The organism is Escherichia sp. MOD1-EC4550 (assembly GCF_963876935.1).
GTDB lineage: Bacteria > Pseudomonadota > Gammaproteobacteria > Enterobacterales > Enterobacteriaceae > Escherichia > Escherichia coli_F.
Genome location: NZ_CAWNSE010000012.1, coordinates 402,296 through 517,638 on the forward strand (window position 1 = coordinate 402,296; position 115,343 = coordinate 517,638).

108 protein-coding genes, 7 tRNA genes and 1 pseudogene (2 of these 116 running past the window's edge) are annotated in these 115,343 nt (G+C 50.7%); 55 read left to right on the forward strand and 61 right to left on the reverse strand.

Annotation, left to right across the window (positions count from 1 at the left end; genetic code table 11):
- The 3 genes in view from bioC to bioB are tightly spaced (each overlapping or abutting the next) and all read right to left on the reverse strand, a layout consistent with a single transcriptional unit that may run on beyond the window.
- On the reverse strand, positions 1–275 hold the 5' end (the start) of the coding sequence (gene bioC, locus AACU19_RS09220; protein WP_000246779.1) for a malonyl-ACP O-methyltransferase BioC. It extends 481 nt beyond the left edge of the window; only the first 275 of its 756 coding nucleotides appear in the window; its start codon is at positions 273–275; the stop codon falls past the left edge of the window.
- Positions 262–1,416 carry an 8-amino-7-oxononanoate synthase gene (bioF, locus tag AACU19_RS09225; RefSeq protein WP_105278134.1) on the reverse strand — a complete coding sequence of 385 codons (1,155 nt, stop codon included), beginning with the start codon at positions 1,414–1,416 and terminating at the stop codon, positions 262–264. Before bioF ends, bioC begins: the two co-directional genes overlap by 14 nt.
- The gene (gene bioB / locus AACU19_RS09230; RefSeq protein WP_000951213.1) at positions 1,413–2,453 is read right to left on the reverse strand and encodes a biotin synthase BioB; all 1,041 of its coding nucleotides are present in this window, start codon (positions 2,451–2,453) and stop codon (positions 1,413–1,415) included. Before bioB ends, bioF begins: the two co-directional genes overlap by 4 nt.
- Before the next feature lie 86 nt (positions 2,454–2,539).
- Here bioB and bioA point away from each other — a divergent pair, with 86 nt between their 5' ends.
- From bioA to AACU19_RS09245, 3 genes are all read left to right on the forward strand, one after another.
- Positions 2,540–3,829: an adenosylmethionine--8-amino-7-oxononanoate transaminase gene (gene bioA, locus AACU19_RS09235; RefSeq protein ID WP_105278135.1), complete on the forward strand. Its 1,290-nt coding sequence runs from the start codon at positions 2,540–2,542 to the stop codon at positions 3,827–3,829.
- Between the two features lie 58 nt (positions 3,830–3,887).
- Positions 3,888–4,364: a kinase inhibitor gene (locus AACU19_RS09240; protein WP_000767391.1), complete on the forward strand. Its 477-nt coding sequence runs from the start codon at positions 3,888–3,890 to the stop codon at positions 4,362–4,364.
- Positions 4,365–4,515: 151 nt separating this feature from the next.
- Positions 4,516–5,799: a putative acyl-CoA thioester hydrolase gene (locus AACU19_RS09245; RefSeq protein ID WP_105278136.1), complete on the forward strand. Its 1,284-nt coding sequence runs from the start codon at positions 4,516–4,518 to the stop codon at positions 5,797–5,799.
- 232 nt (positions 5,800–6,031) lie between these two features.
- Here the strand turns inward: AACU19_RS09245 and AACU19_RS09250 are convergent, their stop codons facing one another.
- The 3 genes from AACU19_RS09250 to AACU19_RS09260 all read right to left on the reverse strand — a co-directional run bounded on the left by AACU19_RS09250 (position 6,032) and on the right by AACU19_RS09260 (position 11,036).
- Entirely contained in the window at positions 6,032–8,293 is a 2,262-nt protein-coding gene (locus AACU19_RS09250) for a hydratase (RefSeq protein WP_105278137.1), read from the reverse strand.
- Between the two features lie 182 nt (positions 8,294–8,475).
- Positions 8,476–9,909, reverse strand: a complete 1,434-nt coding sequence (locus AACU19_RS09255; RefSeq protein ID WP_001036488.1) for an anion permease — start codon at positions 9,907–9,909, stop codon at positions 8,476–8,478.
- A gap of 74 nt (positions 9,910–9,983) precedes the next feature.
- Positions 9,984–11,036 (reverse strand): 4-oxalomesaconate tautomerase, encoded by a 1,053-nt coding sequence (locus AACU19_RS09260; protein WP_105278138.1) that lies wholly within the window; start codon positions 11,034–11,036, stop codon positions 9,984–9,986.
- Between the two features lie 183 nt (positions 11,037–11,219).
- Between AACU19_RS09260 and AACU19_RS09265 the strand changes: the two genes are divergently transcribed.
- Positions 11,220–12,173 (forward strand): LysR family transcriptional regulator, encoded by a 954-nt coding sequence (locus tag AACU19_RS09265; protein ID WP_000679972.1) that lies wholly within the window; start codon positions 11,220–11,222, stop codon positions 12,171–12,173.
- Positions 12,174–12,213: 40 nt separating this feature from the next.
- Here AACU19_RS09265 and pgl read toward each other — a convergent pair whose 3' ends face one another.
- Positions 12,214–13,209 (reverse strand): 6-phosphogluconolactonase, encoded by a 996-nt coding sequence (gene pgl / locus AACU19_RS09270; RefSeq protein WP_000815435.1) that lies wholly within the window; start codon positions 13,207–13,209, stop codon positions 12,214–12,216.
- A 154-nt stretch (positions 13,210–13,363) separates the two neighbouring features.
- On the opposite strand from pgl, the gene ybhA reads away from it, so the two are divergent.
- Positions 13,364–14,182, forward strand: coding sequence for a bifunctional pyridoxal phosphate/fructose-1,6-bisphosphate phosphatase (gene ybhA / locus AACU19_RS09275; RefSeq protein WP_105278139.1), 819 nt, complete (start codon positions 13,364–13,366; stop codon positions 14,180–14,182).
- Here the strand turns inward: ybhA and modC are convergent, their stop codons facing one another.
- The 4 genes from modC to acrZ all read right to left on the reverse strand — a co-directional run bounded on the left by modC (position 14,183) and on the right by acrZ (position 17,021).
- Entirely contained in the window at positions 14,183–15,241 is a 1,059-nt protein-coding gene (gene modC / locus AACU19_RS09280) for a molybdenum ABC transporter ATP-binding protein ModC (protein WP_105278140.1), read from the reverse strand.
- Between the two features lie 2 nt (positions 15,242–15,243).
- A complete protein-coding gene (modB, locus tag AACU19_RS09285; RefSeq protein ID WP_000604034.1) occupies positions 15,244–15,933 on the reverse strand; it encodes a molybdate ABC transporter permease subunit in 690 nt (229 codons plus the stop codon).
- Positions 15,933–16,706 (reverse strand): molybdate ABC transporter substrate-binding protein, encoded by a 774-nt coding sequence (modA, locus tag AACU19_RS09290; RefSeq protein WP_105278141.1) that lies wholly within the window; start codon positions 16,704–16,706, stop codon positions 15,933–15,935. Before modA ends, modB begins: the two co-directional genes overlap by 1 nt.
- 165 nt (positions 16,707–16,871) lie before the next feature.
- A complete protein-coding gene (gene acrZ, locus AACU19_RS09295) occupies positions 16,872–17,021 on the reverse strand; it encodes a multidrug efflux pump accessory protein AcrZ (protein ID WP_000891515.1) in 150 nt (49 codons plus the stop codon).
- 128 nt (positions 17,022–17,149) lie between these two features.
- Here acrZ and modE point away from each other — a divergent pair, with 128 nt between their 5' ends.
- From modE to gpmA, 7 genes are all read left to right on the forward strand, one after another.
- On the forward strand, positions 17,150–17,938 hold the full coding sequence (gene modE, locus AACU19_RS09300; RefSeq protein ID WP_032302721.1) for a molybdenum-dependent transcriptional regulator: 789 nt from the start codon (positions 17,150–17,152) through the stop codon (positions 17,936–17,938).
- Positions 17,939–18,005: 67 nt separating this feature from the next.
- Positions 18,006–19,478, forward strand: coding sequence for a molybdate ABC transporter ATP-binding protein ModF (gene modF / locus AACU19_RS09305; protein WP_000096910.1), 1,473 nt, complete (start codon positions 18,006–18,008; stop codon positions 19,476–19,478).
- 260 nt (positions 19,479–19,738) lie between these two features.
- Positions 19,739–20,755 carry a UDP-glucose 4-epimerase GalE gene (gene galE / locus AACU19_RS09310; RefSeq protein ID WP_105278142.1) on the forward strand — a complete coding sequence of 339 codons (1,017 nt, stop codon included), beginning with the start codon at positions 19,739–19,741 and terminating at the stop codon, positions 20,753–20,755.
- A 9-nt stretch (positions 20,756–20,764) separates the two neighbouring features.
- On the forward strand, positions 20,765–21,811 hold the full coding sequence (gene galT / locus AACU19_RS09315; protein ID WP_105271739.1) for a galactose-1-phosphate uridylyltransferase: 1,047 nt from the start codon (positions 20,765–20,767) through the stop codon (positions 21,809–21,811).
- A 3-nt stretch (positions 21,812–21,814) separates the two neighbouring features.
- Positions 21,815–22,963 (forward strand): galactokinase, encoded by a 1,149-nt coding sequence (gene galK / locus AACU19_RS09320; protein ID WP_105278143.1) that lies wholly within the window; start codon positions 21,815–21,817, stop codon positions 22,961–22,963.
- A complete protein-coding gene (gene galM, locus AACU19_RS09325) occupies positions 22,957–23,997 on the forward strand; it encodes a galactose-1-epimerase (protein WP_105277792.1) in 1,041 nt (346 codons plus the stop codon). Before galK ends, galM begins: the two co-directional genes overlap by 7 nt.
- Positions 23,998–24,199: 202 nt before the next feature.
- Positions 24,200–24,952 carry a 2,3-diphosphoglycerate-dependent phosphoglycerate mutase gene (gene gpmA, locus AACU19_RS09330; RefSeq protein ID WP_001295305.1) on the forward strand — a complete coding sequence of 251 codons (753 nt, stop codon included), beginning with the start codon at positions 24,200–24,202 and terminating at the stop codon, positions 24,950–24,952.
- 158 nt (positions 24,953–25,110) lie between these two features.
- Here gpmA and aroG read toward each other — a convergent pair whose 3' ends face one another.
- Positions 25,111–26,163, reverse strand: coding sequence for a 3-deoxy-7-phosphoheptulonate synthase AroG (gene aroG, locus AACU19_RS09335; protein ID WP_001109196.1), 1,053 nt, complete (start codon positions 26,161–26,163; stop codon positions 25,111–25,113).
- 315 nt (positions 26,164–26,478) lie between these two features.
- Here aroG and AACU19_RS09340 point away from each other — a divergent pair, with 315 nt between their 5' ends.
- A complete protein-coding gene (locus tag AACU19_RS09340) occupies positions 26,479–26,859 on the forward strand; it encodes a YbgS-like family protein (protein WP_000784342.1) in 381 nt (126 codons plus the stop codon).
- A 114-nt stretch (positions 26,860–26,973) separates the two neighbouring features.
- Complete coding sequence (zitB, locus tag AACU19_RS09345) at positions 26,974–27,915, forward strand: CDF family zinc transporter ZitB (RefSeq protein WP_105278144.1); 942 nt, start codon at positions 26,974–26,976, stop codon at positions 27,913–27,915.
- Here zitB and pnuC read toward each other — a convergent pair.
- From pnuC to cydA, 20 genes are all read right to left on the reverse strand, one after another.
- On the reverse strand, positions 27,912–28,631 hold the full coding sequence (gene pnuC, locus AACU19_RS09350) for a nicotinamide riboside transporter PnuC (RefSeq protein ID WP_000345406.1): 720 nt from the start codon (positions 28,629–28,631) through the stop codon (positions 27,912–27,914). The two genes, zitB and pnuC, sit on opposite strands and share 4 nt — an antisense overlap.
- Before the next feature lie 37 nt (positions 28,632–28,668).
- Positions 28,669–29,712, reverse strand: a complete 1,044-nt coding sequence (gene nadA / locus AACU19_RS09355; RefSeq protein WP_105278145.1) for a quinolinate synthase NadA — start codon at positions 29,710–29,712, stop codon at positions 28,669–28,671.
- Between the two features lie 277 nt (positions 29,713–29,989).
- Positions 29,990–30,065, reverse strand: a tRNA-Lys gene (locus AACU19_RS09360).
- 132 nt (positions 30,066–30,197) lie between these two features.
- A tRNA-Lys gene (locus AACU19_RS09365) sits at positions 30,198–30,273 on the reverse strand.
- A gap of 146 nt (positions 30,274–30,419) precedes the next feature.
- Positions 30,420–30,495, reverse strand: a tRNA-Lys gene (locus AACU19_RS09370).
- Positions 30,496–30,498: 3 nt separating this feature from the next.
- A tRNA-Val gene (locus AACU19_RS09375) sits at positions 30,499–30,574 on the reverse strand.
- A gap of 50 nt (positions 30,575–30,624) precedes the next feature.
- Positions 30,625–30,700, reverse strand: a tRNA-Lys gene (locus AACU19_RS09380).
- Between the two features lie 2 nt (positions 30,701–30,702).
- Positions 30,703–30,778 (reverse strand) — tRNA-Val (locus AACU19_RS09385).
- Positions 30,779–30,913: 135 nt separating this feature from the next.
- A tRNA-Lys gene (locus AACU19_RS09390) sits at positions 30,914–30,989 on the reverse strand.
- Positions 30,990–31,153: 164 nt separating this feature from the next.
- On the reverse strand, positions 31,154–31,945 hold the full coding sequence (cpoB, locus tag AACU19_RS09395) for a cell division protein CpoB (protein ID WP_000097569.1): 792 nt from the start codon (positions 31,943–31,945) through the stop codon (positions 31,154–31,156).
- 9 nt (positions 31,946–31,954) lie between these two features.
- Positions 31,955–32,476: a peptidoglycan-associated lipoprotein Pal gene (gene pal / locus AACU19_RS09400; RefSeq protein WP_001295306.1), complete on the reverse strand. Its 522-nt coding sequence runs from the start codon at positions 32,474–32,476 to the stop codon at positions 31,955–31,957.
- Between the two features lie 34 nt (positions 32,477–32,510).
- Complete coding sequence (tolB, locus tag AACU19_RS09405) at positions 32,511–33,803, reverse strand: Tol-Pal system beta propeller repeat protein TolB (RefSeq protein WP_001295307.1); 1,293 nt, start codon at positions 33,801–33,803, stop codon at positions 32,511–32,513.
- Positions 33,804–33,935: 132 nt separating this feature from the next.
- A complete protein-coding gene (gene tolA, locus AACU19_RS09410) occupies positions 33,936–35,201 on the reverse strand; it encodes a cell envelope integrity protein TolA (protein WP_032302713.1) in 1,266 nt (421 codons plus the stop codon).
- A gap of 64 nt (positions 35,202–35,265) precedes the next feature.
- A complete protein-coding gene (gene tolR / locus AACU19_RS09415) occupies positions 35,266–35,694 on the reverse strand; it encodes a colicin uptake protein TolR (RefSeq protein ID WP_105278146.1) in 429 nt (142 codons plus the stop codon).
- Between the two features lie 3 nt (positions 35,695–35,697).
- Positions 35,698–36,390, reverse strand: a complete 693-nt coding sequence (gene tolQ / locus AACU19_RS09420; protein ID WP_000131314.1) for a Tol-Pal system protein TolQ — start codon at positions 36,388–36,390, stop codon at positions 35,698–35,700.
- Complete coding sequence (ybgC, locus tag AACU19_RS09425; RefSeq protein WP_001098384.1) at positions 36,387–36,791, reverse strand: tol-pal system-associated acyl-CoA thioesterase; 405 nt, start codon at positions 36,789–36,791, stop codon at positions 36,387–36,389. The genes tolQ and ybgC overlap by 4 nt, the downstream gene beginning before the upstream one ends.
- Positions 36,792–36,940: 149 nt before the next feature.
- Positions 36,941–37,234 (reverse strand): cyd operon protein YbgE, encoded by a 294-nt coding sequence (gene ybgE / locus AACU19_RS09430; RefSeq protein WP_000034602.1) that lies wholly within the window; start codon positions 37,232–37,234, stop codon positions 36,941–36,943.
- Positions 37,234–37,347, reverse strand: coding sequence for a cytochrome bd-I oxidase subunit CydX (cydX, locus tag AACU19_RS09435; RefSeq protein WP_000270282.1), 114 nt, complete (start codon positions 37,345–37,347; stop codon positions 37,234–37,236). The genes ybgE and cydX overlap by 1 nt, the downstream gene beginning before the upstream one ends.
- A 14-nt stretch (positions 37,348–37,361) precedes the next feature.
- Positions 37,362–38,501, reverse strand: coding sequence for a cytochrome d ubiquinol oxidase subunit II (cydB, locus tag AACU19_RS09440; protein ID WP_000568277.1), 1,140 nt, complete (start codon positions 38,499–38,501; stop codon positions 37,362–37,364).
- 15 nt (positions 38,502–38,516) lie between these two features.
- Positions 38,517–40,085, reverse strand: a complete 1,569-nt coding sequence (cydA, locus tag AACU19_RS09445) for a cytochrome ubiquinol oxidase subunit I (protein ID WP_000884361.1) — start codon at positions 40,083–40,085, stop codon at positions 38,517–38,519.
- 803 nt (positions 40,086–40,888) lie between these two features.
- On the opposite strand from cydA, the gene AACU19_RS09450 reads away from it, so the two are divergent.
- From AACU19_RS09450 to cobO, 11 genes are all read left to right on the forward strand, one after another.
- The gene (locus AACU19_RS09450) at positions 40,889–41,833 is read left to right on the forward strand and encodes a hypothetical protein (RefSeq protein ID WP_105278147.1); all 945 of its coding nucleotides are present in this window, start codon (positions 40,889–40,891) and stop codon (positions 41,831–41,833) included.
- A 79-nt stretch (positions 41,834–41,912) separates the two neighbouring features.
- The gene (locus AACU19_RS09455) at positions 41,913–42,335 is read left to right on the forward strand and encodes a hypothetical protein (protein WP_105278148.1); all 423 of its coding nucleotides are present in this window, start codon (positions 41,913–41,915) and stop codon (positions 42,333–42,335) included.
- A gap of 547 nt (positions 42,336–42,882) precedes the next feature.
- On the forward strand, positions 42,883–43,332 hold the full coding sequence (gene glmS, locus AACU19_RS09460) for a methylaspartate mutase subunit S (RefSeq protein WP_105278149.1): 450 nt from the start codon (positions 42,883–42,885) through the stop codon (positions 43,330–43,332).
- Positions 43,332–44,720, forward strand: a complete 1,389-nt coding sequence (gene glmL / locus AACU19_RS09465) for a methylaspartate mutase accessory protein GlmL (protein ID WP_105278150.1) — start codon at positions 43,332–43,334, stop codon at positions 44,718–44,720. The genes glmS and glmL overlap by 1 nt, the downstream gene beginning before the upstream one ends.
- Positions 44,721–44,738: 18 nt before the next feature.
- A complete protein-coding gene (locus AACU19_RS09470) occupies positions 44,739–46,184 on the forward strand; it encodes a methylaspartate mutase subunit E (protein WP_105278151.1) in 1,446 nt (481 codons plus the stop codon).
- Positions 46,184–47,425, forward strand: a complete 1,242-nt coding sequence (locus AACU19_RS09475) for a methylaspartate ammonia-lyase (RefSeq protein ID WP_000695028.1) — start codon at positions 46,184–46,186, stop codon at positions 47,423–47,425. The genes AACU19_RS09470 and AACU19_RS09475 overlap by 1 nt, the downstream gene beginning before the upstream one ends.
- Before the next feature lie 3 nt (positions 47,426–47,428).
- Positions 47,429–48,799 carry an acyclic terpene utilization AtuA family protein gene (locus tag AACU19_RS09480; protein ID WP_032183702.1) on the forward strand — a complete coding sequence of 457 codons (1,371 nt, stop codon included), beginning with the start codon at positions 47,429–47,431 and terminating at the stop codon, positions 48,797–48,799.
- Positions 48,796–49,113: a DUF4387 domain-containing protein gene (locus AACU19_RS09485; protein WP_000813947.1), complete on the forward strand. Its 318-nt coding sequence runs from the start codon at positions 48,796–48,798 to the stop codon at positions 49,111–49,113. The genes AACU19_RS09480 and AACU19_RS09485 overlap by 4 nt, the downstream gene beginning before the upstream one ends.
- A gap of 160 nt (positions 49,114–49,273) precedes the next feature.
- Entirely contained in the window at positions 49,274–50,554 is a 1,281-nt protein-coding gene (locus tag AACU19_RS09490) for a dicarboxylate/amino acid:cation symporter (protein ID WP_000724204.1), read from the forward strand.
- Positions 50,555–50,661: 107 nt separating this feature from the next.
- A complete protein-coding gene (locus AACU19_RS09495) occupies positions 50,662–52,314 on the forward strand; it encodes a class I fumarate hydratase (protein ID WP_105278152.1) in 1,653 nt (550 codons plus the stop codon).
- A gap of 9 nt (positions 52,315–52,323) precedes the next feature.
- A complete protein-coding gene (gene cobO, locus AACU19_RS09500) occupies positions 52,324–52,926 on the forward strand; it encodes a cob(I)yrinic acid a,c-diamide adenosyltransferase (protein ID WP_000388210.1) in 603 nt (200 codons plus the stop codon).
- 33 nt (positions 52,927–52,959) lie between these two features.
- Here cobO and AACU19_RS09505 read toward each other — a convergent pair whose 3' ends face one another.
- Complete coding sequence (locus AACU19_RS09505) at positions 52,960–53,865, reverse strand: LysR substrate-binding domain-containing protein (RefSeq protein WP_001214260.1); 906 nt, start codon at positions 53,863–53,865, stop codon at positions 52,960–52,962.
- Positions 53,866–54,456: 591 nt separating this feature from the next.
- On the opposite strand from AACU19_RS09505, the gene AACU19_RS09510 reads away from it, so the two are divergent.
- A complete protein-coding gene (locus tag AACU19_RS09510; protein WP_039021233.1) occupies positions 54,457–55,854 on the forward strand; it encodes an RtcB family protein in 1,398 nt (465 codons plus the stop codon).
- A 97-nt stretch (positions 55,855–55,951) separates the two neighbouring features.
- Here AACU19_RS09510 and sucD read toward each other — a convergent pair whose 3' ends face one another.
- The 8 genes from sucD to sdhC all read right to left on the reverse strand — a co-directional run bounded on the left by sucD (position 55,952) and on the right by sdhC (position 65,984).
- Positions 55,952–56,821 carry a succinate--CoA ligase subunit alpha gene (gene sucD / locus AACU19_RS09515; protein ID WP_000025458.1) on the reverse strand — a complete coding sequence of 290 codons (870 nt, stop codon included), beginning with the start codon at positions 56,819–56,821 and terminating at the stop codon, positions 55,952–55,954.
- Positions 56,821–57,987 (reverse strand): ADP-forming succinate--CoA ligase subunit beta, encoded by a 1,167-nt coding sequence (gene sucC / locus AACU19_RS09520; protein ID WP_001048602.1) that lies wholly within the window; start codon positions 57,985–57,987, stop codon positions 56,821–56,823. The genes sucD and sucC overlap by 1 nt, the downstream gene beginning before the upstream one ends.
- A gap of 275 nt (positions 57,988–58,262) precedes the next feature.
- The gene (gene odhB, locus AACU19_RS09525) at positions 58,263–59,480 is read right to left on the reverse strand and encodes a 2-oxoglutarate dehydrogenase complex dihydrolipoyllysine-residue succinyltransferase (protein WP_000099835.1); all 1,218 of its coding nucleotides are present in this window, start codon (positions 59,478–59,480) and stop codon (positions 58,263–58,265) included.
- Between the two features lie 14 nt (positions 59,481–59,494).
- Positions 59,495–62,296, reverse strand: a complete 2,802-nt coding sequence (sucA, locus tag AACU19_RS09530; RefSeq protein WP_105278153.1) for a 2-oxoglutarate dehydrogenase E1 component — start codon at positions 62,294–62,296, stop codon at positions 59,495–59,497.
- Positions 62,297–62,740: 444 nt separating this feature from the next.
- A complete protein-coding gene (gene sdhB, locus AACU19_RS09535) occupies positions 62,741–63,457 on the reverse strand; it encodes a succinate dehydrogenase iron-sulfur subunit SdhB (protein WP_001235263.1) in 717 nt (238 codons plus the stop codon).
- 15 nt (positions 63,458–63,472) lie between these two features.
- Positions 63,473–65,239 carry a succinate dehydrogenase flavoprotein subunit gene (gene sdhA, locus AACU19_RS09540; RefSeq protein WP_000775547.1) on the reverse strand — a complete coding sequence of 589 codons (1,767 nt, stop codon included), beginning with the start codon at positions 65,237–65,239 and terminating at the stop codon, positions 63,473–63,475.
- Positions 65,239–65,586, reverse strand: a complete 348-nt coding sequence (sdhD, locus tag AACU19_RS09545) for a succinate dehydrogenase membrane anchor subunit (protein ID WP_000254365.1) — start codon at positions 65,584–65,586, stop codon at positions 65,239–65,241. Before sdhD ends, sdhA begins: the two co-directional genes overlap by 1 nt.
- On the reverse strand, positions 65,580–65,984 hold the full coding sequence (sdhC, locus tag AACU19_RS09550; protein ID WP_000263355.1) for a succinate dehydrogenase cytochrome b556 subunit: 405 nt from the start codon (positions 65,982–65,984) through the stop codon (positions 65,580–65,582). The genes sdhD and sdhC overlap by 7 nt, the downstream gene beginning before the upstream one ends.
- Positions 65,985–66,364: 380 nt before the next feature.
- On the opposite strand from sdhC, the gene AACU19_RS09555 reads away from it, so the two are divergent.
- From AACU19_RS09555 to AACU19_RS09585, 7 genes are all read left to right on the forward strand, one after another.
- Positions 66,365–66,472, forward strand: a complete 108-nt coding sequence (locus AACU19_RS09555; RefSeq protein WP_123057340.1) for a hypothetical protein — start codon at positions 66,365–66,367, stop codon at positions 66,470–66,472.
- 205 nt (positions 66,473–66,677) lie between these two features.
- Positions 66,678–67,961: a citrate synthase gene (gene gltA / locus AACU19_RS09560; RefSeq protein WP_097737713.1), complete on the forward strand. Its 1,284-nt coding sequence runs from the start codon at positions 66,678–66,680 to the stop codon at positions 67,959–67,961.
- A 391-nt stretch (positions 67,962–68,352) separates the two neighbouring features.
- A complete protein-coding gene (locus AACU19_RS09565; RefSeq protein ID WP_000472411.1) occupies positions 68,353–68,919 on the forward strand; it encodes a fimbrial protein in 567 nt (188 codons plus the stop codon).
- Positions 68,920–68,968: 49 nt separating this feature from the next.
- Complete coding sequence (locus tag AACU19_RS09570; protein WP_198599077.1) at positions 68,969–71,428, forward strand: fimbria/pilus outer membrane usher protein; 2,460 nt, start codon at positions 68,969–68,971, stop codon at positions 71,426–71,428.
- A gap of 14 nt (positions 71,429–71,442) precedes the next feature.
- Entirely contained in the window at positions 71,443–72,174 is a 732-nt protein-coding gene (locus tag AACU19_RS09575) for a fimbrial biogenesis chaperone (protein WP_105278154.1), read from the forward strand.
- Entirely contained in the window at positions 72,171–73,232 is a 1,062-nt protein-coding gene (locus tag AACU19_RS09580; protein WP_088541579.1) for a fimbrial protein, read from the forward strand. The genes AACU19_RS09575 and AACU19_RS09580 overlap by 4 nt, the downstream gene beginning before the upstream one ends.
- Before the next feature lie 150 nt (positions 73,233–73,382).
- Complete coding sequence (locus AACU19_RS09585) at positions 73,383–74,429, forward strand: AbrB family transcriptional regulator (protein WP_105278155.1); 1,047 nt, start codon at positions 73,383–73,385, stop codon at positions 74,427–74,429.
- Here AACU19_RS09585 and nei read toward each other — a convergent pair.
- Genes nei through ybgI form a run of 5 tightly spaced genes read right to left on the reverse strand, consistent with a single transcriptional unit; the run spans position 74,426 to position 78,325 of the window.
- Complete coding sequence (nei, locus tag AACU19_RS09590; protein ID WP_001353356.1) at positions 74,426–75,217, reverse strand: endonuclease VIII; 792 nt, start codon at positions 75,215–75,217, stop codon at positions 74,426–74,428. The genes AACU19_RS09585 and nei overlap by 4 nt on opposite strands.
- A gap of 35 nt (positions 75,218–75,252) precedes the next feature.
- On the reverse strand, positions 75,253–75,987 hold the full coding sequence (pxpA, locus tag AACU19_RS09595; protein WP_105278156.1) for a 5-oxoprolinase subunit PxpA: 735 nt from the start codon (positions 75,985–75,987) through the stop codon (positions 75,253–75,255).
- Entirely contained in the window at positions 75,977–76,909 is a 933-nt protein-coding gene (gene pxpC, locus AACU19_RS09600; protein ID WP_105278157.1) for a 5-oxoprolinase subunit PxpC, read from the reverse strand. The genes pxpA and pxpC overlap by 11 nt, the downstream gene beginning before the upstream one ends.
- The gene (gene pxpB, locus AACU19_RS09605) at positions 76,903–77,559 is read right to left on the reverse strand and encodes a 5-oxoprolinase subunit PxpB (protein WP_001188343.1); all 657 of its coding nucleotides are present in this window, start codon (positions 77,557–77,559) and stop codon (positions 76,903–76,905) included. Before pxpB ends, pxpC begins: the two co-directional genes overlap by 7 nt.
- 22 nt (positions 77,560–77,581) lie before the next feature.
- Entirely contained in the window at positions 77,582–78,325 is a 744-nt protein-coding gene (gene ybgI, locus AACU19_RS09610; protein WP_105278158.1) for a radiation resistance protein YbgI, read from the reverse strand.
- Positions 78,326–78,595: 270 nt separating this feature from the next.
- Here ybgI and dtpD point away from each other — a divergent pair, with 270 nt between their 5' ends.
- Complete coding sequence (dtpD, locus tag AACU19_RS09615) at positions 78,596–80,077, forward strand: dipeptide permease DtpD (protein ID WP_001032670.1); 1,482 nt, start codon at positions 78,596–78,598, stop codon at positions 80,075–80,077.
- 148 nt (positions 80,078–80,225) lie between these two features.
- On the opposite strand, the gene phrB is transcribed toward dtpD, so the two are convergent.
- The 8 genes and pseudogenes from phrB to AACU19_RS09655 form a co-directional block, all read right to left on the reverse strand.
- Complete coding sequence (gene phrB, locus AACU19_RS09620; RefSeq protein ID WP_105278159.1) at positions 80,226–81,644, reverse strand: deoxyribodipyrimidine photo-lyase; 1,419 nt, start codon at positions 81,642–81,644, stop codon at positions 80,226–80,228.
- Positions 81,641–82,150, reverse strand: a complete 510-nt coding sequence (locus tag AACU19_RS09625; protein WP_039021225.1) for a YbgA family protein — start codon at positions 82,148–82,150, stop codon at positions 81,641–81,643. Before AACU19_RS09625 ends, phrB begins: the two co-directional genes overlap by 4 nt.
- 103 nt (positions 82,151–82,253) lie before the next feature.
- Positions 82,254–82,640 carry a contact-dependent growth inhibition system immunity protein gene (locus AACU19_RS09630; RefSeq protein ID WP_241957763.1) on the reverse strand — a complete coding sequence of 129 codons (387 nt, stop codon included), beginning with the start codon at positions 82,638–82,640 and terminating at the stop codon, positions 82,254–82,256.
- A 41-nt stretch (positions 82,641–82,681) separates the two neighbouring features.
- Positions 82,682–83,149: a hypothetical protein gene (locus AACU19_RS09635; protein WP_105278160.1), complete on the reverse strand. Its 468-nt coding sequence runs from the start codon at positions 83,147–83,149 to the stop codon at positions 82,682–82,684.
- 89 nt (positions 83,150–83,238) lie between these two features.
- A pseudogene (locus AACU19_RS09640) lies at positions 83,239–83,358 on the reverse strand (IS630 family transposase); the annotation flags it as partial.
- A 117-nt stretch (positions 83,359–83,475) separates the two neighbouring features.
- Complete coding sequence (locus tag AACU19_RS09645) at positions 83,476–83,733, reverse strand: hypothetical protein (protein WP_105278161.1); 258 nt, start codon at positions 83,731–83,733, stop codon at positions 83,476–83,478.
- An 82-nt stretch (positions 83,734–83,815) separates the two neighbouring features.
- Positions 83,816–84,169, reverse strand: coding sequence for a hypothetical protein (locus AACU19_RS09650; protein ID WP_001033417.1), 354 nt, complete (start codon positions 84,167–84,169; stop codon positions 83,816–83,818).
- 284 nt (positions 84,170–84,453) lie between these two features.
- Positions 84,454–84,660, reverse strand: a complete 207-nt coding sequence (locus tag AACU19_RS09655) for a YbfA family protein (protein WP_000424924.1) — start codon at positions 84,658–84,660, stop codon at positions 84,454–84,456.
- A gap of 312 nt (positions 84,661–84,972) precedes the next feature.
- Between AACU19_RS09655 and kdpF the strand changes: the two genes are divergently transcribed.
- The 10 genes from kdpF (at position 84,973) to potE (ending at position 96,942) form a co-directional block, all read left to right on the forward strand.
- Complete coding sequence (gene kdpF / locus AACU19_RS09660; RefSeq protein WP_001272653.1) at positions 84,973–85,062, forward strand: K(+)-transporting ATPase subunit F; 90 nt, start codon at positions 84,973–84,975, stop codon at positions 85,060–85,062.
- The gene (kdpA, locus tag AACU19_RS09665; RefSeq protein ID WP_105278162.1) at positions 85,062–86,735 is read left to right on the forward strand and encodes a potassium-transporting ATPase subunit KdpA; all 1,674 of its coding nucleotides are present in this window, start codon (positions 85,062–85,064) and stop codon (positions 86,733–86,735) included. The genes kdpF and kdpA overlap by 1 nt, the downstream gene beginning before the upstream one ends.
- A 22-nt stretch (positions 86,736–86,757) precedes the next feature.
- Positions 86,758–88,806, forward strand: a complete 2,049-nt coding sequence (kdpB, locus tag AACU19_RS09670) for a potassium-transporting ATPase subunit KdpB (RefSeq protein ID WP_088542190.1) — start codon at positions 86,758–86,760, stop codon at positions 88,804–88,806.
- Between the two features lie 8 nt (positions 88,807–88,814).
- Positions 88,815–89,387, forward strand: a complete 573-nt coding sequence (gene kdpC, locus AACU19_RS09675) for a K(+)-transporting ATPase subunit C (protein WP_001353357.1) — start codon at positions 88,815–88,817, stop codon at positions 89,385–89,387.
- Entirely contained in the window at positions 89,380–92,064 is a 2,685-nt protein-coding gene (gene kdpD, locus AACU19_RS09680) for a two-component system sensor histidine kinase KdpD (RefSeq protein ID WP_105278163.1), read from the forward strand. The genes kdpC and kdpD overlap by 8 nt, the downstream gene beginning before the upstream one ends.
- On the forward strand, positions 92,061–92,738 hold the full coding sequence (kdpE, locus tag AACU19_RS09685) for a two-component system response regulator KdpE (protein WP_105278164.1): 678 nt from the start codon (positions 92,061–92,063) through the stop codon (positions 92,736–92,738). The genes kdpD and kdpE overlap by 4 nt, the downstream gene beginning before the upstream one ends.
- Positions 92,739–92,902: 164 nt before the next feature.
- On the forward strand, positions 92,903–93,034 hold the full coding sequence (locus AACU19_RS09690) for a TonB-dependent receptor (RefSeq protein WP_103253904.1): 132 nt from the start codon (positions 92,903–92,905) through the stop codon (positions 93,032–93,034).
- Positions 93,013–93,117: a leader peptide SpeFL gene (gene speFL / locus AACU19_RS09695; RefSeq protein ID WP_001312672.1), complete on the forward strand. Its 105-nt coding sequence runs from the start codon at positions 93,013–93,015 to the stop codon at positions 93,115–93,117. Before AACU19_RS09690 ends, speFL begins: the two co-directional genes overlap by 22 nt.
- A 310-nt stretch (positions 93,118–93,427) precedes the next feature.
- Positions 93,428–95,626: an ornithine decarboxylase SpeF gene (speF, locus tag AACU19_RS09700; protein ID WP_032183711.1), complete on the forward strand. Its 2,199-nt coding sequence runs from the start codon at positions 93,428–93,430 to the stop codon at positions 95,624–95,626.
- Positions 95,623–96,942, forward strand: a complete 1,320-nt coding sequence (gene potE, locus AACU19_RS09705; RefSeq protein ID WP_105278165.1) for a putrescine-ornithine antiporter — start codon at positions 95,623–95,625, stop codon at positions 96,940–96,942. Before speF ends, potE begins: the two co-directional genes overlap by 4 nt.
- A gap of 223 nt (positions 96,943–97,165) precedes the next feature.
- Here the strand turns inward: potE and pgm are convergent, their stop codons facing one another.
- Both pgm and seqA read right to left on the reverse strand, forming a co-directional pair.
- A complete protein-coding gene (gene pgm, locus AACU19_RS09710) occupies positions 97,166–98,806 on the reverse strand; it encodes a phosphoglucomutase (alpha-D-glucose-1,6-bisphosphate-dependent) (protein ID WP_001297249.1) in 1,641 nt (546 codons plus the stop codon).
- A gap of 25 nt (positions 98,807–98,831) precedes the next feature.
- Positions 98,832–99,377 carry a replication initiation negative regulator SeqA gene (gene seqA / locus AACU19_RS09715; protein ID WP_000848387.1) on the reverse strand — a complete coding sequence of 182 codons (546 nt, stop codon included), beginning with the start codon at positions 99,375–99,377 and terminating at the stop codon, positions 98,832–98,834.
- A gap of 184 nt (positions 99,378–99,561) precedes the next feature.
- On the opposite strand from seqA, the gene ybfF reads away from it, so the two are divergent.
- From ybfF to fur, 5 genes are all read left to right on the forward strand, one after another.
- Positions 99,562–100,326, forward strand: coding sequence for an esterase (gene ybfF, locus AACU19_RS09720; RefSeq protein WP_000773298.1), 765 nt, complete (start codon positions 99,562–99,564; stop codon positions 100,324–100,326).
- Positions 100,327–100,465: 139 nt separating this feature from the next.
- Positions 100,466–100,759 carry a LexA regulated protein gene (gene ybfE / locus AACU19_RS09725; protein WP_001300829.1) on the forward strand — a complete coding sequence of 98 codons (294 nt, stop codon included), beginning with the start codon at positions 100,466–100,468 and terminating at the stop codon, positions 100,757–100,759.
- A 139-nt stretch (positions 100,760–100,898) separates the two neighbouring features.
- Positions 100,899–101,429: a flavodoxin FldA gene (gene fldA / locus AACU19_RS09730; RefSeq protein WP_001018618.1), complete on the forward strand. Its 531-nt coding sequence runs from the start codon at positions 100,899–100,901 to the stop codon at positions 101,427–101,429.
- Between the two features lie 209 nt (positions 101,430–101,638).
- The gene (uof, locus tag AACU19_RS09735; RefSeq protein WP_001695552.1) at positions 101,639–101,725 is read left to right on the forward strand and encodes a fur leader peptide; all 87 of its coding nucleotides are present in this window, start codon (positions 101,639–101,641) and stop codon (positions 101,723–101,725) included.
- The gene (gene fur / locus AACU19_RS09740) at positions 101,718–102,164 is read left to right on the forward strand and encodes a ferric iron uptake transcriptional regulator (protein ID WP_000131702.1); all 447 of its coding nucleotides are present in this window, start codon (positions 101,718–101,720) and stop codon (positions 102,162–102,164) included. The genes uof and fur overlap by 8 nt, the downstream gene beginning before the upstream one ends.
- Positions 102,165–102,247: 83 nt before the next feature.
- Here fur and chiQ read toward each other — a convergent pair whose 3' ends face one another.
- A complete protein-coding gene (gene chiQ, locus AACU19_RS09745) occupies positions 102,248–102,574 on the reverse strand; it encodes a ChiQ/YbfN family lipoprotein (RefSeq protein WP_000733585.1) in 327 nt (108 codons plus the stop codon).
- Between the two features lie 49 nt (positions 102,575–102,623).
- Positions 102,624–104,030, reverse strand: a complete 1,407-nt coding sequence (chiP, locus tag AACU19_RS09750) for a chitoporin ChiP (RefSeq protein WP_001258839.1) — start codon at positions 104,028–104,030, stop codon at positions 102,624–102,626.
- 258 nt (positions 104,031–104,288) lie between these two features.
- Between chiP and AACU19_RS23715 the strand changes: the two genes are divergently transcribed.
- A complete protein-coding gene (locus tag AACU19_RS23715; RefSeq protein ID WP_105278166.1) occupies positions 104,289–104,537 on the forward strand; it encodes a hypothetical protein in 249 nt (82 codons plus the stop codon).
- Positions 104,538–104,609: 72 nt separating this feature from the next.
- On the opposite strand, the gene glnS is transcribed toward AACU19_RS23715, so the two are convergent.
- Positions 104,610–106,274, reverse strand: a complete 1,665-nt coding sequence (glnS, locus tag AACU19_RS09760) for a glutamine--tRNA ligase (protein ID WP_001287134.1) — start codon at positions 106,272–106,274, stop codon at positions 104,610–104,612.
- Positions 106,275–106,541: 267 nt separating this feature from the next.
- Positions 106,542–108,488 (reverse strand): PTS N-acetyl glucosamine transporter subunit IIABC, encoded by a 1,947-nt coding sequence (gene nagE, locus AACU19_RS09765; RefSeq protein WP_001023131.1) that lies wholly within the window; start codon positions 108,486–108,488, stop codon positions 106,542–106,544.
- A 332-nt stretch (positions 108,489–108,820) separates the two neighbouring features.
- Here nagE and nagB point away from each other — a divergent pair, with 332 nt between their 5' ends.
- From nagB to asnB, 5 genes are all read left to right on the forward strand, one after another.
- Positions 108,821–109,621, forward strand: coding sequence for a glucosamine-6-phosphate deaminase (nagB, locus tag AACU19_RS09770; protein WP_001237072.1), 801 nt, complete (start codon positions 108,821–108,823; stop codon positions 109,619–109,621).
- Between the two features lie 60 nt (positions 109,622–109,681).
- Entirely contained in the window at positions 109,682–110,830 is a 1,149-nt protein-coding gene (gene nagA, locus AACU19_RS09775) for an N-acetylglucosamine-6-phosphate deacetylase (RefSeq protein ID WP_000271153.1), read from the forward strand.
- Between the two features lie 8 nt (positions 110,831–110,838).
- Positions 110,839–112,059, forward strand: a complete 1,221-nt coding sequence (gene nagC / locus AACU19_RS09780) for a DNA-binding transcriptional regulator NagC (protein WP_000187590.1) — start codon at positions 110,839–110,841, stop codon at positions 112,057–112,059.
- Between the two features lie 47 nt (positions 112,060–112,106).
- Positions 112,107–112,859 (forward strand): ribonucleotide monophosphatase NagD, encoded by a 753-nt coding sequence (gene nagD, locus AACU19_RS09785; RefSeq protein ID WP_000153129.1) that lies wholly within the window; start codon positions 112,107–112,109, stop codon positions 112,857–112,859.
- A 396-nt stretch (positions 112,860–113,255) separates the two neighbouring features.
- Positions 113,256–114,920 carry an asparagine synthase B gene (asnB, locus tag AACU19_RS09790; protein ID WP_105278167.1) on the forward strand — a complete coding sequence of 555 codons (1,665 nt, stop codon included), beginning with the start codon at positions 113,256–113,258 and terminating at the stop codon, positions 114,918–114,920.
- 41 nt (positions 114,921–114,961) lie between these two features.
- Here the strand turns inward: asnB and AACU19_RS09795 are convergent, their stop codons facing one another.
- Positions 114,962–115,343: the 3' portion of a hypothetical protein gene (locus tag AACU19_RS09795; RefSeq protein ID WP_000943486.1), read on the reverse strand. Its footprint extends 56 nt past the window's final position; the window shows 382 of its 438 coding nt (coding positions 57–438); its start codon lies beyond the right edge, outside the window; the stop codon is at positions 114,962–114,964.

Sequence of the window (115,343 nt, forward strand, 5' to 3'; positions counted from 1 at the left end):
CCCGCCAGATAATGGTCTGCGGCATCCTTCTGGCGTGCCTGAACAAGCATTGGCGGCGAGAGATCTAACGCTGTCACCTGCGCGTGACGTTCCCGCCAGTGGCGACTCATCCAGCCAGGTCCACAACCCGCATCCAGTACGTGGGTGTATTTACGCTGTGGGAGCATTGCCAGTAAGACGTCAGCACTCTGGCGCTGTAGATCCGCATGTTGCTCATAATGTGCGGCTGCCCGACCAAATGCCGCAGCAATGGCTTGTTTATTAACCGTTGCCATGCAGCACCTCCAGCAGACGGTCGATATCCTGCATTTCATGCGCGGCGGTTAGCGTTAAGCGCAGTCGCGCAGTACCAGCGGGTACGGTTGGCGGGCGAATCGCCGTGACCCAGCAGCCTTGCTGGCGCAGTTTTTCTGCCAGTTGTAACGCACGGCTGTTATCACCGACAATCAATGGCTGGATGGCGCTGTATGAATCAGCAAGCGTAAACGGCAAATCCTGTACTCCGGCACGAAAACGCGTAATGAGTGCCGCCAGTTTTTCGCGCCGTGCATCACCCTCATCACTGCGAATGACCGCCAGCGACGCACGTAATGCCTGCGCCTGAGCGGGCGGCATACTGGTGCTGTAAATAAGATGGCGGGCAAATTGCAGTAGATAATCCGCCACCGTATCGGAGCAAAGCACCGCTGCCCCGCTGACGCCAAATCCTTTGCCAAAAGTCACCACCAGCAATTCTGGTTTTACCTGCTGTTGCCAGCAGCTACCGCGCCCCTGTTCACCGATAACACCCGTGCCGTGGGCATCATCGACCATCAACCAGCCATTGTGCTGTTGCGTTACCTGCTGGATTTCCACCAGTGGCGCACTATCGCCGTCCATGCTGAACACGCCTTCTGTCACCACCAGTTGCTGCCCCGGACAGGGGGAAGCAAGCAGTCGCGCCAGATGAGCGACATCGTTATGGGTAAAACGGCGAAGCTGCGACGGGCTTAAACTGGCAGCTTCCAGCAATGAGGCGTGACTCAGCCGATCGGCAACAATACGGTCCTCTTTCGCCGTCATCGCGGTAATGACTGCCTGGTTAGCGGCAAAACCAGAGATAAACAGCAGCGCCCGCGAATAGCCCAGCCACTCGGCCAGTTCTTCTTCCAGCGCCTGATGCGCCACGCTATAACCGCTGACGTGACCGGAACCGCCGCTACCGACGCCAAATTGCTCCGCACCCTGCTTCCATGCACGGATGATGTGCGGATGATGACTTAAACCTAAATAATCGTTACTGGAAAAGTTCAGATACTGGCATTCATCCGCCACCAGCCAGCGTCCGGCCCCTTGCGCCACCGGATAACGGCGACGCAGGGCATCGGCAGCACGCCGCGCATCGAGCGCCGCGTTGATTTTCTCCTGCCAGCTCATAGTGCTGCCGCGTTGTAATATTCGTCAGTGTCCGGGGTCATCAGCGCCTGTTCAAGACGTTGCTGTTGTTCGTTATCGCCCGCCAGCACTGCGGTTTGCTGCGGATTTAACCCCAGTTTGCGGAACAGTTGCAGGTCTTTATCTTCTTCCGGATTCGGCGTGGTCAGCAATTTGCAACCGTAGAAAATCGAGTTTGCGCCAGCCATAAAGCACATCGCCTGAGTCTGTTCGTTCATCTGCTCGCGTCCGGCAGAAAGGCGCACGTAAGAGGTCGGCATCATGATCCGCGCGACTGCAATAGTGCGAATAAAATCAAAGGCATCGACATCATCGTTATCCGCCAGCGGCGTGCCTTTCACCTTCACCAGCATGTTGATTGGTACGCTTTCCGGCGGCGTCGGCAGGTTTGCCAGTTGTAGCAATAATCCGGCGCGATCTTTGACCGTTTCGCCTAAGCCAACAATGCCACCTGAACAGACTTTGATCCCGGCATCGCGCACTTTTTCCAGCGTATCGAGACGTTCCTGATAAGTGCGTGTTGTGATGATATTGCCGTAAAACTCCGGCGAGGTGTCGAGGTTGTGGTTGTAATAATCCAGCCCGGCATTCGCGAGGCGCTGCGCCTGAGATTCGCTCAACGTGCCCAGCGTCATACACGCCTCCAGGCCCATCGCTTTTACCCCCTGCACCATCTGTTCCAGGTACGGCATATCGCGTTCGTGAGGATTCTTCCACGCCGCGCCCATGCAAAAACGCGTCGATCCCGCTGCTTTCGCTTTGCGCGCCGACTCCAATACCTGTTCAACTTCCATCAACCGCTCAGCTTCCAGTCCGGTTTTATAACGCGAGCTTTGCGGGCAGTATTTGCAATCTTCCGGACAAGCTCCGGTTTTAATCGACAGCAAAGTGCTGACCTGGACCTGACGAGGATCGAAATGCTGACGATGCACCTGCTGCGCTTCAAACAGCAGATCCAACAACGGTTTTTCAAATAATTCTGTGACTTGCGACAAAGTCCAGCGTGGGCGGTGAGCCATGGGGCTTCTCCAAAACATGTTTTTTGTTGTTAATTCGGTGTAGACTTGTAAACCTAAATCTTTTCAATTTGGTTTACAAGTCGATTATGACAACGGACGATCTTGCCTTTGACCAACGCCATATCTGGCACCCATACACATCCATGACCTCCCCGCTACCGGTTTATCCGGTGGCGAGCGCCGAAGGTTGCGAGCTGATTTTGTCTGACGGCAGACGCCTGATTGACGGTATGTCGTCCTGGTGGGCGGCAATCCACGGCTACAACCACCCGCAGCTCAATGCGGTAATGAAGTCGCAAATTGATGCCATGTCGCATGTGATGTTTGGCGGTATCACCCATGCGCCCGCCATCGAGCTGTGCCGCAAACTGGTGGCAATGACGCCGCAACCGCTGGAGTGCGTTTTTCTCGCGGACTCTGGTTCCGTAGCGGTGGAAGTGGCGATGAAAATGGCGTTGCAGTACTGGCAAGCCAAAGGCGAAGCGCGCCAGCGTTTTCTGACCTTCCGCAATGGTTATCATGGCGATACCTTTGGCGCGATGTCGGTGTGCGATCCAGACAACTCAATGCACAGCCTGTGGAAAGGCTATCTGCCAGAAAACCTGTTTGCTCCCGCGCCGCAAAGCCGCATGGATGGCGAATGGGATGAACGCGATATGGTGGGCTTCGCACGTCTGATGGCGGCGCATCGTCATGAAATCGCGGCGGTGATCATTGAACCGATTGTTCAGGGCGCTGGCGGAATGCGCATGTACCATCCGGAATGGTTAAAACGAATCCGCAAAATGTGCGATCGTGAAGGTATCTTGCTGATTGCTGACGAGATAGCCACCGGTTTTGGTCGTACCGGCAAACTGTTTGCCTGCGAACATGCGGGGATCGCGCCGGACATTTTGTGCCTCGGTAAAGCCTTAACCGGCGGTACGATGACCCTTTCCGCCACGCTCACTACACGCGAGGTGGCTGAAACTATCAGCAACGGCGAAGCCGGATGCTTTATGCACGGGCCAACCTTTATGGGCAATCCACTGGCCTGCGCGGCAGCAAACGCCAGCCTGGCCATTATCGAATCTGGCGACTGGCAGCAGCAGGTAGCGACTATTGAAGTACAACTGCGCGAGCAACTGGCTCCTGCCCGTGACGCCGAAATGGTTGCCGATGTGCGCGTGCTGGGAGCGATTGGCGTGGTCGAAACCACTCGTCCGGTGAATATGGCGGCGCTGCAAAAATTCTTTGTCGAACAGGGTGTCTGGATCCGGCCTTTTGGCAAACTGATTTACCTGATGCCGCCCTATATTATTAGCCCGCAACAGTTGCTGCGCCTGACCACAGCGGTTGACCGCGCGGTACAGGATGAAACATTTTTTTGCCAATAACGGGAAGTCAGCGTGAGGGTTTCTGGCTACACTTTCTGCAAACTAGAAAGGAGGGTTCATGAAACTCATCAGTAATGATTTACGCGATGGCGATAAATTGCCGCATCGTCATGTCTTTAACGGCATGGGTTACGATGGCGATAATATTTCACCGCATCTGGCGTGGGATGATGTTCCTGCGGGAACGAAAAGTTTTGTTGTCACCTGCTACGACCCGGATGCGCCAACCGGCTCCGGCTGGTGGCACTGGGTAGTTGTTAATTTACCCGCTGATACCCGCGTATTACCGCAAGGGTTTGGATCTGGTCTGGTAGCAATGCCAGACGGCGTTTTGCAGACGCGTACCGACTTTGGTAAAACCGGGTACGATGGTGCAGCGCCGCCGAAAGGCGAAACCCATCGCTACATTTTTACCGTTCACGCGCTGGATGTAGAACGTATTGATGTCGATGAAGGTGCCAGCGGCGCGATGGTCGGGTTTAACGTTCATTTCCACTCTCTGGCAAGCGCCTCGATTACTGCGATGTTTAGTTAATCACTCTGCCAGATGGCGCAATGCCATCTGGTATCACTTAAAGGTATTAAAAACAACTTTTTGTCTTTTTACCTTCCCGTTTCGCTCAAGTTAGTATAAAAAAGCAGGCTTCAACGGATTCATTTTTCTATTTCATAGCCCGGAGCAACCTGTGAACACATTTTCAGTTTCCCGTCTGGCGCTGGCATTGGCTTTTGGCGTGACGCTGACCGCCTGTAGCTCAACACCGCCCGATCAACGTCCTTCTGATCAAACCGCGCCTGGCACCTCTTCTCGCCCGATTCTGTCGGCAAAAGAAGCGCAGAATTTCGATGCTCAACACTATTTTGCGTCCCTGACGCCAGGTGCTGCAGCGTGGAATCCTTCCCCGATTACCCTGCCTGCGCAACCTGACTTTGTTGTCGGCCCGGCGGGTACTCCAGGTGTAACGCATACCACGATTCAGGCGGCGGTAGATGCGGCAATTATCAAGCGCACCAATAAGCGCCAGTATATTGCCGTGATGCCTGGTGAATATCAGGGAACGGTGTATGTCCCTGCCGCTCCGGGTGGAATTACTCTGTACGGTACAGGTGAAAAACCGATTGATGTGAAGATTGGGCTTTCCCTTGATGGGGGCATGAGTCCTGCCGACTGGCGTCACGACGTCAACCCGCGCGGCAAATATATGCCAGGTAAACCAGCGTGGTATATGTACGATAGCTGCCAGAGCAAACGCAGCGACAGTATCGGCGTTCTCTGCTCTGCGGTCTTCTGGTCACAAAACAATGGCCTGCAACTGCAAAACCTGACCATCGAAAACACGCTGGGTGATAGCGTAGATGCGGGTAACCATCCGGCGGTGGCACTGCGTACTGATGGCGACAAAGTGCAGATCAATAACGTCAACATTCTCGGTCGTCAGAATACATTCTTTGTCACCAACAGTGGTGTGCAAAACCGTCTGGAAACCAACCGTCAGCCGCGTACTCTGGTGACGAATAGCTATATTGAAGGGGATGTGGATATCGTTTCTGGTCGCGGCGCAGTGGTGTTCGATAATACCGAATTCCGCGTGGTGAACTCACGTACTCAGCAAGAAGCGTATGTGTTTGCACCGGCTACGCTGTCTAACATCTATTACGGTTTCCTCGCCGTAAACAGCCGCTTCAATGCTTCCGGTGATGGCGTGGCGCAACTGGGCCGCTCGCTGGATGTTGATGACAATACCAACGGTCAGGTGGTGATCCGTGATAGCGCCATCAACGAAGGTTTTAACACGGCGAAACCGTGGGCCGATGCGGTGATTTCCAATCGTCCATTTGCGGGTAATACCGGCAGCGTTGATGATAATGACGAAGTACAGCGTAATCTGAATGACACTAACTACAACCGCATGTGGGAATACAATAACCGCGGCGTGGGTAGCAAAGTGGTTGCAGAGGCGAAGAAGTAAAAGCGATTAACTTTTTGCCGGATGCGGCGTAAACGCCTTATCCGGCCTATAGTTCGATGCGATTCGTAGGTCAGATAAGATACGTCAGCATCGCATCCGACAATAAGTGCCGGATGCGGCGTAAACGCCTTATCCGGTCTACGGTTCGATGCGATTCGTAGGTCGGATAAGATGCGTCAGCATCGCATCCGACAATAAGTGCCGGATGCGACCTACATTCACATGGCTCTTTTTACATCTGACGGTTTTTATTGAAGTTAATCAAACTACCCGCCTTGATAATCTCGCGCTCTTCAGCAGTCAGACTTTCCATATAGAGCGTAATCTCTGTTACCGGCGCATCTTCATGGATCACATAACCTTTAAACGTCGTCCCCGGATTATCCAGCGCCGCTTTAATGCCAGGGATGTAAATGTAATCGCCCACTTCAAAGTTCGGTGCTTCCGCCATTTGCAGCGGTAACATCCCCCAGTTGATGACGTTAGAACGGTAGCGTTTAGTCGCGTATTCCTCGGCAATATTCGCCAGACCGCCAATCACACGCTGGCAGCTCGCCGCCTGCTCACGCGCAGAACCATCGCCTGGTTTCACCGCATAGACCATGCTGCCAATTTCAGTTTGCAGCGGATCAATATGCTCCTGACCAGCAATCTGCTTAATGCGCGCAAACACCTCTGTCAGCTCGCTGACATTGCCCGCCAGACGCTGATTTTCCAGCTCGGCAGTCGCTTTACTTCTGCCAACATAGCCCGGATCACGGCGTGACAGGGTAAACTCCGCCAAACCAATCGGATTTGAACGATAAGAAGAGGTTTCACCGGAAGGAATCAATTCGTCGGTGGTGGTCACTTCGTCGAGGATCTTCGAGCACACTTTGAGGACGATATTGTCAGTCAGCGCCCCCAATTCCGGCCAGTCTTTGATGTTCGGTCCGTAGATCAGCGATTGCTGGGTCGCCCCTTTCACAAAGCCCTGATAGACGCGATTTTTATACGGCGTGACATCGAAGGCATACTCCGGCACGATGTCCCAGCAGTCCAATTCACTTGCAGAGGTTAAATAACCACCGTTTGCGGCTGTTGCAGCGATAGAACGAGCGTCCATCAACGCCACCGCTGACATCTGCCCATTGGCTGGCTTAGAGCCTTCGCGGTTCGGGAAGTTACGCGTGGTGTGGCGAATACTCAAACCGTTGTTGATTGGCGTATCGCCCGCGCCAAAGCATGGGCCGCAGAACGCGGTTCTGATGATTGCGCCTGCGCCAATCAAATCTGCTACCACGCCTTTTTTGGCTAAATCCATAAACACCGGCTGTGATGACGGATAAACCGCCAGCGAGAAGGTGTCATTGCCACAGGATTGACCGCGCAGTGCATTCGCCGCCGCGATGACGTTTTCGTAGTTACCGCCAGAACAGCCCGCGATAATCCCCTGCTGCACTTTCAGGCGACCATTTTCCACTTTATCCAGCAGCGAGAGTTTGGCTTTCCCGTGCGCCACGCGCTCGGACTCAATTTCAATCTCACGCAGAATGTCAGTCAGGTTCTGGTTCAGCATGTCGATTTCATACACGTTGCTCGGGTGGAACGGCAGCGCAATCATTGGTTTGATGGCACTCAAATCAACGCTGATGCAGCCATCGTAGTACGCCATCGGTTGAGGGTTAAGCTGACAATAATCCTGGCCGCGACCGTGCAGCGCCAGCCAGTTATGAACTTCTTCATCAGTTTGCCAGACAGAACTTAAACAGGTCGTTTCAGTGGTCATCACGTCAACGCTGTTACGGAAATCGGTAGAGAGCGCTGCAACACCGGGCCCCACGAATTCCATCACTTTGTTTTTGACGTAGCCGTTTTTGAACACGGCACCAATGATAGCCAGCGCCACATCCTGCGGCCCCACATACGGCGCAGGTTTTCCGGTCAAATGCACCGCAACAACTCCCGGATAGTCGATATCCCAGGTGTCATTAAGCAGCTGTTTTACCAACTCACCGCCACCCTCACCGACTGCCATTGTCCCTAATGCACCGTAACGGGTGTGGCTGTCTGACCCGAGGATCATTTTGCCGCCTCCTGCCATCATCTCACGCATATATTGATGGATGACCGCAATATGCGGAGGCACAAAAATACCGCCATAACGCTGCGCTGCCGATAAACCAAAAACATGGTCATCACCGTTAATGGTGCCGCCGACGGCACAGAGTGAGTTATGGCAGTTGGTCAGCACATACGGCAGCGGGAAACGTTCCATACCGGACGCTTTAGCGGTCTGTACAATACCAACAAAGGTAATATCGTGAGAGGCTAATGAATCAAACTTAATTTTAAGTTTATCCATATTTCCGGACGTATTATGAGAAGAGAGAATAGACCAGGCAATAGTGCCTTTTTTTGCTTCTTCTTTTTTAATTTCGCCGGTGAAATGTTCTTCGGCAATTATTTCGTTATTACTGGCGAGAAAAACGCCTTTTTCAGATAACTTGATCATCAAATGCTCCAGATATCTGCGCACCGTTAAGTGCGCAGAAAGATAATAAATGGATATACTCTAAATAATTCGAGTTGCAGGAAAGCGACAAGCGAGTGAATCCCCAGTCACTTACATAAGTAAGTGACTGGGGTGAGCGAACGCAGACGCAGCACATGCAACTTGAAGTATGACGAGTATATTTACAGCATGTTCCAGCCGATCAGCATATTCCACCACCACACGCCGAGGGTGATATGTACCAGGAAGGTTAATATCGTCAGTACCGCACCGACCAACCACCAGGATTTAATATCGTTATAGCCTACGCCGAAGATGACCGGACCTGCCGCACCGCCATAGTGAGTAACCATGCCGCCATAGGAGTTGGAGAAAAGCAGCGCCAGCGCAGTTAACATTAACGGTGCGCCGGAGACGTTCGCCAGCATGGCAAATACCGGTAACATGGCAACGATATAGGCACTACCGGAAGCAAAGAAATAACGCACGATGATGCTAAGGAAAATAATAACGAAGAAAGCTACGTTACCATGGCCGTCAAATGCCAGGTTATTTTTAAAGACTTCAGCTAACCATTCGAAGAATTTAACTTTCGATAATAAGGAGCTTAAGCCGATAATACCGCCGTACCAGATTAAGGTATTCCAGCCGCCTTTATTTTTCACCACGTCTTCCCAGGTAACGATCCCCAGCAGCAGCATGGTCGCCATAACAACGATTGCCACAGTGGATTCATCTACCCCGAGCGTTTTACTGAAAATCCAGCCCAACAGCGCCAGCACAAAGACACCGAGCAGCATTTTTTCGCGGATTTTCATCGGCCCCAGTTCAGCAAGGCCCGCTTTGGCGATGGTTTTGTTATCCACTTTCTTAATTTCTGGCGGATACATGGTGTAAATCACCAGCGGAGTGACCAGTAGCATAATGATGCCCGGCAATCCAGCAGCCAGCGCCCATCCACCCCAACTAATTTGTAGGTGCAGAATATCATTGATCATTTTCAGCGCCAGAATGTTCCCCGCCATTGCGGTAAAGAACATATAGCTGGTGGTTTTAGTGACCATGTAAATGGACATCATCAGATAATGTCCAACACGACGTGGGCTTTTTTCAGGTTCTGACCCCAAAGCCACCGCCACGCTGTTGATGATCGGTAACACAATGCCGCCCGCACGCGCGGTGTTAGACGGTGTTGCCGGAGCCAGTACCAGATCGAGGAATACCGTAACGTAACCCAGCCCCAGGGTAGTGCTACCAATTTTGCCAATCAATAAATAGGCAATACGTTTACCTAACCCTGTGGTCACAAATGCGGCGCTTAAGGTAAACGCCGAGAACACCAGCCAGGTGGTACCTGAAGAGTAACCGCTTAATACGGCGGTAGTCTTAAATGCACCATCGGATAAATTACCGACCACCACCATTGAGGCAGCAACGGCAATTAACAGTACGACAGGTTCCGGGAAAGGCTTGATAACCAGCCCGACGATTGCTGCCAGGTAAATACCAAAAAGCACCCACGCCAGTTCGCTTAATCCTGCCGGAGCTGGCATAAAGCCAATAATACATGGGATCGCTAATATCAGAATTAGCTTCCATAACGATTTTTTATTCATTTAAAATCCTGTTCTTTCTGTATGACTTATACAGAAGTCCTTTGTTAATTGCCCTTATCACGACAACGACCTTTTCAGGGAAGATAAACTTCACCGGAAAATATTTTTCTGGTCGTCCGAATAACAGATGCGCGTAAGGTTGTGGCATCCTGACCTTCATTGCTTAAATGAACGTCGAGCGCACCACTGGGATGTTCAATATTGATATTGCCATATCCTACAGAAGGGACGATTTGTCGGGTGACGGTGCCTTCCAATGCACAGCTACTGGAAATGGCAATAGCACCGGTTATCGCCAGCGCACGATGGCAGGAGTGCGGCATAAAATAACGCACATTAATTGCCCCGCCTTTCTGTGCTGGAGAAATAAGCACAGGCTTAGGGATAACCATATTACTGACATCACCTAAGCCCATTGCTTTACCCGCTTGTAGGCGGATAGATTCAATGCGGGCTAATAATTTTTTGTCGGCATCCAGTTCCGTCGGTAATTCATAGCCTGTTTTTCCCAGATATTCAGCCGGAATAATGACGACTGGCATCGCCATATCGATACAGGTCACCGGGACATCGTCAAAATAATCGATCTGATTATCAGTCGGAAAAACTTTTCCGGTTTTTGTTCCGGCGGCATTCAGGAAAGTGAGCGCAACTGGTGCGGCAGTACCCGGTACACCGTCAATCCTGGCACTACCTTCATATTCGACAACACCATTTGGCGTTTGCACATCAGCTTCGATGAATGTACCAGTATTAACGTTGCGGATACGTACGCGGGTAACTGGCGAAGTCGCTGTAATCAAACCATTTTCAATGGCGAATGCCCCAACGCCAGACAGCATATTGCCGCAGTTAGGTGTAGTGTCGACACGTTGCTCATGGACGATAACCTGAGCAAACAGATAATCGACGTCAGCACGCGGATCGCTGGAACGGCTAATTATGGCGACTTTACTGGTCAGTGGATTACCGCCGCCAATACCGTCAATTTCCAGATCGTTACCGGAACCCATAATTGCCATCAATATTTTATCGCGCTGCGTTTGATCTTCGGGTAGATGTTCCGCTAACAGGAACGCGCCCCTCGAGGTTCCACCTCGCATCATCACGCAGGGTATTTTTTTCATAATAATGCCCTCAATTTAAAAACATAACTTATTGCGATATGGTTACATTAAGGGCAAAGCATCTCTAATGACTTTAGCTCAACGATTAATAACATTTTTTCATTAATTTAAGTTGGCTAAATGCAGTTAAAATTTTTAACGGCCAGTCACCCAAAATCGTCGCTTCCATTTTCTGGAGTAATAATGAAGCATGAATTATCAAGTATGAAGGCATTTGTCATACTGGCAGAGTCCAGTTCATTTAACAATGCCGCTAAATTACTCAATATTACGCAACCTGCATTAACGCGAAGAATAAAAAAGATGGAAGAGGATTTACATATTCAACTATTTGAGCGTACAACTCGCAAGGTTACGTTAACAAAAGCAGGAAAAAGGTTGCTCCCGGAGGCGCGGGAATTAATAAAGAAATTCGATGAAACGCTTTTTAATATTCGTGATATGAATGCTTATCATCGTGGTATGGTGACGTTAGCGTGTATTCCGACCGCAGTATTTTATTTTTTACCACTGGCAATCGGTAAATTTAATGAGCTGTATCCCAATATTAAAGTGCGGATTCTGGAACAAGGCACGAATAATTGCATGGAATCGGTGCTGTGTAACGAATCAGACTTTGGCATAAACATGAACAACGTCACAAATTCATCCATTGATTTTACCCCACTGGTCAACGAGCCGTTTGTGCTGGCCTGTCGGCGTGACCACCCATTAGCCAAAAAGCAGCTTGTAGAATGGCAGGAGTTAGTAGGTTACAAAATGATTGGCGTACGCTCCTCCAGCGGCAACCGACTGCTGATAGAACAGCAACTGGCCGACAAGCCCTGGAAGCTGGATTGGTTTTACGAAGTGCGTCATCTTTCGACGTCGTTAGGACTGGTAGAGGCGGGACTGGGGATTTCGGCGCTTCCTGGTCTGGCAATGCCCCATGCGCCCTATTCTTCGATTATTGGTATCCCGCTGGTGGAACCCGTTATACGTCGGACATTGGGGATTATTCGCCGCAAAGATGCCGTACTTTCTCCGGCAGCAGAACGCTTTTTTGCCTTGCTGATTAATTTGTGGACTGACGATAAAGACAACTTGTGGACCAATATCGTCGAACGCCAAAGACATGCGTTACAGGAGATAGGTTAATACACCGGCGCAGGAGAGACTGCGCCGGGTGAATCAGCGGTTAGTGTGCGTTCACCACTACCCACATTGGCCCCTGCCCGACCGCATAGCGGCCTTTTTCATGCAGTAGCCCCTGCTCGCCAACAATTTCGTATACCGAGATGTGGTGAGATTTTTGCCCGGCGGCAATCAGATACTTGCCGCTGTGATCAACATTAAAGCCGCGCGGCTGGGTTTCAGTTGGCTGGAAGCCCTCTTTACTCAACACGCTGCCATCTTCCGAAACGCTGAAGACAGTAATCAGGCTGGCAGTACGGTCACAGGCATATAAGTGACGCCCATCCGGGGTGATATGAATATCAGCCGCCCAACGGGTGTCGGAGAAGTTTTCCGGCATCATATCCAGCGTCTGGACACATTCGATATTGCCGTGCGGATCTTTCAGTTCCCAGACATCCACTGAGCTGTTTAACTCATTGACGCAATACGCATATTGTTCGTTTGGATGGAATACCATATGACGCGGGCCGGCCCCTTCAACGGTAGTCACTTCCGCAGGGTCCTGCGCCACCAGATGACCATCATCGCTGACCGTAAACAGGCAAATGCGATCCTGCTTTAATGCCGGAACCCACAACGTACGGTTGTCCGGTGAGATATTGGCGGAATGGCAACCGTCCAGCCCCTCGACCACATCGACAACGCCCACTGGCAGGCCATCTTCCAGACGCGTTACGCTCACGTTACCCGCATTGTAAGAACCTACAAAGACAAACTGCCCCTGGTGATCGGTGGAAATATGCGTCGGACTACCCGGCAGCGCAGACTCTGCGGCAAAGGTCAGTGCGCCATCGTCCGGGGCGATACGATACGCCAGGACGCGAAACTCAGGGCGAACACCAACATAGAGATAACGTTTGTCCGGGCTGACCACCATCGGCTGCACCTGCCCCGGCACATCGACAACCTGTGTCAGCGTCAGTGCGCCTTCATGATTCAGGTTCCAGACGTGAATTTGCTGGCTCTCAGGGCTGGCGATATAAACTGTTTGCTTCATGAATGCTCCTTTGCATTTAGCAACTGACTGTAACAGCTAAAATTAGTCGCTTTTGGCGGTGAATGCTGAATTAAAACGCAGAATTTTGTCCGATAGTGGTATCGGTGTACCATTCGCGCAGACGAAAATTCTTAACCTTAATCTGGAATACGCCATGACCACACGCGTGATTGCACTCGACTTAGACGGCACCTTATTGACCCCGAAAAAAACCTTGCTTCCTTCATCGATAGAAGCCCTGGCCCGCGCTCGCGAAGCAGGCTATCAATTAATCATCGTCACGGGCCGCCATCACGTCGCTATTCATCCTTTTTATCAGGCGCTGGCGCTGGATACACCTGCTATTTGCTGTAATGGCACCTATTTGTATGATTATCATGCAAAAACAGTGCTTGAAGCCGATCCAATGCCCGTTAATAAAGCCCTGCAACTCATTGAGATGCTGAATGAACACCACATTCACGGTCTGATGTATGTGGATGATGCAATGGTCTATGAGCACCCGACCGGGCATGTCATTCGCACGTCTAACTGGGCGCAAACCCTGCCGCCGGAACAGCGTCCGACCTTTACCCAGGTTGCTTCACTGGCCGAGACAGCGCAGGAAGTTAACGCAGTATGGAAGTTCGCCCTGACACACGATGACCTGCCGCAATTGCAGCAATTTGGTAAGCATGTTGAACATGAATTGGGACTGGAGTGTGAATGGTCCTGGCACGATCAGGTTGATATTGCCCGCGGTGGTAACAGCAAAGGTAAACGCCTGACGAAATGGGTTGAGGCGCAAGGCTGGTCGATGGAAAACGTCGTCGCATTCGGCGATAATTTTAATGATATCAGTATGCTGGAAGCCGCTGGTACAGGCGTGGCGATGGGCAACGCTGATGACGCAGTAAAAGCGCGTGCCAACATTGTGATTGGTGATAACACCACCGACAGCATTGCCCAGTTCATTTATAGCCACCTGATTTAATCAGGCGGTTATCGAGACACTTTTAATTTGCGCGTACAGCCACAGGCCTGGTTTGATCGCCAGTTCATCCCTGGCCCACGGGCTGATACGCGCCCACAGCGTTTTACCGCCGACTTCCAGCTCCACTTCCACCTGGCCGTTGTCGTCATAACTATTAACAACTTTTGCCCGCAATACGTTACGAATGCTGGTTTGCTGCGGCGGTTGTAAAACCAGAGAAACATCGGAAGCCTGAATGCGGATACGTAGCGCAGCTTGCAGCGGTTCGTCCAGCTTATTGACCCACAAATGCTGATCGCCCAGCGCCAGCGCGGTCATCGCGTAATGCGGATGATGCTCAAGCACCGTTACTTTCAGAATGCTACTTTGTTGCTCTTTCGGCAGCCACGGATTCATCACGCTACTGCCCCACACTTCCTCCAGCGCGCCAAAGGCTTTCACCTGACCGTTTTCCAGTACCATCACTCGGTCTGCCAGATGGAGGATCTCATCCAGCGAATGGCTGACATAGAGCATCGGAATGTTGATTTCCCGCGTCAACCGTTGCAGATAAGGCAATAGCTCGCGTTTTCGCGGAAGATCCAGCGAGGCCAGTGGTTCATCCAGCAATAATAATTCCGGTGCCGTCAGCAATGCCCGGCCAATTGCCACACGCTGTTTTTCGCCTCCGGACAGGCTGCCCGGTAAACGCTCAAGCAACGGTTCAATGCCTAAAAGCGTCACCAGCTTATCGAACTGATCGACCATGCTTTTCGCCATGCCGTAGCGCAAATTGCCACGCACTTTATAATGCGGAAACAGCCGCGCATCCTGAAACACATAGCCTACGCGACGCTTTTCTGGCGTCAGGCAGATACCTTTATCGGCGTCATTTAGTACCCGACCATTGAGGACAATCCGCCCTTTTTGTGGACGTGTCAGCCCACTGATGGCGTTAATCAGCGAGGTTTTTCCGGCACCAGAGACGCCAAAGATAGCAGTGATACCATTGGCGGGCAGCGTTTCATTAATGGTCAGGCAATGGTTGCCCAACGTCTGGGAAAAATTCAGTTCCAACATGATTAGCGCCCCGCCCTTTCACGGCTGATTCTGGCCAGCCATTCTGAAATCAACAGGGAGATCATCGCCAGCGCAATAGAAATAATACACAGTCTCGCCGCGCCACTTTCCCCGCCGGGAGTCTGGATCAGGGTATACATGGCAGAAGGAATGGTTCGCGTTTCACCAGGAATGTTAGAAACAAAGGTTATGGTTGCACCAAACTCACCGAGCGAACGAGCGAATGCCAGTACCGTACCGACGATAATTCCCGGTAAGGTCAGCGGTAACGTGATAGTAAAGAACACGCGCCAGCGCCCTGCCCCCAATGTTCTTGCGGCCTGTTCCAGTTTGACATCAACCCCTTCCAGCGCCAGACGAATTGCCCGCACCATCAACGGAAACGACATCACGGCGGCAGCGAGAACCGCGCCACGCCAGCTAAAGGCGAAGGTAATGCCAAACCAGTCATACAGACGTTCACCGATAAATCCGCGCCGTCCCATCGAAACTAATAACAAGTAACCGACGACCACGGGCGGTAACACCAGCGGTAGATGCAGTACGCTGTCGAGCAGAGCTTTGCCCGGAAATGTGCAACGCACCAGTAACCAGGCAAAAAAGATCCCAAACGGCAGGCTAAACAGCACAGCCAGGGAAGAAACTTTCAGGCTTAATAAAACCGCCTGCCATTCTGGATCGGTCAGTATCATTACTTGGTTGTAAATCCGTAGCGTTTAAAAATTTCCGCAGCCTGCGGTCCCTTCAGATAATCATAAAATGCTTTTACTGTCGCATTGTTATGTCCTTCCACAACAGCAACCGGATATTCCAATTTTTTATGTGAATCTTCCGGGAAGGTGGCAACCACTTTTACCCCTTTGCTGGCAACAGCGTCAGAACCGTAAACAATACCCAGCGGCGCTTCATTGCGTTCGACCAACGCCAGCGCGCCACGAACATCTTCCGCCGGAGCCAGTTTCGGGGAGAGCGTATCCCATGCGCCCAGTTTTTGCAGTGCTTCTTTTGCATAAATGCCAGCGGGAACATGTTCCGGATCACCAACCGCCAGGCGACCGCCATTCAGCAGCGAAGTCCAGTTGGTTTTGCTGTCAATGGAGAAATCTTTCTGCTCGCTGGCTTTCGGTGCTACAACAACCAGGCTATTACCGAGTAGAGTCTGACGCGAGGCCGTATCGATCGCTTTTTTATCAACCGCATAATCCATCCATTTCTGATCGGCAGAAATAAACAGATCCGCAGGCGCACCCGCTTCAATCTGACGGGCCAGGGTAGAAGACGAGGCGAAAGAAGAGACGACATCTACGCCTTTCTCTTTTTTATACTGCGTAGCGATGTCCTGCATTGCGTTAGTCAGTGATGCGGCGGCGAACACCGTGATTTTTCCTTCATCTGCCAGTACATTGCCAGCAACAGCGAAAGAGAATGCCGCCCCGGCAAACAAGTTCAACCATTTACGAGCCATTGGTAACCCCTTAATGTGACGTTATGTAGGCGACAATATAACGGCAAGTTCAGAATTTTCCCAGCAGTTATTGCTAACCTTTGTGAGGTTGATGAAAAAAATATCGGCAGGAAAAGCAGGAAGTTGAGAAAAAGAAAATGCCCGACTAAGCGGGCATTCAGGGAATCAATGATTTTGTCCGGGCTGGTCTTTTTTACCAACACCAGAAAAGATGTTGAATACTTCACCAAGACCGTAAATCAGACCCAGGATGATGGCCATCACGACAGGTACCATGATTACGGCGAATACCAGACTTTTTAATAACTCTAACATGGTCAACTCCAGATATAGTCATGAGACTATTCTAACCGCTAAGCACAGAAAAGCACTCCCCTTTTGTGCGGTCAGCTTTGCGTGGCGTTCGTTTTCCGTCACAATAAGACTTTTGCCAGGACATTGTTATGCAGGCCGAAATCCTTCTCACCCTTAAGCTCCAACAAAAATTATTCGCCGACCCGCGCCGCATTTCGTTACTAAAACACATTGCGCTTTCCGGTTCCATTAGCCAGGGAGCGAAAGATGCCGGTATCAGCTATAAAAGCGCCTGGGATGCCATTAACGAGATGAATCAGTTAAGTGAGCATATTCTGGTTGAGCGCGCAACAGGCGGTAAAGGTGGCGGCGGCGCAGTACTGACCCGCTATGGTCAGCGACTGATTCAGCTCTATGATTTACTGGCGCAAATCCAGCAAAAAGCCTTTGATGTGTTAAGTGACGATGACGCCTTGCCGCTGAACAGCCTGCTGGCCGCGATCTCACGTTTTTCACTGCAGACCAGTGCCCGTAACCAGTGGTTTGGCACCATCACCGCCCGCGATCATGATGACATTCAACAACATGTTGATGTCTTACTGGCCGATGGCAAAACACGCCTTAAAGTCGCGATTACCGCACAAAGTGGCGCACGTCTGGGACTGGATGAAGGCAAAGAAGTGTTGATTCTGCTGAAAGCGCCGTGGGTGAACATTACTCAGGATGACACTGTCGCCCAGGGTGCCGACAACCAATTGCCGGGCATTATTCGTCATATAGAGCGCGGTGCAGAACAGTGCGAAGTATTAATGGCGTTACCTGACGGGCAAACTCTGTGCGCCACGGTGCCGGTAAATGAAGCAGCTTCTCTTGAACAAGGGCAGAATGCCACGGCTTACTTTAACGCCGACAGCGTGATTATCGCTACGCTTTGCTAAGCGTGTTGACAATTTGTTATGAAACACGTATCCCTGTCAGTAATCGCTGCAAAAAATGGGATATAAAATGTCATCGTTGCAAATTTTGCAAGGCACGTTTCGTCTTAGCGACACAAAAACGCTGCAATTGTCTCAGCTAACGTTAAACGCGGGTGATAGTTGGGCGTTTGTCGGTTCGAATGGAAGCGGGAAGTCGGCGCTGGCCCGCGCGCTAGCGGGGGAACTTCCGCTTTTGAAAGGTGAACGACAAAGTCAGTTTTCCCACATCACTCGTCTCTCCTTCGAGCAATTGCAAAAGCTCGTCAGCGACGAATGGCAACGGAATAACACCGATATGCTCGGCCCTGGCGAAGATGACACCGGACGCACTACGGCTGAAATCATTCAGGATGAAATTAAGGATGCACAGCGTTGTGCGCAGTTGGCGCAGCAGTTCGGCATTACCGCCCTTCTCGACCGACGCTTTAAATACCTTTCCACTGGCGAGACGCGAAAAACCCTGCTGTGTCAGGCGCTGATGTCGGAGCCAGACTTGTTGATTCTTGATGAGCCGTTCGATGGCCTGGATGTTGCCTCACGTCAGCAGCTGGCTGAGCTGCTCGCCTCGTTACATCAGTCCGGTATTACCCTGGTACTGGTGCTCAATCGCTTCGATGAGATCCCGGAATTTGTCCAGTTTGCTGGCGTGCTGGCGGATTGCACGTTAGCGGAAACTGGCGCTAAAGAGGAACTGCTCCAACAAGCACTCGTCGCGCAACTGGCGCATAGCGAACAGCTTGAAGGTGTGCAACTGCCGGAGCCAGATGAACCTTCAGCACGTCACGCCTTACCCGCCAACGAACCGCGCATTGTGCTGAACAACGGCGTGGTTTCTTATAACGATCGCCCCATTCTTAATAACCTTAGCTGGCAGGTGAATCCAGGCGAGCACTGGCAAATTGTCGGGCCAAATGGCGCGGGAAAATCGACGCTATTAAGCCTGATTACAGGCGATCATCCGCAAGGTTACAGCAACGATTTAACACTTTTCGGACGACGTCGCGGCAGCGGCGAAACCATCTGGGATATCAAAAAGCATATCGGTTACGTCAGCAGTAGTTTGCATCTGGATTACCGGGTCAGCACTACCGTGCGTAATGTGATCCTTTCTGGCTATTTTGATTCGATTGGCATTTATCAGGCCGTTTCAGATCGCCAGCAAAAACTGGTGCAGCAGTGGCTGGATATTCTCGGCATTGATAAACGCACGGCTGACGCGCCTTTCCATAGTCTTTCCTGGGGACAGCAGCGTCTGGCGCTGATCGTTCGCGCACTGGTGAAGCATCCGACTTTGCTTATTCTTGATGAACCTTTACAGGGCCTTGATCCACTCAATCGCCAGCTTATCCGCCGTTTTGTTGATGTGCTGATTAGCGAAGGTGAAACGCAATTATTGTTTGTTTCACACCACGCCGAAGATGCGCCCGCCTGTATTTCCCATCGTCTTGAGTTCGTGCCGGACGGTGACCTCTATCGTTATGCGCTGACAAAAATAAACTGAGTCGGTAATGCTGACTGTACCGGAGGCGGCCTTAGCGCCCTCTCCGGCCTAAAGTTCGACACATCCAGGCATGAAACCGCGACTTTTTTCAGATAAAAAGCGCAATCATTCATAAACCCTCTGTTTTATAATCACTTAATCGTGCATAAAGAACGGCTAAATTCTTGTGTAAACGATTCCACTAATTTATTCCATGTCACACTTTTCGCATCTTTGTTATGCTATGGTTATTTCATACCATAAGCCTAATGGAGCGAATTATGAGAGTTCTGGTTACCGGTGGTAGCGGTTACATTGGAAGTCATACCTGTGTGCAATTACTGCAAAACGGTCATGATGTCATCATTCTTGATAACCTCTGTAACAGTAAGCGCAGCGTACTGCCTGTTATCGAGCGTTTAGGCGGCAAACATCCAACGTTTGTTGAAGGCGATATCCGTAACGAAGCGTTGATGACCGAGATCCTGCACGATCACGCTATCGACACCGTGATCCACTTCGCCGGGTTGAAAGCCGTTGGCGAATCGGTACAAAAACCGCTGGAATATTACGACAACAATGTCAACGGTACTCTGCGCCTGATTAGCGCCATGCGCGCCGCTGACGTCAAAAACTTTATCTTTAGCTCCTCCGCCACCGTTTATGGCGATCAGCCCAAAATTCCATATGTTGAAAGCTTCCCGACCGGCACACCGCAAAGCCCTTACGGCAAAAGCAAGCTGATGGTGGAACAGATCCTCACCGATCTGCAAAAAGCCCAGCCGGACTGGAGCATTGCCCTGCTGCGCTACTTCAACCCAGTTGGCGCGCATCCGTCGGGCGATATGGGCGAAGATCCGCAAGGCATTCCGAATAACCTGATGCCATACATCGCCCAGGTTGCTGTAGGCCGTCGCGACTCGCTGGCGATTTTTGGTAACGATTATCCGACCGAAGACGGTACTGGCGTGCGCGATTACATCCACGTAATGGATCTGGCGGACGGTCACGTCGTGGCGATGGAAAAACTGGCGAACAAGCCAGGCGTACACATCTACAACCTCGGCGCTGGCGTAGGCAGCAGCGTGCTGGACGTGGTGAATGCCTTCAGCAAAGCCTGCGGCAAACCGGTTAATTATCATTTTGCACCGCGTCGCGAGGGCGACCTTCCGGCCTACTGGGCGGACGCCAGCAAAGCCGACCGTGAACTGAACTGGCGCGTAACGCGCACACTCGATGAAATGGCGCAGGACACCTGGCACTGGCAGTCACGCCATCCACAGGGATATCCCGATTAAGGAACGACCATGACGCAATTTAATCCCGTTGATCATCCACATCGCCGCTACAACCCGCTCACCGGGCAATGGATTCTGGTTTCACCGCACCGCGCTAAGCGCCCCTGGCAGGGGGCGCAGGAAACGCCAGCCAAACAGGTGTTACCTGCGCACGATCCAGATTGCTTCCTCTGCGCAGGTAATGTGCGGGTGACAGGCGATAAAAACCCCGATTACACCGGGACTTACGTTTTCACTAATGACTTTGCGGCCTTGATGTCTGACACGCCAGATGCGCCAGAAAGCAACGATCCGCTGATGCGTTGTCAGAGCGCGCGCGGTACCAGCCGGGTGATCTGCTTTTCACCGGATCACAGTAAAACGCTGCCAGAACTCAGCGTTGCGGCATTGACGGAAATCGTCAAAACCTGGCAGGAGCAAACCGCAGAACTGGGGAAAACATACCCGTGGGTGCAGGTCTTTGAAAACAAAGGCGCGGCGATGGGCTGCTCTAACCCGCATCCGCACGGACAGATTTGGGCAAATAGCTTCCTGCCTAACGAAGCTGAGCGCGAAGATCGCCTGCAAAAAGAATATTTTGCCGGGCAAAAATCGCCAATGCTGGTGGATTATGTTCAGCGCGAGCTGGCAGACGGTAGCCGTACCGTTGTCGAAACCGAACACTGGTTAGCCGTTGTGCCTTACTGGGCTGCCTGGCCGTTCGAAACGCTACTGCTGCCCAAAGCCCACGTTTTGCGGATCACCGATTTGACCGACGCCCAACGCAGCGATTTGGCGCTGGCGTTGAAAAAGCTGACCAGCCGTTATGACAACCTCTTCCAGTGCTCCTTCCCCTACTCTATGGGCTGGCACGGCGCGCCATTTAATGACGAAGAGAATCAACACTGGCAGCTGCACGCGCACTTTTATCCGCCTCTGTTGCGCTCCGCCACCGTACGTAAATTTATGGTTGGTTATGAAATGCTGGCAGAGACCCAGCGAGACCTGACCGCAGAACAGGCAGCAGAGCGTTTGCGCGCAGTCAGCGATATCCATTTTCGCGAATCCGGAGTGTAAGAAATGAGTCTGAAAGAAAAAACACAATCTCTGTTTGCCAACGCATTTGGCTACCCTGCCACTCACACCATTCAGGCGCCTGGCCGCGTGAATTTGATTGGTGAACACACCGACTACAACGACGGTTTCGTTCTGCCCTGCGCGATTGATTATCAAACTGTGATCAGTTGTGCACCACGCGATGACCGTAAAGTTCGCGTGATGGCAGCCGATTATGAAAATCAGCTTGACGAGTTTTCCCTTGATGCGCCTATTGTCGCACATGAAAACTATCAATGGGCTAACTACGTCCGTGGCGTAGTGAAACATCTGCAACTGCGTAACAACAACTTTGGCGGTGTGGACATGGTGATCAGCGGCAATGTGCCGCAGGGTGCGGGGTTAAGTTCTTCCGCTTCACTGGAAGTCGCGGTCGGAACCGTATTGCAGCAACTTTATCATCTGCCGCTGGACGGCGCACAAATCGCACTTAACGGCCAGGAAGCAGAAAACCAGTTTGTTGGCTGTAACTGTGGGATCATGGATCAGCTGATTTCCGCGCTCGGCAAAAAAGATCATGCCTTGCTGATCGATTGCCGCTCACTGGGCACCAAAGCGGTTTCCATGCCCAAAAGTGTGGCTATCGTCATCATCAACAGTAACTTCAAACGTACCCTGGTTGGCAGCGAATACAACACCCGTCGTGAACAGTGCGAAACCGGCGCGCGTTTCTTCCAGCAGCCAGCCCTGCGCGATGTCACTATTGAGGAGTTCAACGCTGTTGCACATGAACTGGACCCTATCGTGGCGAAACGCGTGCGTCATATCCTGACTGAAAACGCCCGTACCGTTGAAGCAGCCAGCGCACTGGAGCAAGGCGACCTGAAACGTATGGGCGAGTTGATGGCGGAGTCTCATGCTTCTATGCGCGATGATTTCGAAATCACCGTGCCGCAAATTGACACTCTGGTAGAAATCGTCAAAGCTGTGATTGGCGACAAAGGTGGCGTACGCATGACCGGCGGCGGATTTGGCGGCTGTATCGTCGCGCTGATCCCGGAAGAGCTGGTGCCTGCCGTACAGCAAGCTGTCGCTGAACAATATGAAGCAAAAACAGGTATTAAAGAGACTTTTTACGTTTGTAAACCATCACAAGGAGCAGGACAGTGCTGAACGAAACTCCCGCACTGGCACCCGATGGTCAGCCGTACCGACTGTTAACTTTGCGTAACAACGCAGGGATGGTAGTCACGCTGATGGACTGGGGTGCGACTTTACTTTCCGCCCGTATTCCGCTTTCCGATGGCAGCGTCCGCGAGGCGCTGCTTGGCTGCGCCAGCCCGGAATGCTATCAGGATCAGGCCGCGTTTCTGGGGGCCTCTATTGGTCGTTATGCCAACCGCATCGCCAATAGCCGTTATACCTTTGACGGTGAAACCGTAACGCTTTCGCCAAGTCAGGGCGTCAACCAGCTGCACGGCGGCCCGGAAGGGTTCGACAAACGTCGCTGGCAGATTGTGAATCAGAACGATCGTCAGGTGCTATTTGCCCTGAGTTCAGAAGATGGCGATCAGGGCTTTCCGGGGAATCTCGGCGCGACAGTGCAGTATCGTCTGACCGACGATAACCGTATCTCCATTACTTATCGCGCCACAGTTGATAAACCTTGCCCGGTGAATATGACTAATCACGTCTATTTCAACCTCGACGGCGAGCAGTCTGACGTGCGCAATCACAAGTTGCAGATTCTGGCGGACGAATATCTACCGGTTGATGAAGGCGGCATTCCGCACGACGGTCTGAAATCTGTCGCCGGAACATCTTTTGATTTCCGCAGCGCCAAAATCATCGCCAGTGAGTTTCTTGCCGACGACGATCAGCGCAAAGTGAAAGGTTACGATCATGCGTTCTTGTTACAGGCTAAAGGTGATGGCAAGAAAGTGGCGGCGCATGTCTGGTCAGCAGATGAAAAATTGCAACTGAAGGTCTACACCACCGCTCCGGCTCTGCAATTTTACTCCGGCAACTTCCTTGGTGGCACGCCGTCACGGGGAACTGAACCTTACGCCGACTGGCAGGGCCTGGCGCTGGAAAGCGAGTTCCTGCCGGACAGCCCAAACCACCCTGAATGGCCGCAACCGGACTGCTTCCTGCGTCCTGGCGAAGAGTATTCCAGCCTGACGGAATATCAGTTTATTGCTGAATAACTTTAAGCCCTCGTCATGAGGGCTTTATCCTTATATTGCTCAAATCACCAGCAAACACCGACATATTTGCAACTCAATATTCACAACAACCTTACACTGCGACACTATTTTCGCTATGGTTATGCGTAAGCATTGCTGTTGCTTCGTCACGGCAATATAATGAGAATTATTATCATTAAAAGATGATTTGAGGAGTAAGTATATGGCTGTAACTAAGCTGGTTCTGGTTCGTCATGGCGAAAGTCAGTGGAACAAAGAAAACCGTTTCACCGGTTGGTACGACGTGGATCTGTCTGAGAAAGGCGTAAGCGAAGCAAAAGCAGCTGGTAAGCTGCTGAAAGAGGAAGGTTACAGCTTTGATTTTGCTTACACCTCTGTGCTGAAACGCGCTATCCATACCCTGTGGAATGTGCTGGACGAACTGGATCAGGCATGGCTGCCCGTTGAGAAATCCTGGAAACTGAACGAACGTCACTACGGTGCGTTGCAGGGTCTGAACAAAGCAGAAACTGCTGAAAAGTATGGCGACGAGCAGGTGAAACAGTGGCGTCGTGGTTTTGCGGTAACTCCGCCGGAACTGACTAAAGATGATGAGCGTTATCCGGGCCACGATCCACGTTACGCGAAGCTGAGCGAGAAAGAGCTGCCACTGACGGAAAGCCTGGCGCTGACCATTGACCGCGTGATCCCTTACTGGAATGAAACTATTCTGCCGCGAATGAAGAGCGGTGAGCGCGTGATCATCGCCGCACACGGTAACTCGTTACGTGCGCTGGTGAAATATCTCGATAATATGAGCGAAGAAGAGATTCTTGAGCTGAATATCCCGACCGGCGTGCCACTGGTTTATGAATTCGACGAGAATTTCAAACCGCTGAAACGCTATTATCTGGGTAATGCTGACGAGATCGCGGCGAAAGCAGCGGCCGTTGCTAACCAGGGTAAAGCGAAGTAAACGTCATTCGCTTAAAAATGAGAAAGCCGACTGCAAATGAGTCGGCTTTTTTATCGCTAACAATGGAGCACATTGCCTGATGCGACGCTGCGCGTCTTGTCAGGCCTACGGTGATTCATCAGATACGCCACTGTGACGGCGCATCCGACAATTAAACTTTACCCGCGACGCGCTTTTACTGCATTCGCCAGTTGACGTAACAGAGCATCGGTATCTTCCCAGCCAATGCAGGCATCGGTGATGCTCTTGCCATAGGCCAGCGGTTCCCCACTCTCGAGGCTCTGATTGCCTTCCACCAGATGGCTTTCCACCATCACGCCAATAATGGCCTTTTCGCCACCGGCAATCTGCTGGCAAACGTCAGCACAAACATCCATCTGCTTTTTGAATTGTTTCGACGAGTTAGCATGGCTGAAATCGATCATCACCTGTGCTGGCAGGCCTGCTTTGTTCAGCCCTTCTTTCACTTCAGCAACGTGCTTCGCGCTGTAGTTAGGCTCTTTACCGCCGCGCAGAATGATATGGCAATCGCCGTTACCGCTGGTATTCACAATCGCCGAATGCCCCCATTTCGTTACGGACAGGAAGCAGTGCGGCGCACCGGCGGCATTAATAGCATCGATAGCCACTTTAATCGTACCGTCGGTGCCATTTTTGAAGCCGACCGGACAAGAAAGCCCTGATGCCAGTTCGCGGTGCACCTGCGATTCCGTGGTACGTGCGCCAATTGCGCCCCAGCTCATCAGGTCAGCGAGATATTGTGGGGTGATCATATCCAGGAATTCACCCGCCGCTGGCAGACCGCTGTCGTTAATATCGAGCAGCAATTTGCGGGCAATACGCAGACCGTCGTTGATCTGGAAGCTGTTATCCATATGCGGATCGTTAATCAGCCCTTTCCAGCCCACCGTGGTACGCGGCTTTTCAAAATAGACGCGCATCACGATTTCCAGCTCATCTTTTAGCTCTTCACGTAGCGCCAGCAAGCGAGTGGCATACTCTTTAGCCGCGACGGGATCATGAATAGAACACGGACCAATCACCACCAACAGGCGATCATCATTACCTTTCAGGATCTTATGGATCGCTTTTCGGGCATGGGCGACCGTATTCGCGGCATTTTCAGTAGCAGGGAATTTTTCCAGCAATGCGACAGGAGGAAGTAACTCTTTGATTTCTTTGATTCGTAAATCGTCGTTCTGATAATTCATGTCTGTTCCAGTGTTGCCATACTTATCTTAGTGAATGCAATACTTCCAATCTATATCTTCCATCAGAATGTGTAAACGGGGTTTTACACTATGAACGGATTAATCCTGGAATTAGCAAGAAAAACGCCAGATTGTCGCGAAAAACGAGATCTCTCCTACAATTTCTAACTGTAACTCCTTTGTTTGTTAATTATTTCAAGATTCTCTTCTGGGTATCTTTGCCTGGCTGAAATCTTAAACAATTACTTTGTATTCACCTGCAAATGCACTGTTGGAAGAGGTTATCCGACATAACGACCATAACAGGAGCATCCTATGAAAATGACAAAACTGGCCACACTATTTCTGACTGCCACTCTAAGCCTTGCCAGCGGTGCCGCACTGGCTGCCGATAGCGGAGCGCAAAGCAATAACGGCCAGGCAAACGCCGCAGCTGATGCGGGCCAGGTAGCCCCTGACGCCCGTGAAAATGTCGCGCCAAATAACGTCGACAATAACGGGGTAAATACCGGTTCTGGCGGCACAATGCTGCATCCGGATGGTTCTTCAATGAACAATGACGGCATGACCAAAGATGAAGAGCACAAGAACACCATGTGCAAAGATGGTCGCTGCCCGGATATCAATAAAAAAGTCCAAACCGGTGATGGCATCAACAATGATGTCGATACCAAAACCGACGGTACCACGCAGTAACCCTGCGAAATAGCCAATAATGGGAGAGCGGAGTCTCTCCCTTTTAATTTTTTCCCTTCTAAAAGCAGTATGATGTCATAAAGTTAAGTGAGAATAATTAAGGGATGACTCGTCATGGCGCACTCACACTCACACACTTCCTCACACCTGCCAGAAGATAATAATGCTCGTCGCTTGTTGTATGCTTTCGGCGTGACTGCCGGGTTTATGCTCGTAGAAGTCATTGGTGGTTTTCTTTCCGGTTCTCTGGCATTGCTGGCCGATGCGGGTCATATGTTGACCGATACTGCCGCCCTGCTTTTCGCCCTACTCGCAGTGCAATTTTCCCGTCGTCCTCCCACCATTCGCCACACTTTCGGTTGGCTAAGATTGACCACGCTCGCGGCGTTTGTGAATGCCATCGCCCTGGTGGTGATTACTATTTTGATTGTCTGGGAGGCGATAGAACGCTTCCGCACGCCTCGTCCGGTCGAGGGTGGCATGATGATGGCAATTGCCGTGGCTGGGCTACTGGCAAATATACTTTCTTTCTGGTTACTTCATCACGGCAGCGAAGAGAAAAACCTCAACGTGCGAGCAGCGGCACTGCATGTCCTCGGGGACCTTCTGGGTTCGGTTGGAGCTATTATTGCCGCGTTGATTATTATCTGGACCGGCTGGACACCTGCTGACCCCATTCTCTCAATACTGGTGTCGCTTCTGGTTCTGCGTAGCGCGTGGCGACTGTTGAAAGATAGCGTGAATGAATTACTTGAAGGTGCACCGGTATCGCTGGATATCGCCGAACTGAAGCGTCGTATGTGCCGGGAAATCCCGGAAGTCCGCAATGTGCACCATGTACATGTTTGGATGGTGGGTGAAAAGCCAGTGATGACACTGCATGTACAGGTGATCCCGCCACACGATCACGACGCGTTGTTGGATCAGATCCAACATTATCTGATGGATCACTATCAGATTGCACACGCCACCATCCAGATGGAATATCAACCTTGTCATGGGCCAGAGTGCCACCTGAACGAAGGCGTGTCTGGCCACTCGCATCATCACCATTAATGGGACAGCGCGCGTGAACCTCTTTCGCGTGCGCTGTTGATCCACATCCGGCTGCCGTTGAGGGCAATAAAGGTCAGGATGATGTACTCCAGAGACATGGCGTAAACGCCCTGAAGTGCAAAAATAACGACGCTAATCACGTTAATAATCACCCACAATAGCCAGTTTTCCACATACTTACGCGTCATCAGAATCATTGCCACGATAGATAACACCATCATGCATGAATCCCAGAACGGGAAAGCGTCCGGCTGTAGTTCAGGCATCGCAACCTGTAATCCTAATGCTTGCATGATCATGACTGCCACGCGGGTCAAAAATGCAAACACCGGATTGATAAATACCGTCATCAGACCAATCGAAACAACGCAAACCGCCAACCAGCTGAGCGCCTTCGGCAATGGCAACCAGCGAATTTTCAACTCCGCCTCGTTCTGACTGGTTTGTCGCGACCACGCATACCAACCGTAAATATTCGCGGCAAAGAAAAACACCTGTAATAGCAGGCTGGCATACAGCTGAATCTGAAAGAAAATAATGCCAAACAAGGTGACGTTGATCAGGCCAAAGAAGTAGTTGCTGATCTTCTCCAGACTGGCAAGGCCAATACACAGCAACCCGGCGATCGTGCCTACCGCTTCGATCCATGAGAGATCATAACCGCCTGCTCCTATTGGTATATGTACCAGGATATTCTGTACACTAAAAAAATCCATCTTTCCCCCAAAGCGTAACGTGACGCCTTATTATTAGTTATCCACGTAGTGTAGCCGCAAAATCCAGCATACGATTGAGCGGCACCAGCGCCTTCTCTCGCAGCTTTTTCTCAACATGAACCTCGTGATTGCTTCCTTCCTGTTCTAATGCCTCTGCGATGGCCTGAAGGCCATTCATGGCCATCCACGGACAATGCGCGCAGCTGCGGCAGGTTGCGCCCTCACCCGCGGTTGGTGCTTCCAGTAACTCTTTATCTGGCACCGCCTGCTGCATTTTGTAGAAAATACCCCGATCGGTTGCCACGATAAGTCGCTGATGTGGCAATGTTTTCGCAGCAGCGATCAGTTGACTGGTGGAACCGACCGCATCCGCCATATCTACAATAGCTTGCGGTGATTCTGGATGCACCAGTATGGCAGCATCCGGGTATTCTTCTTGCAAGCGGGTTAACGCCTGAGTCTTAAACTCATCATGCACAATGCAGGCACCCTGCCAGCATAAAATGTCTGCTCCCGTCTGTTTTTGCACGTAACGCCCCAGATGTTTGTCGGGTGCCCAGATGATTTTTTCACCCAAACTATCCAGATGATCAATAAGTTCGACGGCAATGCTTGAAGTTACCACCCAATCTGCGCGCGCTTTTACCGCAGCAGAAGTGTTGGCGTAGACGACGACAGTACGATCGGGATGGGCATCGCAAAATGCGTTAAATTCTTCAACAGGGCAGCCGAGATCCAGTGAACATTCAGCCTGAAGTGTCGGCATCAGAATTGTTTTTTCCGGACTGAGAATTTTGGCGGTTTCTCCCATAAATCTCACCCCAGCGACTAACAACGTAGAAGCGGGATGCTTTGCACCGAAGCGCGCCATTTCCAGAGAATCAGAAATACAGCCACCGGTTTCTTCTGCCAGTTGTTGAATTTCGGGATCGGTATAGTAGTGGGCAACCATCACCGCATTACGTTCTTTTAGCAGACGTTTTATCTTCTCGCGGTAATACGCTTTTTCATCAATGCTTAACAGCGTCGGCTTCGGGGGGAAAGGATAAATCGCCGCTTCAGGATCAAACATCACGCTCATCTTACCATCTCGTTTTACAGGCTTAACATTAAAACCGACATAAGCGTGATATTCGCTATTATCGGCATGATTTGTTTTATATGCTAAACAAGATAGTCGAATGGTGGGGAAAAGTCACTCGAAATACGTATGAGATGACGAATGCCACACTTTGCGTCTTATTCCTCCGACGTAGAGTCGTTTACGCAGCAAGCGCGGAGTATGTCATCAGGGTCAAGAATTGAAATTGAGAGATGCCTGAATAGCAAAAAAGCGCCTTTAGGGCGCTTTTTTACATTGGTGGGTCGTGCAGGATTCGAACCTGCGACCAATTGATTAAAAGTCAACTGCTCTACCAACTGAGCTAACGACCCCTTGCGGGATTATGCTGCTTTAATCATTCAGGATGGTGGGTCGTGCAGGATGACTCGACTTCGTCTCGCCCTTCGGGCCGTTGCTGACGCAACGTTATCCTTCACATTCTCTACCAGTAACCACCTTTAAATTGGTGGGTCGTGCAGGATTCGAACCTGCGACCAATTGATTAAAAGTCAACTGCTCTACCAACTGAGCTAACGACCCATACGGGTGTTACCTGAATGATTTCTACTCGGGACCAATCTTTAATATTGGTGGATCGTGCAGGATGACTCGCTTCGCTCGCCCTACGGGCCGTTGCTGGCGCAACGTTATCCTTCACGCTTAACATCTGAGTTTGATGTTAAAACTGGTGGGTCGTGCAGGATTCGAACCTGCGACCAATTGATTAAAAGTCAACTGCTCTACCAACTGAGCTAACGACCCGAGTGGTGGGTGATGACGGGATCGAACCGCCGACCCCCTCCTTGTAAGGGAGGTGCTCTCCCAGCTGAGCTAATCACCCGATACTGCGCTGGATACTACAAACTACTTCCACCGAACCCACTGCATTAGTGGTGGGTCGTGCAGGATTCGAACCTGCGACCAATTGATTAAAAGTCAACTGCTCTACCAACTGAGCTAACGACCCGGTGGTGGGTGATGACGGGATCGAACCGCCGACCCCCTCCTTGTAAGGGAGGTGCTCTCCCAGCTGAGCTAATCACCCGATACTACGCTGGATACTACAACTAACTAGGTTAGTGGTGGGTCGTGCAGGATGACTCGACTTCGTCTCGCCCTTCGGGCCGTTGCTGACGCAACGTTATCCTTCACGTTTTACTACCGCTTCCACCTTAGCGATTGGTGGGTCGTGCAGGATTCGAACCTGCGACCAATTGATTAAAAGTCAACTGCTCTACCAACTGAGCTAACGACCCACTTTTTCGTTGCTTTCGGTTTGTTTGATATCCCGTGGCAACGGCGGCATATATTACTGATTTCAGACTTGAGCGCAACAAAAATTTCGATGCAGATCACTCAACTGCTTATGATTCGCACGACACGACCAGAAATAATGCGACTTCTGGTCGTGTGTTATGCATTACATCGCGTTCAGACGTTTTTGCGCCTGTTTTGCGCCATCAGTCCCAGGGTATTTACTGATAACCTGCTGATATACAGCTTTCGCTTTTGCGGTGTCACCTTTGTCCTGCATGATGACGCCGACTTTAAACATCGCATCCGCAGCTTTCGGTGACTTCGGATAGTTTTTCACTACCGAAGCAAAATAGTACGCCGCATCATCTTTTTTACCCTTGTTGTAGTTTAACTGACCCAGCCAATAATTGGCGTTTGGCAGATAAGTTGAATCAGGGTAATTTTTGATGAAATTCTGAAATGCCACCATTGCGTCATCCTGGCGGGATTTATCCTGCACCAGCGCAATAGCTGCATTGTAATCCGTGTTTGCATCACCGCTTTTCACCGGCGCGCCAGCATTCGCAGTACCAGCATCAGCTGTCGGCGTCGTTGATGCCGCCGCACCGCTTTGATCGCCGCTGGTTGATTGCGCCGCTGCACCACCGCTGCTGAGGCTATCGATCTGCAACAGGATCTGCTTTTGCCGCTCCACGACCTGATTCAGTTGATACTGATTTTCCTGAATCTGACCACGCAGGGAATCAATATCGGATTGATTATCAGAGAGTTGTTGCTGGAGTTGGGTTAAAAGCTGGCTGTGAGCATTAGAAATACGCTCAAGTTGAGTGACGCGGTCTTCGACCGAGCCTGAGCCGACACTACTGATTGGTGCCTGAGCAAAAGCGGCCCAGGGGGCCGCTATACCAACCAGTAACGACAGACTCAATAGTTGATGTCTGAAGTTACTGCTCATGCAATTCTCTTAGTAAACCAGTACCGCACGACGGTTTTTGGAGTATGCCGCTTCGTCATGACCCAGTACTGCAGGTTTTTCTTTACCGTAAGAAACGATGGAGATCTGGTCTGCAGAAACGCCTTTACCCTGCAGGTACATCTTAACGGCGTTCGCACGACGTTCACCCAGGGAGATGTTGTATTCCGGAGTACCACGTTCGTCCGCGTGACCTTCTACGGTGACTTTGTAAGACGGGTTGCTACGCAGGAAGTTTGCGTGTGCATCCAGCATTTGAGCGAAGTCAGAACGGATATCGTACTTGTCCAGATCGAAGTAAACGATGTTGTTCTGCTGCAGCTGTTGCATTTGCAGACGAGCCTGCTCTTCGGAAGACATGTTGCCATTGCCGCCGTTCGCATCCATACCAGTGCCGGCACCCAGCATGCCTTCGCTGCCGTCATTGCTGGCGTTCTTGTTGGAAGAACATGCCGCAATTGCCATAACAGGCAGAGCAATCATCAGCCCTTTCAGCACTTTGTTCAGTTGCATTTCAATGATTCCTTTACTATTCAATTAATTATTATCACAGATACGGCGACCAGGCAGGGAATTTGACCTGTCCATCAGTTGCCGGAAGACGCGCTTTGAAACGCCCATCTGTAGAAACCAAATTCAGCACGGATCCCATCCCCTGAGAAGAGCTGTAGATTACCATAGTGCCGTTAGGTGCCAGACTTGGCGTTTCATCCAGGAACGTGGACGACAGAACTTGTACGCCTCCCGTTGCCAGATCTTGTTTGGCAATGTGCTGCTGCCCACCATTGGAGCTGACCATTACCATAAATTTACCGTCGCTGCTGACATCCGCATCCTGGTTCTGCGAACCTTCCCAGGTAATACGTTGTGGCGCACCGCCGTTGATATTCACTTTATAAACCTGCGGACGACCGGCCTGGTCAGAAGTAAATGCCAGGTTCTGGCTGTCCGGGAACCAGGTCGGTTCGGTATTGTTACTGCGACCATCAGTCACCTGGCGGATCTGACCAGAAGCCAAATCCATTACGTACAGGTTCAGGCTACCGGTTTTCGACAAGGCGAATGCCAGTTTGCTGCCGTCTGGCGAGAATGCAGGTGCACCGTTGTGACGCGGGAATGAAGCCACCTGACGTACAGCGCCATTTGCCAGCGTTTGGATGACCAGCGCGGAACGACCGCTTTCGAAGGTCACATAAGCCAGTTTAGAACCGTCTGGTGACCACGCCGGAGACATCAGCGGCTGCGGAGAACGGTGAACGACAAACTGGTTGTAACCGTCATAGTCAGATACGCGCAGTTCATACGGGAACTGACCGCCGTTGGTCTGAACAACGTAGGCAATACGGGTACGGAACGCACCTTTAATGCCGGTCAGTTTTTCAAACACTTCGTCACTGGCGGTATGACCAGCATAACGCAGCCACTGCTTGTTCACTTTGTACGAGTTCTGAGCAAGTACAGTACCCGGTGCGCCGCCAGTGTCCACAAGTTGATAAGCAACATTGTAAGAGCCGTCCGGATTCGGAGTGACCTGGCCGACAACCACAGCGTCAATACCCAGCGCAGACCATGCAGCTGGTTGAACTTCCTGCGCACTACCCGGCTGCTGTGGCAGACGAGCGCGATCTAATGGATTAAATTTACCGCTGTTACGCAAGTCAGCAGCAACGATGCCGCCAATATCTTCAGGTGCTGCACCAGGACCCGCCCACTGGAAAGGAACAACGCCAATAGGACGACCGGAATCTACACCGCTGTCGATCACAATGCGGACTTCAGCATGCAGAACTGATGCCCACAGTATGAGAAAACCAAATGCTACTCGTAATGCCTGCTTCATCATATCTCCCTTATCTGGACCGATGGCCCACGATAATTTAGCAGAATGTTAACAAACTAAAATACACAAAACTACCAGAACCCCGTGGCAACCGGTGTCTGATGTTGACCGTCGGAACAGTCAGCATCGCGATTACGGTTTGAAGTCCAATGGCGCGTTTTTGAACACTTCATATACTGCCTGGCTTGGTGGTTTCGGGATCTTCGCAAGTTTAGCTGCTGCCAACGCAGCCTGACAAAGTGCGGGATCGCCACCTTCAGGTTTGATATCCAGTAACATACCATCGGGTGCCAGTTTTATGCGCAGCGTACAGGTCTTGCCTGCATAGGACGATGCGTCATAGAACTTACTTTCGATAGCAGATTTAATCTGCCCGGCATAGTTATTGATATCGGCCCCTGATGCGCCATTGTTTTTAGTATTACCACTCCCGGCAGGCGAAGCATTGTTCCCTTTCGCCCCTCCCCCCGTTTTCGGTGCATTCTTACCAGAGCTTAGCTCACCGAAAATATCATCTGCCTCTGCGGCAGCTTTTGCTGCAGCGGCTTTTTCAGCTGCAGCTTTTGCCGCTGCCGCTTTTTTGTCTGCGGCGGCTTTTTCTGCCGCTGCTTTCTTATCAGCTGCTGCCTTTTCAGCAGCCGCTTTTTCTGCTGCTTTTTTGTCGGCTGCAGCTTTCTCTGCCGCTGCTTTCTTATCAGCTGCAGCCTTTTCAGCAGCCGCTTTCTTCTCAGCTTCTGCCTTGGTTTTTTCAGCAGCTTCAGTTGCCGCTTTTTTTCTTGCTTCAGCTGCAGCTGCTTCTGCCGCTTCCGCTTTCTTCTTCAGCGCCGCAGCGGCTGCTTCGGCTTTTTTCTGCGCTTCGGCTGCGGCTTTGGCGGCTTCTGCTTCTGCTTTTTTCTTCGCGTCTGCAGCCGCTTTCTTCGCTGCTTCTTCCGCAGCTTTTGCATCCGCTTCAGCCTTCGCTTTAGCATCTGCCGCCGCTTTCGCTGCCGCCTCTTCCGCTTGCTTCTGCTTTAACTCGGCCTGTTTTGCGGCTTCTTCAGCCTGCTTTTTCTGCTCCTGAGCCGCTAACCGCTCTTTCTCAAGTTGCTTCAGGCGTTCCTGTTCAGCCGCTTGTTTCTCACGCAGTTCTTCCGCAGCCTGCTGTTCCTTCATCTTGCGCTGCTCATCAGAACGCTTCGCGCTTGATTCCTGGCTTTGCATGCGTTTGTACTGCTCAACTACCGCACCTGAATCAACCATTACAGCGTCGATGGACGAACCACCGCCGCCTCCGGCTGAAGCTTCTATATTCTCATCGAACGAACTCCAGATCAGCGCCGCAAATAAGATGACATGCAGCACTGCTGAAATAATTATCGCCCGCTTGAGCTTGTCGTTTTGTTCGGTTGCCTTTGACACTCTCGGTTTCCAAAAACTGTTCGCCTGTTACCCGCTCTCTTTCAAGCTAGGGAAACGCAGATGTTTAGATAGGCTGCGTCATTAAACCAACCGATTTCACACCCGCACTATGTAACAAGTTCAGTGCTTTAATTATTTCATCGTAAGGCACATCTTTTGCGCCACCGATCAGAAAGACCGTTTTCGGGTTGGCCTTGAAACGGCTGGACACTTCCGCCACCACCTGCTCTGGTGGTAAACGCTCCAGGCGATCTTTCTCAACCACCACGGTGTACTGACCAATACCAGACACTTCAACAATCACTGGCGGATTATCGTTACTGCTCACCGCCTGTGATTCAGTAGCGTCTGGCAGATCGACCTCCACGCTCTGGGTGATGATGGGCGCTGTCGCCATAAAGATCAGCAACAGCACCAGCAGTACGTCCAGCAACGGTACAATGTTGATTTCGGACTTGGGATCGCGACGACCTCGTCCACGCGCTCTGGCCATGGCTTACCCCTTGTTGCTCTCGCTAACGGTAAACGCCTGGCGGTGCAGAATCGCGGTAAACTCTTCCATAAAGTTGTCGTAATTCAGTTCCAGTTTGTTTACGCGCTGGTTGAGGCGGTTATAAGCCATTACCGCCGGAATTGCGGCGAACAGACCAATTGCCGTCGCAATCAACGCTTCTGCGATACCGGGCGCAACCATTTGCAGTGTTGCTTGTTTTACCGCCCCGAGGGCGATAAAGGCGTGCATGATCCCCCAGACCGTACCAAACAGACCAATATACGGGCTGATGGAGCCAACCGTACCGAGGAACGGAATGTGCGTTTCCAGATTTTCAAGTTCACGGTTCATGGAAATACGCATCGCTCGCGACGCCCCTTCCACTACGGCTTCCGGCGCATGGCTATTGGCACGATGTAGGCGCACAAACTCTTTGAACCCGCTGTAAAAGATTTGTTCCGAACCGGTCAGATTATCCCGTTTCCCCTGGCTCTCTTGATAGAGGCGAGAAAGTTCGATTCCAGACCAGAATTTATCTTCAAACGCTTCGGCTTCGCGCGCCGCTGCGTTAAGAATACGGGTCCGCTGGATAATAATGGCCCAGGATGCGATTGAAAAACCAATCAAAATCAACATGATAAGTTTAACCAGAAGGCTAGCCTTCAGGAACAAATCAAGGATATTCATGTCAGTCACTGCTTAAACTCCGCGACAATAGACTTGGGAAGCGCACGAGGCTTCATTTTGAGTGGGTCAACGCAAACAACCAGAACCTCTGCTTCATTCAGCAAAGTATTCTCGGCGTTGACAATACGTTGCGTGAAAACCAAAGAGGTGCCACGCATTGATGTTATTTCAGTCTGTATTTCGAGCATATCGTCGAGCCGCGCAGGTGCATAATATTCCACCGTCATTTTACGCACCACAAAGGCAACGCGTTCAGCCATCAGCGCCTGCTGACTGAAGTGATGATGACGCAGCATCTCTGTGCGTGCTCTTTCATAAAAAGCGACGTAACTGGCGTGGTACACCACACCACCGGCATCGGTATCTTCATAGTAGACGCGAACCGGCCATCGAAACAGCGTTGTATTCACTTTACATCCCGGTAATGCAACAAAAGTTAGAGCTTTTAAACGCTGCTACTATACGCGTGCGATTGAGGTTTGGGAATGAGGGCAAGTTAAGGGAGCGTAAAAATTTATGGGCCTGAAGCGGCCCATAAATTTTTAAAGAGAATTCTGATTTAAAAGAAGAAGAAAATCAGCCCGACAATGAGAACAATATCGGCAAGCAAAGGGCAAAAAATCCCTTGCCAGAGAACCTTCTGCGGACGAAAGCCCACGCCGTGAATAACACCAGCACAGACGGCCCACATCAGCAATAAACCATGCCAGATTTCCAGTTCACTGGTCTTCGCGGCGAAACGTGACGGGTCCCAAAACATACATCCTGCTAACAGAAGCGCCATCACGAAGGAAAGCGCCCGCAGGGGGCGCTTGTCCATTACCGCATACAAGGTTGCGATAATCTTACTCATCAGATGTCTTCTTGACCGGCTTTGCCTGATTCGACGTGCTCAAGCGCCAGCGCGGTGATTACCCCAAACGAACAGGCAAGAAGCGTTCCCAGAATCCATGCGAAATACCACATTTTTAGCTCCTTACTTAGTACAGAGAGTGGGTGTTACGTTCAATATCTTCTTTGGTGATACGACCGAACATTTTCCAGTAGCACCAGGCGGTGTAGAGCAGAATGATCGGTACCAGAACCACCGCAACCCAGGTCATGACGTTAAGCGTCAGCTGGCTGGAAGTTGCATCCCACATTGTCAGACTTGCGTTCATCATGGTGCTGGACGGCATCACAAACGGGAACATTGCAATACCGGCAGTCAGGATGATGCAGGCCAGCGTCAGGGAGGAGAACACAAACGCCCACGCCGCTTTATCCATACGTGCAGTCAGAATGGTCAGCAGAGGCAGAACCACACCCAGTACCGGAATAGCCCACAGAATCGGCGTGTTGTTGAAGTTCACCAACCATGCGCCAGCTTCACGAACCACTTCTTTATTCAGTGGGTTAGATGCCGCGTAATGGTCCATTGTTGATTTCACAACATAACCATCGATACCGTACATCACCCATACGCCAGCCAGTGCGAAGCAGACCAGTGTCACCAGTGCCGCCACCTGAGCCGTTGCACGGGTACGCAGGTGCAGTTCGCCCACGGTACGCATCTGCAGATAGGTTGCGCCCTGAGTAATGATCATCCCTACGCTCACCACGCCAGCCAGCAGGCCGAACGGGTTAAGCAGCTGGAAGAAGTTACCGGTGTAGTACAGACGCAGATATTCATCCACGTTGAACGGTACGCCCTGCAACAGGTTACCAAACGCCACGCCAATCACCAGCGGCGGAACGAAGCTACCAATGAAGATGCCCCAGTCCCACATGTTACGCCAGCGGGTTTCTTCAATCTTGGAGCGGTAGTCAAAACCGACCGGACGGAAGAACAGAGACGCCAGCACGAGGATCATCGCGACATAGAAGCCGGAGAACGCAGCGGCATAGACCATCGGCCAGGCAGCAAACAGAGCGCCACCCGCAGTGATCAGCCATACCTGGTTACCGTCCCAGTGTGGTGCGATGGAGTTAATCATAATTCGACGCTCGGTGTCGTTACGACCGAGGAAACGGGTGAGCATGCCCACCCCCATGTCGAAACCGTCAGTGACTGCAAAACCAATCAGCAGAACGCCAACCAGCAGCCACCAGATAAAACGCAATACTTCATAATCGATCATTTGACGACTCCTGTCTTAGCGTGCCGGCTGAGTAGTCGTGGAAGACTGCTCAAAGTGATAGCGACCGGTTTTCAGGCTGCTTGGGCCGAGGCGTGCAAACTTGAACATTAAGAACAATTCTGCCACCAGGAACAGGGTATACAGGCCACAAATCAGCACCATCGAGAAGATGAGGTCGCCTGCGGTCAGTGACGAGTTCGCTACAGCTGTCGGCAGCACTTCACCGATAGCCCAAGGTTGGCGACCATATTCAGCCACGAACCAGCCCGCTTCTACAGCAATCCACGGCAGCGGAATACCGTACAGTGCAGCGCGCAGCAGCCATTTTTTCTCGCCAATACGGTTGCGGATGACACTCCAGAAAGAGAGCGCGATGATTGCCAGCAGCAGGAAGCCACACGCCACCATGATACGGAACGCGAAGTACAGCGGCGCTACACGTGGAATGGAGTCTTTGGTTGCCTGTTGAATCTGCGCTTCAGTTGCATCCGCCACGTTTGGCGTATAGCGTTTCAGCAGCAGACCGTAACCGAGGTCTTTCTTCATGCTATTGAACTGGTCACGAACCGCCTGGTCAGTAGAACCAGAACGCAGTTGCTCGAGCAGAGAGTACGCCTTCATCCCGTTACGGATGCGTTCTTCATGCTGCACCATCAGCTCTTTCAGGCCGATAACCGGGGTATCCACGGAACGCGTTGCAATGATGCCCAGCGCGTAAGGGATCTGGATCGCAAATTTGTTCGTCTCCTCTTCCTGATCAGGAATGCCGAACAGAGTAAAGGCAGCAGGTGCAGGTTGCGTTTCCCACTCGGCTTCAATAGCAGCCAGTTTGGTTTTCTGCACGTCGCCCATTTCATAACCAGATTCATCACCCAGAACAATAACAGACAGAACGGCAGCCATACCGAAGCTGGCAGCGATAGCAAAGGAGCGTTTAGCGAAGGCGAAGTCACGACCTTTCAGCATATACCATGCGCTGATACCGAGGATGAACATCGCGCCAGTCACATAACCAGACGCTACCGTGTGAACGAATTTCACCTGAGCAACCGGGTTAAGCACCAGCTCGGAGAAACTCACCATCTCCATACGCATAGTTTCAAAGTTGAAATCGGATGCGATTGGGTTTTGCATCCAGCCGTTCGCAACCAGAATCCACAGTGCGGACAGGTTTGAACCAAGCGCCACCAGCCAGGTGACACACATATGCTGAACTTTACCCAGACGATCCCAACCGAAGAAGAACAGACCTACAAAGGTGGATTCGAGGAAGAAGGCCATCAGACCTTCGATTGCCAGCGGCGCACCGAAGATATCCCCTACATAGTGGGAATAGTAAGACCAGTTAGTCCCGAACTGGAACTCCATGGTCAGACCGGTTGCCACACCCAGAGCGAAGTTGATACCAAACAACTTGCCCCAGAACTTGGTCATATCTTTATAAATCTGTTTGCCGGAAAGGACGTAGACCGTTTCCATAATGGCCAGCAGGAACGCCATACCGAGCGTCAGTGGCACAAAAAGGAAGTGGTACATCGCGGTCAAGGCAAACTGTAAGCGCGACAGTTCGACTATATCTAACATCATGACTCCTTGCTCATCGCATGAAGACTCCGAGAGTGAACCCCGTTAGAAAGGGTCACACGCATGCCCCAATACAAAATTATTTGCTCGCCTCTATCGCTGCCTTTTCCTCAAAAGTGGAAAAGACAATGATAAAAAGTTACAAATATGTTAATGAATAAACCAAATTGATCCCGTAATTATATTACGCCGCAAAATCCTTACAATAAACAGGTTTTTATTGAGCAAATTTGCATTTTTCGACAGTGATCAATTTATAGCGAAATTGTCACGACCTCACCAATTTGATCTACGACAATTTATCGTGTTTTGCAGATTTTTTTCAAGAATTAAAAATTGATTTATATCAAAACCAATCAAATATGTTAATTATGTATAAACCATAGACCATTGGTAATTTTATTGTTAATTTATTGTGAAATATTTATGTAACACAATTATTACAATAAAAAGACATAGATAAAAAACCAGTGTTTTATTTAACAGAATCGCCTTATCAACTTTTTATAATACCAATTGATTAGAGTAGCCAATTTGTTGCTATTTTACATAACATATTTTTATCAAAGTTAATTGATTGTTGCCTTTATGAGCATCGCCGTAAGACCGCCATGTTATTGTTTCATTTGTAATAATCACCAATAAGTATCGATGAGAGAGATATCGCTTAACAGAGGCGACTGTGTCTGCATGAACACAGGCAACTTTCGCCTGATAAACGAAAAATGAGCGATTTTTGCAAGTTAGTTTTTCTATAGCCGGGTACGCTGAGCGCCTCGCTTGATTACAATGAGGTTGCTGCCATGGGTCTTGATAATATAGGTTCTGTTGTCAATCGCTTCTCTGGTTGGCCATCAAATGATCCTCTAAAAACAGATAACGAATCAATGACATCACCCGTGACTGTGCAGGTAATAAAGTTGATTGCCGCCATCCTTGACCCACATCGGATAGTCGTTGGTATCGATACACTTTATACAACGCAGCGCAAAACATTTACCTCAGAGGGTCAACAACTCATTGAATCAGCATTGAAAACACTTAATGTGATGAATTTAAATAACCTGGAAACAGATCGCGATGAGGAGGGTAACTATCTGGCTTTTGGATATAACGTTGACACTCCTGACAGAATAACCGTTTCTGCTTATAATGAAAAAAAACCTTTCTGTTATGGCCAATGTCTTTTAATACAGGATGAAGAACCAGATTTATTTAACCTGGTAAAAATTAAAACCTTTGAAGCCAGGCATAATTATGTTTCTAAATTGATGAGCGATCCGGAATTTATGTTTAAATTCAGTTATAGCGCCCAACAAAATAGATTAGAACCTCATCTTCTGGTTCCCACTTATTTCCCTCTGAAAACAAACCAACCGGTTACGCTAGAGGATGTACTGATACTTTATCGTTTCTTTAAAATGAATGGCGATTTTAATATATTAACATCAGATGAATACATGAGTATCATGACACCTCTGATGAAGTGTGAGCGTAGTGTCCACGACCATAACAGGTATGTGACGGGCAAAGATGCTCTTCTTCTGGACAATCCTCCGTCTGGTAACCAGATATATTTCCATATTTCCCCTGACGAATCAGCAACACTTGTCCTTTATTTTTCAGACAATAACCTTGAATCCTTCGTCTTTGAAAATGATATTCCGAGCCAGTATCGACATTTCAAAATGTTTACCAATTTAGCACTAGTTATTGATCAGTTAACCGACGCCAATCAAATACTTTAATTTTCTATACAGCCCTGTGTAAAATATTGCTAAACAGTGCCCGGGGTTGATTTTTATTCCTCACGGTGATATTTAAATCATGACACCATCTCAGCTCTCTTTTAATACTCTTCCTGTCAATGTAACATGCACTTCAGAGATAACAGTAAACACACAAAAATTCTCTGACATCCTCTACTCAGTGGGGTATTCCCTAAAGGATCTGGCTTATCTGAGCAGATGTCTGGCATCATTACACCCGACACTCGCCAAAAACATTTATGAAACGGAAAATCTCAGCGATCAAAAATTACTTTATATAGATTGCCGTAGTACAAATGAAATCAAGATAAATATCTTTTTGGGTCAAAAAAGAGAGGAATTAATCGAAATTAGTTCTGATACAATCATTTTTTCGATACTGTCTTCATTGATTGACTCCACCATTTCTAAATTTCAACACCAAAACCTCGTTAACGGTTCAGTAAATCCTGACCTATTGTATGAGGATTGTACTGATTAAATCCCTCCTGTCGCGAAAAATGGCCTGCGTTATTGCCAGACGTAATAAAACTTTTGATTAACGTTACTCGTACTGGTAGCACCTTCATGTACTTTTCTTTTTTACGAAAAATCAAAAGAGCTAACAAAGGTCATTCTTCGCATGGATCATTAATTATTTGTTATTTTCAACATTATTTTTACATTAAGCATATATGAATTGCAGTGAAATTCGACTTAACTTTTATGAAATGCATTTACTCATGGCTAAAGCCACGTCACAAAAATGCAAATTAGAAGTTGATCACAATTATCTCAATACATCAAATCAAGTTAATTTTAAAAATTTAACATTCATGACATTAGTTGACATAACACGCTGAATTAAAATGAGAATTTAAAAACACACTTTAAACAATCATTTCCCGAAAGACATTTTGAAAATAGATCAATTGCAACATTACGGTCAGATAAAGACACTCCTCTGATATTAAACCTGTGCCGTTATGAACGGCCATAAATACGACGTGTGTAACTTAATTTACTCTCTGTCTTACAAAGGATTACCCATGAAGAAAGCAACACTTGTGATTGGCGTTATTGGCGCGGACTGCCATGCAGTAGGCAATAAAGTTCTGGACCGCGTTTTTAGCAACCATGACTTCAGAGTCATTAATCTGGGCGTAATGGTCAGCCAGGACGAATATATTGATGCTGCCATTGAAACTGGCGCTGACGCGATTGTCGTCTCCTCTATCTATGGGCATGGCGATATCGATTGTCTGGGCATGCGCGAACGCTGCATCGAGCGTGGGCTGGGTAACATCCTGCTCTATGTGGGCGGTAACCTGGTGGTCGGAAAACATGACTTCGCTGACGTGGAAACCAAGTTCAAAGAGATGGGATTTGATCGCGTCTTCGCCCCAAGTCATGACTTAGAAGATGTCTGCCAGCTGATGGCCCGCGATATCAACCAACGTCATGGCGTTGAAACTCGCATTCTTGAAGAGGCAATCTGATGCAAATCGTCTCTGTCGATATTGGATCGACGTGGACCAAAGCAGCCCTCTTCACCCGGGAGGGGGACGCGTTAACGTTGGTTAACCACGTTCTGACCCCAACCACCATCCATCATCTGGCAGAGGGATTTTTCTCCAGCCTTAAACAGGTGTTAAACGTAGATAATGCCCTCCCCCTGTTAAACCGCGGTGAGGTTGCATTGAAGTATTCCTCCTCTGCCAAAGGTGGGCTGGCGGTTGCCGCAATGGGATTGGTGCCTTCTATCACCCTGGAAACCGCGAAAGTAACCGCTCACTCTGCGGGTGCTAAAATTGTGCAATATTACGCCTACAAGCTGAACCGCCGTGATATCCAGGCACTGGAAGAAACGCAGCCCGATATTCTCTTGTTCACCGGCGGCACCGACGGCGGAGAAGAAAGCTACGGACTGAATAACGCCCGTGTGCTGGCAGAATCCAAACTCGACTGCGCCATTATTTATGCCGGAAACCGGGATATTCAGGACAAGGTGCAGGAGATCCTCGGGCATAAAGACCTGACCATCGTCGACAACGTTCTGCCCGATCTTGACCATCCGAACCCTTTAGCTGCACGCCAGGCTATCTGCGACATATTCCTTAAACGCATCGTTAAAGGGAAAGGGCTGGATGTCATTGTTGATAAAACAGGCGAAGAACCAATGCCGACACCATGGACGGTCTTTGAACTGGTTAAGGCAATCAGTAACGTCGATCACAGCTGGAAAGAGTTCATGCTGATCGACATGGGCGGCGCAACCACCGATGTCTATTCCGCCTGTGCCAACACGCTCTCGCCCGACACTGTTTTACATGGCGTACCGGAACCCTTCGTAAAACGGACGGTGGAAGGCGATCTGGGAATGCGCGTCTCGGCAATGGTGGTTGGTGAAAGTGCGAAAGAGTTAGTCAGTGTGAATTTTGCTCAGCAACCCGCACAGTTGGACGCTTTTTATCATTACCTCCGTCATCTAGTCGCTCATCCCGACTACTTACCCGCGAATGCAGATGAAAAATATTTCGATACCGTCCTGGCCGGACTGTGTGTGGGTTATGCCACGGAAAGACATGCGGGCACCAAAAAAGAGGTCTGCACCTGCGTCGGCAATGTCGATTTACAGATGGGACGTGACCTGACAACCGTGCGTAAAGTCGTGGGTTCCGGCGGATGGCTCTCGCGTGCCAGTCAGTTCGATATGCATCACTGGTTGAAATACCGCGAGTTAAACGACGACGGTAAACGCATTCTCTTACCGACCGAATTTGAATATTACCGCGATTCCCGGGGGCTATTACCACTGCTGGCAAACGTCGCCAGAGTCGATCCGCTGGCCGCCGCGCGCACCAGTATTCAATGCTTAACCCTATAACAATTAAGGCTGCAATCAATGGAACTTCGAAATAAGAAATTAACCCATGACGAATTCATGACCGAGCGGCAACAGGTATTGAAAACCTGGGAAACCGGCAAGGATGTTGAAAACTTTGAAGATGGCGTTAAATACCAACAAACCATTCCTGAGCATAAACGCTTCTCTCTTGCCCTGCTGAAAGCAGACAAGGAAGGTAAAACCCTTAGCCAACCGCGCGCAGGCGTGGCGCTGATGGACGAACACATCGAACTACTGAAAACACTACAAAAAGAGTGCGATCTGCTGCCGAGCACTATCGATGCATATACCCGTCTGAATCGGTACGAAGAAGCGGCTGTAGGGATTAAAAAATCCATCGAAGCCGGAACCTCTAAACTGAACGGTTTACCGGTAGTTAACCACGGCGTCGCAGCTTGCCGTCGCCTCACCGAAACTCTGCAAAAACCGCTACAGATCCGCCACGGCACGCCAGATGCGCGTTTGCTGGCTGAAATCTCGATGGCCAGCGGCTTTACCAGTTATGAAGGCGGCGGCATTTCCTACAATATTCCGTATGCCAAGCGCGTAACGCTGGAAAAATCGATCCGCGACTGGCAGTACTGCGACCGTTTAATGGGGATGTATGAAGAACACGGGATCCGCATCAACCGCGAACCGTTTGGCCCACTAACGGGTACGCTGATCCCGCCGTTTATCTCGCACTCTATCGCGATAATCGAAGGATTACTGGCACTGGAACAGGGTGTGAAATCTATTACCGTTGGTTATGGACAGGTCGGCAGCCTGACGCAGGATGTCGCGGCGATCCAGTCTCTGCGTGAACTTGCACACGAATACTTTCAGAGCTATGGCTATACCGACTATGAATTAAGTACCGTATTTCACCAGTGGATGGGCGGCTTTCCGGAAGACGAATCGAAAGCGTTCGCCATTATCTCCTGGGGTGCAGCCGTCGCGGGGATGTCTGGTGCCACCAAAGTCATCACCAAAAGTCCGCACGAAGCCTGGGGCATCCCGACTGCTGCTGCCAACATTCAGGGGCTAAAAGCCTCCCGCCAGATGCTCAACATGGTCAACGAGCAGAAATTCCCGCCGTGCCCGGCGGTTGAACTAGAAATTGAACTGATTAAGAGCGAGGTTCGCGCGGTACTGAACAAAGTGTTCGAACTGGGCAATGGTGATATTGCGCGCGGTACGGTGCTGGCATTTGAAGCGGGCGTACTGGATGTGCCGTTTGCGCCAGCCGCCTGCAACGCAGGCAAAATTCTTCCGGTCCGTGACAACACCGGCGCGATTCGCGTACTGGAGGCCGGAGCCGTTCCATTGCCAAAAGATATTCTCGACCTCCACCACGATTACGTTGCTGAACGCGCGCGCTTTGAAGGACGCCAACCGACATTCCAGATGGTTGTAGATGACATCAATGCTGTATCCCACAGTAAATTAATAGGAAGACCATAATGAAAATAAAACAGGCCCTTTTTACCGCTGGCTACTCCTCATTCTATTTCGATGATCAGCAGGCGATAAAAAACGGAGCGGGTCACGACGGCTTTTTTTATACCGGAGAGCCGGTAACACAGGGGTTTAACGCCGTACGTCAGGCCGGGGAGTGCGTTTCGGTTCAGTTGATTCTGGAAAACGGTGCGGTCGCCGTAGGCGACTGTGCTGCCGTACAGTATTCCGGGGCAGGCGGTCGCGATCCACTGTTCCTCGCAGAGCACTTTATTCCGTTCCTCAACGACCATATCAAGCCATTACTGGTAGGCCGCGATGTGGATGCTTTCCTGCCGAATGCCCGTTTCTTCGACAAATTGCGTATTGACGGCAACTTGCTGCATACCGCCGTACGTTACGGATTATCACAGGCGCTGCTTGATGCTACCGCGCTGGCAACCGGCCGTCTAAAAACTGAAGTGGTCTGTGATGAATGGCAGTTGCCACGCGTGGCGGAATCCATTCCATTATTTGGTCAGAGCGGCGACGATCGATATATCGCCGTCGATAAGATGATCCTTAAGGGCATCGACGTGCTGCCCCATGCGCTGATTAATAACGTCGAAGAGAAGCTGGGCTTTAAAGGTGAAAAACTGCGCGAATATGTCCGCTGGTTGTCGGATCGCATTCTGAGCAAGCGCACCAGCGCACGCTACTACCCAACCCTGCACATCGATGTATACGGCACTATCGGTCTGATCTTCGATATGGATCCGCTTCGCTGTGCGCAATACATCGCCAGCCTGGAAAAAGAAGCGCAAGGCCTGCCGCTCTACATTGAAGGGCCGGTCGATGCCGGTAACAAGCCCGATCAAATTCGCCTGCTGACCGCGATTACCAAAGAGCTGACGCGCCTCGGTTCCGGCGTGAAAATTGTGGCCGATGAATGGTGTAACACCTACCAGGATATTGTTGATTTCACTGATGCCGCCAGTTGCCACATGGTGCAAATCAAAACCCCGGATCTGGGCAGTATTCACAACATCGTCGATGCAGTTCTTTATTGCAACAGCCACAGCATGGAAGCGTACCAGGGCGGCACCTGCAATGAAACTGATGTCAGTGCCCGCACCTGTGTCCACGTCGCCCTTGCTGCTCGCCCCATGCGTATGCTGGTAAAACCAGGGATGGGCTTTGACGAAGGCCTCGATATCGTCTTCAACGAAATGAATCGTACTATCGCGCTGTTGCAGGCTAAGGATTAACAAATGGCTCGTTCTTTTAAAGTCTTATCGCCAACGGCAATCCTCGGGTATGGATTCCCGGAAGAGAGCTTCCGCAAAGCGATGGCAGAATCGCCCGATCTGATCGCCGTTGATGCAGGCTCTTCCGATCCTGGCCCCCACTACCTCGGGGCGGGCAAACCGTTTACCGATCGCGCAGGGGTCAAGCGCGATCTACGCTATATGATCACCGCAGGCGTGCAAAATAATATACCGGTAGTGATCGGAACGGCCGGCGGTTCTGGTGCCGCTCCACACCTGGAGTGGTGCCGAGAAATAATTCATGAGATTGCCCGGGAAGAGCACCTCGCGTTCTCGATGGCGCTGATCCCGGCAGACGTTGACAAAGCCATCGTCCACCAGGCGCTGGATAACGGCAAAATCACGGCGCTGGATTTTGTCCCGCCGTTAACCCACGACGCGATTGACGAAAGTACGTATATCGTCGCGCAAATGGGCATCGAACCCTTCCAGCAGGCGCTGAAAGAAGGCGCGCAAGTGGTGCTGGGCGGGCGCGCTTACGACCCGGCCTGCTTTGCTGCGCTACCGATCATGCAAGGCTTTGATGAAGGTCTGGCGCTGCATTGTGGGAAAATCCTTGAATGCGCGGCAATCGCCGCAACGCCCGGCTCAGGCTCTGACTGTGCGATGGGCATCATTGATGACAACGGCTTTACGCTGAAGACATTTAATCCGAAGCGTAAATTTACCGAAACGTCAGCGGCTGCACACACACTGTATGAGAAATCCGATCCCTACTTCCTGCCAGGACCTGGCGGCGTGTTGAACCTGAAAGGCTGCACATTTAAAGCGGTCAATGACGGCGAAGTGTACGTCAGCGGTTCTAAGCATGAAGAAACGCCGTATGCCCTGAAACTGGAAGGTGCGCGACGGGTGGGCTTCCGCTGTCTGACCATCGCAGGAACGCGCGACCCGATCATGATCGCCGGGATCGATAAAATCATCGATGAAGTCAAAACCAGCGTTTCGCGTAACCTGTCGCTCGACGATGACAGCATTCGCATCAATTTCCACCTGTACGGCAAAAACGGGGTGATGGGCGACCATGAACCGATGCAAACTGCCGGGCATGAGCTGGGGATTGTCCTTGATGTAGTTGCACCGACCCAGGATATTGCCAACAGCGTTTGCTCGCTGGTGCGCTCTACCATGCTGCACTACGGCTATGAAAACCGCATCGCTACCGCAGGCAACCTGGCGTTCCCGTTCTCCCCTTCTGATATCCAGGGCGGGCCGGTATACGAATTTTCCATATATCACCTGATTGAAGCCAACGACGCTCTGCGTTTTGATTTCCATATTGAACAGGTGACGCCAGAAGGAGTTCAGGCATGAAACAGTCAATTGTCTCACTGGCGCAAGTCATTCGTTCGAAAAATGCCGGACCTTACGAACTGGTTTTAGATATTTTATTTAAAACGAAAGAAAACTATGAGCGAGTAAAATCATCAGGGCAATTAACCCCAGAACTGATTGCGCGCTTATATCATGTTGAACCTGACTTTATTCATCGTATTGTCTGGTTTGATCCTTCTAACGCAGTAAAAATTGTCATGCCACGAGATATTATCTCCGGGAATGTAGGTGACAATGATGTCTATGGCGCACAGCAACATGCACCTTTATTAAATATGAGTTTCGATTTGTAAAAATCCGAACACTTTTAGCCAACTGACATCCCGTCACTTATTGTAGCTCAACACTTCAGCTATTTGTAAGGTTGTTATAGCAGGTAGATGCCTGAATCTCTATTCAGGCATCCACTTCTCCTGATTCTGATTTATCGCCGTGCACCTGATGGAGGAAAAAATGAAGAAAATAAGTTTAACCACGATGATTCTTTTGGCACTGGTACTTGGAATGATTATCGGCGTAGTGCTCAATAACACTGCTTCACCGGAAACAGCAAAACTCTATGCGCAAGAAATATCGATATTCACGACGATTTTCTTACGACTGATAAAAATGATTATCGCTCCGTTAGTGGTCTCTACCCTGGTGGTAGGTATTGCTAAAATGGGCGATGCCAAAGCCCTTGGTCGTATTTTTTCTAAAACACTCTTTTTATTTATTTGCGCCTCATTGCTGTCAATTGCCTTAGGCTTGATAACGGTAAATTTCTTCATGCCAGGCACAGGAATTAATTTTGTTGCACACGGTGCCGAAACCACCGGAGTGGTCGCGTCAGAACCCTTTACACTAAAAGTATTTATTTCGCATGCTTTCCCCACCAGCATTGTCGATGCCATGGCGCACAATGAAATTTTGCAAATCGTGGTGTTCTCAATTTTCCTCGGCTGTAGCCTGACGGCGATTGGTGAGAAAGGCAGCGCCATCGTTCACGCCTTAGATTCGCTGGCACATGCCATGTTAAAGCTCACTGGCTACGTCATGCTCTTCGCTCCCCTGACCGTATTCGCCGCTATTTCAGCATTGATTGCTGAACGAGGACTGGCAGTTATGGTGAGCGCCGGGATCTTTATGGGTGAATTTTATTTCACCATGTTATTACTTTGGGTGCTGCTTATCGGTCTGGCCATCGTTTATGTCGGCCCCTGCATCAGACGCCTGACCCGCGCCCTTTCAGAACCCGCCCTGCTGGCATTTACCACATCCAGTTCTGAAGCTGCTTTTCCGGGAACGCTTGAAAAACTGGAGCAATTTGGCGTTTCCCCCAAAATTGCCAGCTTTGTCTTACCCATTGGCTACTCATTTAATCTCGTTGGATCAATGGCCTACTGCTCCTTCGCCACAGTTTTCATCGCCCAAGCCTGCAATATCCATTTATCCATCGGTGAGCAAATCACCATGCTGTTGATCCTGATGTTGACCTCGAAAGGAATGGCTGGCGTACCACGCGCCTCAATGGTGGTTATCGCCGCCACGCTCAACCAGTTCAATATTCCGGAAGCGGGGCTGATCTTGCTGATGGGCGTTGATCCGTTCCTTGATATGGGGCGTTCCGCGACAAACGTCATGAGCAACGCAATGGGCGCTGCGATGGTGAGTCGGTGGGAAGGCGAACATTTCGGCGAGGGTTGTCGGGGTAAAGCATTAAAACCCAATGAATCGAACGTTGCTCTGCCCTGAGGGGGATCTTAAGCAATCAGAAGCCAATGACTACGCATTTTTATAAGCCGGATCATGAAGTTAGACGGCAATTAAGTAACACTAACGTTTAAGGTGAAAAGTGAAATATGTCCAAACCATTTATCTGGCAAGAACCGTTTCTACAAAATAAAGACGGTACAGAATATACATTAATTAGCGATCAACATATTACAGTAACGGAATTAGACGGCGAAGAAGTGATAAAAATCGCTCCTGAAGCATTAACGCTGCTTGCCCGGCAGGCATTTTATGAAGCCTCTTTTTTCTTACGTTCCGCTCATTTGCAACAGGTCGCCAGCATTCTTAACGATCCGCAGGCCAGTAGTAATGATAAATACGTTGCGTTGCAGTTATTACGTAATGCTGAAGTCTCAGCAAAAGGGGTATTACCCAACTGTCAGGATACCGGCACCGCAACTATTGTTGCCAGTAAAGGGCAACAGATATGGACGGGAGGTAACGACGCTGAAGCCTTAAGCAAAGGCATTTACAGTACTTTCCAGGAAAATAATCTGCGCTTTTCACAAAATGCGCCGCTGGATATGTATACCGAAGTCAATACGCAAACCAATCTTCCGGCGCAGATTGATATCAGCGCAGTCGCTGGTAATGAGTACCATTTTCTCTGTGTTAATAAAGGGGGCGGCTCCGCCAATAAAGCCGCACTTTATCAGGAAACCAAATCCTTATTGCAACCAGAAAAACTGACCGCATTTTTAATCGAAAAAATGAAATCGCTGGGCACCGCTGCCTGCCCGCCTTACCACATCGCCTTTGTCGTCGGAGGGCTTTCAGCCGATCAAACCTTAAAAGTTGCCAAGCTGGCTTCTACGAAATATTACGACAATTTGCCCACCAGCGGAAACGAGCAGGGACAAGCATTCCGTGATATTGAGCTGGAAAAAGCGTTGCTCGAAGCCAGTCAGCAATTTGGTATTGGTGCGCAATTTGGGGGTAAATATTTCGCTCATGATATTCGCGTCATTCGTCTGCCGCGTCACGGTGGCTCCTGCCCGATAGCTATGGCGCTCTCCTGTTCTGCCGATCGCAATATCAAAGCAAAAATTAACAAGCACGGTATCTGGCTGGAAAAACTCGAACACAATCCGGGGCAATATATTCCAGCCTCATTGCGGGAAGAAAATCACGCGCAACATGTACACCTGGATCTAAACCGTCCGTTGCGTGACGTGATGCAGGATCTCGCCAGATTACCGGTAGGTACCCGCGTGTCGTTAAGTGGTCCCATCGTAGTGGCGCGCGATATCGCCCACGCAAAAATAAAAGCGCGGCTGGATAGCGGCGAATCGATGCCGGATTACCTGAAGCATCATATTGTCTATTACGCTGGCCCGGCGAAAACACCGGAGAACATGGCCTGCGGTTCACTGGGTCCAACCACGGGCGGTCGAATGGACGGTTATGTCGAAACCTTCCAGGCGGCTGGCGGCAGTCTGGTAATGTTATCGAAAGGTAACCGCAGCCAGCAGGTCACCGATGCCTGTCACAAACATGGCGGCTTCAATCTGGGAAGTATTGGCGGTGCAGCTGCGTTACTGGCGCAAGAATATGTCAAAAGTCTGCGTTGCCTGGAATACCCGGAGCTGGGTATGGAAGCGGTGTGGATGATGGAAGTGGAAAATCTGCCCGCATTCATCCTGGTCGATGATAAAGGCAATAATTTCTTTAGTCAGTTTGAGCAGCAACACCGCTGCGCCAGTTGCCCTGCGGGACATTAAGGAAAATGAATGGAAGCGCGAATTTCAACTGAACGGCATGTGCAGCGCCAGCAGAAATTGAAGGAACAGGTCGATACGCGCGTCGCGGCGGCGATAGAGAAAAAAGGGATCTTGATTGTTTTCACCGGCAACGGCAAAGGGAAATCCACTGCCGCGTTTGGTACTGTGACGCGCGCGGTGGGTCATGGCAAAACGGTGGGGGTTGCGCAGTACATCAAGGGGCAATGGGACAACGGCGAATACAACCTTCTCCAGCCGCTGGGGGTTGAGTTTCATATTATGGGAACCGGTTTTACCTGGGAGACTCAGAACCGGCAAGCGGATATCGACGCGGCGAAAGAGGTCTGGTCGGAAAGCAAACGGATGCTGGCTGACAAGCGTTACGACTTAGTGGTGCTTGATGAGCTGACCTATATGCTGGCTTACCATTATCTGGACACCGAAGAAGTGATCACTTCTCTGCAAAACCGCCCGGCACAACAAAGTGTCATTGTCACCGGACGCAGTTGCCACAGTCAGATATTAAAAATGGCGGATACGGTCAGCGAAATCCGCCCCGTCAAACATGCTTTTGATAACGGCATTCAGGCGCAGCCGGGTATCGACTGGTAATAACTGCGCCTGGCATCCCGCCAGGCGCAGGTTTTACATCTCCTGCGGTACGACCGATTTCGCCAGCAACCATTCACGAAATTGCTGCAAGTGCGGCGAGTCAGACTTCTCTTCCTGCCACGTCATAATAAAACGATTACCGGTACGAATAGGCACATCACAGGGAATCACCATATCGCCACTATCCAAATCATGTTGAATAGCGAACCGTGGTAACAGCGCCACGCCGAGATTAGAGCGCACGGCGGCAATCAGCATTGAAAGCAAATCGAAACGTGGTCCGTTATTGACCAGCGGACTGCTAACGCCAGATAGGGCAAACCACTCTTCCCAGCCAGTAATACGGGTGCTTTGATGCAGAAGTGGTAACTCAGTAAGCAGTTCTGCCACTGACAGTTTTTGATCGGACATTGCAAGCAAACTGCCGCTGCATACCGGCAAAATCTCCTCTTCAAAGAGATATTCTACTTCCGCCCAGGGCGCGCAAAAATTTTCGCGCATAATGACAGCATCGTACTCCCGATTAAGAAAATCGCCGTTATTAGCTAAAGAATGAATATTAACAATAATATCGGGATGTAACTTTGTGAATTCATGTAAATTTGGGATTAACCAGTGGGTACTAAACGTAGGATTAACGGCAAGTTCAATAACCTGAACCGTAGGCTGCCAGGTCATAATCGTATTGGTATCGCGTTCCAGCTTATTTAATGTTTCTTTTACTATCCCCAGGTAATACTTCCCTGCATCATTAAGAAAAATGCGTTTTTTAGAGTGTGAAAATAACGGAGTATGTAAAAATTCCTCCAGCGCACTTACTTGTCTGAATACTGCACTTTGGGTTAACGCTAACTCCTCTGCCGCTCTGGTATAACTTTCATGACGTGCGACGACCTCAAAAGTCACCAGCAGTTCCGTTTTAGGTATTTTCCCTCGCATAATGCCTTCCGTGAAAAAATAACAATTCAAAAAATTATTTTATAAAAAAACAGTAGCACTAATGAATATCATAATTCAAATAAACAAACCAGTCAGCTATATGTCCAACCAGGAAAATAAAGTGACAATAATCCTAAAACAGGAATTTCACCTCAGTTATCCGCATGCAATGCTTTAAAGCCATTATTGCAAGAATATTATTCATATACATGAATATACTCTAAATAAGTCGAGTTGCAGGAAGGGAACAAATAATGAATTTCCAGAAGCTTACATAAGTAAGTGACCTGGGTGAGCGAACATCGATGCAGCACATGCAACTTGAATTATGACAAGTATACAAAGATAAATTTAGATACCCTATGTTATATATTATCTATGTCCGGTTAAATTGAATGAGTCATGGCCTTAAAAGACATCGCAAAAGATAATTTCTCTTTAACAATAAGCCAGATTTACCACTTGTAAAAATTGCTATCGCCACATACACTACGCGCGTTTTCTTTCCCTTTTGCTGGCTGCTGACCGGAAAGACAAAATTACCCTCGCAATACAGGGGGTTGATTAACGTCTATATTTCAGGACAGCGTTATGCATCATCTTTCAAGGCTTGATAAAGCCTTTCTGCGCAAAGGGATCCAACTTTCCCGCGCCAACAATATTGTTTCATTATGTCGTCCATCAGGAGCCAGTGCCCGCGTACTGCTGCCGGACGAACTGCCGCTGGAAGAAAAAGCAGTAACACAACTGCTTGATTTTGCAGAAGTGAAGCTACCAGACCACCCAGGTTATGTGCGCCAGACGTGCGCGACGCCAGATTTTCATCCCGGCAATGGCGTCCCCGTTGGCGCGGTGGTGGCCTCAACGCCGGATTTAGTCATTCCTGCGGCCATCGGCACCGATATTTCTTGTGGCATGCGGCTGCTGACGACCGGATTAACCCTTGAGCAAGCCGAAGCGAATAAAGAAATAATCACTCAGCGGTTAACACAAGTGTTACTGCAGAATGAGCGCGATGTTCCGTTATCCGCACGAGCGTTCACCGCGCTTTTTGATGGCGGACCGGCAGATTGCATGTCGGCCTTGCCATCAGCAGGTCTCTGGACACGCACGAATATCCTCCGAATGGTACAAGAGATTGACCGCTGCATTGGGCTTAACGAGCATAACAGTCATTCGCGTTATGCCCCACCCGCCCTGCTGGCAACGGACCGCGCATTACTCCGCGATCCTTGTCTGGGTACGCCGGGTTCAGGTAATCATTTTATTGAACTTCAGGTGGTTGATAGCGTGGTCGATCGCCATGTGGCCTGGCAACAAGGGCTGAAAACGGGCGATATCGTGGTGATGATCCACAGTGGATCGCGAGATGTCGGCTTTTACGTCGGACGACGCTGGATGGACCGTGCCCGTGCTGAATGGCCCGCCGGGCATAAACACCCACAAAGCGGGTTATATGGTCTGGCTGGTGGACTGGCGGAGGAATATCTACAAGCGATGGGAATGGCGGCACGTTACGCATGGTTAAATCGCGTGACAATTGCCGAAATGGTGCGCGTATGTTTTGCCGATTTATTTCATCAGGATGATTCACATCTGGTGGTGGATGTGCCGCATAACATCATCCTTCACGAGCATGATATGAATATTCATCGCAAAGGTGCAACACCGGCACGCGCGGGCGATCTGGCGTTAATCCCCGGTTCCATGGGTGATTATTCCTGGCTTGCGGTTGGTTGCGGCAACCCGAAGTGGCTGTGGTCTTGCAGTCACGGAGCAGGACGCAGCCAGCGTCGGCAGGCCATGCGCTCACGCGCGACTGAAGAGTCAACGCTGCCGTGCCAATGCGTCACATTGCGCGAAGAACGACGTCTTGAAGAAGCGCCAGCGGCTTATAAAGATATTGGTCCGGTTATCGAAGCTCAACAAGAAGCCGGATTAATTCAGCCAGCGGTTAGATTCCGACCGTGGTTAACATTTAAAGCATAAAAAAGGCCATCATACGATGGCCAACCATGTCGAAACCGACAGCCCTTCGCCATTCCTGTAGAGGGAAGCGGCGAGGGCTATTTCTTATTACAGATATTTATTTCAGAACAGTTTTCAGTGCTTCACCGATATCCGCCAGGCTGCGAACGGTTTTCACGCCTGCGGCTTCCAGAGCAGCGAATTTCTCATCCGCAGTCCCTTTCCCACCGGCAATGATGGCACCCGCGTGGCCCATACGCTTGCCTTTCGGCGCAGTTACACCAGCGATGTAACCTACAACTGGCTTGGTAACGTGCTCTTTGATGTACGCAGCCGCTTCTTCTTCAGCGCTACCGCCGATCTCACCGATCATCACGATCGCTTCGGTCTGCGGATCTTTTTCGAACATTTCGAGGATGTCGATAAAGTTAGAGCCAGGGATCGGGTCGCCGCCGATACCGACACAGGTCGACTGACCGAAACCGTAATCCGTGGTCTGTTTAACCGCTTCATAGGTCAGTGTACCGGAACGGGAAACGATACCCACTTTACCCGGTTTGTGAATGTGACCAGGCTGGATGCCGATTTTACATTCACCCGGAGTGATAACGCCCGGGCAGTTCGGGCCGATCATGCGTACGCCAGCTTCGTCCAGTTTCACTTTCACCGTCAGCATATCCAGCGTCGGGATGCCTTCAGTGATGGTGATAATCAGTTTGATACCTGCGTCGATGGCTTCCAGAATGGAGTCTTTGCAGAACGGAGCCGGTACGTAGATAACAGAAGCGGTAGCGCCAGTGGCAGCAACGGCTTCACGCACGGTGTTGAACACCGGCAGACCAAGGTGGGTAGTACCGCCTTTACCTGGGGTTACGCCGCCAACCATTTTAGTGCCGTATGCAATGGCCTGTTCAGAGTGGAAAGTCCCCTGGCTACCAGTAAAGCCCTGGCAGATAACCTTGGTGTTTTTATCAATTAAAATGGACATTATTTCCCCTCCACTGCGGCAACAACCTGCTGAGCTGCATCCGTCAGACCTTTTGCTGCAATAATATTCAGGCCGCTGTCAGCCAGTTTCTTCGCGCCGAGTTCGGCGTTGTTACCTTCCAGACGTACCACGACCGGTACGTTAACACCCACTTCCGCTACCGCGCCGATGATACCGTCAGCGATCAGGTCGCAACGAACGATACCGCCGAAGATGTTAACCAGAACGGCTTTCACTTTGTCGTCAGAGAGGATGATTTTGAATGCTTCGGTTACACGTTCTTTGGTTGCGCCACCGCCAACGTCCAGGAAGTTAGCCGGTTCGCCGCCGTGCAGTTTAACGATGTCCATGGTGCCCATCGCCAGACCTGCGCCGTTAACCATACAACCGATGTTACCGTCCAGCGCAACGTAGTTCAGTTCCCACTGTGCAGCCTGTGCTTCACGTGGATCTTCCTGCGACTGGTCGCGCATTTCGCGCAGATCAGGCTGGCGGAACAGTGCGTTGCCGTCAGCGCCCAGTTTGCCGTCGAGGCAAATCAGATCGCCCTGTTTGGTGATGACCAGCGGGTTGATTTCGATCAACGCCAGGTCGCGCTCCAGGAAAATGGTCGCCAGGCCCATGAAGATTTTGGTGAACTGCTGAACCAGTTTACCTTCCAGACCCAGTTTGAACGCCAGCTCGCGTCCCTGATACGGCATCGGGCCAGTCAGCGGATCAAGCGCAACTTTGTGGATCAGGTGCGGAGTTTCTTCCGCCACTTTTTCGATTTCCACGCCGCCTTCGGTGGAGGCCATAAAGACCACGCGACGGGAACTACGGTCTACAACGGCACCAAGATACAGCTCTTTAGCGATATCGGTCGCTGCTTCAACCAGAATCTGGTTAACCGGTTGACCATTGGCATCTGTTTGATACGTTACCAGACGCTTGCCCAGCCAGTTTTCTGCAAAAGCACGGATGTCTTCTTTGCTGTTTACAACTTTCACACCGCCCGCTTTACCGCGGCCACCAGCGTGAACCTGACATTTCACTACCCACGGACCGGCACCGATTTTTGAAGCGGCTTCTTCTGCTTCGCGCGGAGTAGTACAGGCATAACCCACCGGTGCTGGTAAGCCATAGCGGGCAAACAGTTGTTTTGCCTGATATTCATGTAAGTTCATGTGTTCTGTCCATCCTTCAGTAATCGTTATCTTTTAAACCGTAGACCGAATATTTCGTATCGCTTCCGGGTATTGTCGGTCACCCGTAGGCCTGATAAGACGCGCAAGCGTCGCATCAGGCATCGCGTGTCGGATGCGGCGCGAGCGCCTTATCCGACCTACATCGGTGCTTCCCGTAGGCCTGATAAGACGCGTTAAGCGTCGCATCAGGCTTCAATTGCCGGAGAAAGCGATAATGCCTCATCCGGTCTACAGTGCAGGTGAAACTTAAACTACTACACGTCCAGCAGCAGACGCGTCGGATCTTCCAGCAACTCTTTGATCGTTACCAGGAAGCCCACGGACTCGCGACCATCGATCAGACGGTGATCGTAGGACAGCGCCAGGTACATCATCGGCAGGATCTCAACCTGACCATTCACTGCCATCGGACGATCTTTGATAGCGTGCATACCCAGAATTGCGCTCTGCGGCGGGTTGATGATAGGCGTAGACATCAGGGAACCGAACACACCACCGTTGGTGATGGTAAAGTTACCACCGGTCAGATCTTCAACCGTCAGCTTGCCGTCACGGCCTTTAACTGCCAGCTCTTTAATTTTCTTCTCGATGTCTGCCATGCCGAGGGTATCGACATCACGCAGAACCGGCGTCACCAGGCCGCGCGGCGTAGATACCGCCATGCTGACGTCGAAATAGTTGTGGTAAACCACATCATCGCCGTCGATAGAAGCATTCACTTCCGGATAACGTTTCAGGGCTTCAACCACTGCTTTAACGTAGAAGGACATAAAGCCCAGACGGATGCCGTGACGTTTTTCAAACGCTTCACCATACTGCTTACGCAGATCCATAATCGGCTTCATGTTGACTTCGTTGAACGTGGTCAGCATGGCAGTAGAGTTTTTCGCTTCCAGCAGACGCTCTGCCACACGCTTACGCAGGCGAGTCATCGGAACACGTTTTTCGCTACGTGCAGCCAGAGCCGGTTGCGCCGCCGTAGTAGCTGCTGCTGGTGCAGACTCTTTCGCCGGGGCTTTCGCCAGATGTTTTTCCACATCTTCACGGGTCAGACGACCACCTACACCGGTGCCTTTAATGGCGCTGGCATCAAGATTGTGTTCAGCCAAAAGGCGACGGATCGCCGGGCTTAAGGCATCGTTGTTTTGCTCTTCCAGAGACGCCTGTTGGCGTTGTGCCGGAGTTGACGCTTTCTCTTCAGATTTGGCGCTGGTTTCTTTACCGGCGCTGTTGCCTTCACGCAGGCGACCAAGGATCTGACGAGACGTTACGGTTGTACCTTCATCTTCCAGAACCGCATCCAGAATGCCGTCTGCTGATGCCGGTACTTCCAGTACCACTTTGTCAGTTTCGATTTCTACCAGCACTTCATCACGTACGACTGCGTCGCCGGGTTTTTTATGCCAGGTTGCGACGGTGGCATCGGCTACGGATTCAGGCAGGTCAGGGACCAGAATATCTACGCTACTCATTGTGTATCCTTTATTTATTCGACGTTCAGCGCGTCATTAACCAGATCTTGTTGCTGTTTCTGGTGAACGGACATATACCCTACCGCCGGAGAGGCGGAGGCCGGGCGGCCTGCATAACGCAGAGAAGCCCCAAACGGAATCACTTCACGGAAATGATGCTGGCTGCAGTACCATGCGCCCTGGTTGAGCGGCTCTTCCTGGCACCAGACAAAATCCTTGACGTGAGCAAACTGCTGCAACACTTCCTGCATCGCTTTATGCGGGAACGGGTAGAGTTGCTCGATACGCACGATGGCGACATCGTGTTGATTGTTCTTACGACGTTGTTCCAGCAGGTCGTAATAAACCTTACCAGAACACATCACTACGCGCTTCACACCCTTAGGATCAAGCTCGTCGATTTCACCAATGGCAGGCAGGAAGGTGCCGTTCGCCAGTTCTTCGAGGCTGGAAACCGCCAGCGGATGACGCAGCAGGGATTTCGGCGACATCACCACCAGCGGACGACGCATCCCGCGCAGCGCCTGACGACGCAGCATATGGTAAACCTGTGCCGGGGTAGACGGTACGCACACCTGCATGTTTTGTTCAGCACAAAGTTGCAGATAACGTTCCAGACGCGCGGAGGAGTGCTCCGGCCCCTGCCCTTCGTAACCGTGCGGCAGCAACATCACCAGGCCACACATCCGCCCCCATTTCTGTTCGCCAGAGGAGATGAACTGGTCGATAACCACCTGCGCACCGTTGGCAAAGTCACCAAACTGCGCTTCCCAGATGGTCAGCGTGCGCGGCTCTGCGGTGGCATAACCGTATTCAAACGCCAGCACTGCTTCTTCAGACAGTACGGAGTCCCAGACGCGGAACGCGCCCTGACCATTATGGATATGTTGCAGGGGCGTGTAAGTGGAACCGTTGGACTGGTTGTGGATCACCGCATGACGATGGAAGAAGGTACCGCGACCGGAGTCTTCACCCGACAGGCGGACCGGAATGCCTTCATCAACCAGCGTGGCGTAAGCGAGGTTTTCCGCGCCGCCCCAGTCGAACAGTTTCTCACCGGCAGCCATTGCCTGGCGATCGCCATAAATCTTGGCAACGCGAGACTGCATTTCAACCGCTTCCGGCACCGTACTGATACGTTTAGCCAATTCCTGCAGGCGCTTCATCTCAACTTTGTTCGGGTACTCTTCGTCCCATTCGTGGTTGAGGTACGGCGACCATGTGAAAGAGTGCATGTTCATCGGACGCCACTCTGCTACCACGCAATCGCCAGCATCCAGCGCATCACGGTACAGGTTAACCATCTCGGTGGCATCTTCCAGCGTCGCGACTTTTTCCTGCTCCAGCTTGTCAGCGTAGATTTTGCGCGGCGTCGGATGTTTTTTGATTTTCTGATACATCAGCGGCTGAGTTGCACTCGGCTCGTCGGCTTCGTTGTGGCCGTGACGGCGGTAGCACACCAGGTCGATGAAGACATCACGTTTAAAGGTGTTACGGAAATCGAGCGCCAGACGGGTCACAAAGGCAACGGCTTCCGGATCATCCGCATTAACGTGGAAAATCGGTGCCTGTACCATCTTGCCGATATCAGTACAGTACGGCGTAGAACGGGCATCCATCGGGTTAGAGGTAGTGAAACCGACCTGGTTGTTGATAACGATACGTACCGTACCGCCAACTTCATAACCACGCGCTTTCGACATGTTCAGGGTTTCCTGAACCACGCCCTGCCCGGTCACTGCGGCATCACCGTGGATGGTGATTGGCAGCACTTTGTTGCTGCTCGGCTCATCGAGTCTGTCCAGACGGGCGCGAACAGAACCGATAACTACCGGGCTTACAATCTCAAGGTGAGACGGGTTAAACGCCAGCGCCAGGTGAACCAGGCCGCCATCGGTCTGGAAGTCAGACGAGAAGCCCATGTGGTATTTCACGTCGCCCGTGCCTAGGTGTTCTTTATGTTTACCGGCAAACTCGTCGAACAAGTCTTGCGGTTTTTTACCCAGCACGTTAACCAGCACGTTCAGACGACCACGGTGCGCCATCCCAAGAACCACTTCACGGGTGCCGCTATTGCCAGCATGGCGGATCATCTCTTTAAGCATCGGGATTAACGCGTCACCGCCTTCCAGCGAGAAGCGTTTTGCGCCCGGGAATTTTGCGCCGAGGTAACGTTCAAGGCCTTCAGCGGCGGTCAGTTCGCTTAAGAAGCGTTTTTTCTCTTCGCTATTGAAAGTCGCGCGACCAGACTCGATACGCTGTTGGATCCAGCGTTTTTCTTCGGTGCTGGTAATGTGCATGTACTCGGCACCAATCGGGCCGCAGTAGGTTTGCTTGAGGGCTTCCAGCAGCTCGCCGAGTTTCATGGTTTCTTTGCCGCTGGCAAATGAACCGACGTTGAAGGTCTCCTGGAAGTCTGCTTCGGTCAGATCGTGGAAAGACGGATCCAGATCGGCCACTTTATCTTGCTGCCACAGTCCCAGCGGATCGAGATTCGCATGCTGGTGACCGCGGAAGCGGTATGCGTTAATGAGCTGCAGGACTTTAACCTGCTTCACATTGGTGTCAGGGTCGGAGATCGTTGAAGAGTAACGTGAAGCGTCTTTCGCCAGGCGGCGGAAATATTCACGCGTTTGAGAGTGGAATTGATCCGGTTTGACTCCCGTACCAGGTAACTGCTGGAACGTCGAACGCCAGTTAGCGTCAACCGAGTCAGGATCGGTTAAGAAGTCTTCATAGAGCTGTTCTATCCAGCTCTGGTTTGCGCCAGAGAGGTAAGAAGAGTCCAACCAGGCTTTCAAAGCGCTGTTCTGCATCGTGATCCCTTAAGCATCTTTTTTATGCTTACTTCGCCGTGGATACTACCACGCACAGTGATGTGCGTGCCGGGGTTCACTTGCGAGCTCTTGTCTACGTAGTGGCTCGCGAAGGAACCTTTAAAAACTGTCTTAGTGTCAGGGGCAGTTTTTAAAGATTTCCTGCATTTCTTTTGTAGGCCGGATAAGGCGTTCACGCCGCATCCGGCGCTGTTTGCCTGATGCGACGCTTGCGCGTCTTATCAGGCCTACGATTCCTGCATTTCTTTTGTAGGCCGGATAACGCATTCACGCCGCATCCGGCACTGTTTGCCTGATGCGACGCTTGCGCGTCTTATCAGGCCTACGATTTCTGCATTTCTTTTGTAGGCCGGATAAGGCGTTCACGCCGCATCCGGCACTGGTTGCCTGATGCGACGCTTGTGCGTCTTATCAGGCCTGGGTTTACGCATTACGCTGCAACAACATCGACTTGATATGGCCGATGGCGCGCGTCGGGTTCAGCCCCTTCGGACATACACTGACGCAGTTCATGATGCTGTGACAGCGGAATACACTGAATGCATCGCTCAAACCGTCGAGGCGGCTGTCAGTCTCGGTATCACGGCTATCGATCAGGAAACGATATGCCGCTAACAAGCCTGCCGGGCCGATAAACTTATCGGGATTCCACCAGAAAGACGGACAAGAGGTTGAACAACATGCGCAGAGAATACATTCATACAGCCCGTCGAGTTTTTCGCGCTGCTCTGGCATCTGTAAATGCTCGCGAGCTGGCGGATTTTGTCCATTATTCAACAGGTAAGGCTTAATTTTCTCATATTGCGCATAGAATTGTCCCATGTCTACCACCAAATCGCGGATCACCGGTAAACCTGGCAGCGGGCGAATCACAATCTTCTTGCCCGGCTGGTTGAGTGCCGAAATCGGGGTAATACAGGCCAGACCATTCTTACCGTTCATGTTCAGACCGTCGGAACCGCACACACCTTCACGGCAGGAACGACGGAACGACAGGCTGGGATCTTTCTCTTTCAACTGGATAAGCGCATCCAGCAGCATCATGTCGCGACCTTCTTCCGCTTCCAGGGTGTAATCCTGCATACGCGGAGCATCATCAACATCCGGGTTATAGCGATAAATTGAAAACTCGAGTCTCATTTTCCTGTCTCCGCATTAGTAAGTACGAATCTTCGGCGGGAATGCCGGGCGCAGTTTCGGTTCCATGTTGACGCTTCGGCGCGTCATGGATTCCGACTCTGGCAGATACAGGGAGTGGCACAGCCAGTTTTCATCATCACGATCTGGGAAGTCGAAGCGGCTATGCGCGCCACGGCTTTCGGTACGGAAGTTGGCAGAAACAGCCGTTGCATACGCCGTTTCCATCAGGTTATCCAGTTCCAGGCATTCAACGCGCTGGGTGTTGAACTCGCTGGAAGTGTCATCCAGACGGGCATTTTTCAAACGCTCGCGGATCACTTTCAACTGCTCAAGCCCTTTTGCCATCGCATCACCTTCACGGAAGACCGAGAAGTTATGCTGCATACATTCTTGCAGTGCTTTACGAATCGCCACTGGATCTTCACCATTACGGTTGTTGTTCCAGCGATTCAGACGCTCCAGAGACGCTTCAACATCAGACTCGCTGGCATCGCGCAGTGCGCCCTGCTCGGCAATAGACTCTTGCAGATGCAGGCCCGCTGCGCGACCAAAGACCACCAGGTCCAGCAGCGAGTTGCCGCCAAGACGGTTAGCGCCGTGTACCGATACACAAGCGATTTCACCTACCGCGAACAGCCCCGGAACAACCACATCTTCGCCTTTCTCGTTCACCGTCAGCGCCTGACCGGTCACTTTGGTCGGAATACCGCCCATCATGTAGTGACAGGTTGGGATAACCGGAATCGGCTCTTTCACCGGATCGACGTGTGCGAAGGTACGGGAGAGTTCAAGGATACCCGGCAGACGGGATTCGAGAACTTCTTTACCCAGGTGGTCGAGTTTCAGTTTTGCATGTGGCCCCCATGGACCATCACAGCCGCGACCTTCACGGATTTCGATCATGATGGAACGCGCCACCACGTCACGGCCCGCCAGATCTTTGGCGTTCGGCGCATAACGCTCCATAAAGCGTTCGCCATGTTTGTTCAGCAGATAACCGCCTTCACCACGGCAACCTTCGGTGACCAGTACACCCGCACCTGCTATACCGGTCGGGTGGAACTGCCACATCTCCATATCCTGCACAGGTACACCTGCACGGATAGCCATGCCGACGCCATCGCCGGTGTTAATGTGCGCGTTGGTGGTGGACTGATAAATACGCCCTGCCCCGCCGGTTGCCAGCACAGTCGCACGGGCTTTGAAGTAAACCACTTCACCGGTTTCGATGCACAGTGCGGTACAACCAACTACCGCGCCATCCTGGTTCTTCACCAGATCCAGCGCATACCACTCGGAGAAAATGGTGGTGTGGTTTTTCAGGTTCTGCTGATAAAGCGTGTGCAACAGTGCGTGACCGGTACGGTCAGCTGCCGCCGCAGTACGTGCCGCTTGCTCGCCACCGAAGTTTTTCGACTGGCCGCCAAACGGACGTTGATAGATACGACCATCATCAAGACGCGAGAACGGTAGCCCCATGTGTTCCAGTTCCAGAATCGCTTCCGGCCCGGTTTTACACATATATTCAATCGCGTCCTGGTCACCGATATAGTCCGACCCTTTTACGGTGTCGTACATATGCCATTCCCAGTTATCTTCATGGGTATTACCCAGCGCAACGGTAATGCCGCCTTGCGCAGAAACGGTATGGGAACGGGTCGGGAAGACTTTGGAGAGCAGCGCACAGGTTTGGCCGCTCTGGGAAATTTGCAGCGCCGCGCGCATACCTGCGCCACCGGCACCAATCACAACTGCATCAAATTCTCTGACTGGCAATTTCATCACACACCCCACACCACAACGAATCCATAAATCACGTAAACCACCAGTGCAACGACAATCACCAGTTGCAGCATCAGGCGCAAAGCCAGTGGTTTAACGTAGTCGGTCAACACCTGCCACATGCCGATCCAGGCATGGATCAAGATAGAAAACAGCGCCAGCAGGGTGAACACTTTGGTGAACGCAGAGGCGAAGAAACCAATCCAGACTTCATATGTCAGCTCGCCACTGGTAGCGAAAAAACCGACCATATAAATGATGTAGAGCGTCAGGACGATAGCGGTAGCGCGAACGAGGATAAAATCATGTACGCCATTGCGTCCTAATGCGGAGGCGTTGCTTACCATACGAGGACTCCTGCGAGAAGTGAAAGCACGACAGTAATAACAAAGGAGATTTTGGCGGAGCGTTTACCCGCTTCGAATGTTTCTTCCAGATAGCCAAAATCCATCATCATGTGGCGAATACCTACGACGACGTGATACGCCAGAGCGGTAAGGATGCCCCACATGATAAATTTGACGAAGAAGCTGCCCATAATCGCGGAAGCTTGCTCGAAACCTTCAGGGGAAGAGAGGCTGGTACCCAGAAGCCACAGCAGGATGCCCACTGCAACAAAGGTGATCACACCGGAAACGCGATGGAGAATGGACGCTATCGCCGTGACGGGGAACCGGATGGTCTGTAGGTCCAGATTAACAGGTCTTTGTTTTTTCACATTTCTTATCATGAATAACGCCCACATGCTGTTCTTATTATTCCCTGGGGACTACGGGCACAGAGGTTAACTTTCTGTTACCTGGAGACGTCGGGATTTCCTTCCTCCGGTCTGCTTGCGGGTCAGACAGCGTCCTTTCTATAACTGCGCGTCATGCAAAACACTGCTTCCAGATGCGAAAACGACACGTTACAACGCTGGGTGGCTCGGGATTGCAGGGTGTTCCGGAGACCTGGCGGCAGTATAGGCCGTTCACAAAATCATTACAATTAACCTACATATAGTTTGTCGGGTTTTATCCCGAACAGTGATCTGGGTCACGATAACAACATTTATTTAATTTTTAATCATCTAATTTGACAATCATTCAACAAAGTTGTTACAAACATCACTAGGAAAAGCATATAATGCGTAAAAGTTATGAAGTCAGTATTTCACCTAAGATTAACTTATGTAACAGTGTGGAAGTATTGACCAATTCATTCGGGACAGTTATTAGTGGTAGACAAGTTTAATAATTCGGATTGCTAAGTACTTGATTCGCCATTTATTCGTCATCAATGGATCCTTTACCTGCAAGCGCCCAGAGCTCTGTACCCAGGTTTTCCCCTCTTTCACAGAGCGGCGAGCCAAATAACAAACGGGTAAAGCCAGGTTGATGTGCGAAGGCAAATTTAAGTTCCGGCAGTCTTACGCAATAAGGCGCTAAGGAGACCTTAAATGGCTGATACAAAAGCAAAACTCACCCTCAACGGGGACGCAGCTGTTGAACTGGATGTGCTGAAAGGCACGCTGGGTCAAGATGTTATTGATATCCGTACTCTCGGTTCAAAAGGTGTGTTCACCTTTGACCCAGGCTTCACTTCAACCGCATCCTGCGAATCTAAAATTACTTTTATTGATGGTGATGAAGGTATTTTGCTGCACCGCGGTTTCCCGATCGATCAGCTGGCGACCGATTCTAACTACCTGGAAGTTTGTTACATCCTGCTGAATGGTGAAAAACCAACTCAGGAACAGTATGACGAATTTAAAACGACGGTGACCCGTCATACCATGATCCACGAGCAGATTACCCGTCTGTTCCATGCTTTCCGTCGCGACTCGCATCCAATGGCAGTCATGTGTGGTATTACCGGCGCGCTGGCGGCGTTCTATCACGACTCGCTGGATGTTAACAATCCTCGTCATCGTGAAATTGCCGCGTTCCGCCTGCTGTCAAAAATGCCGACCATGGCCGCGATGTGTTACAAGTATTCCATTGGTCAGCCATTCGTTTACCCGCGCAACGATCTCTCCTATGCCGGTAACTTCCTGAATATGATGTTCTCCACGCCGTGCGAACCGTATGAAGTTAATCCGATTCTGGAACGTGCTATGGACCGTATTCTGATCCTGCACGCTGACCATGAACAGAACGCCTCTACCTCCACCGTGCGTACCGCTGGCTCTTCGGGGGCGAACCCGTTTGCCTGTATCGCCGCAGGTATTGCTTCGTTGTGGGGACCAGCGCACGGTGGTGCTAACGAAGCGGCTCTGAAAATGCTGGAAGAAATCAGCTCCGTTAAACACATTCCGGAATTTGTTCGTCGTGCGAAAGATAAGAATGACTCTTTCCGCCTGATGGGCTTCGGTCACCGCGTGTACAAAAACTACGACCCGCGCGCCACCGTCATGCGTGAAACCTGCCACGAAGTCCTGAAAGAGCTGGGCACGAAGGATGACCTGCTGGAAGTGGCTATGGAGCTGGAAAACATCGCGCTGAACGACCCGTACTTTATCGAGAAGAAACTGTACCCGAACGTCGATTTCTACTCTGGTATCATCCTGAAAGCGATGGGTATTCCGTCTTCCATGTTCACCGTGATCTTCGCTATGGCACGTACAGTTGGCTGGATCGCCCACTGGAGCGAAATGCACAGTGACGGCATGAAGATTGCCCGTCCACGTCAGCTGTATACCGGCTATGAAAAACGCGATTTTAAAAGCGACATCAAACGTTAACTGCTGATTCCTAAGCAGTAAATTCTGTTAACCCGCCTTTAAAAGGCGGGTTAATTTTTATCTACCTGAACACAAAAAAATGTAAAAATAAAATTAATTAACCGGCTGACATTAATATTGCAAAATAATAGAATTGTTCATTTTATCGGCAAAATAATAAGTTTTAATTAAGGTATCTGCTTTTAGTTACATTTATAACCTCATGAAAATGAGGTATATCTCTCTCATTCCCCCGATAACATTCATTAAATTATTAATTCATCACATCAATTAGTTAACCTTGCATTTAATATAATTAATAATATTTTTAAGTAAAACTAAAAACATTCGACAATCAAATAAGATATTCTGATATCGCTATACTTTTTCTATTTCTGTAAAGGACTCAGTTATGTTTAAAGGACAAAAAACATTGGCCGCATTGGCCGTATCTCTGTTATTCACTGCACCGGTTTATGCAGCTGATGAAGGTTCTGGTGAAATTCACTTTAAAGGTGAGGTTATAGAAGCACCATGTGAAATACATCATGATGATATTGATAAAGAAATTGAGCTAGGTCAGGTGACCACCAGCCACATTAATCAGTCTCATCACAGCGATGCGGTTGCTGTCGACCTGCGTTTAATCAACTGCGACCTGGAAAACTCTAATAACGGTTCCGGTGGCAAGATTTCTAAAGTCGCGGTCACCTTCGATAGCTCAGCGAAAACCACTGGCGCAGATCCGATACTCAACAATACCAGCACTGGCGAAGCCACCGGTGTCGGCGTGCGTTTAATGAATAAGGATCAAAGCAATATCATTTTAGGCACTGCTTCTCCGGATATCGACCTGGCACCAACGTCCAGTGAACAAACACTGAACTTCTTTGCCTGGATGGAACAAATTGATCAAGCGACACCAGTAACGGCAGGGGCTGTTACAGCGAATGCAACCTACGTACTGGATTATAAATAAGCGTTATTGGGCGGCATCACTGCCGCCTTTCTTAAAATATTTATCTGGTATGGACACCGTGAATATTTATCGACTCTCTTTTGTATCCTGCCTGGTCATGGCGATGCCTTCCGCCATGGCGGTTGAATTCAACCTGAATGTCCTCGACAAATCGATGCGTGAGCGCATTGATATTTCATTATTAAAGGAAAAAGGTGTCATTGCTCCCGGTGAATATTTTGTCAGCATTGCGGTAAATAATAACCAAATCAGTAATGGGCAAAAAATTAACTGGCAAAAAAAGGGTGACAATACCATTCCGTGCATCAATGATTTATTGGTCGATAAATTTGGCTTAAAACCTGAAGTCCGTCAGTCGTTACCCCTGATTAATCAGTGCGTCGATTTTAGCACCCGACCAGAAATGCTCTTCAATTTTGATCAGGCCAGTCAGCAACTGAATATCACCATCCCACAGGCCTGGCTGGCGTGGCACTCAGATAACTGGACTCCACCCTCCACATGGAAAGAAGGTGTCCCCGGTGTCCTGATGGATTACAACTTGTTTGCCAGCAGCTACCGCCCACAGGATGGCAGCAGCAGCACTAATCTTAACGCCTACGGAACAGCCGGAATTAACGCGGGGGCATGGCGCTTACGCAGTGACTATCAGTTGAATCAAAATGATGGCGATGATAACCATGAGCAGTCAGGCGAAATATCACGTACCTATCTTTTTCGCCCGCTACCGCAATTAGGTTCAAAATTAACCCTCGGCGAAACGGATTTTAGTTCCAATATTTTCGACGGTTTTTCTTATACCGGCGCGGCACTGGCGAGTGACGACCGGATGTTACCGTGGGAACTGCGCGGCTACGCTCCACAAATTAGCGGTATTGCACAAACCAATGCCACGGTGACGATCAGTCAATCAGGCCGCGTCATCTACCAGAAAAAAGTCCCGCCAGGCCCGTTTATCATTGATGATCTGAATCAGTCCGTCCAGGGGACGCTGGATGTCAAAGTGACGGAAGAAGATGGTCGGGTGAACAATTTCCAGGTTTCGGCAGCATCGACGCCTTTCCTTACGCGCCAGGGGCAGGTTCGCTATAAACTTGCTGCCGGTCAGCCGCGAACATCTATGTCTCATCAAACTGAAAATGAAACCTTTTTTAGCAATGAAGTTTCCTGGGGGATGCTGTCAAATACCTCGCTGTACGGCGGCCTGCTGATTTCGGGTGACGACTACCATTCTGCCGCAATGGGTATCGGGCAAAATATGCTCTGGCTTGGTGCATTGTCGTTTGATGTCACCTGGGCCAGTAGTCAGTTTGATACTCAGCAGGACGAGCGGGGCTTAAGTTACCGCTTTAATTACAGCAAACAAGTGGATGCCACTAACAGCACGATTTCGCTCGCCGCTTATCGCTTCTCAGATCGTCATTTTCACAGCTACGCCAACTATCTGGATCACAAATACAACGACAACGATGCGCAGGACGAAAAACAGACGATCAGCTTATCCGTGGGGCAACCGATTACCCCACTGAACCTCAATCTGTACGCCAACCTGCTGCATCAAACCTGGTGGAATGCAGACGCCTCCACGACCGCCAACATCACGGCGGGTTTTAATGTTGATATTGGTAACTGGAGAGATATCTCGATCTCGACGTCATTCAATACAACCCATTACGAAGATAAAGATCGCGACAACCAGATTTACCTGTCGATTTCGCTTCCCTTCGGTAACGGTGGTCGGGTCGGTTATGACATGCAAAACAGTAGCCACAGCACCACACACCGCATGTCGTGGAACGATACGCTGGATGAACGAAATAGCTGGGGGATGTCTGCTGGACTACAATCCGACCGTCCGGACAATGGAGCCCAGGTGAGCGGTAACTATCAGCACCTGAGTTCAGCGGGTGAGTGGGATCTTTCTGGTACTTATGCTGCCAATGACTACAGTTCTGTTAGCAGCAGCTGGAGTGGTTCTTTCACGGCGACGCAATATGGTGCAGCCTTCCATCGCCGCAGCTCCACCAATGAACCACGCCTGATGGTCAGCACCGATGGCGTGGCAGATATTCCGGTTCAGGGCAATCTCGACTACACCAACCATTTTGGCATTGCAGTGGTACCGCTGGTTTCCAGTTATCAACCTTCCACCGTGGCCGTGAACATGAACGACTTACCCGACGGCGTGACGGTGACAGAAAACGTCATCAAAGAAACGTGGATTGAAGGCGCAATAGGTTACAAATCACTGGCATCCCGTTCCGGTAAAGACATTAACGTCATCATTCGCAACGCCAGCGGTCAGTTCCCTCCCCTCGGTGCGGATATCCGTCAGGATGGCAGCAGCATTAGCGTGGGGATGGTTGGCGAGGAAGGACACGCCTGGTTAAGCGGAGTCGCTGAGAATCAAAAGTTTACCGTGGTCTGGGGTGATAGTCAGCGTTGCTCGATCCATCTTCCTGAACATATGGAAGACACCGCAAATCGCCTGATTTTACCTTGTCATTAATTAAGGAAATGAAAATGACATTTATGAAAGGACTTCCCCTTTTGTTGTTGGTTACCAGTCTGTGTAGCCACGCTGCACTACAACCCGACCGCACTCGCATTGTGTTTAACGCTAATGATAAAGCTACCAGTCTGCGAGTAGATAATCGTAGCGATAAACTCCCCTACCTCGCTTATTCCTGGCTCGAAAATGAAAAAGGGGAGAAAAGCGACGATCTTCTGGTCGCCCTACCACCGATACAACGTCTGGAACCGAAAGCAACAACGCAGGTGCGAATAGTCAAGCAAGCCTCGACCACGAAATTACCGGGCGATCGCGAAACGCTATTTTTCTACAATATGCGTGAAATTCCTCCCGCCCCGGAAAAAAACAGCGACCATGCCGTTCTGCAAGTCGCCATCCAGAGCCGTATCAAGGTGTTCTGGCGACCGTCTGCATTACGCAAGAAAGCAGGAGAAAAGGTCGAACTGCAGTTACAGGTCAGCCAGCAGGGCAATCAGCTTAGCTTAAAAAACCCTACTGGCTATTATCTGACCATCGCGTATCTTGGGCGAAATGAGCAAAGCGTTCTCCCGGGCTTCAAAACTGTGATGATTGCGCCTTTTAGTACAGTAAGCACAACCACTGGAAATTATAGTGGCAGCCAGTTTTATCTCGGTTATATGGATGATTATGGCGCATTACGCATGACAACGCTCAACTGTAACGGGCAATGCCGTTTACAGGCTGTGGAGGCGAAGAAATGAGTGCTGGCAAGGGATTATTGCTCATCATCTGTCTGTTATTTCTACCGTTAAAATCTGCGCTTGCCCTGAACTGTTACTTTGGTTCATCCGGTGGTTCGGTAGAAAAATCGGAATCTATTCAACCATTTGCTGTACCAGGGAATGCCAAACCCGGCGATAAGATCTGGGAGTCTGACGATATTAAAATTCCCGTCTATTGTGACAACAATACCAACGGCAACTTTGAGAGCGAGCATGTCTACGCCTGGGTTAACCCGTACCCGGGAATTCAGGATCGCTATTATCAACTCGGCGTAACTTACAATGGTGTTGATTATGATGCTAACCAGGGAAAAAGCCGCATCGACACTAACCAGTGCATCGACAGCAAAAACATTAATATTTATACCCCTGAGCAGATCATCGCGATGGGATGGCAGAACAAAATTTGCTCTGGTGATCCCAATAATATTCATATGTCGCGTACGTTTCTCGCTCGCATGCGGTTATACGTCAAGATACGAGAGATACCGCCGCATGATTATCAAAGCACGCTCAGCGATTACATTGTGGTGCAATTTGATGGCGAAGGAAGCGTTAATGAGGACCCTACCGCCCAAAACCTGAAATATCATATTACTGGTCTGGAAAACATTCGGGTATTGGATTGCAGCGTCAATTTTTCTATTACCCCAGCCAACCAGGTCATTGATTTTGGTAAATTTAATGTACTGGATATCCGGCGACACAACATGACAAAAACATTCGGTATTAAAACGACAAAATCACAAAACGATCAATGTACCGACGGATTCAAAGTCAGCTCCTCGTTTTATACCGAAGAAACGTTGGTTGAAGAAGATAAAGCATTGCTGATTGGTAATGGTCTGAAGCTACGTTTACTGGATGAAAACGCCTCGCCCTATACCTTCAACAAATACAGCGAATATGCCGACTTCACCAGTGACATGCTGATCTACGAAAAAACCTATACGGCTGAACTTTCGTCTATTCCCGGCACTCCCATTGAGGCTGGCTCCTTCGATACCGTGGTGCTTTTTAAGATTAACTATAACTAATTTCCCATGATGCCCTTTGCAACCGAAAGGGCATCTCTTTCAGAAAATTGCTGATTTTCCCCTTTTCCTTGATTGCTGTTATTTTTTCCTGGCCCGGCTTTCTTTATGCTGTATCGATACACCAAAGAGAAAATAATGAGGAAGCGAAGGATGCCAGTTTTGCAGTGGGGAATGTTATGTGTGCTTTCACTTCTCCTTTCTATTGGCTTCCTCGCGGTACATCTTCCGGCGGCACTATTACTTGGGCCAATGATCGCCGGAATCATCTTTAGTATGCGCGGAATTACTCTGCAACTTCCCCGATCCGCTTTTCTCGCCGCGCAGGCCATTCTTGGCTGCATGATTGCGCAAAACCTGACCGGTTCGATCCTGACCACGCTAGCGGTGAACTGGCCGATTGTGTTAGCTATTTTACTGGTGACGTTACTTTCCAGCGCCGTCGTGGGTTGGTTATTGGTGCGCTATAGCTCACTGCCTGGAAATACCGGTGCCTGGGGTTCTTCTCCTGGCGGCGCGGCGGCAATGGTCGCTATGGCGCAAGATTACGGCGCAGATATTCGCCTGGTGGCGTTTATGCAATATCTGCGAGTGCTGTTCGTCGCGGGGGCGGCGGTACTGGTTACGCGGATGATGTTGGGTGATAACGCTGAAGCGGTTAACCAGCAGATCATCTGGTTCCCGCCAGTGAGCATTAATCTCCTGCTTACAATTTTGCTCGCGGTCGCTGCCGGTACGGCGGGATGCTTGCTACGTCTTCCTTCCGGCACGATGCTCATCCCGATGCTGGCAGGCGCGCTGCTCCAGTCTGGTGAGTACATAACCATCGAACTACCAGAATGGCTGCTGGCGATGGCGTATATGGCAATTGGCTGGCGGATTGGTCTTGGTTTCGATAAGCAAATCTTACTGCGGGCATTGCGCCCGCTGCCACAAATCTTGCTGTCGATTTTTGCTCTGCTGGCTATTTGTGCGGGTATGGCGTGGGGGCTGACCCGGTTTATGCATATTGATTTTATGACTGCCTACCTCGCCACCAGCCCCGGCGGGCTTGACACCGTGGCGGTCATCGCCGCAGGGAGCAATGCCGATATGGCGCTTATTATGGCGATGCAAACCCTACGCCTGTTCAGTATTTTGCTGACGGGGCCAGCCATTGCGCGGTTTATTTCAACCTATGCGCCGAAGCGGTCGGCCTAGTGCTGGCAGCCTGGACACCAGTAAAACGGGCGCGAGGACAACGTGGTTTTCTCAATGATGCTGCCACAACGTTCGCACGGTTCGCCATCACGATGAAAAACCTTAAAGCGAAACAGCGCCCCATGATGTTTATTCTCATCCACCTGCCCCCGCGTAGCGTAAGAAAGTCGAGGAATCTCCAGTAACGCGTGTGCGAGTGCATCCAGTTGCGCCGCATTGAGATCTTTCGCTTTATGATTGCCGGTTAACCCCACCTGCCAGAGGATCTCCACCCGCAAATAATTGCCAAGCCCAGCCAGAAACGCCTGATCGAGTAGTAATCCAGCAAACTGACGATTACGAAAGCGCGGCGACAATAACCGTTCTTTCGCCACCTCCGGCGTCAGTTTCGGATCCAGCACATCAGGGCCAACGCGTTGTAAAAACGGATGCGTGGTCAGTTGTTCCGGGGTCAACATCTCAATATCCGAGGCGCTATAAAGCAGAATGGTTTTGTCAGCCGTTTGCAGTTTTACCCGCAATACTCGCGTGGTCTGCGGCTCTTCGCCGGTATCAACCACGCGCCAGACGCCGTAAAGCTGATTATGGCTGTAGAGCGTTAACCCGTTGGAAAAATGAGTTAACAACGCCTTACCTCGCGTTTCCACATGGGTAACGTGTTGACCGATAAGTTGTGATTGATACGGTTTTAACTGCGGGAAGGCAAACCAGACATCAGTTAGAGGTTTGCCTTTGATCGCCGCCTCCAGGTTATCCGCTGCACGGCGGATCTCCGGGCCTTCAGGCATGGTGATATCCTTTTTTCATTCTTTATTAAGCGGGGTTATGCTGCGACAACAATCCCCTTTTCGGCAAATGTAGAGCGTAGTCGGCGGGCGAACGCCAGTGCGTGTTCTCCATCGCCATGCAGGCAGACCGTTTGCGCCGTGACCGTTGCCCATTCGCCGTTGATACTTTTGACTCTGCCGTGTTGCACCATCTCCAACGTTTGCGCCAGCGCCTGTTCTTCGTTTTCAATCAACGCGCCTGGCTGGCTTCGCGGCACCAGCGAGCCGTCAGCCTGATAACTGCGATCGGCAAACACTTCCTCGCGCGTTGTCAGGCCATATTGCTTGCCTGCACGAATCAGCTCGCTTCCCGCCAGCCCGACGAGAATCAATGCCGGATCGCAAGCGTATACCGCTCTGGCGATGGCGTCTGCCAGTTGTGCCTCTTTCGCCGCCTGGTTATACAACATGCCGTGCGGTTTGACATGACGCATTACGCCGCCTTGAGCACGGGCAATCGTTGCCAGCGCGCCAATTTGATACAGCGTCTGGGCGTAAACGGTTTCTGGCGGCAGCTGCATAGCGCTGCGACCAAAATTTTCCCTGTCGGGAAAACTCGGATGAGCGCCAATCGCGACACCATTTTTTATTGCTTCACGCACGCAAGCGTGCATGATTTGCGCATCACCAGCATGAAATCCACAGGCAATATTGGCAGAGGAAACCAGCGTTAATAGCTCTGCGTCGCTGGCACAGCCTTCGCCCAGATCGGCGTTCAGGTCAATTTTCATTGTGCAGCCGCCACGCTAATTGTTCGAAATAACGTCGCTGATCTTGCCGTGCTTTCAGTGCCTCTTCCAGTGAACACTGGACAAAATGAATCGGCTGACCGAGCGGAATTTGCGCCAGATGATACATATCAGCCTCAATGATACAGGCAATACGCGGGTACCCACCGGTGGTTTGCGCGTCGTTCATCAACACAATCGGCTGCCCGTTATGCGGCACCTGCACCACGCCGGGCAACAAACCATGAGATAACAGTTCGCGATCGGTGGTGCGTTTTAAAATTTGCCCCTGTAAGCGATAACCCATGCGGTTACTTTGCGAGCTAAGCTGCCAGGGCGAACGCCAGAATGCATCCTGCGAGGCACGATCGAACTCATGATATTCTGGCCCTGGCAAGGCGCGAATGCGGTTGCCCCACAGCAGCTGTTTAACGCCCTGCGCTTCCATAAAATCACGCTTCGATTTGCCAATCGGGAGTCGGTCACCATCCTTCAGTAAACGGCCTTCCAGCCCACCAATCCCCACTTTGAGATCGGTACTGCATGACCCCATTACCGGCGGAACATCAATACCACCCGCGACCGCCAGATAACTGCGCATCCCGTGCTGCGGGCGTTTAAGCGTTAAACGCTGGCCTGCTTTCATCGGCAATCGCCAGCCAGTCCAGACGGCATTATCATCCAGCCGCGCTTCGCAACCTGCCCCCGTCAGGGCAAACCAACCATCAGTTTCGAACTCTACCGTTAACTGACCGAGCGTTATCTCCAGCGCGGGGGCATTGGCGTCATTACCCACCAGCAGGTTAGCAATGCGTAACGCAGGCATATCCAGTGCGCCGCAGTGGCTGATACCCGACTGGCGAAAACCGTGACGACCGCCATCCTGCACAGTGGTATACATGCCCGCACGAATAATCTTCAGCATACTCCCTCCTTCTGCGGTACAAAGCGCACGCTGTCTCCCGGACGTAATAAGATGGGTTCGTCACGCGCCGGATCAAACAGGCTGAGTGAGGTATGACCAATCAACTGCCAGCCGCCCGGCGTTGCCAGCGGATAAACACCGGTCTGCGGCCCGCCGATCCCGACAGAACCTGCCGGAACGAGCAAGCGCGGTTCAGCGCGCCGTGGCGTGTGTAGTTGTTCCGGCAAACTCCCGAGATACGGGAAGCCCGGTTGAAAACCTAAAAACCAGACCACGTATTCCACAGAGGAGTGCAATTCAACAACCTGTTTTTCGCTCAATCCACAATGCGCCGCGACCACCGCCAAATCCGGTCCGCCTGCGCCACCGTAAACCACCGGAATTTCAATAAAACGAGACTCCGGCTCCAGCGCCTCACTCTCCTCCCACCAGCGTTGCAAACGCTCTATGGCATCCAGCGCCAGCGACTCAGGATTACGTAAAATCACCGTGATATTGTTCATGCCGGGAATGGCTTCAACCACATTCGGCATATCCACCAGACGCTGCGCCAGTCGCCAGATCCGTTTCTGGCTAGCCAGCGTCACCGGCGGTTCCAGCTCCAGCACTACCGCCGTTTCACCTATCAGATAACAACGCGCTCGTTGCACTTTCGATCCCTCTGATTATTCGTTATGCAGGATTAGGAATATCAATAAAGGTCACATCAAGATCGGTATTTTCATTCAGCCACTCGCTCAATGCGCGAATACCACCGCGTTCAGTGGCATGGTGACCCGCAGCATAAAAATGCAATCCCTGCTCGCGGGCTGAATGAATGGTCTGTTCAGAAACTTCGCCAGTAATAAAAGCATCCACGCCAAAACGCGCGGCGCTATCGATAAAACTCTGCCCGCCGCCCGTGCACCAGGCAACGCGCTGAACCACCTCAGGTCCGGTATCGCCACACCATAACGGCTTACGTCCCAGACGCGCTTCAATCCAGGAGGCTAGTTCCAGTCCCGGCACAGGCATAATCAGTTCGCCCCACGGCACTAACGGCTCAATTTCGCCCATGACCGTGATCCCCAGTATCGCCGCCAGCTGTGCGTTATTGCCCAGCTCCGGATGCGCGTCCAACGGCAAATGCCAGCCATACAGGTTGATATCATTCGCCAACAATGTTTTTAAGCGGTTACGCTTCATACCGCGAATTACTGGCGATTCCCCTTTCCAGAAATAACCATGATGCACAATGACCGCATCCGCGCCCAGACGCACCGCTTCATCGAGCAAAGCCTGGCTGGCGGTGACACCGGTAACAATTTTTTGCACCGTCTCTTTGCCTTCCACCTGCAAACCATTCGGCGCGTAATCACTAATCGCCGCGCTGTTCAGTTTTTCGTTAATCAGTTGTTCCAGTTCGGTGTTTTTCATCTTCGCGCCTTCCGTATTCTGATAGCTACACCGTTAACATAGCGTTACCTCGCCTGTTCGTCGATAGCCAATCTTTTGACATATTAAGAAACAAACCCGACGCCAAAAGACGCAAATTGTTTATATCATCACGCTTCAGCTAATGTATATTTATGCAATCAGACAGCATATTGCATAAATAATCAGATCTGTATCAAAGTTTTAACTTTAAGGAAACACAAGCACGCCGCGCAACTATTACGTGACGTTGCAGTCAATTGTGGAATTATTATGAATAAACACGCATCACAGCCGCGCGCTATTTACTATGTCGTTGCGCTGCAAATCTGGGAATATTTTAGCTTTTACGGCATGCGTGCCCTGCTGATTCTCTATCTCACTAATCAACTAAAATACAACGATACTCACGCCTACGCGTTATTTAGCGCCTACTGTTCGCTGGTGTATGTCACGCCAATCCTCGGTGGCTTTTTGGCGGATAAAGTTCTCGGCAACCGTATGGCGGTGATGCTGGGGGCGTTATTGATGGCGATCGGACATGTGGTGCTGGGTGCCAGTGAGATCCATCCGTCATTCCTCTATCTGTCCCTGGCGATTATCGTTTGTGGTTACGGTCTGTTTAAATCCAACGTCAGTTGCCTGCTCGGCGAGCTGTATGAGCCAACCGATCCGCGTCGTGATGGCGGTTTCTCGCTGATGTATGCGGCGGGTAACGTGGGGTCTATTATCGCACCTATCGCCTGTGGCTACGCCCAGGAAGAGTACAGTTGGGCGATGGGCTTTGGCCTGGCGGCGGTTGGCATGATCGCGGGTCTGGTTATCTTCTTATGTGGCAATCGTCATTTTGCTCATACCCGTGGCGTTAACAAAGACGTACTGCGTGCGACAAACTTTCTCCTGCCTAACTGGGGATGGCTGCTGGTTCTGCTGGTGGCAACACCTGCGCTGATTACCGTACTGTTCTGGAAAGAGTGGTCGGTATACGCCTTGATTGTCGCGACTATCATTGGCCTTGGCGTTTTGGCAAAAATTTATCGCAAAGCAGAAAACCAGAAACAGCGTAAGGAGCTGGGGCTGATTGTGACGCTCACCTTCTTCAGCATGTTGTTCTGGGCCTTCGCACAACAGGGGGGTAGCTCGATTAGCCTTTATATTGATCGCTTCGTTAACCGCGATATGTTTGGTTATACCGTTCCGACCGCTATGTTCCAGTCGATTAATGCCTTCGCGGTCATGCTGTGCGGTGTGTTCCTGGCGTGGGTAGTTAAAGAGAGCGTCGCAGGTAATCGTACCGTGCGCATCTGGGGAAAATTTGCTCTTGGCCTCGGCCTGATGAGCGCCGGATTCTGCATTCTGACCTTAAGCGCCCGCTGGTCCGCTATGTATGGTCACTCTTCTCTGCCACTGATGGTGTTAGGCCTGGCGGTGATGGGATTTGCGGAACTGTTTATCGACCCGGTTGCTATGTCGCAGATTACGCGCATTGAAATCCCCGGCGTGACCGGCGTATTAACCGGTATTTATATGCTGCTTTCCGGCGCGATTGCGAACTATCTGGCGGGCGTGATTGCCGATCAGACATCGCAAGCTTCGTTTGATGCTTCCGGAGCGATCAACTACTCCATCAATGCATATATTGAAGTGTTTGATCAAATCACCTGGGGTGCACTGGCGTGTGTAGGACTGGTACTGATGATTTGGCTGTATCAGGCGCTTAAGTTCAGAAACCGCGCGCTGGCGCTGGAGTCTTAACAGGCCAGCACCGATGCCTGATAAGACGCTTAATGCGTCTTATCAGGCCTGGATGTCCCTGCAATATATTGAATTTGCACTATTTGCCAGGCCGGAGAAGGCGTTCACGCAGTATCCGGCATCCGGGCAAGATTGCCTGACGCGTCTGTTATTTCCCCTTCCTCGCCGCCTCATACGCTGCCAACGTTCGTACTCTCGCTTCTTTGTGATCGACTATCGGTTGCGGATAATCCAGCGTCACACCTGATTTATCTGCCCACTTCCACGGTTCATGCACCGCTTTCCCTGGTACATCGCGCAGCTCCGGTAACCATCGGCGGATAAACTCACCTTCGCGATCAAATTTCTCGCCCTGGGTTGTCGGGTTAAAAATACGAAAATACGGCGCAGCATCGGTTCCGGTGGAGGCCGCCCATTGCCAGCCACCGTTATTGGCTGCCAAATCACCATCAATCAGCTGCGACATGAAATATCGCTCGCCTTCGCGCCAGTCGATCAATAAATCTTTCACCAGAAAACTGGCTGTAATCATCCGTAGCCGGTTATGCATCCAGCCACTGCTATTAAGCTGACGCATGGCGGCATCAACAATTGGGTATCCCGTTTTGCCTTCCTGCCAGGCCTTTAAATGGGCGGGATTGCTTTGCCACTGTACGCGGTCGGTCCAGGCAATAAACGGTCGATGTTTACACAACGAGGGGTAATACGTCATCAGATGACGGTAGAACTCGCGCCAGATCAACTCATTAAGCCAGACGCTACCGGCCCCACCGTCCAGCGCCTGCGGCTGTTCCGCCAACAGGCGATGCAGACACTGGCGAGGCGATAACCCGCCCGTTGCCAGGCTGGCGGACAAACGGCTGGTGCCTTCCACTGCCGGAAAATCACGCTGCTGATCGTACTGACTCGCACCGTTCTGGCAAAACTGGCGTAATTGCGCAATCGCCGCTTTTTCTTCCACCGGGAAATGCGCAGTATCGAAAGACTGACGAGGGTAATTCAGCGTAATAGATGGCGCGGGATCTAATGATCCGCTACTCCGAACTTTTGGCGCAGCGACGCACTCCGGCATCCCTTCCCGCAGCCGTTTCAGCCAGGCGTTTTTAAATGGCGTAAAGACTTTGTACATCTCATGATTGCCAGTCATCACCGCCCCCGGCGGCAGGATCACGCTGTCATCGAACCCTTCACACACCACGTTACGCAGCGTTCTCTCAACCTGCACATCCCGCGCCCGCTCATTCACCTCATACTGATAGTTATAAAACAGATGGGTAACACGGTTTTCCGCGCACACCTGTTTAACTATTTCGACGCTGGCGGCAAAGTCATCCACTTCATGAAACAGCAAAGGAATGCCTTTTTCCGCCAGCGCGATTTGTAGCCCGTTCAGTTGTGCATTGATAAATTCAGCCTGACGCGGCGACATATTATGCGCCGCCCACTGGCGTGGTGTAGCGATATACAACGCCAGCACGCGTGCAGACGAATAGCGGCAAGCGGCCGCCAGCGCGAGATTATCATGCAGACGTAAATCCTGGCGAAACCAGACCAGATGGGTAGTCATAAAACTCCTGCATGGCGCAAGTTAATCACCCGCGGCCAAAGTTCGAAATAACGCTGCTCTGAAAGCCAGGCGTCAGGATAAAGCGCCATATAGTGTTTGATACGCATCAGCGGCGCAAGAAGCGGTTGCTCGCCACGGCGATAACTGTCGATAAGCGCCGCCAGTTGTAGACGTGCTGCGGAGTCAAGGTGTGGGCGAAAATAACCCTGAACGTGCATCAAAACGTTTGTATGATCGCGCCGATTGGCGGGGTGAGAAAGCAAAACAATGACGCGTTGGCGGTACTGGTTGTAATAATCATCCAGATTTTGCCACTGGTGAATATCTGCCACAAACGGGCCAAGTTTGCGGTATTCCGGCTGGGAATGGGCCAGAAAGACGAGTTTATAGCGGCTGTGATAATCGAGAAGCGCCCCGCGCGTTAAGCCTCGCTCTTTAAGACGGTGTAACTCATGCAAAGCAAAAATGCGGATAAGGGTGCTGTCATCAAAAAGTTGTTGATTCATTACTACTCCTGGGCGGTTTACAGGAGTAAGTGTAGACGGCGGTACTGAAAAAACGAAACGAATAAATGATAACAGTAAAAAATTCAATTATTCATAATAAATTTCATGGTGGCAAGAAATAGTTTTTTTCTTCATCGCTCATGGCAGCAACGTTTAACATGTTGTCATCAAAATTATTGATGATATTTTTTAATTTCAGTAACTGCAAAGGAGAAAAATAGTCACTCCCGATGAGATTACTCAATACCAGCAATAGCTCCCCATCATATAAATAGCCCACCATAAGATTAATCTCTATCATCTCAATTGCTTTTTGTACAGCAAGCGCCGGTAAGATATTCTGACGAAGCATTTTGGCAATATCATTTTCATCCAGTTCATCGGGTGTTTTATCTAATAAAGAATTATACCAGTTTATTAAACCACTTTTGAAAGCGAACGAATCATATTGCAGGTGATAAATCTGTTTTAGGGTTTCTTTATTTTTCAATTTATAGTGCCTTTGTTTGCTATAATTTTTCTGAAATAACATCAGCGAGTTTGCTCAGGTGCAGGGATGACCGAAATTGTCATGTATTTTTTCAGTCTGGCTTCTCGTTTCACACCTTTCGGATCTGAACCAAAAGGAAGCGTCAAGCATGGTGAGTCAACGGTTTGGATTGTCCAGAGAGAATCACCAATGAATCTGAAATTGATGCTATCCGCTGTAACGGATAATCCCTCAAAACTTCCCGTCGCATACTCATTACCCAAACGTACGGTCTCTTTAACTCCATCGTTAACATCGATAAGGACAATTGTCAGTGATTCCTCAAAAATAACGTCATCCGTCAGAAAAAGGATATAACGCTGGTCATTAACCTGAATTGCCGCTTCCAGTATTTGCCCTGGTACAATAATACCTGTGTTATTGCCCTTGAGCACAACGTCAGACTGAGCCTGAGATAAATCAGTCGCTTTGTGAACCTTGACCAACGATATCGAATTAACCTGTTGCATAATCAATTCCACAAGCGCCCCATTTCCCATGCGGCAAGTGCACCGCCGACAAAGCCGCCAATAAGTACGCAAACAGGTGCACCTGGACCACACATCAATCCGGTCAACGCACCGCCTGCGACAGCACCGGCAATAATATTCATCCGGGTACGACTGCCAGTGGTTTTAACAGATTTGCGCTCACCGTTACGTATCCTGCCACCACTCAGGTTGCAGACGCGGCAGTCACAGCCTTGACGGTGTTGAAACTAAAGTTCAGGTGATAGTCTGATGTTCATAGTTTGAGCATTATCCCCTGACAGAATCAAATCAAGCAGTGTCAATGATCACGTGTATACATCATTTAAAGCATTATCAAGCCAATCTTCCATGTTTTTAATTTTAGCCCGCGCATATAAATCATTCATAACATCCTCATAACTCTGTCCATCATTGACCATACAATTAGCTGTATGAGGCAGAACATGTATAAAATCAGACAATATAAAACAAGCCTTTGAATTTCCAGAGTTAGCTGCAATTCTGATATCAATCAATCCTCTGGCAATCAATTTAAGAATAACATCTTGCATTTTAATTTCCATATCATCCAGTTAAATTTCAGTAGTAAATCGTCTATCAAAAAAAGATGAAATTAACATTCATAAATTTATTACAATATGAAAATCAAAAATATACATCATCAGCTTCTACCGAAAACTCCATGGCTCCTAAGGCACCTAAATCAATACTAAATATAGTATCACTTTCCTTAGCACTCCCAACATAGATAAAATAGCCTAAATCTCCGTCTTGACCTATCAAAAAATAGTCAGGTTCCACTTGTTGAATATCATATGTTTCATTTCTTTCAATAAGATCAGAATAGTTATATAAATATAATGTTTCGTGCTTCTTATTAGTTATTTCATAGGTCTCACTATCTTTAATTTCTTCTATCAAAAAACGTTTATACACTGGAGGAAACTTGATTGACATGTCAAATTCAATTTTATTTATATATTCTATAATTTTATTCATGTTAAGAATACCTGAAAGATTATTTATTGATTATCTTGATGAATATATCTTCACTTTTTATTTTCATTTACTCATCGCGGAAATACACATTGCCTTGTAGACAAGCGCTAATAATACGTTATGAACCTGACTTCCGCCAGACAATCAATCTATGAATTCATTACGCCGTAGTGTTTTAGAAAGACACTTTCTGACCAGATGGTGAACCATATACTACATCGCGCATTATAAAAAAACCGCCAGCGTTTCCACTAGCGGTTTTCAATGTTTTCAAAACTCAGCTATCAGTAAAAATCACCGGTTGCCTTTTCGGCCTGATCCATCCACACCGGTTTATCGCTGGTTTTCGACCAGACGCGGTGCAGGTAGCTGTAAAAGCGGGCGCGGTCTTTCCAGAAAAGCATGAAAGGCAGCGCCAGAACGCCCGCTGCAACCGCATAAGTACGGCGTAAAAAGATAAGCCATGCAGGATATTCTCTGTAGAGTTCCATACTTTTCTCCCCCTTTTATATCTACCCGGTGAATGGCACCGGAAAAATGAATTTGTTTATCTGATGAAAATAGTACCGCCTTTTGTGTAATTTTACTACTCATCCGACCACTTATTTTTGCTTATTGATGGTTTATTTACATTCACCTCGTAATTAAGTTACACAAAAGTTAAATTAATACTAACCATCAGTTAAATCATGGCTTTTGCCATTTTTATACTTTTTTTACATCCCGCCCGAAGATTTTTGCGAAATCTTTGCAGCCAGAATTCTACCCTTCCGGTATCACTTTTAGGCCACTGGAGGTGCACTGTGAGTGCAGGCGTGATAACCGGCGTATTGCTGGTGTTTTTATTACTGGGTTATCTGGTTTATGCCCTGATCAATGCGGAGGCGTTCTGATGGCTGCGCAAGGGTTCTTACTGATTGCCACGTTTTTACTGGTATTAATGGTACTGGCGCGTCCTTTAGGCAGCGGGCTGGCGTGGCTGATTAATGATATTCCTCTTCCTGGTACGACGGGCGTTGAACGCGTACTCTTTAGCGCGCTTGGCGTCTCTAACCATGAGATGAACTGGAAGCAGTATCTCTGTGCCATTCTCGGCCTGAACATGCTGGGGCTGGCGGTGCTGTTTTTCATGCTGCTCGGTCAGCACTATCTGCCGCTTAATCCACAGCAGTTGCCGGGGCTGTCATGGGATCTGGCGCTGAATACTGCCGTCAGCTTTGTCACTAATACCAACTGGCAATCTTATAGCGGTGAAACCACGTTGAGCTATTTCAGCCAGATGGCGGGCTTAACGGTGCAAAACTTTCTTTCTGCCGCCAGCGGGATTGCGGTGATTTTTGCCCTCATTCGTGCATTTACCCGCCAGAGCATGAGCACACTCGGGAATGCCTGGGTCGATCTGCTACGCATCACGTTATGGGTGCTAGTCCCTGTGGCGTTGTTGATCGCACTGTTTTTTATTCAACAAGGTGCGCTGCAAAACTTTCTGCCCTATCAGGCGGTGAATACCGTTGAAGGAGCGCAACAGCTGTTACCCATGGGGCCTGTAGCTTCTCAGGAAGCGATCAAGATGCTCGGTACTAACGGCGGTGGCTTCTTTAATGCCAACTCGTCGCATCCGTTTGAAAACCCAACCGCACTGACCAACTTCGTGCAGATGCTGGCGATCTTCTTGATCCCAACAGCGCTGTGCTTTGCCTTTGGTGAAGTGGCAGGCGATCGCCGCCAGGGGCGCATGTTGCTGTGGGCGATGTCAGTGATTTTTGTCATCTGCGTAGGCGTGGTGATGTGGGCAGAAGTTCACGGTAATCCTCAACTGCTGGCGCTGGGTGCGGACAGCAGCATCAATATGGAAGGTAAAGAGAGCCGTTTCGGCGTGCTGGTCAGTAGCCTGTTTGCGGTCGTGACTACGGCGGCTTCCTGTGGCGCGGTGATTGCGATGCATGATTCGTTTACCGCTCTCGGTGGCATGGTGCCGATGTGGCTGATGCAAATTGGTGAAGTGGTATTCGGCGGTGTCGGTTCTGGTCTTTACGGCATGATGCTGTTCGTTCTGCTGGCGGTGTTTATTGCCGGGCTGATGATTGGTCGTACACCGGAATATCTGGGTAAAAAAATCGACGTACGTGAGATGAAACTGACTGCACTGGCGATTCTGGTCACCCCGACGCTGGTACTGATGGGCGCAGCACTGGCGATGATGACCGACGCCGGACGTAGCGCCATGCTCAACCCTGGCCCGCACGGTTTTAGCGAAGTGCTGTACGCCGTGTCGTCCGCCGCTAACAACAACGGCAGCGCCTTTGCCGGATTAAGCGCCAACTCTCCGTTCTGGAACTGTTTACTGGCGTTCTGCATGTTTGTCGGTCGCTTCGGGGTGATTATTCCGGTAATGGCGATTGCTGGTTCGCTGGTGAGTAAAAAGAGCCAGCCCGCCAGCTCCGGCACTCTACCAACGCACGGCCCGCTGTTTGTTGGTCTGTTGATCGGCACCGTGTTGCTGGTTGGCGCACTGACCTTTATCCCTGCCCTGGCGCTTGGTCCGGTGGCGGAATACCTCTCCTGATGATATTGAGTGAGCACTGAATATGAGTCGTAAACAACTGGCGCTATTCGAACCAACACTTGTCGTTCAGGCGCTGAAAGAAGCGGTGAAAAAATTAAACCCGCAGGCGCAATGGCGCAATCCGGTGATGTTTATCGTCTGGATCGGCAGTCTGCTGACCACCTGTATTAGCATCGCGATGGCAAGCGGTGCGATGCCTGGCAATGCGCTGTTTAGCGCGGCCATTAGCGGCTGGCTGTGGGTCACCGTACTGTTCGCTAATTTCGCCGAGGCGCTGGCAGAAGGCCGCAGTAAAGCGCAGGCCAACAGTCTGAAAGGGGTGAAAAAAACTGCCTTTGCCCGCAAGCTGCGTGAGCCGAAATATGGCGCTGCGGCGGACAAAGTTCCTGCCGATCAACTGCGTAAAGGCGATATCGTGCTGGTAGAAGCGGGCGATATTATCCCCTGCGATGGTGAAGTCATTGAAGGGGGCGCATCGGTCGATGAAAGCGCCATCACCGGGGAATCGGCACCGGTGATCCGTGAATCCGGCGGCGATTTTGCCTCCGTCACCGGCGGCACGCGTATTCTTTCTGACTGGCTGGTGATTGAGTGTAGCGTTAACCCCGGCGAGACATTTCTGGATCGGATGATCGCGATGGTGGAAGGCGCGCAGCGACGTAAAACGCCGAACGAGATTGCCCTGACCATTCTGCTGATTGCCCTGACTATCGTCTTTTTACTGGCAACCGCCACGCTGTGGCCATTTTCCGCGTGGGGCGGTAATGCAGTCAGTGTAACGGTACTGGTGGCGCTGCTGGTCTGTCTGATTCCAACCACCATCGGCGGCCTGTTGTCAGCGATCGGCGTCGCCGGGATGAGTCGGATGCTGGGCGCGAATGTGATCGCCACCAGCGGACGCGCCGTTGAAGCGGCGGGTGACGTTGACGTTCTGCTGCTGGATAAAACCGGTACCATCACCCTCGGTAACCGTCAGGCATCAGAGTTTATCCCTGCGCAGGGCGTAGAGGAAAAAACGCTGGCCGACGCAGCACAACTGGCTTCGCTGGCCGACGAAACGCCGGAAGGCCGCAGTATTGTGATCCTCGCCAAGCAGCGTTTTAACCTGCGCGAGCGCGATGTGCAGTCGCTTCACGCCACTTTTGTACCGTTTACTGCGCAAAGTCGAATGAGCGGGATCAATATCGACAACCGTATGATCCGTAAAGGTTCTGTCGATGCCATTCGCCGCCATATTGAAGCTAACGGTGGTCACTTCCCTGCCGATGTCGATCAAAAAGTCGATCAGGTTGCGCGTCAGGGGGCCACGCCTCTGGTAGTGGTGGAAGGTTCCCGCGTGCTGGGCGTTATTGCGCTGAAAGATATCGTCAAAGGCGGCATTAAAGAGCGCTTCGCCCAGCTGCGCCAAATGGGCATAAAAACGGTGATGATTACTGGCGATAACCGTCTGACTGCCGCCGCCATTGCCGCGGAAGCGGGCGTCGATGATTTCCTCGCCGAAGCGACACCGGAGGCCAAGCTGGCGTTAATTCGTCAGTATCAGGCGGAAGGCCGTTTGGTGGCGATGACCGGCGACGGCACCAACGATGCTCCGGCGCTGGCACAGGCAGATGTCGCGGTAGCGATGAACTCCGGCACTCAGGCGGCGAAAGAAGCGGGCAATATGGTGGATCTCGACTCTAACCCGACCAAGTTGATCGAGGTGGTGCATATTGGCAAACAGATGCTGATGACCCGTGGCTCGCTGACCACCTTCAGCATTGCCAACGATGTGGCGAAATACTTCGCCATTATTCCGGCGGCGTTCGCGGCAACGTATCCGCAGTTAAATGCGCTGAACATCATGCGCCTGCATTCGCCCGACTCCGCCATTCTCAGTGCGGTCATTTTCAACGCCTTGATTATCGTCTTTTTGATTCCCCTGGCGTTAAAAGGCGTGAGTTATAAACCGCTTACCGCTTCTGCCATGTTGCGCCGTAACTTATGGATTTACGGTCTGGGTGGGCTGCTGGTGCCGTTTATTGGTATCAAAGTCATTGATTTACTGCTGACCGTTTGCGGTCTGGTGTGAGGTTTACCATGCGTGGATTACGTCCGGCATTATCGACATTTCTCTTTTTGTTACTGATTACTGGCGGTGTTTACCCGCTGCTGACCACCGCGCTGGGGCAATGGTGGTTTCCCTGGCAGGCCAATGGTTCGTTGATTCGCGAAGGTGATACGGTGCGCGGCTCGGCATTAATCGGGCAGAATTTTACCGGCAACGGCTATTTTCATGGTCGCCCGTCGGCAACGGCAGAAATGCCCTATAATCCACAGGCTTCTGGCGGGAGCAATCTGGCGGTCAGTAACCCTGAGCTGGATAAACTAATAGCCGCACGCGTTGCTGCATTACGAGCCGCTAACCCGGATGCCAGCGCGAACGTTCCGGTTGAACTGGTGACGGCGTCGGCAAGCGGGCTGGACAATAACATCACCCCGCAAGCGGCGGCCTGGCAGATCCCACGCGTGGCGAAAGCGCGTAATCTCAGCGTTGAACAGCTCACGCAGCTGATCGCAAAATATAGCCAACAACCGCTGGTGAAATATATCGGCCAGCCGGTCGTCAACATTGTCGAACTCAATCTGGCGCTGGATAAGCTTGATGAATAACGAACCCTTACGTCCCGACCCCGATCGTCTGCTGGAACAAACTGCCGCGCCGCATCGGGGGAAGCTGAAAGTTTTTTTCGGTGCCTGTGCAGGCGTCGGGAAGACCTGGGCGATGCTGGCAGAAGCCCAGCGACTGCGGGCGCAAGGGCTGGATATTGTGGTTGGCGTGGTTGAAACTCACGGACGGAAAGATACCGCCGCAATGCTGGAAGGGCTGGCTGTTCTGCCGCTAAAACGCCAGGCGTACCGTGGGCGGCATATCAGCGAGTTTGATCTCGATGCCGCCCTCGCCCGCCGTCCGGCGCTGATCTTAATGGACGAACTGGCGCACAGTAATGCGCCAGGTTCTCGTCATCCTAAACGCTGGCAGGACATCGAAGAGCTGCTGGAAGCGGGCATTGATGTTTTCACGACCGTCAACGTTCAGCATCTGGAAAGCCTGAATGATGTGGTCAGTGGCGTCACCGGAATTCAGGTGCGGGAAACCGTGCCCGATCCCTTTTTTGATGCTGCCGACGACGTAGTGCTGGTGGACTTGCCCCCGGACGATCTGCGTCAACGGCTGAAAGAAGGCAAAGTCTATATTGCCGGGCAGGCGGAGCGCGCCATTGAACATTTTTTCCGCAAAGGCAATCTGATCGCCCTGCGCGAACTGGCACTGCGCCGTACTGCCGATCGCGTAGATGAGCAAATGCGCGCCTGGCGGGGGCATCCTGGCGAAGAGAAAGTCTGGCACACGCGCGACGCGATTCTTTTATGTATTGGGCATAACACCGGCAGTGAGAAACTGGTCCGCGCGGCGGCGCGGTTGGCGTCACGGCTGGGGAGCGTCTGGCACGCGGTGTATGTTGAAACCCCTGCCCTGCACCGCTTACCGGAGAAAAAACGTCGGGCAATTCTCAGCGCCTTACGTCTGGCGCAGGAGCTGGGCGCGGAGACGGCAACACTTTCTGATCCAGCGGAAGAGAAAGCCGTAGTGCGTTATGCCCGTGAACATAATCTCGGCAAGATTATTCTCGGTCGCCCGGCCTCACGCCGCTGGTGGCGTCGGGAAACTTTTGCTGACCGACTGGCGCGCATCGCCCCCGATCTCGATCAGGTGCTGGTCGCGCTTGATGAACCACCCGCCCGCCCGCTTAATAACGCGCCGGATAGCCGCTCTTTTAAAGACAAGTGGCGGGTACAGATTCAGGGATGCTTGGTTGCCGCCGCGTTATGCGCCGTTATCACCTTAATTGCCATGCAGTGGCTGATGGCGTTTGATGCCGCCAACCTGGTGATGCTGTATCTACTTGGCGTGGTGATGGTGGCGCTATTTTATGGACGCTGGCCTTCGGTGGTTGCTACCGTCATTAATGTGGTGAGTTTCGATCTCTTTTTTATCGCCCCACGCGGCACGCTCGCCGTCTCTGATGTGCAGTATCTGCTGACCTTCGCGGTGATGTTAACCGTCGGGCTGGTGATCGGGAACCTTACTGCTGGCGTGCGTTATCAGGCGCGGGTAGCCCGTTACCGCGAGCAACGCACACGGCACTTATATGAAATGTCGAAAGCACTGGCGGTGGGCCGCAGTCCGCAGGACATCGCCGCCACCAGCGAACAATTTATTGCCTCCACGTTTCATGCCCGCAGTCAGGTGTTGTTACCCGATGACAACGGTAAATTGCAGCCGTTAACACATCCGCAAGGAATGACGCCGTGGGACGATGCCATCGCGCAGTGGAGTTTTGATAAAGGCCTGCCTGCGGGCGCGGGCACCGACACGTTACCCGGCGTGCCGTACCAAATTTTGCCGTTAAAAAGCGGTGAGAAAACCTACGGGCTGGTGGTGGTGGAGCCGGGGAATCTGCGCCAGTTGATGATCCCGGAACAGCAGCGCCTGCTGGAGACATTTACGTTGTTAGTCGCCAATGCCCTTGAGCGGCTGACACTGACCGCCAGCGAAGAACAGGCGCGGATGGCAAGCGAACGAGAACAGATCCGCAACGCCCTGCTGGCGGCGCTTTCGCATGATTTACGCACGCCGCTTACGGTGCTGTTCGGTCAGGCAGAAATCTTAACGCTCGATCTGGCGAGCGAAGGATCGCCCCACGCCCGCCAGGCCAGCGAGATTCGTCAGCATGTGCTGAACACGACCCGACTGGTGAATAATCTACTGGATATGGCGCGAATTCAGTCCGGCGGCTTTAATTTGAAGAAAGAGTGGTTAACGCTGGAAGAAGTGGTCGGCAGCGCGCTGCAAATGCTGGAACCGGGTTTATCCTCGCCCATCAACCTTTCTCTGCCAGAACCGCTGACCTTAATCCACGTTGACGGGCCACTCTTTGAACGGGTGCTGATTAATCTGCTGGAGAACGCGGTGAAATACGCGGGTGCACAGGCCGAAATTGGTATCGATGCCCACGTTGAGGGCGAAAATCTACAACTGGATGTCTGGGATAACGGCCCCGGTCTTCCACAAGGCCTGGAGCAGGCGATATTCGATAAGTTTGCTCGCGGAAATAAAGAGTCGGCGGTGCCGGGTGTAGGGCTTGGGCTGGCAATTTGTCGGGCAATTGTGGATGTACACGGCGGCACCATTACCGCGTTCAACCGACCGCAAGGTGGTGCCTGTTTTCGTGTTACACTTCCCCAGCAAACTGCCCCTGAACTTGAAGAATTTCATGAGGATATGTGACAAACGTTCTGATTGTTGAAGATGAACAGGCTATTCGTCGCTTTCTGCGCACGGCGCTGGAGGGCGACGGTATGCGCGTTTTTGAAGCCGAAACGCTGCAACGGGGGCTGCTGGAAGCGGCGACTCGTAAGCCAGATTTGATTATTCTCGATCTCGGCCTGCCAGACGGTGATGGGATTGAGTTTATCCGCGACCTGCGCCAGTGGAGCGCGGTGCCAGTAATTGTGCTTTCCGCCCGCAGCGAAGAGAGCGACAAAATCGCCGCGCTGGATGCCGGAGCGGATGATTACCTGAGTAAGCCATTTGGCATTGGTGAATTGCAGGCCCGTCTGCGCGTTGCTTTACGCCGCCACTCTGCTACCACCGCGCCTGATCCGCTGGTGAAATTTTCTGATGTTACCGTCGATTTAGCCGCCCGCGTGATTCACCGCAGTGAGGAAGAGGTGCATCTCACCCCGATTGAATTCCGCCTGCTGGCGGTGCTGCTCAACAATGCCGGAAAAGTGCTCACCCAGCGCCAGCTTCTCAACCAGGTGTGGGGACCAAACGCGGTCGAACACAGCCATTATTTGCGTATTTATATGGGGCATCTGCGACAAAAACTGGAGCAAGATCCCGCCCGCCCTCGCCATTTTATTACTGAAACCGGTATTGGGTATCGGTTTATGCCATGAATTATTATTCAATAAATACGCTTAACTAATTATTAATTTATTATTAAACCTGCCCCGAAAATTATTATTTGGCAGGTTTAATTTCTTAATGAAAATATAACCTACGAAATTGCAACATTTAAACAACAAAACAGCATCTAATATGGCGCTATTCATAATTAACGATTTATTATTTGGGGTGTGATCGTTTTTTGTTGATCTTCTTCACAGTTTATAGCCTTTTCATGGATAGAATAACTCTACCTTCAACTGACACAGCAAAAGGTAAAGGTAAATGGAAAATAATAACCGCTTAATGCCTCATATAAGGCGGACAACCCATATCATGAAGTTTGCCCATCGTAATAGTTTTGACTTTCATTTCTTTAATGCCCGTTAGTCTTCTGACTAAAGGGCACCCCAGCGTACAGGTCTCCCTGACTTTAAGCATTACAGGTTAATACCTGTATCCCTCGGTGCTCATATACTGCTAACCCTTTTAAACTCTAAATAATTCAAGTCGCAGCACTAGCAACTTGAAGTATGACGAGTATAGCCAGTTACCGGGCTGGTCTGGGTTATTGCATCTGCAAAAAGCAAACTACTGATTTATTTATCAGCGGTGGAGTTTTGCTTTTTTTCCGGCGTGATCGATTTCTCCTTTGAGAAATTGAGGACCTGCTATTACCTGAAATAAAGAGATGAACAAAATGTCAGAATTAAAAATTGCCGTTAGTCGTTCTTGCCCGGATTGTTTTTCCACTCATCGTGCATGCGTGAATATTGACGAAAGTAATTATATTGACGTTGCCGCCATTATTTTATCAGTCAATGATGTTGAACGTGGAAAACTCGATGAAATAGACGCTACTGGCTATGGCATTCCTGTTTTTATTGCAACGGAAAATGAAGAACGTGTACCAGCAGAATATCTGCCACGTATTACTGGTGTCTTCGAGCATTGCGAATCACGGAAAGAATTTTACGGACGTCAGTTAGAAACCGCCGCCAGCCATTATGAAACGCAGCTGCGCCCGCCCTTCTTCCGCGCACTGGTCGATTATGTCAATCAGGGCAATAGCGCTTTTGACTGCCCGGGTCATCAGGGGGGTGAGTTTTTCCGTCGCCATCCGGCAGGCAATCAGTTCGTGGAATATTTTGGCGAAATGCTCTTCCGCTCCGACTTGTGTAATGCCGACGTAGCAATGGGCGATCTACTGATTCATGAAGGTGCGCCATGCATTGCACAGCAACATGCGGCTAAAGTGTTTAATGCCGATAAAACGTACTTTGTTTTAAACGGCACCTCCTCTTCCAACAAAGTGGTTTTAAACGCCCTGCTAACACCGGGTGATCTGGTGCTGTTTGACCGCAATAACCATAAGTCTAACCACCACGGGGCCTTGCTACAGGCTGGTGCAACACCGGTTTATCTGGAAACAGCACGTAACCCGTATGGTTTTATCGGTGGTATTGATGCGCACTGCTTCGAAGAAAGTTATCTGCGTGAACTGATTAGAGAAGTTGCACCGCAACGGGCAAAAGAGGCGCGTCCGTTCCGCCTCGCTGTGATTCAGTTAGGCACCTACGACGGTACTATTTATAACGCCCGCCAGGTGGTGGATAAAATCGGTCATCTGTGTGACTACATCCTGTTTGACTCAGCATGGGTCGGCTATGAACAGTTTATTCCGATGATGGCGGACTGTTCGCCGCTGCTACTGGAGCTTAATGAGAACGATCCGGGTATTCTGGTTACGCAATCTGTACATAAGCAGCAGGCTGGTTTTTCTCAGACTTCACAAATTCATAAAAAAGACAGCCATATCAAAGGGCAACAGCGTTATGTCCCGCACAAACGCATGAACAACGCCTTTATGATGCACGCCTCCACCAGCCCGTTCTATCCGCTGTTTGCCGCACTGGATATTAACGCCAAAATGCATGAAGGTGTCAGCGGTCGTAATATGTGGATGGATTGTGTGGTTAACGGTATTAATGCCCGCAAATTGATCCTCGATAACTGTCAGCACATTCGTCCGTTCGTTCCTGAACTGGTGGATGGTAAACCCTGGCAATCGTATGAAACAGCGCAAATTGCGGTTGATCTGCGCTTCTTTAAATTTGTACCCGGTGAGCACTGGCATTCTTTTGAAGGTTACGCAGAGAATCAATACTTTGTCGATCCGTGCAAACTGTTGCTGACAACTCCTGGCATTGATGCACGTAACGGCGAATATGAAGCATTCGGTGTACCCGCGACGATTCTTGCTAACTTCCTGCGCGAAAATGGCGTAGTGCCGGAAAAATGCGATCTTAACTCCATCCTCTTCCTGCTGACTCCGGCAGAAGATATGGCCAAACTGCAGCAACTTGTTGCCCTGCTGGTACGCTTCGAAAAACTACTGGAAGCTGATGCGCCTCTGGCGGAAGTATTGCCTTCCATCTACAAACAGCATGAAGAGCGCTACGCCGGTTATACCCTGCGTCAGTTGTGCCAGGAAATGCATGATTTGTATGCCCGTCACAACGTGAAACAACTGCAAAAAGAGATGTTCCGTAAGGAACACTTCCCACGCGTCAGCATGAATCCACAGGAAGCCAACTATGCCTACTTACGCGGTGAAGTGGAACTGGTTCGTCTGCCGGATGCAGAAGGCCGTATCGCAGCCGAAGGTGCGCTTCCTTATCCTCCGGGTGTGCTGTGTGTTGTTCCGGGTGAAATCTGGGGTGGTGCTGTTCTGCGTTACTTCAGCGCTCTGGAAGAAGGGATCAACCTGCTGCCAGGTTTTGCACCGGAGCTGCAGGGTGTCTATATAGAAGAACATGATGGTCGTAAGCAAGTTTGGTGCTATGTCATCAAGCCTCGTGATGCGCAAAGCACCCTGTTGAAAGGGGAAAAATTATGAGTCAGGCTAAATCGAACAAAATGGGCGTCGTTCAGTTAACCATACTGACGATGGTCAACATGATGGGCTCCGGCATCATCATGCTGCCGACAAAGCTTGCCGAAGTTGGGACAATCTCAATAATCTCCTGGTTGGTGACAGCCGTAGGCTCAATGGCGCTGGCATGGGCATTCGCAAAATGCGGTATGTTCAGCCGTAAATCAGGCGGTATGGGCGGTTATGCCGAGTATGCTTTCGGTAAATCCGGTAACTTTATGGCGAACTATACCTACGGCGTCTCGCTGCTGATTGCTAACGTGGCGATTGCTATTTCGGCAGTTGGTTACGGCACCGAACTGCTCGGCGCGAGTTTGTCACCAGTGCAGATTGGTCTGGCAACCATCGGAGTGCTGTGGATTTGTACCGTGGCTAACTTTGGTGGTGCGCGCATTACCGGGCAAATCAGTAGCATTACCGTGTGGGGGGTCATTATTCCGGTGGTAGGCCTGTGCGTTATCGGCTGGTTCTGGTTTAGCCCGACACTTTACGTTGATTCCTGGAATCCGCATCATGCACCGTTCTTCAGTGCGGTAGGTTCTTCCATCGCCATGACGCTGTGGGCTTTTCTTGGTCTGGAGTCTGCGTGTGCGAATACTGATGTAGTGGAAAACCCGGAACGTAATGTGCCAATCGCGGTACTCGGCGGTACGTTAGGTGCGGCGGTGATTTATATCGTCTCCACCAACGTGATTGCCGGGATTGTGCCCAATATGGAGCTGGCAAATTCAACGGCACCATTTGGTCTGGCCTTCGCGCAAATGTTCACACCGGAAGTGGGTAAAGTCATTATGGCGCTGATGGTGATGTCCTGCTGCGGTTCGCTACTTGGCTGGCAGTTCACCATTGCCCAGGTGTTTAAATCTTCATCTGATGAAGGGTACTTCCCGAAAATTTTCTCCCGTGTAACCAAAGTGGATGCACCGGTTCAGGGAATGTTGACCATTGTGATTATTCAGAGTGGATTGGCACTGATGACCATTAGCCCGTCACTGAACAGCCAGTTCAACGTGCTGGTTAACCTGGCCGTGGTGACCAATATCATCCCGTATATTCTGTCGATGGCGGCATTAGTCATTATTCAGAAGGTCGCTAATGTGCCCCCCTCAAAAGCGAAAGTTGCAAACGTTGTTGCTTTTATTGGCGCGATGTACAGTTTCTATGCGCTGTACTCATCCGGGGAAGAAGCCATGCTGTACGGTTCCATCGTGACCTTCCTTGGTTGGACACTGTATGGTCTGGTATCACCACGCTTTGAACTGAAAAACAAACACGGTTAAAAAAAGCGAAATAAAAAAGGGCGATTGAATGATCGCCCTTTCAGATTATTAACAAAGTGCTCGTTGTTCATGCCGGATGCGGCGTGAACGCCTTATCCGTCCTACAAAATAGTGCAAATTCAATATATTGCACCATCCTCGTAGGCCTGATGAACGTAGCGTATCAGGCTATCATAAGTAAAAAGGGCGATCTTCCGATCGCCCTTTTTCTTATTTAATGTGTTTACGCGTTTTTCAGAACTTCGCTAACAATCTCAACCGCTTCTTTCTCAATCTGCTTGCGATGTTCTTCACCAAGGAAGCTTTCGCAGTAGATTTTGTATGCGTCTTCTGTGCCTGACGGACGCGCGGCGAACCAACCGTTGTCAGTCATCACTTTCAGACCGCCAATAGAAGCACCGTTGCCCGGTGCCGCCGTCAGGCGCGCGGTGATCGGGTCGCCTGCCAGGGTGCTGGCGCTCACCATTTCCGGAGACAGCTTAGACAGCGCCGCTTTTTGTGCGGAAGTCGCAGCTGCCTGCAAACGGTTGTAGCTCGGCGCACCAAAGCGTTTTGCCAGTTCGTTGTAGTGTTCCTGCGGGTTCTTACCGGTAACAGCAGTGATTTCCGCCGCCAGCAGACACATGATGATGCCGTCTTTATCAGTAGACCACGGCGTGCCATCGAAACGCAGGAAGGAAGCCCCCGCGCTTTCTTCGCCGCCGAAGCCAAAGCTGCCGTCAAACAGACCATCCACAAACCATTTGAAACCTACCGGTACTTCTACCAGCTTACGGCCCAAATCGTTGACCACGCGGTCGATCATCGCAGAAGAAACCAGCGTTTTACCGACAGCAACATCTTTGCCCCACTGCGGACGATGCTGGAACAGGTAGTTGATCGCCACCGCCAGGTAGTGGTTCGGATTCATCAAACCTGCCGGAGTGACGATACCGTGACGGTCATAATCCGGGTCGTTAGCAAACGCCAGATCGAACTTATCACGCAGTGCCAGCAGACCCGCCATCGCACACTCGGAGGAGCAGTCCATACGGATCGCGCCGTCTTTATCGAGGTGCATAAAGCGGAAGGTTTGATCGACCTGATCGTTAACGATGGTCAGGTTAAGGTTGTAATACTCGCCAATACGCTTCCAGTATTCGATACCGGAACCGCCCAGCGGATCAACGCCCAGCGTCAGGCCCGCTTTCTGAATCGCCGCCATATCAACGATATCGGCCAGACCTTCCACAAACGGCTGCACCAGATCCTGCTCTTTCACATGACCGGATGCCATCGCTTCGTCAAGGGAGATACGCTTCACGCCTTTCAGGCCATCGGCCAGCAGTGCGTTGGCCCTGTCTTCCACCACTTTGGTGACGTTAGTATCAGCCGGGCCACCATTTGGCGGATTGTACTTGATACCACCATCTTCCGGCGGGTTATGGGACGGTGTAATCACGATACCGTCTGCCAGCGGGCCACCTTTTTTATTGTGAACCAGGATGGCATTGGAAACGGCAGGCGTCGGAGTGAAGCCATTGTTTTCCTGCACAATAACATCTACGCCGTTCGCTGCCAGCACTTCCAGTACGGAAATGAACGCAGGCTCGGACAGGGCGTGAGTATCTTTACCCACATAGCAAGGGCCAGTGATGCCGTTTTTCGCACGTTCTTCAGCAATTGCCTGAGCGATCGCCAGAATGTGCGGCTCGTTAAAGCTGTGGCGCGCTGCACTGCCACGGTGACCGGAAGTACCGAATTTCACCGCGTGCTCCGCATTCCCTGCTTCTGGTTTCAGTACATAATATTGCGCCGTCAGTTGGGCGACGTTAATCAAATCACTCTGTTGTGCAGGTTGGCCTGCACGATTGTGGATTGCCATTGCTTTGTCCTTTGTCTGCAACGTTTTAGATAGTTCCGCAAACCTTCTCAATCAATTCCGCCGGGAATTGCATCGACTGCATGATGTGTTCGATCATGCTGCATTTACGGCCGGTGTTGGTGTTGGTGATCACCCAATACGGCGTGCCTGGCACATGTTTCGGCTTGGTCTGATTACCATTTTTCAGCAGCGTTTGTTCATCTGCCGCAAAGTAAACGCGTGTACGACCGTGCAACGATTCCGTGGCCTCGGCAAACGCCTGGGCGTCAAGAGAATATAGTGTAGACAACAGCAGCATGAAGCGATTGACCGCTCGCTTTTGCTCTGCGTATTCGTCTGAAAGCAAAAGTTCACGCATTGCGCGAACCTTGTCTTTAATCGTTTTGACCGGCTTCGCTTCGACGATAGCAGGTGACGCAACGCGAACCTCTTTCGTCACCGGAGCAGCAGGCTGTGATGCGGCGGAAAATTTCAACATACGCCGTAAAATGTCGGATGCGCTCTCGCCGATATGCTTAGTGTGGCTGGCAATATAGCTGTAGAGTTCATCATCAACTTCAATCGTTTTCATCTTAATCCAGTGCAGTGTCTTAGCTGAATACAAGTCGCCAGGAGTATATGAATAAATCCCGGCAGCGGATAGCGTCAAGCCTGGCTTGCAGAAAAACTCGGATTAAACCTTATTTGTTGCAGCCCTGTGGCACAATGGTCAACATAATACCCTAACCCGACAACGCGAAAAAAAGAACTTTGCCATGAAATTGAATATCCGCGCGCAAACTGCACAAAACCAGCACAATAATTCTCCCATCGTTCTTGTCCATGGTCTGTTTGGCAGCCTCGACAACCTTGGCGTACTGGCTCGCGATCTGGTAAACGATCACAATATCATCCAGGTTGATATGCGTAACCACGGTCTTTCCCCGAGAGATCCGGTGATGAGTTACCCGGCGATGGCCCAGGATCTTGTTGACACTCTGGATGCACAGCAGATCGATAAGGCAACATTTATTGGACACTCAATGGGCGGTAAAGCGGTGATGGCACTGACTGCACTGGCCCCCGATCGCATCGATAAACTGGTGGCGATTGATATCGCGCCGGTCGACTATCACGTACGCCGTCATGATGAAATTTTCGCGGCTATCAACGCAGTCAGTGAATCCGACGCGCAAACTCGCCAGCAAGCAGCGGCAGTAATGCGCCAGCATCTTAATGAAGAAGGGGTGATTCAGTTTCTGTTGAAATCTTTTGTTGACGGGGAGTGGCGCTTTAACGTGCCGGTATTGTGGGATCAGTATCCGCATATTGTGGGTTGGGAGAAAATCCCGGCATGGGATCACCCTGCCCTGTTTATCCCAGGCGGCAATTCTCCGTATGTTAGCGAGCAGTATCGTGATGATTTACTGACACAATTTCCACAGGCACGAGCGCATGTGATTGCTGGCGCGGGTCACTGGGTCCATGCTGAAAAACCGGATGCGGTATTACGCGCTATCCGTCGCTATCTCAATGATTAACGTAACTGATTAAAAACCCAGCGTCCGCGTCGCTTTCCGCGCGTGGGCGTTGGCGTGACTCATCGCGCTGATGTATTATGGCGCGCTATCCATCCGGGCAGGCGCCTGGCTGATTGTTTCCCCCGAAGTCACCAAGATCATGGCCAAAGAACAAACGGACCGTACGACATTAGATCTGTTCGCGCACGAGCGTCGACCGGGACGACCGAAAACTAATCCGCTTTCGCGCGATGAACAGCTGCGTATTAATAAACGCAACCAGCTAAAACGCGACAAAGTACGTGGCCTTAAGCGTGTCGAACTGAAGCTAAACGCGGAAGCTGTCGAGGCGCTGAACGAGCTGGCGGAATCGCGCAATATGAGCCGTAGCGAACTGATCGAAGAGATGTTAATGCAGCAACTGGCGGCGCTGCGTAGTCAGGGCATCGTTTAAATTTCCACTTTCATGTAGCACAGTGTGCAGTCCTGCTCGTTTGCTGATTCCGCAAGACTGCCTGTTCTGCTATGATTGCCTTTATCCGTGGGCAATTTTCCACCCCCATTTCAATAAGTTTCAAGAGGTTATTTCACTCATGGCTATCACTGGCATCTTTTTCGGCAGCGACACCGGTAATACCGAAAATATCGCAAAAATGATTCAAAAACAGCTTGGTAAAGACGTTGCCGATGTCCATGACATTGCAAAAAGCAGCAAAGAAGATCTGGAAGCATATGACATTCTGCTGCTGGGCATCCCAACCTGGTATTACGGCGAAGCGCAGTGTGACTGGGATGACTTCTTCCCGACTCTCGAAGAGATTGATTTCAATGGCAAACTGGTTGCGCTGTTTGGTTGTGGCGACCAGGAAGATTACGCTGAATACTTCTGTGACGCATTGGGCACCATCCGCGACATCATTGAACCGCGCGGTGCAACCATCGTTGGTCACTGGCCAACTGCGGGCTACCATTTCGAAGCATCAAAAGGTCTGGCAGATGACGACCACTTTGTCGGTCTGGCTATCGACGAAGACCGTCAGCCGGAACTGACCGCTGAACGTGTAGAAAAATGGGTTAAACAGATTTCTGAAGAATTGCATCTCGACGAAATTCTCAATGCCTGATGTGATGCGGCGTAGACTCATGTCTACGCCGTATTAATAGATAATGCCAATCAAAATAATTGCTACAAATTTGTAACTTTTGCTGTTGTACCTGTACAATGTCCCGGTGTTCAAGTGGCCTTGCCGTTGTAAATGTAAGCTGTGCCACGTTTTTATTAACAATATTTGCCAGGGGCTTGTGGTTTTCATTTAGGCGTGGCAATTCTATAATGATACGCATTATCTCAAGAGCAAATTCTGTCACTTCTCCTAATGAAGTGAACCGCTTAGTAACAGGACAGATTCCGCATGACTGATAACAATACCGCCCTAAAGAAAGCTGGCCTGAAAGTAACGCTTCCTCGTTTAAAAATCCTGGAAGTTCTTCAGGAGCCGGACAACCATCACGTCAGTGCGGAAGATTTATACAAACGTCTGATCGATATGGGTGAAGAAATTGGTCTGGCTACGGTATATCGCGTACTGAACCAGTTCGACGACGCTGGTATCGTCACCCGCCACAATTTTGAAGGCGGTAAATCCGTATTTGAACTGACACAGCAACATCACCACGATCACCTGATCTGCCTCGACTGCGGCAAGGTTATCGAATTTAGTGATGATTCCATCGAAGCGCGTCAGCGTGAAATTGCCGCAAAACATGGCATTCGCCTGACTAACCACAGTCTCTATCTTTACGGTCACTGTGCCGAAGGCGATTGCCGCGAAGATGAGCACGCGCACGAAGGCAAATAAGCCAGCCTGAACGAGAAAAGCCAACCTGCGGGTTGGCTTTTTTATGCAAGGGAAATAAGAAAAGCGAGAGTTACAGCTCTCACTTATTTGTTATTACTGCGAATCTCCTGCCAGACTTTATCACAATCGGCTTTCACCGCCTGATCATTTCCGGTTTGCGTTGCACGCAGACACTGCTGATAATCCAGTACGCGTACACTTTCCTGCTCGGCAAACTGCTGATGTTGTTTCTCTTTCTTCAGCACGTTTAACACGCTCTGACAGGCTTCAATTTTTTCCGGCGAACCTTGCGCGGTGTTGATACAGGCGCTGTAAGCTTCTTTCAGATGGCTGTCTTCCTGTGGCGCGGTGGATTGTGCACAAGCCACCAGCCCCGATGCCATCATGGCGATGAGAATCAGTTTTTTCATTGCAAATTCCTCAAACGTGCGGCAGGCACAAAACCTGCCGCGTCGGGCATCAGAAGATGGTGAATGGTGCGATTACCATAAATTTCACGTCACGCTCATCCTGGAAGATGTTGCCGTAACCACCGCCCCAGCTTGGGATGTCGGAGTGGTTGTCGTATTCGGTAAAGTGCAGTTTGAACATCGTGCCTTTGGCGCGACCGTCCTGAATGGTGTAGACCGCATCCAGGCTGTATGCAGACTCTTCAATAGTCCGGTTCTTGTCGTAGTACGCATCCGGATTGCTCTGCCAGGTAGCGGGTTTAGCATCCCATGCGTAAACGTAGGAAGCGCCGATGGCGAAGCCTGGAAGATTCCAGTTTTTCAGGTCATACATCGCACCGAAGAAGACCGCTTTTTCGCCGTTGGCGTTGAAGTCAGAACGGTTATCCCACCAGATATCCAGGCGACCGTTCGAGGAAGCATAGGTTGGAGTCATACGTTGCAGGAAGTATCCCTGCTGGCCGTCGGCTTTAACCCAGGTGCCTTCCAGACGCAAATCCACTACGTCAGCCGCCCGGTAACCAAAGGTCAACGCTTGCAGCCAGGCAGTGCCGTCGTAAAGGTCGTTGACGCTGCGATCGTCAACTTTATCGCGCGTACCGTAGAACTGGTAGCTGGTGGTTAACGGGCTACCGGCGATATCAAATTTGTAGCTGGCTTTGGCAAAATATTGATCAATATACCCTTCCGCCTGACCAAACGCCGCTTCCAGTACGAAGTTATTTTTGAAGTCGTACTTCGCCCCAAGGGAGTGTAGATAATCAACTTTGGTGGTTTTATCGTTCTGATAAAACTCATCCATTTCCAGATGCCACGGCGCTTTATATTCGTTGGTCCACATGTAGGAGAAACTCAACGCACCAGCATCGCCGTAATCAAAATTCGCCCCCGCTTCCGCCCCCTGATAAGTACCCGGCATAAAGCTCCAGTGCGGCGCTAACAGCGTCTGACCGGTTGGCTGAATATAACCTGCCCGCGCCCACACCGGACCGTATTTAAATTTGGCCGCTGCTTTATACAGGCTTATACCGCTTTTATCGCCGGACCAGTCTTCGTCATAGGCTTTATTGCTTTTTGAAAACGCGATTTCGTTCGGGTGAGAACTGTCGCCGTTTTCCGCCATTTCAATCGCCGTAAACGCCGCAATATCAAGGCCGAACATATCAGCAGCATAACCAGACTGAAAATCGAGGTTGGCATTCCAGGTGGAGTGAGAAAGGTTAGTTTTGTATTTGTCGCCGTCGGTAACGTCTTTACGGTCGCGTTCACGCTGCCAGTAATAGATACCGCCGGTTAAGGTTGAATCGTCGATGAATCCTTCGGCGCGAGCCTCCGGCATTGCCATAAAGCCCGACATTGCTGTAACACCGGCGATAGCCAGCGCCAGCGTACTACGTTTGCCACTAAACGTACGCATGGGTTAATCCTCTTTGACGTATAAATTGCTGCACCAAAGGTGAACAGCGAAAAAAAATAAAAATTAAAAAGTAGCGTTGAGAAAAGTCTCGCTGACTACAGGAACAGACTATTTTTCGCGACGCGAATTATCAATCTCTTTCTGTAACCAGAATGTAAGAACATGAGCAACCGCACATATTTTGATGATTTTTGTTACAAGGCTTAAGTTTGCAGTTGAAAGGCTTGCAGAAGAATAAAAGCGTGAATTTCCAGCAAGATGAAAACGGTTACATTTTATTTAATTATGGTTTGTGATTTTAAATTTGTTTTATGGATAAATTGCGAAGCGGAATTAATTCGCGAAGAAAAGCAGAAAAAAAACGCCGCGGAGCGCGGCGTTTGGGTTTGTTTGCTATTTCTTGCCGGATGCGGCGTGAACGCCTTATCCGGCCTACAAAAGCACGCAAATTCAATATATGGCAGAGATCATGTAGGCCTGATAAGCGTAGCGCATCAGGCAATTTAACGTTTGAAACTGTTTCTATGTTTCTTGCCGGATGCGACGTAAACGCCTCACCCGGCCTGGTAGAACTTAAAATTACTCGCCTACTTTCGCCCAGGTATCACGCAGCCCAACGGTGCGGTTAAATACCGGTTTTTCCGCCGTAGAATGGCGGCTGTCGAGGCAGAAATAACCTTCACGCTCAAACTGGAATGCTTTGCCCGCTACCGCGTCTTTCAGCGACGGTTCAGCAAAGCCCTGTTTGATCACCAGCGATTCCGGGTTAATCACCGACAGGAAATCATCCGCAGCACCTGGGTTCGGCACGCTGAACAGACGATCGTACAGGCGGATTTCAACCGGCAGCGCATGTGCCGCGCTCACCCAGTGAATAACGCCTTTCACTTTACGACCATCTGCCGGATCTTTGCTTAAGGTGTCGGCGTCATAAGTACAGAAGATGGTGGTGATATTGCCTTCGGCATCTTTCTCCACGCGTTCAGCCTTAATGACGTAAGCATTACGCAGACGCACTTCTTTACCCAGCACCAGACGTTTGTACTGCTTGTTAGCTTCTTCGCGGAAATCGGCGCGATCGATCCAAATCTCACCGCTAAACGGCACCTGACGGCTACCCATTTCCGGTTTGTTTGGATGGTTCGGCATGGTAACCATTTCGCCTTCGCCCTGGTAGTTTTCGATAACCAGTTTCACCGGATCGATAACCGCCATTGCGCGCGGGGCGTTTTCGTTGAGATCTTCACGAATGCAGGATTCCAGCGACGCCATCTCAATGGTGTTGTCCTGCTTGGTCACGCCAATGCGTTTGCAGAACTCACGAATAGAAGCCGCCGTGTAACCACGACGACGCAGACCGGAAATAGTCGGCATACGCGGATCATCCCAGCCTTCAACGTGCTTGTCGGTCACCAGCAGGTTCAGCTTACGCTTGGACATCACGGTGTATTCCAGATTCAGGCGCGAGAATTCGTACTGGCGCGGATGAACAGGAATGGTGATGTTGTCCAGTACCCAGTCATACAGACGACGGTTATCCTGGAACTCCAGCGTACACAGAGAGTGTGTAATACCTTCCAGCGCATCGCTGATGCAGTGGGTGAAGTCGTACATCGGGTAGATGCACCACTTGTTACCGGTCTGGTGGTGTTCAGCAAACTTAATGCGGTACAGCACCGGATCGCGCATCACGATAAATGGCGACGCCATGTCGATTTTCGCACGCAGGCAGGCTTTACCTTCTTCAAAACCACCGGTACGCATTTTTTCGAACAGCGCCAGGTTCTCTTCAACGCTGCGGTCGCGGTACGGGCTGTTTTTACCCGGCTGAGTCAGGGTGCCACGATATTCGCGGATCTGTTCCGGCGTCAGCTCATCAACATACGCCAGGCCTTTATTGATCAGTTCGATCGCATAGGCGTGGAGCTGATCAAAATAATCGGAGGAGTAACGGACGTTACCAGACCAGTGAAAACCTAACCACTCTACGTCGTTTTTGATCGAATCGACATACTCGATATCTTCTTTTACCGGGTTAGTGTCGTCGAAACGCAGGTTGCACTGGCCTTTATAGTCCTGGGCGATCCCGAAGTTCAGGCAGATAGATTTCGCATGGCCAATATGCAGATAGCCATTCGGCTCCGGCGGGAAACGGGTGTGTACTGTGGTGTGCTTACCACTGGCCAGATCTTCATCGATGATCTGACGGATAAAGTTAGTCGGGCGGGCTTCTGCCTCACTCATCGTGGATTCCTCAAAGCGTAAACAACGTATAACGGCGTATGATCTTATAAGCGGGACAGGCTGACAACTGTTAGTTAGTGAAAATCGAAAATCTCACTGAGATTATGGGGATGATTGATGAAAAAAAAAGCGGCAGAGAAGATCTCCACCGCTTTTGCCAGTCCTGCGTCATTGTTGGATGCGACGCTTAAGCGTCTTATCCAACCTGGACTGAGCTTTTGTAGGCCTGATAAGACGCGTCATGCGTCGCATCAGGCATAAAGCAGATTACTTTTTGATTTCATACAGCGGCGTTTGACCCGCCACAACATGCCCCTGAGCTTTAATGATAAGGCCGCTGAAATCGTCGATATTGCTGCAAACCACCGGGCTAATCATCGAACGGGCGTTAGCGTTCAGGTAATCCAGATCCATTTCCAGAATCGGTTGCCCTGCGCTTACTTGCGCCCCCTCTTCCACCAGACGTTTAAAGCCTTTGCCTTCCAGCGCTACGGTGTCGATACCCATATGGACGACAATCTCAGCGCCTTTTTCGGTTTCCAGGCAGAACGCGTGATTGGTGTTGAAGATTTTCACGATTGTCCCTGCGGCTGGCGATACGACGATTTTATCCGTCGGTTTCACCGCCACACCGTCACCCACCGCTTTGCTGGCAAATGCTTCGTCAGGAACCTGATCCAGCGCCACAACATCACCGGTAATCGGCGATACCAGCTCCGCGACAGACACCGCGTTTGGTACGGCCTGCGGTTTTGCTACAGGCACGGTAGTTGCAGGCGCAGTTTCAGCAGAGGCTGCTGCTACCGGACCACGGGCAACGACTTTCTTCATTGCATCGCCAATGGATTCCGCTTTCGCGCCAACAATCACCTGAATAGTCTGTTTGTTCAGTTTTACCACCCCAGAAGCACCCAGACGTTTACACATCGCATCGTTGACGCGAGCTGAGTCAGCCACCGTCAGGCGCAGACGAGTAATACAGGCGTCAATGGCTTTCAGGTTGTCAGTGCCGCCAACCGCAGCAATATAGTTGGTCGCCAGTTGATTGAGACCTTCTTCAGTGTTGCTGTTGGCTTCTTCAGTAACGATCTCGTCTTCTTTATCTTCGCGACCCGGCGTTTTCAGATTGAACATGCGGATAACCACACTGAACACCACGAAGTAGATAGCGAAGAACACAACCCCCATCACCAGCAGCATCCAGACGTTCTGGCTGGCGGCCGGCAGGTTATACATCAACGCGTAGTCGATAGCCCCCGCAGAGAAGGAGAAGCCAGCATGGATACCCAGCAGCGTTGCCACAAACAGGCTGATACCCGTCAGCAGTGCGTGCAGGAGGTACAGCAGCGGTGCAAGGAACATGAACAGGAATTCCAGCGGCTCAGTCACACCGGTCAGGAACGCAGTAACAGCAACAGAAAGCAGCATACCGCCAACCATCGGACGACGCTCTTTCGGTGCTGCGAAGTACATCGCCAGCGCCGCGCCCGGCAGACCGAACATCATAATCGGGAAGAAGCCGGACATGAACATCCCCGCGGTGCCGTCACCGGCATAGAAGCGGTTAATGTCGCCGTGGAAAACCGTACCCGCCGCGTTGGTGAATTCACCAATCTGGAACCAGGCGATGGTGTTCAGCACCTGATGCAGACCGGTTGGGATCAGCAGACGGTTGATGAAACCAAAGATACCGGAACCCAGCGCGCCCGCAGAAACGATCCATTCGCCGCCTGCATGGATAGCGTGCTGTACCGGTGGCCAGACGTAACCAAAAATGGCCGCCAGCACCAGGCAGAAGAAGCCGGTGGCGATCGGCACAAAACGTTTGCCGCCGAAGAAGCTCAGGAAGTCCGGCAGTTTAATATCGGACCAACGGTTATAGGCAGCACCACCGACCAGACCGGTAATGATACCCGCCAGTACACCCATGTTAATTTCTGGGTTGATGGTCACCATCGCTTTGGTTAACACAAAGTAACCGACCGCACCCGCCAGCGCCGCCGCACCTGCGCTGTCTTTCGACCAGCTGGATGCCACACCGATGGCGAAGATTAATGCGAGGTTATCAAAAATCGCACCGCCCGCCTGGGCAATAAACGCAACGTTAAGTAAATCTGGCTGACCGAATCGCAGCAACAGCGCCGCCACCGGCAGCACCGCGATAGGGAGCTGTAACGCCCTACCGAGTCGCTGGAAAAAACCTAAAATATTCATCTTATTCCCCCTACGAGAACCCTATTTGGCTCGTTTAAAGCCGTATTTTTATTTTGCTGCAAATTGTACTGCCGATGTTCTGTAATCAGATTGTTAGATCATCTGCTACAGAGTGTGTGAAAATTTAATTCGCATCGCAAATTAAACGCGTGTCTTTTGTGAGTTTTGTCACCAAATATCGTTATCATCACTCCCTTTTACTGGCTAAACCAGAAAACTTATTTTATCATTCAAAAAATCAGGTCGGATTGACGCCTGTCTGCGCAAATCCAGGTTACGCTTAAAGATGCCTAATCCGCCAACGGCTTACATTTTACTTACTGAGGTGAATAATGAGACTGATCCCCCTGACTACCGCTGAACAGGTCGGCAAATGGGCTGCTCGCCATATCGTCAATCGAATCAATGCGTTCAAACCGACTGCCGATCGTCCGTTTGTTCTGGGCCTGCCGACTGGCGGCACGCCGATGACCACCTACAAAGCGTTAGTCGAAATGCATAAAGCAGGCCAGGTCAGCTTTAAGCACGTTGTCACCTTCAACATGGACGAATATGTCGGTCTGCCGAAAGAGCATCCGGAAAGCTACTATAGCTTTATGCACCGTAACTTCTTCGATCACGTTGATATTCCAGCAGAAAACATCAATCTTCTCAACGGCAACGCCCCGGATATCGACGCCGAGTGCCGCCAGTATGAAGAAAAAATCCGTTCTTACGGAAAAATCCATCTGTTTATGGGCGGTGTAGGTAACGACGGTCATATTGCATTTAACGAACCAGCGTCTTCTCTGGCTTCTCGTACTCGTATCAAAACCCTGACTCATGACACTCGCGTCGCGAACTCTCGTTTCTTTGATAACGATGTCAATCAAGTGCCAAAATATGCCCTGACTGTCGGTGTTGGTACATTGCTGGATGCCGAAGAAGTAATGATTCTGGTGCTGGGCAGCCAGAAAGCACTGGCGCTGCAAGCCGCCGTTGAAGGTTGCGTGAACCACATGTGGACCATCAGTTGTCTGCAACTGCATCCGAAAGCAATCATGGTGTGCGATGAACCTTCCACCATGGAGCTGAAAGTTAAGACTTTAAGATATTTCAATGAATTAGAAGCAGAAAATATCAAAGGTCTGTAATTGTTATCCCTGCCCTGACGCATTGCTCAGGGCAATATTTTTTTTAAATCGGGGGTCAGAATGTATGCATTAACCCAGGGCCGAATCTTTACCGGCCACGAATTTCTTGATGACCACGCGGTTGTTATCGCTGATGGCCTGATTAAAAGCGTCTGTCCGGTAGCGGAACTGCCGCCAGAGATCGAACAACGTTCACTGAACGGGGCCATTCTCTCCCCCGGTTTTATCGATGTGCAGTTAAACGGCTGCGGCGGCGTGCAGTTTAACGATACTGCTGAAGCGGTCAGCGTAGAAACGCTGGAAATCATGCAGAAAGCCAATGAGAAATCGGGCTGCACCAACTATCTGCCGACGCTTATCACCACCAGCGACGAGCTGATGAAACAGGGCGTGCGCGTTATGCGCGAGTACCTGGCAAAACATCCGAATCAGGCGTTAGGTCTGCATCTGGAAGGTCCGTGGCTGAATCTGGTAAAAAAAGGCACCCATAATCCGAATTTTGTGCGTAAGCCTGATGCCGCGCTGGTCGATTTCCTGTGTGAGAACGCCGACGTCATTACCAAAGTGACGCTGGCACCGGAAATGGTTCCTGCGGAAGTGATCAGTAAACTGGCAAATGCCGGGATTGTGGTTTCTGCCGGTCACTCCAACGCGACGTTGAAAGAAGCAAAAGCCGGTTTCCGCGCGGGGATTACCTTTGCCACTCATCTGTACAACGCGATGCCGTATATTACCGGTCGTGAACCGGGCCTGGCGGGCGCGATTCTCGACGAAGCTGACATTTATTGCGGTATTATCGCTGATGGCCTGCATGTTGATTACGCCAATATTCGTAACGCTAAACGTCTGAAAGGCGACAAACTGTGTCTGGTTACCGACGCCACTGCGCCAGCCGGTGCCAACATTGAACAGTTCATTTTTGCGGGTAAAACAATATACTACCGTAACGGACTTTGTGTGGATGAGAATGGTACGTTAAGCGGTTCATCCTTAACCATGATTGAAGGCGTGCGTAATCTGGTCGAACATTGTGGTATCGCACTGGATGAAGTGCTGCGTATGGCGACGCTCTATCCGGCGCGTGCGATTGGCGTTGAGAAACGTCTCGGCACGCTCGCCGCAGGTAAAGTAGCCAACCTGACTGCATTCACACCTGATTTTAAAATCACCAAGACCATCGTTAACGGTAACGAGGTCGTAACTCAATAAGAGAAAGTATGACACCAGGCGGACAAGCTCAGATAGGTAATGTTGATCTCGTAAAACAGCTTAACAGCGCGGCGGTTTATCGCCTGATTGACCAGTACGGGCCAATCTCGCGGATTCAGATTGCCGAGCAAAGCCAGCTTGCCCCCGCCAGCGTAACAAAAATTACGCGTCAGCTTATCGAACGCGGGCTGATTAAAGAAGTTGATCAGCAGGCCTCCACCGGGGGCCGCCGCGCTATCTCTATCGTCACCGAAACCCGCAATTTCCACGCAATCGGCGTACGGCTTGGTCGTCACGACGCCACCATCACCCTGTTTGATCTCAGCAGCAAAGTGCTGGCAGAAGAACATTACCCGCTGCCAGAACGTACCCAGCAGACGCTGGAACATGCCCTGCTGAATGCCATTGCTCAGTTTATTGATAGCTACCAGCGCAAACTGCGCGAGCTGATCGCCATTTCCGTGATCCTGCCAGGGCTTGTTGACCCGGACAGCGGCAAAATTCATTACATGCCGCATATTCAGGTGGAAAACTGGGGACTGGTAGAAGCACTGGAAGAGCGTTTTAAAGTGACCTGTTTCGTCGGTCACGATATCCGTAGTCTGGCACTGGCAGAGCACTACTTCGGTGCAAGTCAGGATTGCGAAGATTCCATTCTGGTGCGTGTCCATCGCGGGACCGGGGCCGGGATTATCTCTAATGGGCGCATTTTTATTGGCCGCAACGGCAACGTCGGTGAAATTGGCCATATTCAGGTCGAACCGCTGGGTGAACGCTGCCACTGCGGCAACTTTGGCTGCCTGGAAACTATCGCCGCCAACGCTGCCATTGAACAACGGGTGTTGAATCTGTTAAAGCAGGGCTACCAGAGCCGTGTGCCACTGGACGACTGCACCATCAAAACTATCTGCAAAGCCGCGAACAAAGGCGACGGTCTGGCGTCGGAAGTGATTGAATATGTTGGTCGTCATCTGGGTAAAACCATCGCCATTGCTATCAACTTATTTAATCCGCAAAAAATTGTTATCGCTGGTGAGATCACCGAAGCCGATAAAGTGCTGCTCCCTGCTATTGAAAGCTGCATTAATACCCAGGCATTGAAGGCATTTCGCACCAATCTGCCCGTGGTACGTTCTGAGCTGGATCACCGCTCGGCAATCGGCGCTTTTGCGCTGGTAAAACGCGCCATGCTCAACGGTATTTTGCTCCAGCATTTGCTGGAAAATTAATGTGCTTTTATAGTGGCGCTTATTGTTGTCAATATTCTGGGTAGTCCATGACCATTAAAAATGTAATTTGCGATATCGACGGCGTGCTGATGCACGATAACGTCGCCGTACCGGGTGCAGCGGAATTTTTGCACGGGATTATGGATAAAGGCCTGCCGCTGGTGTTGCTGACCAACTATCCTTCGCAGACCGGGCAAGATCTGGCGAACCGCTTTGCCACTGCGGGTGTCGATGTGCCGGACAGCGTGTTTTATACCTCCGCGATGGCGACCGCCGATTTCCTGCGTCGCCAGGAAGGCAAGAAAGCGTATGTGGTGGGCGAAGGGGCACTGATCCATGAGCTATACAAAGCCGGTTTCACTATTACCGATGTGAACCCTGATTTCGTGATTGTTGGCGAAACGCGCTCCTATAACTGGGACATGATGCATAAAGCGGCGTATTTCGTCGCTAACGGTGCACGCTTTATCGCCACCAACCCGGACACCCACGGGCGCGGTTTTTATCCGGCCTGTGGCGCGCTATGCGCGGGGATCGAAAAAATCTCCGGACGTAAACCGTTCTATGTTGGTAAGCCGAGTCCGTGGATCATCCGCGCAGCATTAAACAAAATGCAGGCGCATTCGGAAGAAACGGTGATTGTCGGCGATAACTTGCGCACCGACATTCTGGCGGGCTTCCAGGCCGGTCTGGAGACGATTCTGGTGCTTTCTGGTGTTTCATCGCTCGACGATATCGACAGTATGCCGTTCCGCCCAAGCTGGATTTACCCGTCAGTCGCTGAAATCGACGTTATCTGAATACCACCCACGTCTGCGGACGTGGTTGGCTCTGATGACAAACGCCAAACTGCCTGATGCGCTACGCTTATCAGGCCTACGCAGCTCCTGCAATATATTGAATTTTCATGCTTTTGTAGGCAGGACAAGGCGTTCACGCCGCATCCGGCATGAACAAATCGCACTTTGTCAGCAATTTGGCCCCCGTAAAATATAACTATTTAATAAAACCCGCTAAAAATTATCGATTCATCAATAAATACATCCTCACACCAGACCTTTTTTCACCAATCGACAATCACCATTACGTTTTTTATTCCCCCCCTGCCAAATCGCTTGCGCACAGTGCTGCTTTGCGGCATTTTTTTAAACAAGCAAACACAACAAGCAACAAATACCAGGTTAACGGAGAAGGTTATGTGTTCAATTTTTGGCGTATTCGATATCAAAACAGACGCAGTTGAGCTGCGTAAGAAAGCACTCGAGCTGTCACGCCTGATGCGTCATCGTGGCCCGGACTGGTCCGGTATTTATGCCAGCGATAACGCCATTCTCGCCCACGAACGTCTGTCCATTGTTGACGTTAACGCGGGGGCGCAACCTCTCTACAACCAACAAAAAACTCATGTGCTGGCAGTAAACGGTGAAATCTACAACCACCAGGCATTGCGCGCTGAATATGGCGATCGTTACCAGTTCCAGACCGGGTCTGACTGTGAAGTGATCCTCGCGCTGTATCAGGAAAAAGGGCCGGAATTTCTCGACGATTTGCAGGGCATGTTCGCTTTTGCCCTGTACGACAGCGAAAAAGATGCGTATCTGATTGGTCGCGACCATCTGGGGATCATCCCACTGTATATGGGCTATGACGAACATGGTCAGCTGTATGTGGCCTCAGAAATGAAAGCCCTGGTGCCGGTATGCCGCACGATTAAAGAGTTCCCGGCGGGGAGCTATTTGTGGAGTCAGGACGGCGAAATCCGTTCTTATTATCACCGCGACTGGTTCGACTACGATGCGGTGAAAGATAACGTGACCGACAAAAACGAGCTGCGTCAGGCACTGGAAGATTCCGTTAAAAGCCATCTGATGTCTGATGTGCCTTACGGTGTGCTGCTTTCTGGTGGTCTGGATTCCTCAATTATTTCCGCGATCACCAAGAAATACGCCGCCCGTCGCGTGGAAGATCAGGAACGCTCTGAAGCCTGGTGGCCGCAGCTGCACTCCTTTGCTGTAGGTCTGCCGGGTTCACCGGATCTGAAGGCAGCCCAGGAAGTGGCAAACCATCTGGGCACTGTGCATCATGAAATTCACTTCACTGTACAGGAAGGTCTGGACGCCATCCGCGACGTGATTTACCACATTGAAACCTATGATGTGACGACTATCCGCGCTTCAACACCGATGTATTTAATGTCGCGTAAGATCAAGGCGATGGGCATTAAAATGGTGCTGTCCGGTGAAGGTTCTGATGAAGTGTTCGGCGGTTATCTTTACTTCCACAAAGCGCCGAACGCTAAAGAACTGCATGAAGAGACGGTGCGTAAACTGCTGGCCCTGCATATGTATGACTGCGCGCGTGCCAACAAAGCGATGTCAGCCTGGGGCGTGGAAGCACGCGTTCCGTTCCTCGACAAAAAATTCCTTGATGTGGCGATGCGCATTAACCCACAGGATAAAATGTGCGGTAACGGCAAAATGGAAAAACACATCCTGCGTGAATGTTTTGAAGCGTATCTGCCTGCAAGCGTGGCCTGGCGGCAGAAAGAGCAGTTCTCCGATGGCGTCGGTTACAGTTGGATCGATACCCTGAAAGAAGTGGCGGCGCAGCAGGTTTCTGATCAACAGCTGGAAACTGCCCGCTTCCGCTTCCCGTACAACACGCCGACGTCCAAAGAAGCGTATCTGTACCGGGAGATCTTTGAAGAACTGTTCCCGCTTTCGAGCGCCGCAGAGTGCGTACCGGGCGGTCCTTCCGTCGCGTGTTCTTCCGCTAAAGCGATTGAGTGGGATGAGGCGTTCAAGAAAATGGACGATCCGTCTGGTCGTGCGGTTGGTGTTCACCAGTCGGCGTATAAGTAAGAAATGCGGTACTGCCCCGGAGAAATCCGGGGCTGTTTCAGTTATTGAGCTGCTTGTTGATTCTGATATGCAGTAAGGAAATGTTCCGGGTTTGCCACATCACTGTTTGACAACTCATCACTGTAGGCCACCGACCAGGTCGCCTGCTCATCCGGAATATGCAGGCTGCCATTCCCCTCTTTCAGGCGTAATAACTCAAAAGATTTGCCCTTAATTACGGCGGTATAGGATTTTTCACCTTCCTGTAATGCTTTCACTTTACAGCGAAAAATCTGGCCATCGATGTCATTATCAACATGCGATACCTGAATGAGGGCTTCATTAGAGGCTTTCGGCCCTATCCGCATCATCCACACCACAGCGCCTTCCTGCCCACGATAGCCAAAAACATATTTACCGATTTCCGGTTTGACCGTATCGGCA

Excerpts from the sequence above, each read along its gene's own strand:
- AACU19_RS09555 (WP_123057340.1), top strand. The coding sequence starts at position 66,365 with ATGCGTAAAAGTTATGAAGTCAGTATTTCACCTAAGATTAACTTATGT.
- nagB (WP_001237072.1), top strand. The coding sequence starts at position 108,821 with ATGAGACTGATCCCCCTGACTACCGCTGAACAGGTCGGCAAATGGGCT.
- seqA (WP_000848387.1), bottom strand. The coding sequence starts at position 99,377 with ATGAAAACGATTGAAGTTGATGATGAACTCTACAGCTATATTGCCAGC.
- AACU19_RS23715 (WP_105278166.1), top strand. The coding sequence starts at position 104,289 with ATGAAAACGGTTACATTTTATTTAATTATGGTTTGTGATTTTAAATTT.
- bioB (WP_000951213.1), bottom strand. The coding sequence starts at position 2,453 with ATGGCTCACCGCCCACGCTGGACTTTGTCGCAAGTCACAGAATTATTT.
- AACU19_RS09570 (WP_198599077.1), top strand. The coding sequence starts at position 68,969 with ATGGACACCGTGAATATTTATCGACTCTCTTTTGTATCCTGCCTGGTC.
- zitB (WP_105278144.1), top strand. The coding sequence starts at position 26,974 with ATGGCGCACTCACACTCACACACTTCCTCACACCTGCCAGAAGATAAT.
- chiP (WP_001258839.1), bottom strand. The coding sequence starts at position 104,030 with ATGCGTACGTTTAGTGGCAAACGTAGTACGCTGGCGCTGGCTATCGCC.
- acrZ (WP_000891515.1), bottom strand. The coding sequence starts at position 17,021 with ATGTTAGAGTTATTAAAAAGTCTGGTATTCGCCGTAATCATGGTACCT.
- speF (WP_032183711.1), top strand. The coding sequence starts at position 93,428 with ATGTCAGAATTAAAAATTGCCGTTAGTCGTTCTTGCCCGGATTGTTTT.
- tolB (WP_001295307.1), bottom strand. The coding sequence starts at position 33,803 with ATGAAGCAGGCATTACGAGTAGCATTTGGTTTTCTCATACTGTGGGCA.
- fur (WP_000131702.1), top strand. The coding sequence starts at position 101,718 with ATGACTGATAACAATACCGCCCTAAAGAAAGCTGGCCTGAAAGTAACG.
- sdhC (WP_000263355.1), bottom strand. The coding sequence starts at position 65,984 with ATGTGGGCGTTATTCATGATAAGAAATGTGAAAAAACAAAGACCTGTT.
- AACU19_RS09255 (WP_001036488.1), bottom strand. The coding sequence starts at position 9,909 with ATGAATAAAAAATCGTTATGGAAGCTAATTCTGATATTAGCGATCCCA.
- pgl (WP_000815435.1), bottom strand. The coding sequence starts at position 13,209 with ATGAAGCAAACAGTTTATATCGCCAGCCCTGAGAGCCAGCAAATTCAC.
- sucA (WP_105278153.1), bottom strand. The coding sequence starts at position 62,296 with ATGCAGAACAGCGCTTTGAAAGCCTGGTTGGACTCTTCTTACCTCTCT.
- nadA (WP_105278145.1), bottom strand. The coding sequence starts at position 29,712 with ATGAGCGTGATGTTTGATCCTGAAGCGGCGATTTATCCTTTCCCCCCG.
- AACU19_RS09645 (WP_105278161.1), bottom strand. The coding sequence starts at position 83,733 with ATGGAAATTAAAATGCAAGATGTTATTCTTAAATTGATTGCCAGAGGA.
- AACU19_RS09265 (WP_000679972.1), top strand. The coding sequence starts at position 11,220 with ATGAAGCATGAATTATCAAGTATGAAGGCATTTGTCATACTGGCAGAG.
- sucD (WP_000025458.1), bottom strand. The coding sequence starts at position 56,821 with ATGTCCATTTTAATTGATAAAAACACCAAGGTTATCTGCCAGGGCTTT.
- sdhB (WP_001235263.1), bottom strand. The coding sequence starts at position 63,457 with ATGAGACTCGAGTTTTCAATTTATCGCTATAACCCGGATGTTGATGAT.
- AACU19_RS09240 (WP_000767391.1), top strand. The coding sequence starts at position 3,888 with ATGAAACTCATCAGTAATGATTTACGCGATGGCGATAAATTGCCGCAT.
- sdhA (WP_000775547.1), bottom strand. The coding sequence starts at position 65,239 with ATGAAATTGCCAGTCAGAGAATTTGATGCAGTTGTGATTGGTGCCGGT.
- galK (WP_105278143.1), top strand. The coding sequence starts at position 21,815 with ATGAGTCTGAAAGAAAAAACACAATCTCTGTTTGCCAACGCATTTGGC.
- ybfE (WP_001300829.1), top strand. The coding sequence starts at position 100,466 with ATGGCCAAAGAACAAACGGACCGTACGACATTAGATCTGTTCGCGCAC.
- AACU19_RS09505 (WP_001214260.1), bottom strand. The coding sequence starts at position 53,865 with ATGCGAGGGAAAATACCTAAAACGGAACTGCTGGTGACTTTTGAGGTC.
- cobO (WP_000388210.1), top strand. The coding sequence starts at position 52,324 with ATGGAAGCGCGAATTTCAACTGAACGGCATGTGCAGCGCCAGCAGAAA.
- glmS (WP_105278149.1), top strand. The coding sequence starts at position 42,883 with ATGAAGAAAGCAACACTTGTGATTGGCGTTATTGGCGCGGACTGCCAT.
- galT (WP_105271739.1), top strand. The coding sequence starts at position 20,765 with ATGACGCAATTTAATCCCGTTGATCATCCACATCGCCGCTACAACCCG.
- sdhD (WP_000254365.1), bottom strand. The coding sequence starts at position 65,586 with ATGGTAAGCAACGCCTCCGCATTAGGACGCAATGGCGTACATGATTTT.
- pgm (WP_001297249.1), bottom strand. The coding sequence starts at position 98,806 with ATGGCAATCCACAATCGTGCAGGCCAACCTGCACAACAGAGTGATTTG.
- AACU19_RS09585 (WP_105278155.1), top strand. The coding sequence starts at position 73,383 with ATGCCAGTTTTGCAGTGGGGAATGTTATGTGTGCTTTCACTTCTCCTT.
- AACU19_RS09455 (WP_105278148.1), top strand. The coding sequence starts at position 41,913 with ATGACACCATCTCAGCTCTCTTTTAATACTCTTCCTGTCAATGTAACA.
- AACU19_RS09495 (WP_105278152.1), top strand. The coding sequence starts at position 50,662 with ATGTCCAAACCATTTATCTGGCAAGAACCGTTTCTACAAAATAAAGAC.
- AACU19_RS09260 (WP_105278138.1), bottom strand. The coding sequence starts at position 11,036 with ATGAAAAAAATACCCTGCGTGATGATGCGAGGTGGAACCTCGAGGGGC.
- AACU19_RS09450 (WP_105278147.1), top strand. The coding sequence starts at position 40,889 with ATGGGTCTTGATAATATAGGTTCTGTTGTCAATCGCTTCTCTGGTTGG.
- cydA (WP_000884361.1), bottom strand. The coding sequence starts at position 40,085 with ATGTTAGATATAGTCGAACTGTCGCGCTTACAGTTTGCCTTGACCGCG.
- AACU19_RS09655 (WP_000424924.1), bottom strand. The coding sequence starts at position 84,660 with ATGGAACTCTACAGAGAATATCCTGCATGGCTTATCTTTTTACGCCGT.
- pxpA (WP_105278156.1), bottom strand. The coding sequence starts at position 75,987 with ATGAAAATTGACCTGAACGCCGATCTGGGCGAAGGCTGTGCCAGCGAC.
- AACU19_RS09650 (WP_001033417.1), bottom strand. The coding sequence starts at position 84,169 with ATGAATAAAATTATAGAATATATAAATAAAATTGAATTTGACATGTCA.
- modC (WP_105278140.1), bottom strand. The coding sequence starts at position 15,241 with ATGTTGGAACTGAATTTTTCCCAGACGTTGGGCAACCATTGCCTGACC.
- chiQ (WP_000733585.1), bottom strand. The coding sequence starts at position 102,574 with ATGAAAAAACTGATTCTCATCGCCATGATGGCATCGGGGCTGGTGGCT.
- nagC (WP_000187590.1), top strand. The coding sequence starts at position 110,839 with ATGACACCAGGCGGACAAGCTCAGATAGGTAATGTTGATCTCGTAAAA.
- odhB (WP_000099835.1), bottom strand. The coding sequence starts at position 59,480 with ATGAGTAGCGTAGATATTCTGGTCCCTGACCTGCCTGAATCCGTAGCC.
- ybfF (WP_000773298.1), top strand. The coding sequence starts at position 99,562 with ATGAAATTGAATATCCGCGCGCAAACTGCACAAAACCAGCACAATAAT.
- aroG (WP_001109196.1), bottom strand. The coding sequence starts at position 26,163 with ATGAATTATCAGAACGACGATTTACGAATCAAAGAAATCAAAGAGTTA.
- kdpB (WP_088542190.1), top strand. The coding sequence starts at position 86,758 with ATGAGTCGTAAACAACTGGCGCTATTCGAACCAACACTTGTCGTTCAG.
- nagA (WP_000271153.1), top strand. The coding sequence starts at position 109,682 with ATGTATGCATTAACCCAGGGCCGAATCTTTACCGGCCACGAATTTCTT.
- AACU19_RS09565 (WP_000472411.1), top strand. The coding sequence starts at position 68,353 with ATGTTTAAAGGACAAAAAACATTGGCCGCATTGGCCGTATCTCTGTTA.
- AACU19_RS09510 (WP_039021233.1), top strand. The coding sequence starts at position 54,457 with ATGCATCATCTTTCAAGGCTTGATAAAGCCTTTCTGCGCAAAGGGATC.
- AACU19_RS09250 (WP_105278137.1), bottom strand. The coding sequence starts at position 8,293 with ATGATCAAGTTATCTGAAAAAGGCGTTTTTCTCGCCAGTAATAACGAA.
- sucC (WP_001048602.1), bottom strand. The coding sequence starts at position 57,987 with ATGAACTTACATGAATATCAGGCAAAACAACTGTTTGCCCGCTATGGC.
- dtpD (WP_001032670.1), top strand. The coding sequence starts at position 78,596 with ATGAATAAACACGCATCACAGCCGCGCGCTATTTACTATGTCGTTGCG.
- potE (WP_105278165.1), top strand. The coding sequence starts at position 95,623 with ATGAGTCAGGCTAAATCGAACAAAATGGGCGTCGTTCAGTTAACCATA.
- AACU19_RS09480 (WP_032183702.1), top strand. The coding sequence starts at position 47,429 with ATGGCTCGTTCTTTTAAAGTCTTATCGCCAACGGCAATCCTCGGGTAT.
- nagE (WP_001023131.1), bottom strand. The coding sequence starts at position 108,488 with ATGAATATTTTAGGTTTTTTCCAGCGACTCGGTAGGGCGTTACAGCTC.
- pal (WP_001295306.1), bottom strand. The coding sequence starts at position 32,476 with ATGCAACTGAACAAAGTGCTGAAAGGGCTGATGATTGCTCTGCCTGTT.
- AACU19_RS09625 (WP_039021225.1), bottom strand. The coding sequence starts at position 82,150 with ATGAATCAACAACTTTTTGATGACAGCACCCTTATCCGCATTTTTGCT.
- AACU19_RS09475 (WP_000695028.1), top strand. The coding sequence starts at position 46,184 with ATGAAAATAAAACAGGCCCTTTTTACCGCTGGCTACTCCTCATTCTAT.
- cydB (WP_000568277.1), bottom strand. The coding sequence starts at position 38,501 with ATGATCGATTATGAAGTATTGCGTTTTATCTGGTGGCTGCTGGTTGGC.
- AACU19_RS09340 (WP_000784342.1), top strand. The coding sequence starts at position 26,479 with ATGAAAATGACAAAACTGGCCACACTATTTCTGACTGCCACTCTAAGC.
- nei (WP_001353356.1), bottom strand. The coding sequence starts at position 75,217 with ATGCCTGAAGGCCCGGAGATCCGCCGTGCAGCGGATAACCTGGAGGCG.
- pxpC (WP_105278157.1), bottom strand. The coding sequence starts at position 76,909 with ATGCTGAAGATTATTCGTGCGGGCATGTATACCACTGTGCAGGATGGC.
- ybgI (WP_105278158.1), bottom strand. The coding sequence starts at position 78,325 with ATGAAAAACACCGAACTGGAACAACTGATTAACGAAAAACTGAACAGC.
- glmL (WP_105278150.1), top strand. The coding sequence starts at position 43,332 with ATGCAAATCGTCTCTGTCGATATTGGATCGACGTGGACCAAAGCAGCC.
- modE (WP_032302721.1), top strand. The coding sequence starts at position 17,150 with ATGCAGGCCGAAATCCTTCTCACCCTTAAGCTCCAACAAAAATTATTC.
- pnuC (WP_000345406.1), bottom strand. The coding sequence starts at position 28,631 with ATGGATTTTTTTAGTGTACAGAATATCCTGGTACATATACCAATAGGA.
- uof (WP_001695552.1), top strand. The coding sequence starts at position 101,639 with ATGATACGCATTATCTCAAGAGCAAATTCTGTCACTTCTCCTAATGAA.
- gpmA (WP_001295305.1), top strand. The coding sequence starts at position 24,200 with ATGGCTGTAACTAAGCTGGTTCTGGTTCGTCATGGCGAAAGTCAGTGG.
- glnS (WP_001287134.1), bottom strand. The coding sequence starts at position 106,274 with ATGAGTGAGGCAGAAGCCCGCCCGACTAACTTTATCCGTCAGATCATC.
- AACU19_RS09485 (WP_000813947.1), top strand. The coding sequence starts at position 48,796 with ATGAAACAGTCAATTGTCTCACTGGCGCAAGTCATTCGTTCGAAAAAT.
- tolR (WP_105278146.1), bottom strand. The coding sequence starts at position 35,694 with ATGGCCAGAGCGCGTGGACGAGGTCGTCGCGATCCCAAGTCCGAAATC.
- asnB (WP_105278167.1), top strand. The coding sequence starts at position 113,256 with ATGTGTTCAATTTTTGGCGTATTCGATATCAAAACAGACGCAGTTGAG.
- ybgE (WP_000034602.1), bottom strand. The coding sequence starts at position 37,234 with ATGAGTAAGATTATCGCAACCTTGTATGCGGTAATGGACAAGCGCCCC.
- kdpA (WP_105278162.1), top strand. The coding sequence starts at position 85,062 with ATGGCTGCGCAAGGGTTCTTACTGATTGCCACGTTTTTACTGGTATTA.
- bioF (WP_105278134.1), bottom strand. The coding sequence starts at position 1,416 with ATGAGCTGGCAGGAGAAAATCAACGCGGCGCTCGATGCGCGGCGTGCT.
- phrB (WP_105278159.1), bottom strand. The coding sequence starts at position 81,644 with ATGACTACCCATCTGGTCTGGTTTCGCCAGGATTTACGTCTGCATGAT.
- modA (WP_105278141.1), bottom strand. The coding sequence starts at position 16,706 with ATGGCTCGTAAATGGTTGAACTTGTTTGCCGGGGCGGCATTCTCTTTC.
- cpoB (WP_000097569.1), bottom strand. The coding sequence starts at position 31,945 with ATGAGCAGTAACTTCAGACATCAACTATTGAGTCTGTCGTTACTGGTT.
- AACU19_RS09575 (WP_105278154.1), top strand. The coding sequence starts at position 71,443 with ATGACATTTATGAAAGGACTTCCCCTTTTGTTGTTGGTTACCAGTCTG.
- bioA (WP_105278135.1), top strand. The coding sequence starts at position 2,540 with ATGACAACGGACGATCTTGCCTTTGACCAACGCCATATCTGGCACCCA.
- ybhA (WP_105278139.1), top strand. The coding sequence starts at position 13,364 with ATGACCACACGCGTGATTGCACTCGACTTAGACGGCACCTTATTGACC.
- speFL (WP_001312672.1), top strand. The coding sequence starts at position 93,013 with ATGGAAAATAATAACCGCTTAATGCCTCATATAAGGCGGACAACCCAT.
- modB (WP_000604034.1), bottom strand. The coding sequence starts at position 15,933 with ATGATACTGACCGATCCAGAATGGCAGGCGGTTTTATTAAGCCTGAAA.
- modF (WP_000096910.1), top strand. The coding sequence starts at position 18,006 with ATGTCATCGTTGCAAATTTTGCAAGGCACGTTTCGTCTTAGCGACACA.
- kdpC (WP_001353357.1), top strand. The coding sequence starts at position 88,815 with ATGCGTGGATTACGTCCGGCATTATCGACATTTCTCTTTTTGTTACTG.
- AACU19_RS09635 (WP_105278160.1), bottom strand. The coding sequence starts at position 83,149 with ATGCAACAGGTTAATTCGATATCGTTGGTCAAGGTTCACAAAGCGACT.
- gltA (WP_097737713.1), top strand. The coding sequence starts at position 66,678 with ATGGCTGATACAAAAGCAAAACTCACCCTCAACGGGGACGCAGCTGTT.
- galE (WP_105278142.1), top strand. The coding sequence starts at position 19,739 with ATGAGAGTTCTGGTTACCGGTGGTAGCGGTTACATTGGAAGTCATACC.
- kdpD (WP_105278163.1), top strand. The coding sequence starts at position 89,380 with ATGAATAACGAACCCTTACGTCCCGACCCCGATCGTCTGCTGGAACAA.
- cydX (WP_000270282.1), bottom strand. The coding sequence starts at position 37,347 with ATGTGGTATTTCGCATGGATTCTGGGAACGCTTCTTGCCTGTTCGTTT.
- AACU19_RS09580 (WP_088541579.1), top strand. The coding sequence starts at position 72,171 with ATGAGTGCTGGCAAGGGATTATTGCTCATCATCTGTCTGTTATTTCTA.
- fldA (WP_001018618.1), top strand. The coding sequence starts at position 100,899 with ATGGCTATCACTGGCATCTTTTTCGGCAGCGACACCGGTAATACCGAA.
- nagD (WP_000153129.1), top strand. The coding sequence starts at position 112,107 with ATGACCATTAAAAATGTAATTTGCGATATCGACGGCGTGCTGATGCAC.
- AACU19_RS09470 (WP_105278151.1), top strand. The coding sequence starts at position 44,739 with ATGGAACTTCGAAATAAGAAATTAACCCATGACGAATTCATGACCGAG.
- AACU19_RS09490 (WP_000724204.1), top strand. The coding sequence starts at position 49,274 with ATGAAGAAAATAAGTTTAACCACGATGATTCTTTTGGCACTGGTACTT.